Raw genomic sequence first — 110773 nt, 5'->3', positions numbered from 1 at the left:
CCAAGGTCGCCCACTTCTGTTCGATGTGCGGCCCGCACTTCTGCTCGATGAAGATCACCCAGGAAGTGCGCGAGTTCGCGGCGCAGCAAGGGCTGGATGAAGCGGCGGCGCTGGCAAAGGGGATGGAAGTGAAGTCGGTGGAATTCGTCAAGGCCGGGGCCGAGGTCTATCGCAAGGTCTGAGCTTCGCCAAACGGCTGGTAGCAAAGGAAAGGCGGCTGATCCAGTCGCCTTTCTGCTTTTTGGCGAACGCTGCGACGCTGTTACCCGATTTACGTTCATTTACGTTCATTTACCGCGCGCTAACCGCGCGGGACCGCTTATTGGCGGAGTATTTGTCCTGTCGCAGGCCGGCTCTTGCCAGTCTGTCAATTGACCCGAAAGGAAAAGGACATGACCAATATTTCCCCACGCAATATCAAGCGTTTTCTTGCCGCAGCCAGTCTGGTGCTGGCGGTTCCTCTGGCGCTCGCCGCCAATCCGGGCGGCCCGCGCGGCGATTGCGGCGCGATGGACGGCCGCGGTCATTTCAGCGGCGAGATGGGGCGCGCCGGCAAGATGGGGCCGCATTATCTGCGCGCGCTGAATCTGACCGAGGCGCAGCGCGACAAGGTGTTCGAGATCATGCATGCCCAGGCGCCGCTGCTGCGCGACATGGCCAAGGCCCATCAAAAGGCCGAGGAGGAGCTGCGCAAGCTGGCGGCCGCGCCGGATTACAGCGAAGCCAAGGCCCGGGCGCTGGGCGATGCGCTGGGCAAGTCGGTGGCCGACATGGCACAGGCCCGCGTCAAGGCGGATCGGCAGATCTTCGAAGTCCTGACACCGGAACAACGCAAGCAACTGGCCGAGATCAAGTCGGGCGCCAACGGTCCGCGCAACCGGGGTGAAGAACCGCGCGGCATGGGCGGCGACGGTCGCACGCCCCCAGCACCGCCGGCCCGGTAAGCGGAACAGCGATGATGCGCGGCGTGACCCATCGCCGGAACAGGGCTGCTGCGGCAGCCCTGATTTTTGCCCTGTTCGCCCGGTCGTCCGCAGTCGTCGCCGATGACGAGCTGCCCGATCTCGGCGATGCCGCCCAGGCTATGGTGACGCCGCAGGACGAGCGGCGCCTCGGCGAGCAGTCGATGGCGCAGATTCGCGCCAGCGGCGGCTATCTCGACGATCCGGAGGTCAATGCCTATCTGGATGCCATCGGTCAGCGGCTGGTGGCCGGGCTGACGGCCAGTCATCCGGACTTCACCTTTTTTGCCGTGCCGTCCTCGGAAATCAACGCTTTCGCCATGCCGGGCGGCTTCGTCGGCGTCAATGCCGGGCTGATTCAGGCGGCGCGCAGCGAAAGCGAGCTGGCTTCGGTGCTGGCTCACGAAATCACCCACGTTACCCAGCATCACATCGCCCGCCAGATGGCGGCCAGCGCCAACACGCAGATGGTCACGATGGCGGCGCTGCTGGCGGCGCTGGTTGCCGCCCACAGCGGCAACGGTCAGGTCGCCTCGGCGGCGATGAGCACGACGATGGCCACCCAGGTGCAGAGCCAGATCAACTACACGCGCGAGCATGAACGCGAGGCCGACCGCATCGGCTTTGCCCTGCTCGAGCGGACCGGCTTCGACAGCCGCGCCATGGCCGGTTTCTTCGAGCGCCTGCAACAGGCGGTGCGCGGCCAGGAAGGTGCGACGCCCTCCTATCTGCGCAGTCACCCGATGACCCACGAGCGCGTGGCCGATGCGCAGGACCGCGAGGCCCGCGTCCCTTACCGGCAGATCGCCGACAGCCCGGATTTCCATTTCGTCCGCGCCCTGCTGCACAGTTACGACGGTCGGCCGGAAGATGCGGTGAACGATTTCACCAGCCGCCTGGCCGAGAAGCGCTTTCAGGATCGGGCGGCGACCCGCTACGGGCTGGCCGCCGCGCTGTTGCGGGCCAAGGATTTGCCGCGCGCCCTGAAGGAAATCGACGGGCTGGAGCGCGACGGCGTGCAGCATCCGATGATCGAGGCCCTGGCCGGCCAGATCCTGCAGCAGGCCGGCCAATATCAGGCGGCGCAGCGGCGTTACGAAAAGGCGCTGGCCCGTTATCCGCAGCACCTGCAACTGGTCCATGACTACCCGCGAATCCTGCTGCACGAACGCCGTTATGGCGAACTGGTCCGTTTTGCCGAACAGGCGCTGGTCAGCCGCGCCGGCGATGCCAGCCTGCATCAGGTCGCCGCCGAGGCCTATGCGGCACTGGGCAACGGCATGCAGTCGCATCGCCATCAAGGCGAATATTACGCCGCGCTGGGTGACAGCGCCGGGGCAGTCGAACAACTTGAACTCGCCTTGCGCGCCGATAGCGGCCAGGGGGCGGATACCCGCGAACTGCTGGTCATCGAAAGCCGCCTGAAAGCCTTGCGCGGCAAACGCGCCCAGAGTGCCGGCCAAGGCGCGCCGGGCGCCGCCGGATTGACCGCCGCGACTTTCCAATAAATGAAAACCAGATAAATGCTCAATACCTCGGCTTTTTCGCCCTTTCTCGCCGGCGCCGACCGCCCGCCGCTGTGGTTCGCCGTCTTCGCCCTGGCGCTGCTGGTCAGCGGCTGCACCAGCCAGCGCCGACCGGCCACGGCGGACGATCCGGAGATGCGCCGCTACGCCGAGCGGGCCTACCAGCCGGAGCGTCGCTACGTCGCCGAAACCTACAGCGAAAGCTGGCTGAGCAGCGACCCAGCAGCGCCCGGCGAAATCCCCGTCACCCTCACCTTGCCGCGCGAAGCCGGCCGTTATCCGCTGATCGTCTATCTGCCCGGTCTTGGCGAATCGGTCGAGGCTGGCCGCAGCTGGCGAACCGCCTGGGTGGCGGCTGGTTACGCCGTGCTCAGCCTGCAGCCGAACCGCTTCGGGGCGGCCGCCCTGCAGGGGCGCTATGCGAAGAACGCCGATTTCACCGCGCTGGCCCGTGAAAACTATGCGACGGCGGCGCTCAACGAACGGCTGCGCGCCGTGGACAGCGTACTGCTTGAACTCGACAAGCGGCTGGCGCGCGGCACGCCGCCCTTTGACCGGATCGACCCAGCGGCCACCGTGCTGGCCGGCTACGACCTGGGCGCGCAGACAGTGCAGGCGCTGGCCGGCGAGTCCAGCAGCGGCGTGAACCTGCCGGTGCTGAAAAATCCGCCGCGTGCCGCCATCCTGCTCAGCCCCTACGCCAACGCGGCCGGTGGCGGCTTCGCCAAGCGCTTTGGCGCGATCCGGATACCGGTCTTCGCGGCGACGGCGACCGAGGACAGCGACAGTTTTGCCGTCGTCACTTCGCTGGCCGCTCGCCTGGCGCCCTTCACCTACATGCCGGAGGGCGACAAGTATTTGCTGTTGCTCTCCGGCGGTTCGCATCGCGTGTTGTCGGGTGGTCCGCCGCAAGTGCAGGAAGCGCCCGAGGCGGGACGCGGCGAATCGGCCGGGCCAGGCGGCGGTGGCCTGGGGAGCGGTGGCGGTCCAGGTGGTGGAGGCGGCGGCATGCCTTCGGGCGGCGGTCGCGGAGGGCCGGGCGGCGGCATACGTGGCGTTGCCGCGCTGGGCGGCATGTCGGCCTTTCCGGTGGCGAACAGCGCACGGCAGGTCATCGCCATCCAGCGCCTGAGCGTGGCCTTTCTCGATGCCCAGGTTAAAAAAGACCCGATTGCCGAGGAGTGGCTGGCTCGTGATGCCGAGCGCTGGCTGGAGCCGGTCGGTGAATTGCGGCGGAAGTGAAATAGCCGCGCTCTTTACCGGAATTAACATCTACCCCCGTTATCATTTGCTGCACTGCGGCGATGACCCATGTCGCCATGCGCCCACGCGAGTTTTCATGACCCCACTTCTTCCCCGCACCTGCCTGTCGGCCGTGTTGCTTGGTGCGCTGCTTTCCGGCTGCACTGCCTGGCCGCTGGCGGTCGGTCCCGACTACCGTCTGCCCGGCCTGTCCTTGCCGGCTAGCTGGTCGGCGCCGCCGGTCGCGCCACTGGTTGCGCCGGCCGAGAGCCTGGCCCGCTGGTGGCAACAACTGAATGATCCGCTGCTCGACCGGCTGGTCGGCGAAGCGCTGGCCGGCAGTCTCGACCTGCGGCTGGCCCAGGCCCGCTTGCGCCAGGCTCGGGCCAGTCGGGCCCAGGCGGTCAGCGGTTTCTTCCCGGCATTGACCGCATCGACCGGGGCCAGCCGCAGCAAGGCCGCACAGGTGATCGGTGCCCAGCCGGAACGGACCATCTACGATGCCGGCTTCGATGCCAGCTGGGAAATCGATGTCTTCGGCGGCACCCGGCGCGCCGTCGAGGCGGCGACGGCCGATCAGGCGGCGAGCGCGGCCAGTCTGGAGAACGCCCGCGTGTCGCTGGTCGCCGAAGTGGCGCAGAACTATGTCGAGCTGCGCAGCTATCAACGCCGGCTGGGCATTGCCCGCGACAACCTGAGCAGCCAGTCGGAAACCTTGCAGATTACCGAGTGGCGCAACCAGGCCGGGCTGGCCAGCAGCAGCGATGTCGAGCAGGCGCGGACCAACCGCGCACAGACGCGAGCTGGCATCCCGGATCTCGAAGTCGGGCTGAGCGCCGCCGAAAACCGGCTGGCCGTGCTGCTCGGTCGCCAGCCGGGCGCCCTGCATGCCGAACTGGCCAATCCCCAGCCCCTGCCGACGGTCAAGCCGAGCATCGGGGCGGGCATCCCGGCCGACGTGCTGCGCCAGCGGCCAGACCTGATCGTCGCCGAGCGCACGCTGGCCGCCGAAACGGCCCGCGTTGGGCAGAAACAGGCGGCGCGTTATCCCAGCCTGGCGCTCGGCGGCTCCTTCGGCTGGCAGGCCTACAGCTTCGCCGCGCTGGGCGGCAGCGACACGCTGCTCCGGGCGGTCAGCGGCACGCTGGCGGCGACCTTGTTCGACGGCGGCAAGTTGCGCAGCGCGGTCGATATCCAGAGCGCGGTGCAGGAACAGGCGCTGATCTCCTACGAAGCCAGCGTGTTGACCGCGCTGGAAGAAGTCGAAAACGCGCTGACCGCCTACGCCGCTTCTCGCGAGCGGGTCGATGCCCGGCGGGCGGCGGCCGAGGCGGCGCGCAATGCGGCGACGCTGACCCGCGATCTCTACCAGTCCGGTCTGGCCGACTTCCAGAAAGTGCTGGAAACCGAACGCACCCGGCTGACCGCCGAAGACAACCTGGCGACGGCCGAAGCGACCGTGCTGACCAGCCTGATCAAGCTCTACAAGGTGCTCGGCGGCGGCTGGGAACAGCCCGCCACCGCGCAGCAATCCCCGGAAGACAAAATCTCATGACGCAGACCACTCCCGACAACTCGACCGAGGCCCTGCTCGGTCTGCTCAATGCCGCGCCGAAAAGCGGATCGGGCGGCCCCCGGCGGCGCTGGTGGCTGCTCGGCGGCGGCGCCGTGCTGGTGCTTGGCGCGCTGCTGCTGTTTGGTCGAGGCGGCAACGGCGTGACCGGGCAGTATGTGACGGAAGAAATCGGCCTCGGCAATCTGCTGGTCACCGCCTCGGCCAGCGGTACGCTGCAGCCGACCAAGTCGGTCGATGTCGGCAGCGAGTTGTCCGGCACGCTGGCCAGCGTGCTGGTACAGGAAAACGCGGTGGTCAAGAAAGGCCAGTTGCTGGCCCAGCTCGATACCGCCAAGCTGACCGACGCGGTGGCCAAGTCGCGGGCCGCAGTGGCGTCGGCCGAAGCCGCCGTGGCGCAGACCCAGGCGACGGTCGCCGAAACCAGGGCAGCGCTGGCCCGCATGCGCCACGTGGCGGAACTCTCCGGCGGCAAGGTGCCGGCCAAGACCGAACTGGAAACGGCCGAGGCGAGCCTGTTGCGGGCCGTTGCCAACGAAGCGAGCGCCCGGGCCGATGTGGTGCAGGCGCGGGCTTCGCTGAAAACCGACGAAACCAATCTGGCCAAGGCGACCATCCGCTCGCCGGTCGATGGCGTCGTCCTGACCCGCAAGGTCGAGCCGGGCCAGACCGTGGCGGCGGCGATGACGACGCCGGTGCTGTTCGTGCTGGCCGAAGATCTGGCGAAGATGGAGTTGCAGGTCAAGGTCGACGAGGCCGATGTCGGCAATGTCAAGAATGGCCAGACCGCTACCTTCACCGTCTCGGCCTGGCCGGGCCGCAAGTTCCCGGCCGTCATCCAGCGCGTCGGTCTCGGCTCGACGACGACCGACAACGTCGTGACCTACAAGACCATCCTCCAGGTGAATAACGACGATCTGGCGCTCCGCCCGGGCATGACGGCGACCGCCAGCATCGTCACGGCCAGCCGCGACAACGCGCTGCTGGTGCCGAACGCGGCGCTGCGCTTCACGCCGCCGACGCTCGGCGCGGCGCCGCCGAGTCGCGGCCTGGTCAGCAAGCTGTTGCCGGGGCCGCCGCCGCAGGCGCCGAAGACCCGGCCGAGCGCCGGCCAGCCGGTGGCGACGCAAGTCTGGGTGCTCGGCGAGAACGGCCCGCAGCCGGTGGCAGTCAAGGCCGGAGTCAGCAATGGCCGCCATACCGAAGTGCTGGGCGGCGAGCTGAAGGCCGGCATGGCGGTGATCACCGATTATCAGGCGGAGAAAAAGTGAGTTCGCCGGAAGCGCCGCTGATCGTGCTGCGCGGCATCACCAAGACCTACGGCCAGGGGCCGGCGGCTTTTCAGGCGCTGCAGGGGGTCGATCTCGAAATCGCCGCCGGCGAATTCGTCGCGGTGATGGGGCCGAGCGGTTCCGGCAAGTCGACGGCGATGAACCTGCTCGGTTGCCTCGATACGCCGAGCGAGGGCGAATACCTGTTTCGCGGCATCCATGTCGAACGCCTCGACCGCAACCAGCGAGCCCTGCTGCGCCGCACCTGCCTCGGTTTCGTCTTTCAGGGCTTCAACCTGCTGGCCCGTACCTCGGCTCAGGAGAACGTCGAGCTGCCGCTGCTCTATCGCGGCGAGCCGGCCGAGCAGCGCCATGCCAGCGCCCGGGCCGCGCTGGCCAAGGTTGGCCTCGATGGCTGGGAAGACCACACGCCGGCCGAGTTGTCGGGCGGCCAGCAGCAACGCGTCGCCATCGCCCGGGCCATCGTCACCAGCCCGCTGGTGCTGCTCGCCGACGAGCCGACCGGCAACCTTGACAGCAAGCGCAGCCACGAAATCATGGAGCTGCTGGCGGCGCTCAACCGCGAGCAGGGCATCACGGTGATCATGGTCACCCACGAGCCGGACATGGCCGCCTACGCCCGGCGCATCGTCCATTTCGTCGATGGCCAGGTGGCGCAGGATAAGCTCAACGGCCACGCCAAGGAGTCCGCGCCATGCTGTTGAACGCCCTGCTGCTGGCGCTGCGCGAGATTCGCCGCAACCTGATGCGCTCTTTCCTGACCGTGCTCGGCATCGTCATCGGCGTCGCCGCGGTGATCACCATGGTGACGCTCGGCAACGGTGCGACCAAGATGGTCGCCGACCAGATTTCCAGCCTCGGCAGCAACCTGCTGATGGTCATGCCCGGCCAGCGCCTCGGGCCGGGCCGCGACAGCGCCGGGGCGCCGAAATTCAAGAGCGGCGACATCGAAGCCATCCAGCAGCAGGTCAACGGCCTGAAGGCCGTGGCGCCGGTGGTCGGCAGCTCGGTGACGCTGGTTGCCGGCACCCAGAACTGGTCGTCGACGGTGAGCGGTACGAGCAACGATTATTTCATCGCCGGCAACTGGAAACTGGCCAACGGTCGTTCGTTCACCGATGACGAGGAGCGGGCCGGCAAGGCGGTGTGCATCGTCGGCAATACCGTCAAGAAGGAACTGTTCGGCGGCCAGAACCCGGTCGGCAACAGTATCCGCGTCAAGAGCTTCGACTGCGAGGTGATCGGCCTGCTCGCCGCCAAGGGGCAGGGCGGCATGGGCCAGGACCAGGACGATACGGTGCTGATGCCGCTGCGCACCGCCCAGCGCCGGCTGACCGGCACGCTCGATATTGGCAACGTGATGGTCTCGCTCAAGGACAGCACCAACTCGACCGTCGCCATCGCCCAGATCCGCAGCCTGCTGCGCGAACGGCGCAAGCTGGCCGACAACGCCGACGACAACTTCAACGTGATGGACACCAAGCAGATCGCCGAAACGCTGTCCGGCACCATCGGCACGATGACCGCGCTGCTCGGTGCGGTGGCGGCGGTCAGCCTGCTGGTCGGCGGCATCGGCATCATGAACATCATGCTCGTCTCGGTCACCGAACGGACGCGCGAGATCGGCATCCGGCTGGCCATCGGCGCACTGGAGCACGAGGTGCTCTGGCAGTTCCTGATCGAAGCCGTCGTGCTCTCGGCCTTCGGCGGCCTGGTTGGCATCGCCCTGGCCTTCGTCGCCTGCCTCGGCCTGGCGAGCCTGATGCACATGCCGTTCCTGTTCAACCCGGTGATCAACCTGACCGCTTTCGGCTTCTCAGCGGCGATCGGCGTGATCTTCGGCTACGTGCCGGCGCGCAATGCGGCGCAGCTCGATCCGATCGAGGCGCTGCGCCATGAGTAGTCGTCGCTCGGGGCGACGCTCAGCGCGTGGCGTCCCGGGCGAACCGCGTCAGGCGGACATCGACGGTCAGCGCAATCGTCGTCAGCGCGGCGGCCTTGGCCCGGCCTTCGGCGCTGGCGCGGTAGAGATGCGGGGTCATCGCCAGCAGATCGGCAATCTGTTCGGCACCGCTGATCGTCAGCGGATAGCGGACGGTTTCCGTGGACAGGCTGCGAAAGCCGGCCGGGGGCGGCACCTCGGCCGTCCGTTCCGGCTTCAGCGTCGGGTAGATGATTTCGCGCAGTTCCCGCAGATGATCCGGCCCGGCATCGACCTGCAGTAGCAGGCCGTCGGCCTTCAACACCCGGGCAAACTCGGCATAGACCGGAAAGCCGAACATGCACAGCAGGCGGTCGACGGTGCCCGGCAGCACCGGCAGGTTGGCGTTGCTGCCGACCACCCAGTTGGCGCGCTGATCCTGCTTGGCGGCTGACAGCACGGCCCATTTCGAGATATCCAGCCCGAGCAGGGCCAAGGTCTGCCCCGGGCTGCCCGCCGCGGCCAGCTGGCGCAGATAGTAGCCCTCGCCGCAACCAGCATCGAGGCAGCTGACCGTGGCCCGGGCGGGCAGATCGGCGAGCGCCGCCCGGCTGACCGCCGCGGCAATCGGCTGGTAGAAGCCGGCATTGAGAAAGCGCCGGCGGGCCGCCACCATCTCCTTGCTGTCGCCGGGGTCGCGCGAGCGTTTTTTCTGGACCGGCAGCAAGTTGGCATAACCCTGGCTGGCAATGTCGAAACTGTGACCGCTCGCGCAAGACCAGGTCGAACCGTTGCGGTGCAGGGGGGCGCCGTCCAGGGGGCAGGCCAGCGCCTGGAATGGGGTGATCTTCATAAATGCTGCGTCCTGACGGCCTGACATCGATATATCGGCAAATTATGCGGCACAACGGCCCGGCCAGTCGCCGTTTACTTCGCGGCAGCCAGGGTTTTGCCCAAAAATGCCGAAGAGGCCGGGCAAAGAGCGGAAAACTGACTGGTCGCCTGAATCGCCGGCGGCGCTTCGCTACGCAAGGCGGGGGCGTAGCCCTTGCCGGCAAAGTAGGCGCCGGCCGTTGTCGTCAGCAGGAACAGCGATGCCACGCCGTGCGCGCCGGCAAACGACTCGGCGAAAGCGAGCAGCCGGGCGGCCAGGCCGCGGCCGCGCCAGGTCGGCGCGACGGCCAGCGAGCGCAGCAGGCCGACCGGCGGATAGCGTTCAAGGCCGACGACGGCGACCACGGCGCCTTCTTCTCGGATGGCGAAGAATTCGGCCGGCGAAGCCGGGCCGATGTCATCGACCGGCAGGCCGCAGGCGACCAGCAGCGCAATCAGCTCGTCGTCCGGCGGCTGTGCGGCGATGTCCGGCGCCGCATTCACGCCGCGGCTTTCAGCCAGGCCAGCAACTCGTCCTTGCCCGGCATCCGGCCCGCCACCTTGACCTCTTCATTGATGACCAGGGCCGGCGTCGTCATGATCGGATAGGCCATGATCTGGTCCATTTCCTTGACGTGCTCGAAGGTCGCCGCCAGCCCCAGTTCGGCCACCGCGTCACGGGTCAGTTGTTCCAGGCGGTTGCACTTGGCGCAGCCACTACCGAGAATCTTGATCAGCATGATGAACTCCTTCGTTTAAGCGTTTTGGCGTCGTTCCGTCAGGTGCAGGGTGCCGACAATCAGCGCTACGAAGCCGACGACGGCGATCCCGAGCAGCACCCATGATGCACCATCAACCCAGGCGCCGTAAGTCAGGCCGGCCAGGGTCGAGAATAGCGCGACCAGCCCGACATAGGTCCAGGCGCGCAGCTTGCCGATGATCGCCGCGGTGATCAGGATGCTCTGCAACGACAGCTCGGGGTCGGCCATCAGGTAGGCGATCAACGGCCCGGGGTGCATGCCGAGCGACAGGAACATCTTGGCGATCGGGACTTCGACCAGGGTCGGGAAATACATGAAGACGCCGAAGACGACGCCTGCCAGATTGGCGAGAACGGTATTGCTTCCGGCCACCGTGCGTATCCACTCCGGCTGGATGAAGACGCGGATGACGCCGACCAGAAAGACGCCGACGATGAGCAGCGGAAATATCTGCTTCACGAAGCGCCAGGTTTCCCACAGCCACTGCTGCACGTCCCAGGCGTCGAAGCGCCGGGCCAGGGGCAGCAGGGCGCAGCACAGCAGCGCCACGGCGAGGCTGCGGCCGGTGACGGTAAGGACCACCCCCTGCTCGCCGGCGCGCATGCCGAGGGCGGCGAAAATCAGGGTCAGGGCGGTCAGCGCCAGGGCGACCGGCGTCAGTCGATTGAAGCCGTTGTCGACGGTGCCGAGGCCCCGCCATGCACAGGCGCCGATGCCGCCGAGCAGCAGAATCAGCATGGCGCCCTGCAGACTCAGCCCCTCGGCGCCGGTCGCCGCGTTGATCGGCACCCATTGGTCGAGCACCCCCTGCACCGCCCGGGCGCCGGACCACGGCAATTCGACAGCGAGCAAACCGGTCGCCAGGAAATCGAGCTTCAAGGTGCCGGCCAGCAGTAGGGCGATCAAGGCGGCGAGAAAGAGCAGCGTCCTGGCCGGAATCGCTTCGCCCCCGGCGAAGGTCCGGGCATCGGCCAGCCGTGCCGTTTCGCCGGCGCGGAACAGGGTGGCCATGATCAGGCCGATGCCGATGCCGAACGATAGCGCCAGCACGATGCGGGCAATGGCAAAGTCGGCGCCGAGCGCGACGCCGGTGTAGGACAGGGCGAGGATGTTGCCGGCCGGCGCGAAGAACAGGAAGGTGACGGCCGGCCCCAGCCCGGCACCTTTCTTGTAGATGCCGGCAAACAGCGGCTGGATGGTGCACGAACAGACCGCCAGCAGGCTGCCGGCGCCGGCAGCGGCCGGGTAGGACACCCATTTCGGGGCGTCCGGTCCGAGAAAGCGGATGATCGACTGCTGCGGCACCAGCGCCGACAGGGCGCCGGCGATGAAAAAGGCGGGCACCAGGCAGAGCAGCACGTGGGCCGCCAGGTAGGAGGCCAGGCTGGCCAGTCCGCCCTGCGTTGCGCCGATCATCCATGCCATGTCCGCTCCCTTTTTGCCTGTCGCCTGATGGATAATGCTAGCGCGTTTCGGCGCCGCCCTGCGCTGCCGCGATGATCTGATCGCCCGCCGCCTGCCCGGCGCCCCAAGCCGGACCCCGCCTTGTTCCGGCGCGGCCTTTTATTTTCGAGCATGGATCGGTCCCTATCGTGCACTGTCGTCCCAACTGCGCCGCCTGTTGCATCGCGCCGTCGATCTCTTCGCTGAACAAGCCGGCCGGCGTGCCGTGCCATCATCTTGACGACGCCTTGCGGTGCACCATCTTTGGCCGGCCGGAGCGCCCGGCCTGCTGCGGCGGCCTGCAGCCGTCGGCGGAAATGTGCGGCGAGTCGCGCGGGCAGGCGCTCAAATGGCTGGCCGATCTCGAAGTCCTGACACATCCGGGATAGTAGAATGCGGCCTCCCAACCCAGGCTGCATCTCATGGACCCAATTCTTCTCCTCAAGGCCCTGATCCTCGGCATCGTCGAAGGGCTGACCGAATTCCTGCCGATTTCCTCGACCGGGCATCTGATCCTGGCCGGCGATCTGCTCGATTTCAACGACGAACGCGGCAAGTTGTTCGAAATTGTCATCCAGTCCGGCGCCATCCTGGCCGTTGTCTGGGAATACCGCCAACGGCTCCTCGTCGTGGCGCGCGGCGCCTTCAGCGACAAGGCGGCGCAGAAGTTCATCCTCAACCTGTTCGTCGCCTTCCTGCCGCTCGCCGTGCTCGGCCTGGCTTTCGGCAAGGCGATCAAGGCGCATCTGTTCAACCCGTACGCGGTGGCGACGACTTTCATCCTCGGGGCCTTTGTCATCCTCTGGGCGGAAAAACGCGAGCATCAGATCCGGGTCCAGACGGTCGAGGAAATGAGCCTCGTCGACTCGCTGAAGATGGGTCTGGCCCAGGCTTTTGCGCTGATTCCGGGGACTTCCCGCTCGGGGGCGACGATCATCGGCGGCCTGCTGTTCGGTCTGTCGCGCCAGGCGGCCACCGAGTTTTCCTTCTTTTTGGCCATCCCGACGCTGAGCGTGGCCACCGTTTATCAGTTGTACAAGGAGCGCGCCCTGCTCAATGCCGACGACCTCGGCATGTGGGCGGTCGGTTTCATTTCCGCCTTCGTTTCTGCCTTCCTGTGCGTGCGCTGGCTGCTGCGCTTCATCTCGAGCCACGATTTCACGCCTTTTGCCTGGTATCGCATCATTTTCGGCATCGTCGTCTTGCTGACCGCCCAGTTTGGCTGGGTGCAATGGGCCGCGACTTGATCCTCTACCTGCACGGCTTCTGCTCCTCGCCGGCGTCGTGGAAGGCGCGCCGGCTCGGCGAATTCATGGCCGAGCGTGGGCTGGCCGCGCATTTCGTCTGTCCGCAGCTATCGCCGGTGCCGGATGAGGCGATGGCCGCCGTCTCGGCGCTGATCGAAGCCGCCAGCGGGCCGGTGACGCTGGTCGGTTCGTCGCTCGGCGGCCATTACGCCAATCATCTGGCCGAGAAATACGACCTGAAAGCGGTGTTGATCAATCCGGCAGTGGTCGACGTGCTGGATCTGGGCAGCTTCATCGGCGAGCAGCACAACTTCCATAGCGGCGAACGCTTCATTTTCAGCGAGCAGCACGCGGCGCAACTGCGGGCGCAGGTTAGCCGGCCCCGTCCGGAGCGCTACTGGCTGCTGCTCGAAGAAGGCGACGAAGTGCTGGATTACCGTCAGGCGCAGGCTTTCTACGCCGGCTGCCGGCAAACGGTGCTGGCCGGCGGCGATCACAGCTTCACGAAGTTTCCGGACTTCATGCCGCAAATCCTTGAATTCGCTGGGTTATAATCCGTCGATGAATGTATTGTTTGAAGAAGATGGCGGCTTCAAGGCCGGCAGCATAATGGCCGACAACGACAGCTCGTTGCAGGTCGAAATGCCGACCGGCAAGCGCAGCAAGATCAAGTCCGCAACGGTATTGTTGCGTTTTGAGAAGCCCTCGGCGGCTGCCTTGCTCGAACAGGCCGCGCCGCTGGCCGAAGAGATCGAACCCGATTTCCTGTGGGAGTGCGTCACCGATGGCGAATTTTCGTTTCTTGATTTTGCCCGTGATTACTACGGACACGAACCCGCCCCGGTCGAAGCGACGGCGGTGCTGCTTGCCGTGCACGCCGCGCCCGTCTATTTCCACCGCAAAGGCAAGGGCCGCTTCCGCAAGGCGCCTCCCGACATTCTCGCAGCTGCTCTGGCCAGTCTTGAAAAAAAGCGTCAGCAAGCGCTCACGATGGAAGGCTGGATTGGCGAGCTGAAGGAATTCCGCCTGCCGCCGGAGATCGGCGCGCTGAGCGATGCCCTGCTTTACGCGCCGGACCGCAACAAGCCGGAAACCAAGGCCTTCGAGACGGCCTGCAGCGACGCCGGTCTTTCGGCGGCGCAGATGTTGTTCAAATGCGGCGCCATCAAGTCGGCCTATTTTCTCCACTATCGCCGCTTCCTGCATGAGCAGTTCCCCAAGGGCACCGGTTTTCCGGCGCTCGAGGCGCCGAAGTTGCCGACCGACCTGCCACGCGCCGACGTGCGTGCCTTCTCGATCGACGATGCGCAGACCACCGAGATCGACGACGCGCTGTCGGTCGTCAAGCTGCCCGGCATCGGCTCGCGCATCGGCATCCACATCGCGGCGCCCGGCCTGGCCATCGAACACGGTTCGCCGCTCGACGGCGTCGCCCGTGCCCGGTTGTCAACGGTGTACATGCCCGGCAACAAGATCACCATGCTGCCCGACGCCGTGGTCCAGAACTACACGCTGGCCGGCGGCGTCGATTGCCCAGCGGTGTCGCTCTATCTGACCGTCAACGAGTCGCTGGAAGTGCTCAGCCACGAGTCGCGGCTGGAAATGGTGCATATCGCCGCCAACCTGCGTCATCACGAAATCGAACCGTGGTTCAACGCCGAAAGCATCGGCGGCCCGTTGCCCGACCAGCCGTTCAAGGACGAGCTGGTGCACCTGTGGCACTTCGCCAATGCCTGCGAAGGCCGGCGTGGCAAGCCGTCGGCGATGCAGGGCAACAACGATTACAACTTCGCCATCGAGGGCGATCTGGCCGATCCGGATGCCTGCGTCGTGGAAATTTCCGAACGCAAGCGCGGCAGTCCGCTCGACAAACTGGTCGCCGAACTGATGATCGTCGCCAACTCGACCTGGGGCGGCCTGCTCGCCGAGAAGAACGTCGCCTGCCTGTACCGCGCCCAGACCCAGGGCAAGGTGCGGATGACCACCTCGCCGCTGCCGCACGAAGGCCTCGGCGTGCCGCAATACGCCTGGATGACCTCGCCGCTGCGCCGTTACTGCGACATGGTCAATCAATGGCAACTGATCGCCTGCCTGAAGGGCGAAACCCCGGCCTTCGCCCAGAAATCGGCCGAACTGTTCGGGGCCATGCGCGATTTCGAAATTACCTACGCCGCCTACGCCGATTTTCAGCGCCAGATGGAGCGCTACTGGTGCCTGCGCTGGCTGCAACAGCATGGCATCACGGAGGTCGACGCGACGGTGCGCCGCGAGCAGCTGGTCAAGATCGACCATTTGCCGCTGCTGCTGCGTGTGCCCTCCTTGCCCGGCGAATTGCCGCCCGGCCAGCGGGTGCATCTGGCGGTGGAAAGCCTCGATCTGCTTGCCCCGGAGATCAGCTGTCGTTTCCTCAGCCTGCTGGGTGAAAATACTCCGGCGGAGGTCGTTGAGGAGGACGAGCAGTGAGTGCGGCGGCCTTGCCCTGGCAACCGGCGTTGCCGAATGGCCGGCGCTTGTGGATCGCCGTCGGCTTGTCGCTGGTGGTCCACGCGCTGCTGATGCTGCTGAATTTTCAGTTTCCCGACGCGGCCAACGCCATGCGGGAGAAGGCGCTCGACATCATCCTGGTCAATGCCAAGTCGGCGCGCAAGCCGACCGATGCCCAGGCGCTGGCCCAGGCCAATCTCGACGGCGGTGGCAATACCGACGAAAACCGCCGGGCCAAGACGCCCTTGCCATCGACTGCGCAGCAGACCAGCGGCAACGATATCCACCAGATGCAGCGCCGGGTGCAGGAACTGGAAGCGGCACAACAGAAAATGCTGACCCAGGCGAAGAGCCTGCACAGCGTCGCCGCCAGCCGGCCGGCCAGCGAGCAGCCGTCGCCTGCGCCGACCGCTTCCGGTCTCGACCTGCTCGAATCGGCGCGGGCCATGGCGCGCCTCGAAGGCGAAATCAGCAAATCGACCGACGAGTACAGCAAGCGGCCGCGCAAACGCTTCATCGGGGCGCGCACCGAAGAGTATCGCTTTGCCCAGTACATCGAAGACTGGCGGCAGAAGATCGAGCGCATCGGCACGCTGAATTATCCGGAAGCGGCGCGCGGCAAGCTTTACGGCTCGCTGGTCCTGACGGTTTCGATCAGTGCCGACGGCAGCATCTCGCGGATCGACATCAACCGTTCCTCCGGCTACAAGGTGCTCGATGATTCGGCCCGTCGCATCGTCCAGATGGCTTCACCCTACTCGCCTTTCCCGCCGGAGATCCGGCGCGATACCGATGTTCTCGAAATAACGCGCACCTGGAATTTCACCCAGGGCGACCAGTTGTCCGCCCGATGACCGACCGCTATTGCGTGTTCGGCAACCCGATTGCCCACTCCCGATCGCCGGCGATTCACGCGGCGTTTGCTGCGGCCAGCGGGCAGGATATTGCCTACGCGGCGTGCCTGGCGGCGATCGATGGTTTTTCGCAAGCCGTTGCCGACTTTCGCGCGGCCGGCGGCAAAGGCGCCAATGTCACCGTGCCGTTCAAGGAAGAGGCCTTTCGCCTGAGCACCCGGTTGAGCGAGCGGGCGGCCCGGGCCGGGGCGGTCAATACGCTGGCCTTCAATGGCGCCGAGATTTTTGGTGACAACACCGATGGCGCCGGCCTGGTCCGCGACATCGCCGCTAACCTGAACTGTGCGCTGGCCGGCCAACGCATCCTGCTGCTCGGCGCCGGGGGCGCGGCGCGCGGCGCGCTGGCGCCGCTGCTCGCCGGCCAGCCGGCCGAGCTGTTCATCGCCAATCGCAGTGCCGACAAGGCCGTGGCGCTGGCGGCGGCATTTGCCGACATTGCGCTGCCGCAAGGCGGCCTTAGCGCGCAGGTGATCGGCGGCGGCAGTTTTGCGCAATTGGCCGGCAAAAGCTTCGACCTGGTGATCAACGCCACTTCGGCAAGCCTGTCCGGTCAGGTTCTGCCCCTGCCGCCGGGGCTTTTTGCGGCCGGTTCGCTGGCTTACGACATGATGTACGGCAAGAGCGAAACGCCATTCATGGCCCAGGCCCGCGCACAGGGGGCGGCGCGCTGTGCGGATGGTCTGGGCATGCTGGTCGAACAGGCGGCCGAGGCATTTTTCGTCTGGCGCGGCGTCTTGCCGAAAACCACTGCCGTTCTCGCCGACTTGCGCCGCCAACTCGCCGCATGAAGGCGCTGGGGCGCGGCATCAAATGGATCCTGCTCGGCCTGATCGGGCTGTTTCTGGTCTGGCAGCTCTGGCTGCTCGGCTGGGTCTTGCTGTGGGGTTGGGTCAATCCCGGCACGACGCGCTTCATGGAAATCCGCCTTGGCGAATTGCGCGAAAAGAAACCGGATGCCGAGCTGAAAAAAATCTGGGTGCCCTATGAGCGGATTTCGATTCATCTGAAACGCGCCGTCATCGCGTCGGAAGACGCCAAGTTCGTCGATCACGAAGGCTTCGACTGGGAAGGCATCCAGAAGGCGATGGAGAAAAACCAGAAAAGGAAACGCTTTGCCGCCGGCGGCTCGACGATCAGCCAGCAACTGGCAAAAAACCTCTTCCTGACGCCGACCAAATCCTACTTGCGCAAGGCGGAGGAGGCGATCATCACGGTGATGCTGGAAAACCTGTGGAGCAAGCAGCGAATTCTCGAGGTTTACCTGAATGTGATCGAGTGGGGTAATGGCGTTTTCGGCGCCGAGGCGGCGGCCCGTCATTACTACAATATCAGCGCCGCCCAGGTGGGGCCGGAGCAGGCGGCGCGCTTGGCCGGCATGGTGCCGAATCCGCGCTATTACGACCGCAATCGCAGCGCTCCCGGCCTGGGCCGCAAGACGGCGATCATTCTCGGCCGCATGCCGAGTGCCGAAGTACCCTGATATTGTCAAAACCCTGAGATTCGCCCGGTGCTAAAATGCCCCACCTTTTGCGGCACCGCACCATGAGCGAAGAAGCCCAGCTGACCGATACCGAAGACTTGCAGGAGCGCCTCGCCGAGGTGCAAACCCTGCTCGCCCGGCACAAGCTGGTCGAGGAGTTGGTGCACCGGCAGGAAGGGCCGCGCCACGATCTGGTTGAGGACATCGTTCACAAGCAGCATCTGCATGAACTGCAGCACAAGCTGGAGCCGATGCACCCGGCCGACATTGCCTTCATCCTCGAAGCGTTGCCGCTCGACGAGCGGCTGATCGCCTGGGATCTGGTCAAGGCCGGCCGCGAAGGCGAAATCCTGCTGGAAGTCTCGGATGCCGTCCGGGAAACCCTGATCGACTCGATGGAGCGCACCGAGCTGGTCGCCGCCGCCGAGTCGCTCGATGCCGACGAACTGGCCGACCTGGCGCCCGACCTGCCGCAGGGCGTGATCGACGACGTTTTCCGCGGCATGTCGGTCGAAGAGCGCGAACAGCTGCGCGCCGCGATGTCCTATCCGGAAGACTCGGTCGGTTCGATCATGGATTTCGACATGGTTACCGTGCGCGAAGATGTCTCGCTCGAAGCTGTGCTGCGTTATCTGCGCCGGTTCGACGAACTTCCCGACCATACCGACCAGCTTTTCGTCGTGGACCGCGACGAGCGCCTGAAGGGCGTGCTGCCGCTGAACATCCTGCTGGTCAATGAAGTGAATGTCGAAGTCGGGACGCTGATGCAGACCGATTTCGTCGAGCTGGAACCCGAGGATTTCGCCGAAGAAGCGGCCAAGGCGTTCGAACGCTACGACCTCGTGTCGGCCCCGGTCGTCGACCCGGAAGGCCGGCTGGTCGGCCGCGTCACGGTCAATGCCGTGGTGGACGTGATCCGTGAAGAAGCCGAGAGCGAGCAGCTGGCGCATGCCGGTCTGCGTGAGGAAGAAGATATTTTCGCTTCGGTCTGGGACTCAGTGAAAAACCGCTGGGCTTGGCTGGCGATCAACCTCGTCACCGCCTTCGTCGCTTCCCGGGTGATCGGCGCCTTCGAGGATTCGATCGAAAAGCTGGTCGCCCTCGCCGCCTTGATGCCCATCGTCGCCGGCATCGGTGGCAATTCCGGCAATCAGACGATCATGATGATCGTCCGTGCCATCGCCATGGGCCAGGTTCAGCCCGATGCCATGCGCCGGTTGTTGCGCAAGGAACTCGGCGTCGCCACGATCAATGGCCTGATCTGGGGCGGCCTGCTGGGGATTGCTGCCTGGTGGCTGTACGGCAGCTATCAGCTCGGCATCGTGATGACGGCGGCGATGACGCTGAACCTGCTGCTCGCCGCCTCGGCCGGCGTCGGCATTCCACTGCTCCGCCAGAAGTTCGGGGCCGATCCGGCGATCGGCGGTTCGGTGATGATCACCGCCCTGACCGACTCCGGCGGTTTCTTCATCTTTCTCGGTCTGGCGACGCTGTTCCTAATGTGAGTCGGGCGTCAGCAGCTTGAGGCCGACGATGCCGGCGACGATCAGCGCAATGCTGGCCAGTCGCGCCGCTTCCCGCGATTCGCCGAACAGCATGATGCCGAGAATGGCCGTGCCGACCGCGCCGATCCCCGTCCACACCGCATAGGCGGTACCCAGCGGCAGGACCTTCAGCGACCAGCCGAGCAGCAGCACACTGGCGACCATGGCCGCCAGTGTCCCGACCGATGGCCACAACCGGCTGAAACCTTCGGTGTATTTCAGTCCGACCGCCCAGCCGATCTCGCACAGACCGGCCACCAACAGGATCAGCCAGGCGCTGCCGCTGGTCATTGCGCGCCGGCGAAGAATGCGTCGGCGGCCGCGATGGTCGCGGCGATATCGGCCTCGCTGTGGGCGGCCGAAACGAAACCGGCTTCGAAGGCCGACGGGGCGAAGTAGTGGCCGGCGTCGAGCATGGCGTGGAAGAAGCGGTTGAAGGCTTCCTTGTCGCAGGCCAGGACGGCATCGTAGGTGGCCGGGCAGCGTTCGGCGAAATACAGGCCGAACATGCCGCCGACGTTCTGCGCGGCAAAGGCGATGCCGTGTTTGTGGGCGGCGCCGACCAGGCCGTCGCACAGCGCCTTGGTCTTGGCGGTCAACGCTTCGTAAAAACCGGGCGCTTGGATCAGCTTCAGGGTGGCCAGTCCGGCCGCTGTGGCAATCGGATTGCCGGACAGGGTGCCGGCCTGATAGACCGGGCCGAGCGGGGCGATTTTTTCCATGATCTCGCGCTTGCCGCCGAAGGCGCCGAGCGGCATGCCGCCACCGACGATCTTGCCGAAGGTGGACAGGTCGGGGGTGATGCCATACAAGCCTTGCGCGCTCTTCAGGCCGACCCGGAAGCCGGTCATCACTTCGTCGAAAATCAGTACGGCGCCGTGTTTGGCGGTCAGCTCGCGCATGGCGTCGAGAAATTCCCGGGTCGGCGCGATCAGGTTCATGTTGCCGACGACCGGCTCGACGATCACTGCGGCGATCTTGTCGCCATGCTCGGCGAAAGCGTCGGCCAGTTGCTGCGGATCGTTGTAGGCCAGCACCATGGTGTGCTGCGCCAGATCGGCCGGGACACCGCCCGAGGACGGGTTGCCGAAGGTCAGGGCGCCCGAGCCGGCCTTTACCAGCAGGCTGTCGGAATGACCGTGATAGCAGCCTTCGAACTTGATCAGCACGTCGCGCCCGGTATAGCCGCGGGCTAGCCGGATGGCGCTCATCGTCGCCTCGGTACCGGAGGACACCAGGCGGACCATGTCCATCGACGGCACCAGTTCGCAGAGCAGGTCGGCGATATCGACTTCCCGTTCGGTCGGGGCACCGAAGGACAGGCCGTCGACCACCGCGCCCTGGACGGCGGCGATGATTTGCGGATGGGCGTGGCCGAGAATCATCGGCCCCCAGGAGCCGACGTAATCGGTGTACCACTTGCCGTCCGCATCCTGCACCCTGGCGCCGGCCGCCTTCTGCAGGAAGCAGGGCGTGCCGCCGACCGAGCGGAAGGCGCGGACCGGCGAATTGACGCCGCCCGGAATGTGGCGCTGGGCGCGTTCGAACAGTTGCTGGTTGCGTGAAGTCATGACGGAGCTTTCTCGAAAAGACGTTGGTAGGCGGCAGCGCGGCCGGCGATGTCGGGGGCGCTGAACAGATCGGTAATCACCGCGAGCAGGTCGGCGCCGGCGGCAATCAGGGCCGGCGCGGTGGCCAGCGTGATGCCGCCGATGGCACAACTGGCGGCAGTCAGGGTGTTTTTGGTCTGGGCGAACAGGTCGAGCGGCGCCGCGGCGGCGTGTGGCTTGGTCGATGACGGGTAGACGGCACCAAAGGCGACGTAGTCGGCGCCGGCCAGGCTGGCCGCGCGGGCGGCCGAAAAGTCGGCATAGCAGGAAGCGCCGAGTATTCGCTTCGGACCGAGAATGGCCCGGCTGGCCGCCAGATTGCCATCGTCCCGCCCGAGGTGCACGCCGTCGGCATCAACCAGGCAGGCCAAGGCCAGGTCGTCGTTGATCAGCAGGCGCGCCGCGTGGCGGCGGGTCAGTTGGCGCAGGGCGCGGGCGCGGTCGACGCGTTCCGGCATTGGACTCAGCTTGTCGCGGAACTGCACGATGCGGCAGCCACCGCTCAGCGCCGCTTCGATATCGGCGAGCAGGCGCGCCCCGTCCGCTTGTTCCGGTGTGATGGCGTAGAGGCCGCGCAACTCAGGGGGCATCGGTCTTCGCTGTTTCGGCTGGTGCGGTGTCGTCGTCCTCGCCGCGCGCCCAGAAGAAGCGATCCGGTATCAACTGGCCCATGCCGCCGCGAAAGGCGTTGGCCAGCGTCTGCCAGGTATAGTCCTGGGCATCCCGGACGGCATCCTCGACGCTGGCGCCGCCGGCGATGCAGCCGGCAATGGCCGAAGCCAGCGTGCAGCCCGAGCCATGGTAACTGCCGGGCAGGCGCTCCCAGCGGTCGCGCCGAATCACGCCGGCCGAGCCGTAGAGCGTGTTGACGACCTCCGGCGTGCTCTCGTGCGTGCCGGTGATCAGCACGTACTGGGCACCCATCGCGATCAGCCGCTGGGCGCACACGTCAATCGACGGTTCGCCTTCGTCGTCGGCGCTTTCGGCCAGGCGCCGGGCTTCCGGCGCGTTCGGGGTGAGCAGCGTGGTTTGCGGCAGGAGCATTTCACGGATCGCCGAAATGATTTCCTCGCCGGACAACTCGTCGCCCCGCCCGGAAGCCAGCACCGGATCGAAAATCAACGGTGTCTCCGGATAGTCCGAGACGATTTCCGCTACGGCCAGCACATTTTCGACGCTGCCCAGCACGCCGATCTTGAAGGCCGCCACCGGCATATCTTCGAGGACGGTGCGGGCCTGCTGTTCGAGCAATTCGGCGCTGACCGGGTGGACGCTCTGGACGCCGACGGTGTCCTGCACGGTCAGTGCGGTCAGTGCGGTCAGCGGGTGGCAGCCGAGACTGGCCAGGGTCAGGATGTCGGCCTGGATACCGGCCCCGGCCGACGGGTCGCTGGCGGCAAAGACCAGTACCTGCGGCAGGCTGGGTGAAGTGGTGATGCTCGAGTTCATCGATGTTCGCGCCCTTGGCGGACGCGAAGGGGATTGGGTAAGATGCAGGCGATTTTATCCGAATCTCGCTACGGCCGACTCCGCGACAGACAATTCATAATACGGTTTTCGGGCTTGCGCTGGATTTATACTTCCGTAGTATGATGCAGCGCTATCTAAAGTGCCTTTCAAGGGCCAGGGGACAGGGAAATTGGCTGATTTATCCAGACTGCGTGGCGTCAGGGTTATGGTCATTGACGACAGCAACACGATACGGCGAAGCGCCGAGATATTTCTCGTGCAGGCCGGCTGCCAGGTTGTGCTGGCCGAAGACGGTTTCGATGCCCTGGCCAAGATCGCCGATCACCAGCCGAGCGTGATCTTCTGCGACATCATGATGCCGCGCCTCGACGGCTACCAAACCTGTTCGTTGATCAAGAAAAACCCCCGTTTCAAAGCCACACCGGTGATCATGCTGTCCTCCAAGGATGGCCTGTTTGACCGGGCGCGCGGGCGGATGGTCGGGTCGGACCAGTATCTGACCAAGCCTTTTACCAAAGACAGCCTGCTGCAAACGGTCGCGACCTTTGCCTTGCCGTCAGAACCAGAAACCAACCAGTAGTCCAGGGAGAACAAATTGCCCGTCAAGAACATCCTTGTTGTCGACGATTCCCCAACCGAACGCTTCTTTACGGTCGATATCCTGACCAAGGCGGGTTACCAGGTAATCACCGCCGAAAATGGCGAAGAGGGGATCGCCAAGGCCAAGGCCAACAAACCAGACCTGATCCTGATGGACGTCGTGATGCCTGGCCTGAATGGCTATCAGGCGACACGGACGCTGACGCGCGATGAGGACACCAAGCATATTCCGGTTATCGTCTGTACCTCCAAGGGCCAGGAAACCGACAAGATATGGGGCTTGCGGCAGGGCGCCGTTGATTATCTGGTCAAGCCGCTCAATCCTGAAGAGTTGCTGCAGCGGATTGCTGCGCTGCCCTGAGCCAGATGGCACGAAAAACCAGTCTTCGCGATTTTCAGGAATACCTCGCTGCCCGCCTGACCACGGCGGCGCAAGGCCGTGGCGCATCGTCCTGGCTCGGTATCGAGGTTGGCAACGAGCCATGGCTCGTTGATCTTTCCGATAGCGGCGAAATCGTTCAGGCGCCGCGACTCGCCCCGGTGCCGCTGACCCGGCCGTGGTTTGCCGGAATTGCCAATATTCGCGGCAATCTGCATGCCGTGACCGATTTTTCAGTGTTTCGCGGCGGGGTGGCGACGCCGCAAAATGCCAACGCCCGCCTGCTGCTGGTCGGCGCCAAGTACGGCGCCAACGCGGCATTGCTGGTGTCGCGCATGTTGGGCTTGAAGAATCCGGAAGATTTTTCGCCGGAAGTGCCGGATGGTTCGGTGCCTGTGTGGGGGGCGCAGCGTTTCGCAGATACGCAAGGCAAAATCTGGCGAAAACTTTCGGTACGCGAACTGCTTGCCGATCACGATTTCATGAATATCGGGGTTTGATCGAGGGCGTGAAGCCCCAGGCCCCAAGCGGAGGATCTCCATGGCTTTCAGTTTCAAACTCCCGAAACTCGGCGCGCTTGCCAAAAGCGGCACATCTGCGCAGTTGACGGTTTCAGCCGATCTTCCTGGCGAGCCAGGCGTCTCAGGAAAAACGCCGTTGCCCGGCTTCCTGGCCAAGCAACCGGTCATTCAGCAGATGAAAACCCTCGGGGCAATTTTCGTCGTGCTGTTGCTGCTGATCGCCAGTCTTGTCTATCACGACAATCGCGAGTCGACGCACGGTACGGCATACATCGCCGCCTCGGGTGAAATGCGGATGCTTTCGCAGCGCCTGGCCAAGGCCTCCTTGCTCGCCTTGCAGGGCAACACGGTGGCCTTTGCCCAGTTGAAGGAGTCGCGCGACACTTTTGCCCAACTGCTCGACCGACTGACGTCCGGTGGTGAAATCAGCGGCGTCAGCGTCCCGGCCTCGCCCGAAGCGGTCCGGCCGCAACTCGACGCGTTGAGCCAGCGCTGGGCAGGGGCCGACAAGGATGCAATGACCGTGATCGGTCAGGAAAAGAACCTTGTCGCACTGGGCAACAGCGTGGCGATCATCGACAACAAGAATGCCGAGATGCTCGAATTGACCGAACAGGTTGCAGCGCTCAAGTTGCAGGCCGGGGGCTCGTCGCGTGAAATTGCCGCGGCCAACCAGTTGGTGATGCTGACCCAGCGGATTGCGAAGAATGCATCGGCCCTGCGCGTCGGCGACGAAATCAGTCCGGAAGTCGCCTTCCTGCTTGGCAAGGACACCAACGCCTTCCGTGACATCCTGCATGGCCTGGCCAAAGGGAGCGAGTCGCTGCGTCTTTCCGGCAACAACGACGCCGAGAGCCGCGAGAAGCTGAACACTCTCGATGGTGCCTTCAATCAGTATCAGGAAGCCATTGCCAGCATTCTCGGCAACATGCAGCCGCTGGTCCTTTCCAAACAGGCCGGCTCACGGATTTTCCGTGAGAGCGAGGACATGCTCAAGGCGACGGATGACCTGGTGCTGGCTTATCAGGGCACCTTGTCCGAGCGCGGCCTGTACATCGTGCTGTTGATCGTGATGACCGTTGTCGCGCTGGGCACGCTCGCCTTGCTGGCCAAGATCTATCTTGAGGATACCAAGCGTCGGGGTCTGGAAGCCGAGTTGCAGCGCCATGCTTCGGAGCAGGTCAACCGCGAGAATCAGGATGCCATTTTGCGTCTGATGAACGAGTTGGGCGACCTTGCCGACGGCGACCTGACGGTGACGGCAACGGTCAGTGAAAACATTACCGGGGCGATCGCTGACTCGATCAACTACACGATTGAAGAACTTCGCGTGCTGGTCGGCCGGATCAATGACGCGGCGAATCGCGTCACGGCGGCGACCGAAATCGCCCGGCAGACTTCGGCCGAGCTGCTCGATGCGGCCGAGCGTCAGTCCAGCGAAATTCAGGAAGCCGGTCAGTCGGCTCTCGACATGGCGCGCTCGATGAGCGAAGTGTCGGGCAACGCGATGCAGTCAGCCCAGGTTGCCCGGCAATCGCTGACCGCCGCCGAAAAAGGTACGCTGGCGGTGCAGGATTCGATCAAGGGTATGAACGAAATTCGCAACCAGATTCAGGAAACCTCGAAGCGAATCAAGCGTCTCGGCGAAAGCTCGCAGGAAATCGGCGAAATCGTCGAACTGATTTCCGACATTACCGAGCAGACCAACGTGCTGGCCTTGAACGCCGCCATCCAGGCCGCGTCGGCCGGCGATGCCGGGCGCGGTTTTACCGTGGTTGCCGAAGAAGTGCAGCGCCTGGCTGAACGTTCGGCCGAGGCGACCAAGCAGATTGCGGCCATTGTGAAAACGATTCAGACCGATACCCAGGATGCGGTTTCCGCCATGGAGCAATCGACTCAGGGCGTGGTCGAAGGCGCCAAGCTTTCCGATGCCGCCGGGCAGGCGCTGTCCGAGATCGGCGATGTGTCGCGCAATCTGGCCGACCTGATTCAGGATATTTCCACCTCGACCCAAAGTCAGGCGGATTCGGCGACCAGTGTGGCGCGCCTGATGCAGGACATTCTGCACGTAACCGAACAGGCTACGGCGGGTACCCAGCGCACGGCCCAGGCGGTCGACGAACTGACCGCTCTGGCTTCCGAACTGAAGGGTTCGGTTGCCGGCTTCAAGGTGGATTGATAGGCATAGCGAGAGACCATGAACGCGGCAACGGAATTTGATTTGGGCCCGCTCACCTGGGTCAAGGGTGAAATCGATCTGGCGCTCCAGCGGGCCGAGGAGGTGCTTGGCCAGTTTGAAGCGAGCGGTGACGTCACCCAGCTCAAGTTTTGCCGCACCCATGTGCACCAGGTTTATGGCGCGCTCTCGATTGTCGGGCTGGATGGCGTCACCCAGGTCGCCGAGTCGCTTGAAGCACTTCTGGCGATGTTCGAGGAGGGGCGTCTGGTCCCCGATGCCTCGGGAATTGCTGCCCTGCGTCAGGCATTGGCGGCGATGCGCCAGTATCTCGACGACCTGATGGTCGGTGAGCCAAATCAGCCTTTGCGCTTGCTGCCGGTCTATCAGGCGCTGGCTGCGGCGCGCGGCATGCCGCTCAGCCATGCGGCCGATCTGTTTTATCCCGACCTGTCACTGCGTCCGCCCCGCCGGGCAGCGCCACCGCTACTGACGCCCGAGCAGATGAAGCAGACGCTCAAGACGGCACGCATGGACTACCAGAAGGGTTTGCTCCGCTTGCTGACAAATCCGGCGGAAAGCGAGCATGGCCGGCAGATGATGCGCGATGCCCTGGCTGGGATCGAGTCGCTCCAGGATACGCAGGGGGCGCGCGCCTTCTGGTGGGTCGCGCTGGCCTTTCTCGACGCCCTGGCTGATCCGGTTCTGGGCAAGGATAGCGCTGTCCGCTATCTGTGTTCGCGGATCGATGCCCAGATTCGCCGCTTGCTCAATGGTTCGAGCAATGTCGCCGAACGGGTGATGCGCGAGGCGCTTTACTATATTGCGCAAGCGCCCGCCGATCTGGCGCCGTTGATCGCCGAGGTCCAGTCTACTTTTGCCTTGCCGGCGCTGATGCCGGAAGCCGTGGCGCACGCGCCGCAACCGCAGGAGACGGCCTTGCGCAAGTTGCGCGAGGTGCTGGTCGCCACCGAAGAGTTGTGGAACAAGTTCTGTACCGGTAACGCCGGCAGCCTGAATGGTTTTGCCGATAATGCCCGCAACTGCGCCCAGGTCACCGAGGAAATCGGCCAGACCGATCTCAAGCGGCTCGGTCAGGGTCTGGGTGCCGTCGCCAGCTGGCTGGCTGAAGACACTACGCGCTATAACGACATGGTGGCGATGGAAGTCGCCACGACGATCCTGCTGTTGCAGAACGCTCAGGAAGGGTTCAAGCGCCTCGGTACCGACTTTGCCCAGCAGGTCGACCTGATGATTGCCCGCCTGTACGCCTGCATTGCCGGGAAACCGGCGGCGGCTGACGAGGCCATTCCGTTGCTCGATGAAATGACCCGGCGGGCTCAGGAAAAGCTGTTGATCGGTCAGGTCGGACGCGAAATCCAGAACAATCTGGCGCAGATCGAGCAGGCGCTCGATGCCTTCTTCCGCGATCCGGCCAAAGGCCATGATCTCGCGCTGCTCGACGGCCCGCTCAAGCAAATCGGCGGGGCGCTGGCCATGCTTGGCCACTTTGGTGCGGTCAACAGCCTCAATGAATGCAGTGCCCGCGTCCGGCAATTTGCTCAGCCGGAATACCAGCCGGACGGTAGCGATTTCGAAACGGTGGCCAACCAGCTGTCGATGCTTGGCTTCTTCGTTGACGCGCTGCAGCATGGCGAGACCGATTTCGAGGCTTTTGTCCGGCGGATGAAGGGCGAAAAGACAGCCAGCGAAGAGAACGAAACGGAAGCGCCGCCCGCGCCGACGGTCGAGGCTCAGCTCGCCCAGCAGGCGCGCGATACCCACGCCCTGGTCGAAGCGCTCAAGGAAACGCCGCAAGACAGCCGCCTGCAGGATGAACTCAAGCACAACCTGCAATCGATCCAGCAGGATGCCGATCTGGTGGCCAACCACGAACTCGGCGAAACGGCCAAGGCGGCGCTCGAAGCGCTGGCTTCCGGCGGGGTTGCCGATGCTGCGGTTGATGCCGCACTGTCCGGACTTAAGCCGCAAATCTCCGCAGCGCCGCAGCCATCCGTGCAAACGCTGCAACTGGCCGAGTCCAGCCACGAGGAAATCGATGCCGAACTGCTCGCCATCTTCCTTGAAGAGGCTGGTGAGGTGCTGGCCAGCATGGCCGAGATGGGGGCGCTGCTCGCCGACGATCCGCACAATGTCGATGCGCTGACCAATATCCGGCGCTCTGCCCATACGCTGAAAGGCAGCGGCCGCATGGTCGGCCTGAACGATCTGGGCGAGACGGCCTGGGAGCTGGAACAAACCCTGAATCTCTGGCTGCGCCAGGATCAATCGGTGACGCCCGAGCTGATGCGCATGATCGATGATGCGCACACGCTGTTCTCGGTCTGGGTCGAGCATCTTGAATCCGGTGACGGGCTGGCGCCTGATACCCACGCACTGGTTGCCCTGGCCGCCCGCTTGCGGGGTGTTGAAGCGCCGCCTGATGTGCCGGCTGCGCTGCCCGTCGTCGCGCCGGTACTCGAAGCACCACCAGAAGAAACCTCGCCGGTCGGCGAGATGATCGAGTTGCCGGTTCCCGAGTCGGCCGACGAGGCGCCGTCCATCGTGCTCGACCTGCCGATGCTCGAGGACGTCTTGCCGGAGTATCCGGAAGGCATTGCGGTGACCCCGCTCGCCGACAAGACGCACTTGCGGGCGACCAGCGAAGCGCTGGAAGATCTGCTGGTGCCGGACGAACCAGAGCAATTGCCGGAGCCGACGCCGGAGGTTGAACAACTGCCGCCGACGGTGACCGCCTCGCCAACGCTTTACGATATTTTTTGCGAAGAAGCGCGCGGCCATTTGCAGACCTTGGTCGATAGCTACGCCATGCTCGACGCCAACCCGGGCGGCCCGACGACTTTCGAGATGACCCGCGCGGCCCACACGCTGGGTGGCATCGCCGCGACGGTCGGCTTGATGCCGCTCAATCATCTGGCGATCGCCCTGGAACATGCGCTGCTCCGCCGTGATGGTTCGGCGCACCCGGATAGTATCGAAGGCCTGGAGACCGTCCGCCAGGCGATTATCACGCTGGAAAGCATGTTTGCCGGGCTGGCCAGTCAGCAGGAGCCGACCGAGCAGCCGCAGTTGATCGTCGCTCTTGAAGACGTATTTCATGCGCCGCTCGTCGCCGAGCCGGTGGTCGAATCGCTCGGCGATGAAATTGTCGAGCAGCCAGAGCAGCCCGAGCCCGCCGCTGCCCCTGCCGAGCCGCTGCCCACAGTATCACCGCCGCCCTTGCCGCAACTCACCGATGAGCTCGACGAGCAATTGCTGCCGATCTTCCTCGAAGAGGCTGCCGATCAGCTCCGTGACCTGACGGCCCAGTCCCGCGCCTGGCGCGCCGAACCGGCCGGGGACGCGGCACCTCATGCGATTGCCCGGCTGTTGCATACCTTCAAGGGAAATGCCCGGATGGCCGGGGCGATGAACCTCGGCGAAGTGACTCACCTGCTCGAATCGCGGGTTGACCAGGCGATGCGGGCCGGACCGGCAACCGATGCCTTTATCGACGAGCTTGAGAGCGGTTGCGATACGCTGGCCCAGGCGGTCGAGCGACTGCGCGCCGGACCGCAGGCCGAGGAGGTTGCCGAAGAGATTGCCACGGCGGTCGATACGGATGGCGTAACGGCGGTAACCGTGCCGGTGGCCGTGCCTGTCGTGGCGGAGAGCGAACCGGAAGGCGAAGCGGGTGGTCAGCGGGCAACGCTGCGCGTTCGTGCCGACCTGATCGACCGGCTGGTCAACGAAGCCGGCGAGCTGTCGATTGCGCGCACCCGGATCGAGGGCGAAATGCGCAGCCTGAAGACTTCGCTGCTCGATTTGACGGAAAACGTCATTCGGCTGCGTCGCCAGTTGCGCGAAATCGAAATCCAGGCCGAAGGCCAGATTCAGGCGCGCGTTGCCCAGTCGCCCGATGGCGAGGCCGAATTCGATCCGCTCGAACTCGACCGCTTTACCCGGTTCCAGGAACTCACCCGCTTCATGGCCGAGTCGGTCAACGACGTGGCGACAGTCCAGCAAAACCTGTTGAAGAATCTCGATGATGCCAATGCGGCGATTCTCGCCCAGTCGCGCCTGAACCGTGGCTTGCAGCAGGAACTGATGGGCGTGCGGATGATTCCGTTTGCCAGCCAGGCCGAGCGTCTTTACCGCATCGTCCGGCAGACCGCCAAGGATGTCGGCAAACGGGCCAATCTCGACGTCCTCGGCGGGCAGGTCGAAGTCGACCGTTCGGTTCTCGACAAGATGCTGGCGCCGATCGAACACATGCTGCGCAATGCTGTCACCCACGGCATCGAAACCCGTGAGGAGCGCCTTGCGGCCGGCAAGGGGGAAGTCGGCGAAATAACCCTGGCCCTGACCCAGGAAGGCAATGAAATCATCCTGAGCATGACGGATGACGGCAAGGGCCTCAATCTCGAGCGCATCCGTTCGCGGGCCGAAGCGATGGGCCTGCTCCAGCCGGGGCAGAGCGTCGATGAAGCGACGCTGTACGATTTCATTTTCCAGCCCGGCTTCTCGACGGCCTCCGAGCTGACCCAGGTATCCGGGCGTGGCGTCGGCATGGATGTCGTGAAAACCGAAGTCGCGGCCGTTGGCGGCCGTATCGAAATTGTTTCGCAGCCGGGCAAGGGCACGACCTTCCGCCTCTATCTGCCGCTCACGCTGGCGGTGACGCAGACCTTGCTGGTCCGCGTCGGCACGCAGCTTTATGCCGTGCCGTCGACGATGATCGAGCAGGTAATGGAGATGAAGGAAAAGCCGCTCCTCGCCTTGCGCGAAAAGGGCGAAGCGGAATGGCTGGGCAACCACTATCCCTTCCATTTTCTGCCCAATTTGCTTGGCGATGCCAGCGCCGTGCCGGAAGCCCGTCGCCGCTACTGGGTGCTGCTGCTGCGTTCGGGAAGCCAGCGCGTCGCGGTGCAGGTCGATGAACTGAAGGGCAACCAGGAAGTCGTCGTCAAGAACATTGGCGCCCAACTCGCCCGGGTGGTCGGCATTGCCGGGGCAACGGTACTGGGCGATGGCCAGGTCGTGCTGATCCTCAATCCGGTTGCTCTGGCCAGCCGCCTGCCGGCTGTCGCGGGGGCGAGTCCGATTCCGGCGCCGCTGGCGCCAGTCGCGCCGCGCGGTGCCAAGCTGCCGACGGTAATGGTGGTCGATGACTCATTGACCGTGCGCAAGATCACCAGCCGCCTGCTTGCCCGCGAAGGTTATCAGGTGGTGTTGGCCAAGGATGGCGTCGATGCGCTGGAACAATTGCTCGACGTGATGCCCGACGTGATTCTGTCCGACATCGAAATGCCGCGCATGGACGGTTTCGACTTCGTCCGCAACCTCCGCGCCGACGAGCGCCTGAAGTCGCTGCCGGTGATCATGATCACCTCGCGGACCGCCGACAAGCATCGCAACTATGCCTTCGAAATCGGCGCCAACCATTACCTCGGCAAGCCTTACGACGAGGACGCGTTGCTCGCCCTAGTCGCCAGCTTCGTCAAGGTCAAGCCCGGCGTTTAGACAGCCTTTTTGACCACGGCGTAACGGGCCAGGGTTTTTTCCCTGGCCCGGCCATGGTCGACGAGCGGTGCCGGGTAGTCCCGGCCGATCACCACACCCAGTGCTTCCTGTTCGCCGCGTTCCATTTGCCAGGGCGCGTGGATATATTTGTTGGCAAGCTTGGCCAGTTCCGGCACGTAGCGCCGGATAAAGCTGCCTTCCGGGTCGAATTTCTCCGATTGGGTTACCGGGTTGAAGATACGGAAATACGGCTGGGCGTCACAGCCACTCGACGATGCCCACTGCCAGCCGCCATTGTTGGCCGACAGGTCGAAGTCGTTGAGCTGCTCGGCAAAGTATTTCTCGCCGAGCCGCCAGTCGAGGCCGAGATCCTTGGTCAGGAACGAGGCGACGACCATGCGTAGCCGGTTGTGCATCCAGCCGCAGTGGTTCAGTTGGCGCATCGCGGCGTCGACCAGCGGGTAGCCGGTGCGTCCCTGACACCAGGCGGCGTAGCCGGCCGGCCAGCTTTCCCATTGAATGGCATCGTAGTCCGGCTTGAAGGCGTGGCCGACCACGTGCGGAAAGTGGTCGAGGATCATGAAATAGAAGTCGCGCCAGATCAGTTCGCTGAGCCAGGTATCGGCGCCGCTCGCCAGGGCGGTGCGGACCAGTTCGCGGATCGAGAGGGTGCCGAAGCGGAGATGTACCGAGAGGTAGGAGACGCCCTTGATGGCCGGGAAATCGCGCAGCGCGCCGTAGCGCTGGATGCGGCCGGCAGCGAACTCTTCCCACAATGCTCGGGCGCCGGACATGCCGGGACGGATGCCCAGTTCGGGGAGGTCGGTCGCCTCGAAACCGATCTCGTCAAGACGGGGGACGCCTGCCAGTTCCCTGCCGGCGTAGCGTCCTTGATCGGGCCAGCTGGCGCAGTCGGCGGCGGTCAGGCGTTTCAGCCAGGCATTTTTGTAAGGCGTGAATACCGAGAACGGCTTGCCGGCCTGGGTCAGTACTTCGTGACCATCGAAGATGGCCTGGTCTTTCATGTGCACAAATGCGATGCCGGATGCCGCGAGCCTGGTTGCGACCTCGGCATCGCGTCGTTTGGCGGCCGGCTCGTAATCGCGGTTGGCGAACACGGTTGTCACGCCGAGCTGGCGGGCGAGCCCGGGAATTTCCTCGGTGGCCCGGCCATGGCGAACGATCAGTCCGCCCCCCTTGGCACGCAGTGCGGCGTCGAGCTCAAGCAGTGATTCGCGGATGAAATGGACGCGGCGATCGTGTTTTGAAGGCAGTGCATCGAGAATTTCGCTGTCGAACACAAAGGCGCAATACACCTCCTGCCCATCGGCAAGTGCCGCACTCAGGGCGGCATGGTCGTTGTCGCGCAGGTCGCGGCGGAACCAGACGAGGGCTTTTTCGTTATTCATGGTTGGTTTGTACCGCGCCGGCGATTAAAATTCCAGCATGGATAGCGTCAACCTCACCGATAACTTCCTGATCGCCATGCCGACTCTGGAAGACCCGTATTTTTCCAACGCCCTCGTTTATATCTGCGAACACAACGAGAACGGCGCGCTGGGGATTATCGTCAACCGGCCGCTCGACATGAATCTGGCCGGTTTGCTGGAAAAAATCGAGATCAAGCTTGATGCCGAAGGACTGGCCAAATTGCCGGTCTATTTTGGTGGCCCGGTGCAACTCGACCGCGGCTTCGTGCTGCATCGCCCGATCGGGCAATGGCAATCGACGCTGGCGGTGAATAGCGAGGTCGGCCTGACCAGTTCGCGTGACGTGCTGACCTCGGTCGGCAGCGCCGGTCTGCCGTCCGAGATCATCGTCACGCTCGGCTACGCGGGCTGGGAGGCCGGTCAGCTCGAGGATGAGCTGGCCCAAAATTCCTGGCTGACCGTGCCGGCCAAGTCCGAAATCCTGTTCGACATGCCGCCGGAAGAGCGCCTGCCGGCCGCAATGCAAAAACTCGGCATCAGCTTTTCGCAGCTTTCCGATACTGCCGGACATGCCTGAGGGCACAGTCCTCGCCTTTGACTTCGGTGAAAAGCGCATCGGCGTTGCCACCGGCGAAACCCTGCTGCGCAACGCCCATCCGCTGACGGTGATCCATGCCGAGTCGAACGATGACCGCTTTGCCGCCATCGGCAAGCTGGTTGCCGAATGGCAGCCGGTGCAATTGGTGGTGGGTTTGCCTTCGCACACCGACGGGACTCCGCACGAGATGACCCGCCGGGCACAAAAATTCGCCGAACGTCTCGAACGCCGCTTCAAACTGCCGATCGGTTTTGCCGACGAGCGGCTGACCTCGGTCGATGCCGAATCCCGATTGCGCGAAACCGGCCGCAACAGCCGATCGGCCAAGCCGCTGCTCGATGCCGTCGCCGCCCAACTCATTCTTCAAACCTGGTTCGAAAGCCCGCACCATGTCACCCCTGCCTAACCCCCTGCCTGATGCCGAGGCCCAGTGTCGCCAACTGGCCGACCTGATTCGTCCGCATCTCCATCGCCAGCCGGCGCTGATCGGTATTTACAGCGGCGGCGCCTGGATCGCCGAACGCTTGAAGGAACTCCTCGGCCTGCCGGAAGAAATCGGCTTGATCGACGTCTCCTTCTATCGCGACGACTTTGCCGAAAAAGGCCTGCATCCCCAGGTCAAGCCGACAGTCATTCCCTTCGATGTCGAAGGGCGCCACCTGATCCTGGTCGATGACGTGCTCTATACCGGTCGGACGACCCGTGCCGCGCTCAACGAACTGTTTGACTACGGCCGTCCGGCCTCGGTGGCGATGGCCGTGCTGGCTGATCGCGGCGAGCGCGAGCTGCCGATTGGCGCGACCTACTGCGTCTGGGATGTCGAGTTGCAGGATGGTCAGAACCTGGTGCTGGGCAAACAGGACAACGGTCAACTCGCCTGGAGGCTGGAACATGCATAACCCGCAGTTGAACAAGGACGGCGAGCTGTCCCACCTGCTCTCGATCGAGGGCTTGCCGACCCGGATACTGATGCAGATACTCGACACCGCCGCCTCCTTCATGGAAGTCTCGGCGCGCGAGGTCAAGAAGGTGCCTCTGCTGCGCGGCAAGAGCATCTTCAACCTGTTCTTCGAAAATTCGACGCGCACCCGCACGACGTTTGAGATCGCCGCCAAGCGCCTGTCGGCCGACGTGATCAATCTCGACATCAACAAGTCGTCGGCCAGCAAGGGCGAGACACTGCTCGATACCATCGACAACCTGTGCGCCATGCACGCCAACCTGTTCGTCGTGCGCCACGCTTCGAGCGGCGCGCCTTACCTGATTGCCGAGCATCTGCAGCGCATCGGCCGGGACGACGTGCATGTCGTCAATGCCGGCGACGGACGCCACGCCCATCCGACGCAGGGCCTGCTCGACATGTACACGATCCGCCACTACAAGAAGGATTTCACGCAACTGCGTGTGGCCATCGTTGGCGATATCCTGCATTCGCGCGTCGCTCGCTCCGATATTCACGCCCTGACCTCGCTGGGCGTCCCCGAGGTCCGTGCCATCGGGCCGGAAACGCTGCTGCCCAAGCATCTCGACAAACTGGGCGTGCATGTTTTCCACGACATGAACGAAGGGCTCAAGGATTGCGACGTGATCATCATGCTGCGCCTGCAAAACGAGCGGATGACCGGGGCCCTGTTGCCCTCGGCCAGCGAATACTTCCGCCATTACGGCCTGACCCCGCAGAAGCTGGCGCTGGCCAAGCCGGATGCCATCGTGATGCACCCCGGGCCGATGAATCGCGGTGTCGAAATCCACTCGGCGGTGGCCGACGGAGCGCAGGCCGTGATCCTGCCCCAGGTCACCTTCGGCATTGCCGTCCGGATGGCGGTGATGAGCATCGTTGCGGGGAACTGAAATGCAGATCGAAATCAAGAATGGCCGTCTAATTGACCCGAAAAACGGCGTCGACCGCAGCGCTTCGTTGTTCATTGCCGATGGCAAGGTCGTCGGGCTGGGTGGCACGCCGGCCGGCTTCGCCGCCGACCAAACCATCGACGCCGCCGGCTGTGTCGTCTGTCCCGGGCTGATCGACCTTGGCGCCCGGCTGAACAGCATCGAAGCCGAACTGGCCGCAGCCGTCGCCGGCGGGGTGACCACCGTCGTCGTGCCGCCCGACGCCGACCCGCCGCTCGACGAACCGGAACTGGCCGACCGCCTGGTGCACCGCGGTACCGAAATCGGCAAGGCGCGCGTCCTGCCGCTCGGCGCGCTGACGCTCGGCCTCAAGGGCGAGCGCCTGGCCGAGCTGGCCGGCCTGAAGAAAGCCGGCTGTGTCGCCTTCTCGCAAGCCAATGCGCCGGTGATCGATACCGAGGCCCTGCTTCGGGCCATGGAATACGCCGCCACCTTCGATTTCGCGGTGTGGCTGCAGCCGCAGGACTACTGGCTGGCGCGCAATGGCATCGCGCACGAAGGCGAAGTCGCCAGCCGCCTCGGGCTGGCCGGCATTCCAGTCGCGGCGGAAACCATTGCCATCGCCACCATCGTCCAGCTGGTGCGCGATACCGGCTGCCGGGTTCACCTGACCCGGCTTTCGTCGGCGGCCGGCGTGGCGCTTGTCGCCCAAGCCAAGGCCGAGGGCTTGCCGGTGAGCTTTGATATTGGCGTGCACCACCTGCTGCTGACCGAAAACGATATCGGCTTCTTCAATCCGCATGCCCGCTTCAGCCCGCCGCTGCGTGCCCAGAATGACCGTCAGGCGCTGTCGGCGGCCGCCGCCTCAGGGCTGGCCGCCATCTGCTCCGACCATACTCCGGTAGGTGCCGACGACAAGCTGTTGCCCTTCGGCGAAGCTAAACCGGGGGCCACCGGACTCGAAGTCCTGCTGCCGCTGACCCTGAAATGGGCCGAAGCGGCGGGCGTCGATCTGGCCCAGGCCTTGGCCCGGATCACCGCCGCCCCGGCCCAGGTGCTTGGCCTGGCCACCGGCCAGCTGGCAGTTGGCGCGCCGGCCGATGTCTGCATCTTCGACCCCGAGGCCACCTGGCAACTGACGCCCGAGGCCCTGAAGAGCCGCGGCAAGAATTCGCCGTGGCTTGGCTACCCGATGACCGGCAAGGTCAAGGCGACGCTGGTCGGCGGGCGGGTCGTATTCGGAGCCTGATTGCCGGAAACTCCACGTTGAATTTATTTGTCATATTCAATTAGAATAATTCGGCCCTGCCAGGAAACTGGCGGGGCCGAATTTTTTGAATGTGGCAAAACCGTAATCAACCTGGAGGAAGATCCGATGCAACGTATCCTGTCTGTGATCCTGATGTTTTTTGCCGGTATTGGCTTTGCCCTGGCCGCCGTCAATATCAATACCGCCACCGTCGATGAGCTGGATTCGGTGAAAGGCATCGGCCCTGGCAAGGCCAAGGCGATTGTCGACTACCGCAGCAAGAACGGACCGTTCAAGTCGGTCGATGACTTGAAGGAGGTCAAGGGCTTTGGTGAGAAGAGTGTTGCCAAGCTGCGCAGCGAACTGACCGCATCGGAATCGTCGGCCCCTGCCGCCAAACCAGCGGCCAAGAAATAACGCCGATTTCCAGATGGCGCCCTAGGCGCCGATCAGACGGGCAACGGCCTCGGTCGTTGCCCCGCCAACCTCGACCACCTTGCGTCGGGAAGTCTGGCCGCTTTTCAGGTTGACTGCCGACTTGGCCAAGCCCAATGTTTCGGCAATGAACTTGAGCAGCGCTTCGTTGGCCTTGCCATCGACCGGTGGGGCGGCGAGGCGGATTTTCAGCGCATCGCCATGCCGCCCGGCGAACTCGGTCTTTTTCGCACCGGGCTGGATGTGCAGCGTGAGCGTGATCCGGCCGTCACCGGCGACGCGAAACCAGTCGTTCACAGGAACATCAAGACCACTTGCAGCAGCAGGATGGCGACCAGCGGCGACAGGTCGATGCCGGAAATCAGCGGCACAACGCGGCGGATCGGATCGAGCAGCGGCCGGGTCAGTTGGTGGGCTGGCGCCGAGAGCGGCGAGTAGGGATTGATCCACGACAGGACGGCTTGCAGGATCAGCGCGCCAATCAGGATATAGACGGCCATCCGGAGCAGGCCGCGCAGCGAGAACCAGCCGATCATCATGGCCAGCGTCGCCCCGTCGGTTTCGATCAGCTGGCCGGACAATCCGATCAGCACCCCGGCCAATAGCAGTTGCAGAACAAAGGCGGCAAACAGGCTCGACCAGTCGAGTCCGCCAAGCCCGGGGATGATCCGGCGCAGCGGCTTGACCGCCCAGTTGGTCAGGGCCACGACGAAATTGCCGAGCTGGCCGGCAAACGACACCCGCATCGCCTGCATCATGAAGCGCAACAGGAACAGCGCGCAGAAGAAACTGACTACCGCATCGAGCAGGAAAGTGACCGCTTGCATCAGGCGGCCCCGAGCAGTTTGCCGAGTTCCCGGCCGCGCGCCTCGGCGGCTTTCACCCCGGCGATGATGCCTTCCTTGACGCCGCTATCGGCCATCGTGCGCAGCGCTGCTTCCGTCGTGCCGCCTTTCGAAGTGACACGCTCCCGCAGTACCGCGGCCGGATCGCTCGATTGGGCGGCCAGTGCGGCAGCTCCCTGGACGGTTTCGATGGCCAGCTGGCGTCCTTGCTCCGGCGTGAAGCCGAGGTCGGCAGCCGCCTGCTGCAGGGCTTCGATGAACAGAAAAACGTAAGCCGGGCCACTGCCGGACAACGCGGTCACGCCATCCATCTTGGTCTCGTCGTCGATCCAGACGGTACTGCCGACGGCGCTCAGCAGCCGGTTGGCGGCCTCGCGTTCGACGGTGCTGACTTCCGGCAGCGGGCATAGGCCGGTAATGCCGGCGCCAATCAGGGCCGGGGTGTTGGGCATGCAGCGAACGATCTTGCGGTGGCCGCCCAGGAAGCGCGCCAGCGTGGTCAGGTCGAGGCCAGCCGCAATGCTGACGACGACGGCCTGGCCGAGCTTGCCGACGAGCGGCACGACGGCTTCCTTCATCTGCTGTGGCTTGACCGCCAGGACCAGCAGATCGCCGGCGCCAGGCAGCTTGTCCGCCGCGTCGACACAGTTCACCGCATAGGTCTCGGCCAGCTTGCGCCGTGCTTCGCTGCCCGGGTCGATAACCGTGATGTCGCTGGCGCTGTAGCCCTGTTTCAACATGCCGCCAATCAGCGCGTTGGCCATGTTGCCACCGCCGAGAAAGGTAATTTTCATGCGTAATTTCTCTCACCAAAAATGGCCGTGCCGATGCGGACGATCGTCGCCCCTTCGGCCACGGCAGCTTCAAGATCGTGGGACATGCCCATGGAAAGGGTATCGAGCGGCAATCCTGCCGCCCGAATCTGTTCGTAAATTTCCCGCAACTGCCGGAAGGGCAGGCGCTGCGCCGAAAAGTCGTCGCTCGCTTCGGGGATGGCCATCAGGCCGCGCACCCGGAGGCCGGGCAGCGTGCTGATCTCCTGGCACAGCCGCAGGGCTTCGTCCGGCGCGCAGCCGCTCTTGCTGGCTTCGCCGGATACATTGACCTGAACGCAGACCTGCAGCGGCGGCAGGTAGGTCGGGCGCTGGGCGGAGAGGCGCTCGGCGATTTTCAGTCGCTCAATCGAATGCACCCAGTCGAAGCGTTCGGCAACCGGCCGCGTCTTGTTGCTTTGCAGCGGTCCGATGAAATGCCACTCGAGGTTTTGACCCTGCGCGGCGAGCACCTTGTCGACGCCCTCCTGGACATAGTTCTCGCCGAAAGCGCGTTGTCCGGCACCGGCCGCTTCCAGCACGCAGGGCAGCGGCCAGGTTTTGCTCACTGCCAATAGTCGAACGCTGTCAGGCGACCGACCGGCGGCTATTGCGGCGGCTGCGATCTGAGCCTGGACGGCTTGCAGGTTGCTGGCGATTGCGCTCATAATCCCTTTGGAATTCCCAATAATTTCAGTATACACGCGCTCCAAGGACGATCCGAATGGACATCACCGAACTGCTGGCCTTCAGCGTCAAGAACAAGGCCTCCGACCTCCATCTTTCGAGCGGATTGCCGCCGATGATCCGCGTGCATGGCGACGTGCGCCGCATCAATCTGCCGGCGATGGAGCACAAGGATGTGCACGGCATGGTCTATGACATCATGAACGACGGCCAGCGCAAGGTGTACGAAGAAACGCTGGAGTGCGACTTTTCCTTCGAAATCCCCAATCTGGCGCGTTTTCGGGTCAATGCCTTCAATCAGCAACGGGGCGCCGGCGCGGTCTTCCGGACCATTCCATCCAAGGTGCTGACCCTGGAAGAGCTCAACTGCCCGAAGATTTTCAAGGATATTTCCGAGTACCCGCGCGGTATCGTGCTGGTCACCGGGCCGACCGGTTCCGGCAAATCGACGACGCTGGCCGCCATGGTCAATCATGTCAATGAAAACGAATACGGTCATATCCTGACCGTCGAAGATCCGATTGAATTCGTCCATGAAGCCAAGAAGTGCCTGATCAACCAGCGCGAAGTCGGACCGCACACGCTGTCCTTCTCGAACGCCTTGCGCTCGGCGCTGCGCGAGGATCCGGACGTCATCCTGGTCGGCGAAATGCGCGACCTGGAAACCATCCGCCTGGCGCTGACCGCCGCTGAAACCGGCCACCTGGTGTTCGGCACGCTGCATACCTCGTCGGCGGCCAAGACCGTCGACCGTATCGTCGACGTCTTCCCGGCGGCGGAAAAGGAAATGGTCCGTTCGATGTTGTCCGAGTCGCTGCGTGCCGTCATCTCGCAAACGCTGTTGAAGACCAAGGATGGGCAGGGCCGGGTTGCGGCGCACGAGATCATGATCGGCACGCCGGCCATCCGCAACCTGATCCGCGAAAACAAGGTGGCGCAGATGTATTCGGCGATCCAGACCGGCCAGAACGTCGGCATGCAGACGCTCGATCAGAATCTGCTGGACATGGTTCGCCGCAATGTCGTATCGAGTGCCGAAGCGCGTAACAAGGCAGCCAACAAGGATGCTTTCCCGGGCTGAGTTGCTGTCAAATAGAACATTCAAGGGGTAGGTATGGAACGCGATCAGGCAATGAAATTCATGCACGATCTTTTGCGCCTGATGTCGCAAAAAAAAGGATCGGACCTTTTCATCACTGCCGGCTTCCCGCCGGCGATCAAGATAGACGGCAAGATCACGCCGGTATCGAATCAGGTGCTGACTTCCTCGCACACCGCCGAACTCGCCCGTTCGATCATGAACGACCGGCAGGCCGCCGAGTTCGAGGCGACCAAGGAATGCAACTTCGCCATCTCGCCGGCCGGCATCGGCCGTTTCCGGGTCAATGCGCTGGTTCAGCAGGGCCGCGTCGGCGTCGTCTGCCGAACCATCAACATGACCATCCCGACGCTCGACGAACTGCAATTGCCACCGGTCCTCAAGGACCTGGCGATGACCAAGCGCGGCCTGATCATCTTCGTCGGCGGTACCGGTACCGGCAAGACGACCTCGCTGGCGGCACTGGTCGATTACCGCAATGAAAATACCTACGGCCACATCATCACGATCGAGGATCCGATCGAGTATGTGCACGAACACAAGAACTGCATCGTCACGCAGCGCGAAGTCGGTGTCGATACCGACGACTGGGGACCGGCGCTGAAGAACACGCTGCGTCAGGCGCCGGACGTCATCCTGATGGGCGAAATCCGCGACCGCGATACGATGGACTACGCCATCGCCTTCGCCGAAACCGGCCACCTGGCGCTGGCTACGCTGCACGCCAACAGTGCCAACCAGGCGATCGACCGGATCATCAACTTCTTCCCGGAAGAGCGCCGTCAGCAACTGCTGATGGACCTTTCGCTGAACCTGCGTGCCCTGGTGTCGCAGCGCCTGATCCCGAAAAAGGACGGCAAGGGCCGGATGGCGGCCATTGAAGTGATGCTCAACTCGCCGCTGATTTCCGACCTGATCTTCAAGGGCGAAGTCCATGAGATCAAGGAAATCATGAAGAAGTCCCGCGAACTCGGCATGCAGACTTTCGACCAGGCGCTGTTCGACCTCTACGAGGCGGGCAAGATCACCTATGAAGATGCGCTGCGCAATGCCGATTCGCTGAACGACCTGCGCCTGCAGATCAAGCTGCACGGCAAGGAATCCAAGGACCGTGACCTGAGCACCGGGATCGGTCACCTCGATATTGTTTGAGAGAGGTTCGTCATGAAAAACCTGCGCAGCCCGATCTTTGCCCTTTTCCTGATGCTCACCGCCGGGTTTGTCCAAGCCGGCGCGCTCGATGCCATTTCGACCGGCGATGCCAGCGCCGGCGTCAAGGAAGCGCTGGCCAAGGGCGCCGATTACGCGGTGGCGTCGCTCGGCAAGGACAACGGTTTTCTCGGCAACAGCAAGGTCAAGATTCCGTTACCCGGTTATCTGCAAAAAGCCGAGAAGGGCTTGCGCATGTTCGGCATGGGCAAGCAGGCCGACGAACTGGTCAATACCATGAACCACGCGGCGGAAAATGCCGTGGCCGAGGCCAAACCGATTCTCAGCGACTCGATCAAGAAGATGAGTGTGCAGGACGCTAAGGGCATCCTGACCGGCGGCGAGGACAGCGTGACGCAGTATTTCAAGCGGACCTCGAGCGAGCAACTGACTCGGAAATTCATGCCCATCGTCAAGACGGAGACCAAGAAGCTGCAACTGGCCGAGCAATACAACAGTTTTGCCGGCAAGGCGGCGAGCGCCGGCCTGATCGATCAGAAAGACGCCGATGTCGACAGCTATGTCACGCAGAAGGCGATGGATGGCCTCTTCCTGATCATTGCCGAAGAAGAGAAGAAGCTGCGGGCTAACCCGGTTGGGGCTGGCAGCGATCTGCTGAAAAAGGTGTTCGGCGCGCTCTGAGCTAAAGCCGCTGGCCGGGTTGGCCGTTGACAGGTACAGGAGCCCCGCCAATGACCCTGAACCGCCTCACCTCGACCACCCAGAGCCTTCAGCACGATGCGGTCGAGCGGCCGCGTCAGGCGTCGACCGACAGCCTGCGTCGGGTCGAAGCCGCCGAGGGTCTGGCCGGCGACCGTCAGCGCAGCCTGCAGCAGGAGATCGCCGAAGTCGCCCCGAATGCCGTCGGGCCCTTCAAGGGCAGCGAACGGATATTGCAGGACGCCCGGCAACTGGCTTCGCAGCTCACTTTGTTGAGCACCAATGCCAGCGGGTTGCTCAAGTTGCGGGCGCTCAGCCTGCCCCGCCGGCGGATTGACGATAAGGTCTGAGCCGGTCGGCTATCGGGTTAAAATTCACCCCCTTGCCCCCACGCCCCGTTCTGCGGGGTGTCGTTATTTATGTCCGGCCTCAATCCCCAGCAACGCGAAGCAATCCATTACCTCGACGGTCCACTATTGGTGTTGGCGGGGGCCGGCTCGGGCAAAACGCGGGTAATCACGCAGAAAATCGCCTATCTGGTGCAGGATTGTGGCTTTCAGCCGCGCAACGTGGCGGCCATTACCTTCACCAACAAGGCGGCGAAGGAAATGCAGGAGCGGATCGGCAAGATTCTCTCGAAACAGCAGGCCGACCAGTTGCAGATTTCGACCTTCCATTCGCTCGGCGTTCGCATCCTGCGCGAAGAAGCCAAGGCGCTCGGTTACAAGCCGCGTTTCTCGATTTTCGATTCGGCCGATTGCGCCGGCATCATCAGCGAGGTGGCCAAGACCGTCGACAAGGCAACCCTGCGTAATCTGCAGTCGATCATTTCCAACTGGAAGAATGCGCTGGTCAGCCCGGAAGCGGCGCGCCACCTGACCAGCAACGACCATGAAGTTCTGGCGGCCGAAGCCTACCTGTCCTACGAGGCGACGCTGAAGGCCTACCAGGCGGTGGACTTCGACGACCTGATCGGTTTGCCGGTCAAGCTGTTCAACGAACATCCGGAGATCGCCGAGAAGTGGCAGAACCGCCTGCGCTACCTGCTGGTCGACGAGTACCAGGACACCAATGCCTGCCAGTACCAGGTGCTCAAGCTGCTGACCGGCGTCCGCCAGCAATTCACCGCCGTCGGCGACGACGATCAGGCGATCTACGGCTGGCGCGGCGCCGATATCGAGAACCTGAAGAAGCTGCCGAACGAGTTTCCGGCCCTCAAGGTGATCAAGCTTGAGCAGAATTACCGGTCGACCGTGCGCATCCTGAAGGCCGCCAACAACGTCATCTCGCACAACGAGAAACTGTTCGACAAGAAACTCTGGTCCGAACTCGGCCACGGCGAGCAGATCACCGTCACCGCCTGTCGTGACAACGATGCCGAAGCCGAAGGCGTGGTCATGAAGTTGCAGGCCCACCGCTTCGAGAATCGTACCAAGTTCAAGGACTACGCCATCCTCTACCGCTCGAATCATCAGGCGCGCGGTTTCGAGGAATATCTGCGCGACCACCGCATTCCCTACCTGTTGTCCGGCGGCAAGTCCTTTTTCGACAAGGCGGAAATCAAGGACATCACCGCCTACCTGCGCCTGCTGACCAACGAGGACGACGATCCCGCTTTCATCCGCGCCGCCACGACGCCGAAGCGCGGCATCGGCGCGGCCACCCTGCAGGTGCTCGGAACCTATGCCGGCGAGCGACATATTTCGCTGTTCCATGCCGCTTTCGAAGAGGGCTTCGCGCAGCGCGTCCAGGCCCGGCAGATCGAGCCGCTGCTTGAATTCTGCCACTTCATCAACCGTATCCAGGAGCGCGCCGTTCGCGAACCGGCGCATCAGGTGCTGCCCGATCTGCTCAAGGCCATCGACTACGAGACCTATCTTTTCGATCTGGAAGAGGAGCGCACGGCACAAACGCGCTGGGGCAATGTCTGCGAATTTTCCAGCTGGCTGAACAAGAAGGGCGAACTGGATGGCAAGACGCTGATCGACCTGACGCAAAGCATTGCGTTGATCAACCTGCTCGACAAACAGAACGACGACGAGGTCGACGCCGTGCAGCTATCGACGCTGCATGCCGCCAAAGGGCTGGAGTACAAGCACGTTTTCCTGGTCGGTATCGAAGAAGGCATCCTGCCGCACCGCGAGTCGGTCGATCCGGCCAAGATCGAGGAAGAGCGCCGCCTCATGTACGTCGGCATCACCCGCGCCCAGCAATCGCTGTACATCAGCTATTGCGAACGGCGCAAGCAGGCCCGCGAGTTCGTGCCCTGCGAGCCGTCGCGCTTTATCGATGAAATGGGCAAGGAAGACATCCGGTTTGCCGGCGGCAAGCAGGATCTTCCGCCCGACAAGGCGACCGGCAACGCGCGGCTGGATGCGATGAAGGCGATGCTGGCCGGCAACAAGAGCTAACAACTCGGTCACCTGTCGTTACAAGTGGTCACTCTCCTGATGACATCGCGGCGCCCACGGCCCGCGTTATTCGGCACAAGGCAGCGCAATTTTGCGAAGCCGGACGAAAAACCGAATAAACCAATCAAGGAGCTTCAAAATGACCAAGCAACTTCTCGCTCTCGTTATCGCCGCCACCTTTGGCATCGCTCACGCTGCTGACGTCAAGCCGGCCGAGCCGGTTGCTGCCGAAAGTGCTGTCAAGGCAGAAGTGAATACCCCGGCCGCCAAGCTGGTCGCCAAGAAGGTCAAGAAAGCGAAGAAGGCCGTACCTGCAGCCGCACCGGAAGCCGCCAAGGCTGATAGCGCGCCAGTCGTCGAACCGGCCAAGAAGTAAGCTCGTCGAGCAAAATCGGTTCGGGTCTTCAACAAGCAGATCCAACCGGGGCGCCCATGAGGCGCCTTTTCTTCGTCCACGAAAAAGGGAGGCCGCAGCCTCCCTTTGTTTTGGGCCGTTCAAGCCGGCTTACTTGACCTTGCTCAGCACGTAATCGACGGCGCCCTTGACTTCGTCGTCGGACAGCGAGGGGGCACCGCCCTTGGCCGGCATGGCGTTCTTGCCGCCGAGCGCGCTCTTGTACAGCGCTTCCTTGCCTTGCGCGACGCGCGGCGCCCAGGCGGCCTTGTCGTCAATCTTCGGGGCACCGGCTGCGCCGGTATTGTGGCAGGCGCCACAGACGCTGTTGAAGACGGTCGGGCCATCTTTCGGTGCGCTGCCGGTGGCAGGCGCTTCGGCCTTGGCCAGTTCGAACTTGGCGACCGGCTGGATACGGACTTCCGCTGCGTCATTGCCGCCGGCTGCGTCGGCAGCGGACGTGGAGTGTTTGACGGTGAGCGGGTAAATGATGGCGATCAGGACGATGGCAACGATGATCGTTGCCCACATGATGCCAGTCGAGGAGTGCTTGTCGGCCATGCTGAATACCCTTGTGCGCAAAAATAAAAGTGCGCAATTATAACGGCTTGAGCTGGCGCTACGGGCAAAAAAAACCCCGCCAGCGGCGGGGTTGAAATTCTCGAAAGGGGGGATTTCGAGAGGAGGGGTTCAATTCACAATTGCAGTCTAGGCCTCCTCGGACAATGCGTCTGTCGTTCTTTCGTAGCCTTCTGTAACAGATTGTTGCGTTGCGGCATGAGGTCTGGCGCGCTGTTCCGGCCAGCCGCGTGGCCAGCAGCATCGACCGTCGCGACTTGACAGGCGGCCGGCGCAGCAGGCTGCTTCATTTCACACCGCTGGGTGAAATGTTTCGGTGGATTGTTGCGCGGCAGCAAACGGCGCTGCGTATGGACAGCAGCGGCGGCCGGCGGGCTACCGGCGCGGCTCGCCCGGGCGAGCCGCTACGTTACAGATCAGTGCTCGATGTTGCAGATCACGACGGCGCTGGTCGGGATCTGGTAATCGGCTGCCAGCTGGGTTTTGGCCATGTCTTCAACGGCCTGGCCGGCCATCGTGACGAAGCGGCGTGCCCCGGTGAAATCCTGCGGAATGCCGGCGCGATCCTGGGTGATGCGGTAGTGAACTTTGACGTTCATTGCTGTTAACCTTTTATGTCTGTTTTTTGATCCTGCCCGGGCAGTTTAGGCAGGATTTTGTGCAGCGCAATAAGTGGTTTCCACAGGTTGGGCATTGAGAAACCGGCCGCGCAACCCCGGACGACAGCCACGTTCAGTCAGCCGTGCCGGGCCTTTCGAAGCGCCCGAGTTCGGCGCGGGTGTTGATGTTTTCGAAAGCTGCGGCTTCGTCGTCGAAGGCGACTTCGACGACTTTCAGCGGGGCATACCAGTCGGCCATCTTGCGTTGGCCGCTGGCCAGGTAGTCGGTCAAATTCGGCAACAGGCTGCGCCGGCACAGGCAGAACACCGGATGCGGCTGGTCGAAGGTGCGGGCGACGGCGAGGTCGGCCCCGGCGGCGGTGAATGCGGCCCAAAGGCGGGAAATCAGGTCGGCTGGCAGGAAGGGCGAATCGCAGGGGGCGGTGGCGATCAGCGGATGGGTCGCCGCAGTCAGTGCGGCATGCAGGCCGGCCAGCGGGCCGGCGAAATCGGGAATGGCATCGGCTATGACGCGGTGGCCGAATTCGGCGTAGCGCCCGGCATTCTGATTGGCATTGATCAGCAGTTCATCGACCTGCGGCGCCAGACGTTCGACGACGTGCGCGACCAGCGGCCGGCCGTTGAGCAATTGCAGGCCCTTGTCGACGCCACCCATGCGCCGGCCGAGGCCGCCGGCCAGGATGACGCCGGTGATCGGCGGGCGCCGCATCAGAAGACCAGCGTCCGCCACGCCGGATCGAGCGCGCGGCCGACAAAGGCGGTGGCACCGGCGGCACCGGCCGGCGGAATCAGGGTTTCGCCGGCGCCGACCCAGGCGGCGCGGGCCATGCCGCAGGCGAGCAGGCGGACGTCTTCGGAGACCACTTCGCGGAGAAAGTCGCCGATGGCTTTTTCCCGGCTCGGCGTGGCATACGCGGCGTCGGCGACACCTTCGACCAGCCAGCGCACGGCCGGGCCGGCGAAGTGGATTTCGACTTCGGCGTCGAGCGCTCGCGCCGCCAGCGCGTGAATCAGCGGCGTCACCAGCAGTTCCGGGTGCTCAGGTGTGGCGGCCCAGATCAGCAAGGCCAGCTTGTCAGTCAAAAGTGGCCTCCGGTTCGATCTTCAAAATGTGCTGACGGTAGGCTGCGGCATCGACCAGCGTCGGTTTTTCCGCGACCCAGCGGGTCGGCCGGGTACGGGCCAGCCAGCCGGCGCCGTAAGGTTCGGCGTTGACCAGTTTCGGCCGTTCCTCGGCGGCCTCGTTGCCTTCGAGCAGGACGAAGGAAATCGGGGCGTGGAGCGCCTGTACCGTCTTGCGGGATTCAACCGTGCCCATGCCGCGTCCGCAATCGACCTCGGCGCCTTGCGGCTTGCTGGTGAAGGCGATGATTTCGCCGGCCAGGAAGAGGCCGAAAGCGGTGGCGCCGATCAGCACTGCGCCGTCCGCCGTTTCCTGCACCCACATGTCGTAGCGGGGGCAGTACAGGCGGTCGTCGGGAATGGAGCCGGAGAAGGGTTGATGGGCCATTTAGGGCAAGAAAGGTGGCGGAAGAGAGCAGGAGTCGAACCTACCAAGGCTTGTCTGACAAGCCCTACCGGTTTTGAAGACCGGTCGCCCCACCGGGGAACGATCTCTTCCGTTGTTCATGAACCGAATTGCTCCGGCGAGCCGCGCAGAACGTGGGTGTCGCGCGCGCGGCGAGTGTAGCCGATGCGATCGAAGAATTCGAGGATATGGATGGCGACCTTGCGCCCGCCGCCGATCTGGTCGCGCAAGCTTGCCGCCCGGGCGCAGCCGTCGCTGGCGTTGAGTGCGGCCACCCGATGCGCCAGGTCGGCGACCGCTTCGGCCGTGAAGTAATGATCGTGCGCGACCGGCCATGCCGCGCCGTAGCGGGCGATGCGCTTGAACAGCGCACGCACGGTGTCTTCGGCGATGCCGGTGGCCCGGGCCACATCGCGGACGCGCGGCGGGTTGTACGGTTCGGCATCGAGCAGCGGCTTCAGGGTCAGCCACAGATCGCGGTCGCTACTGGCCAACTGGACGCGGTGTTCCGGCAGGTGCAGCCAGGCGTTGCTCTGGGCGATGCGGCCGTCGGCCAGCGGGGCGGCGAGCAGTGCGTCGAAGGCGGGGCGGGGCAGCGTCGGCAGGGTCAGGCGGCGCAGGCGGTCGCGCTCGACGCCGGGCAGATCGGGGGCGCGTTCGTGCTCGGCGGCCAGCGCGGCGAGCAGACGGGCTTGCAGTTCCTGCCAGCGGCTGGTGGCAAAGGCGGTGGTGCCGACCAGTTTGAGCTTCTGGCGGGTGCAAAGTCCGGCCAGCGTCGCGGCATCGAGATTGCGGTTCAGCGCATGGGCGGTCAGGTCGACGCCGGCCGGCTGCTGTTCGGCCGCCTCGCGCAGCGCCGTCGCCGGGTCGTCGGCGGCCAGCGCAGCAAGCATGGCCAGGCGTTCCGGGCTGCGCTTCTTGCGGTTGGGCGGGAAAATGTCGAGCACGCGGCCACCGCCGATGGTGTGGCGGGCCGAGGCATCGCGCAGGATGAAGCGGTCGCCGGCCAGCGTGCCGATTTCGCGGTCGACGGTGATTTGCGCCCAGTTTTCCGTGCCGGGCGGAATTTCGTCGGCGCCGAGCAGCGCGACGCGGGCCGGCACGTCTTCGGCGCCGAGGTGCAGATGCACCGGCGTCCAGTGCTTGAGCGGCGGCTGGCCGGCGAGCACCCGGAGCCTGGCATCGAAGCGCTTGATCGGGGCGTGCAGCGCCGGGGCGACGACCCACATGCCGCGCTCAACGTCGGCCTTGTCGACACCGGCCAGCGCCAGGGCGATCCGTTGTCCGGCGTGGCCGGACTCGGCGGGGCTGTCCTGAACGCGCAGGCTGCGCACGCGGACCGGGATTTGGGGCGGCGAGAGCAGCAACTGGTCGCCGACCTTGACGGCGCCGGCGAAGGCCGTGCCGGTGACGACGGTACCGGCACCGGAGAGCGTGAAGCAGCGGTCGATGGCCAGCCGGAAGCCGCCAGCCAGTTGGCGTTCGCCCTGGTCGGCGGTGGCCGCTTCGAGATAGGCGCGCAGTTCGGCGATGCCGGTGCCTTGCGCGGCGGCGACCGGAAAGATCGGCGCGTCGGCTAGTACCGTGCCGGCCAGCAAGGCGGCGATTTCGCCTTGCGCGGCGTTCTGCCGGTCGACGCTGACCCGGTCGATCTTGGTCAGCGCCACTGCGCCGCGCTTGATGCCGAGCAGTTCGATGATTTCCAGATGCTCGCGGGTCTGCGGCATCGGGCCGTCGTCGGCGGCAATCACCAGCAGCGCGAAATCGATGCCGGTGGCGCCGGCCAGCATGTTGTGGATCAGTTTTTCGTGGCCGGGTACATCGATGAAGCCGAGCGTCGGCGTGTAGGCATAACCGAGATCAACGGTGATGCCGCGCGCCTTCTCTTCCTTCAGGCGGTCGCAGTCGACGCCGGTGAGTGCCTTCACCAGCGTCGTCTTGCCGTGGTCGATATGTCCGGCCGTGCCGATGATCATCCAAACATGTCCTCATACATGCGCCCGGCCCAGGCGAAGTCCTCGGTCACCAGGTCGTCGCGGCGCAGATTGTCGTCATCCTGATCCTGGATGATGATGCCCTTGTCGTTCACATGGTACTGGAAGCGCACCGCGACATCCTCGCGCGGCTTGGTGTTGACCATCATGAAGCAGAGGTTGTCGGGCAGCGCGTATTTCGGTTCGCGGCCCTTGACCCGCTCGGCGATGTACTTGGCGACGATCCTGCCTTGGTAGTTGGCGACGTGGCCGGCCTTCGGATAGAACAGGAACTGCGGCGAGACCATGCCGACTGAGTCGCCGATCACGTACACGTCCGGATCGTCCTTCATGTTCAGGAAGAAGGGATCGACGCCGGCCCAGCCGGTCGGCTTGCCTTCGGCGTTCTTGCCGATGACGCCAGCCTTCCAGGCCATGTCGCCGGCCTGGTGCGGGGCCATCAGGATGCTATGGTCGAAGTTGAAATCGCCGACCGCCGTCTTGATCTTCTTGTTGAACGGATCGACCTCCTTGATTACCGCCTTCGGCACGTAGGTGATCTGGTCCTTGTAGAGGTTCTCGAAGGCTTCGGTGAAGCCGCCGGTGATCGGCCGCGGGCTGTCCTTCGGATCGAGGATGGTGATGTGGCCCTTGATCTTGCGTTCCTTGAACAGGCCGGCGATCAGACAGGCGCGCTCGTAAGGCGACGGCGGACAGCGGTGCGGCGGGGGCGGCAGGGTCATCACCAGTTCGCCGCCGGTGAAGTTCTGGATGCTCTGCTTCAACTGGAAATGCTCGGCACTCGGGATGTAGGCGGCCGGGAAATGGGCGCGGGTGTATTCGGCCGCCTTGCGGTCGTTGCCGAACCAGGTCTCGTAGTTGTAGCGGATGCCGGCGCCGACGATCAGGTAGTCGTAGTCGATCCAGCCCTGGGCGGTGATGACGCGCTTTTTGTCGCGCTCGAAGGCGGTGACTTCGGTCTGGATGAACTTGTAGTCGTATTTCTGGGCGACTTTCAGGTAGCTGAAAGTCAGGAACTGGGCGTCGACGACATCGACCAGCCACTTGTTGCTCATCGGGCAGGAGAAGAACACCGGGTTGCGTTCGAGAACGACGACGTCGAGCGTCGGGTCGAGCTTCTTCAGGTGCTTGGCGGCGCTGATGCCGCCCCAGCCGCCGCCGCAGACGACGACGCGCTTGCCGCTGGCTTTCGGCAGCAAGGGGTCGGACTGCATGGTGATCAGGAAGGGCAGCGGGCTGGTCGGTTGGGCGAGGGCGGCGGTGGCCCCAAGGGCCGTACCGGCGGCCAGGAATTGTCGGCGGTTGAAAGTCATCGGTTCTTCTCCATTCGATAAACCACCCGGACACGGAGATGCCCGGATTTACAGGTGCACCCTGGCGGGCGCCGAAGAAAACAGCAGGCGGTACGCAGACCGCCCGGCGAGGCTGTTTTCAAAACTTCAATTCTGGCAGTTGAGCGACGAAGCGCGCTTCGTCCCCGGCTTCCAGGCAGCGCAGGTCGAGGTGGTAGGCATCGTCGCGGATGTAGCCGATGACCGGCACCGGCAGGCCGCGGAAGGCGGCTTCGATGCCCAACAGTGCTTTTCCCGGCTTTTTCGCCGTGGGCCGGCAGACCAGCGCGACCGACGGCAGGCGCTCGACCGGCAAGGCGCCGCTGCCGATCTGGCTGCTGCACGGCGCCACCGCAACGCTGGCGAGGGGGCCGAGCGCGGCTTGCACGGCTGGCTGCAGACGTTCGCCGAGGGCGGCGATCTCGGCCAGCGGCCGGGTCAGCAGGCGCAGCGTCGGCAGGCGCTCGGCCAGGCGGTCCGGGTCGCGGTACAGGCGCAGCGTCGCCTCGAGGGCGGCCAGCGTCGTCTTGCCGACGCGCAGGGCGCGCTTCAGCGGGTTCTTCTTGATCCTGGCGATCAGCTCCTTGCGGCCGACGATCAGCCCGGCCTGCGGGCCGCCGAGCAGCTTGTCGCCGGAGAAGGTGACGAGGTCGGCGCCGGCGGCCAGCGCCTGTTGCGGCGTCGGTTCGGCCGGCAGGCCGTGGGCGGCGAAATCGCACAGCGTGCCGCTGCCCAGGTCGATGATGAAGGGCAGGCCGGCGGCGTGGGCGATGGCGGCGATTTCCCTCTCGTCGACCGCGGCGGTGAAGCCGGTGACGGCGTAATTGCTGGTATGCACCTTCATCAGCAGCGCTGTCTTCGGGCCGATCGCTTCCTGGAAGTCTTTGGCGTGGGTGCGGTTGGTGGTGCCGATCTCGTGCAGCTTGACCTGGGCCCGGCGCATCACGTCGGGAATGCGGAAGGCGCCGCCGATTTCGACCAGTTCGCCGCGCGAGACGACGGCCTCCTTGCCCTGGGCCAGCGCATTGAGCGTCAGCAGCACGGCGGCGGCGTTGTTGTTGACGATGGTCGCGGCGATGTCCGGCGAACCGCCGGCGATTAGTTCGGCGAGCAGGCCGGAAACCAAGTCGTCGCGGTCGCCGCGGCCGCCGGAGGCGAGGTCGTATTCCAGCGCGCAGGGCGAACGGGCCGCTGCGACCATCGCGGCGATGGCTTCCTCGGCCAGCTGGGCGCGGCCGAGATTGGTGTGCAAGACCGTGCCGGTCAGATTGAACACCGGACGCAGCCTGGCCCGCCCGGCCTCGTCGGCGCGGCGGCCGATGGCGGCGAGCAGCGCGGCCTCGCCGGGCAGCGCCAGGCCGTGTTTCAGGCCCTCGCGGGCGGCCGCCAGCTCTGCCCGGACACAGCCGGTGACCAGCTGGCGGCCGTGCCTATCGATCAGTTCGGGGAGCTGTTGCAGAACGCGGTCGACCGCGGGAAGACGTTTGTTTTCGTTCATGGCTTTCACCCGCACCGGGCAGAAAGGTTAATCAAATGATCTAGCTGCCATACGCGCCGACCAGCAACAGATTGGGGCCGCTGCGGCCATAGCCGGCCTCGTCAACCAGCATGTCGAGAGCCAGCGTGGCGAGGTCGTCGGCGACCGGATCGACCTGCGGGTCTTTTTCCTGATAGACGATCTTCAGGTAGCTCTTGCAGGCATCGCAGGTTTCGGCGCGGACGGCGCCCTTGCTGCCTTCGAGCTCAAGCAGGGCGACGCCCTGGTCGGTCGCGCAGGTCGTGCAGGTGGCGCGGGCGACGTTCCATTCGGTGTTGCACAGCGAACAGTGCAGGTAGCGCAGATTGTTGATCGTGGCGCCCAGGCGGACGACGCTGGCGACCGGCAGGCTGCCGCAGCACGGGCAGACGCCATGGGCGTCGAGCGGCTGCAGCTGGTGGGCGTCGAGCTGGCTGGCCAGCCCGGTGAAGACGATTTGCAGCGCGGCGCCGATGAAAGGCAACAGGGCCGCCTGCTCGGCATCGGGTTCGCCGCCCAGCACGATGTCGGCCAGCCGCTCGAGCTCGCCATCGGAGATGGTGAACAGCACCTTCAACGCGCCTTTGGCGGCTTCCGGCGCATCGCTATCGAGGCGCAGGATCAGTTGCTGCAGCGCGAAGCGCCAAGCTACCGGGCGGCTCAGCGAGGACGCATTGAGCGGCGGCATGCGATGGGTGCGCGCTTGTTCGAGGCTGGCGGCGTCGGGTAACGGCAAGGCCGGCAGGCCCTTGAGGATTTCATGCTGGGCGCGGCTCAGCCGGCCGAGGAAGGCCAGCCATTCGCCCAGGCTGTGTCCGGCGGCCAGCGCCGCAAAACGCTCGGCGCGCTCGGCGAAGAGCGTCGCGGGAACCGGCAGCAGATAGGGGGCAGCCTCGTCGACTGGCGGATGGAAATCGATTGCTTGGGTCGGCATTTTTGGTCGCTGGTCGTTAGTTGCTGGTTATTGGTATTGCGGTCCACACTGCATTGCGGCAAAAAAATGGGGGATGCGGCAGATTAACCGCAGAGCCCCCGAACGCAAGGTACAACTGAAACCTACTTGCCGGTCACCTGACGGTACCAGCCACGATGATGCTGCTTGGCCCAGCCGCGGGTCACCGTGCCGTACCACATGGCGCGGATGGTGCCCTTGACCCAGATGGCGGCATAGACGTGCACCATGATCAGGCCGATCATCACCGCCGCCGAGGCGGCATGGACCACGGCGCCGATCCGGACGAGCGTGATGTCGAAGCCGAACCAGGCGCGCCAGATGAAAATGCCCGATACCGTCATCAGCAGCATGCACACGGCGAGGGCCCAGAACATCACCTTCTGGCCGCCGTTGTACTTGCCCTGTTCCGGCATGTTGTGGTCGTCGCCGTCCACCATCTGCTTCGCCTTCGCCAACCATTCCTTGTCCGCCGGCGTCATCTTGTTCAGATGCTTGAAGCGGAAAAAGATGATCAGGAAGGCGATCGCCATCAACGCCCCGATGTAGGGGTGGATGATGCGGGCCCAGACCGGGCCGCCGAACAGTTGGGTGAGCGGGAAGAAGGCCGGATGGAAGAAGGCCAGACCGGAGAGCGCGAGCAGGATGAAGCTGATGCCGACGATCCAGTGATTGGCCCGTTCCGAGGCCTCGTAACGTTTCAGGTCTTTCGGATCGCGGATCATTGGGCATCCTCCTTTTCGATCTCGTCCTCGATCTCTTTCGAGACCTCGTTCGGACCCTTGGTCACGTAATGGAACAGGCTGCCCAGCGCGACACCGGCCAGGGCCAGCGTCGCCAGCGGCTTGGCAAAGCCCTTCCACAGGCCGACCAGCGGGCTGATCGACGGGTTGGTTGGCAGGCCGGCGTACAGCCCCGGCTGGTCGGCATGGTGCAGCACGTACATGACGTGCGTGCCGCCGACGCCTTCCGGATCGTACAGGCCGGCCTTGTCGAAACCGCGTTCCTTGAGGTCGGCGATCCGCGTCTCGGCGAAGTCCTTCATATCCTCCTTGGTGCCGAACTGGATCGCTCCGGTCGGGCAGGCCTTGGCGCAGGCCGGGGCCTGGTTCACCGCAATCCGGTCGGAACACAGCGAGCACTTGTAGGCCTTGCTGTCCTTCTCGGAAATCCGGGGGACGTTGAACGGACAACCGGTCACGCAGTAGCCGCAGCCGATGCAGTTTTCCTGATGGAAATCGACAATGCCGTTGCTGTACTGAATGATCGCGCCGGGTGACGGGCAGGCCTTCAGGCAACCCGGGTCGGAACAGTGCATGCAGCCATCCTTGCGGATCAGCCATTCCAGCGTGTTGTTCTGTTCCACTTCCGAGAAGCGCATGACGGTCCACGATTCCGCCCCAAGATCGGTCGGATTGTCGTGTACGCCGACGTTGTGGCCGATTTCCGGCCGCAGGTCGTTCCATTCCATGCACGCCGACTGGCAGGCCTTGCAGCCGATGCAGGTCGATACGTCGATCAACTTGGCGATCTCGACCGTCTGCCGGGCCTGGGTGGACGGCGTGGTGGTCGCGGAGCGCTGTTTGATGTCTAGCGATTGCAGTGCCATAACAGTTCTCCCTTAGATCTTCTCGATGTTGACGAGAAAGGACTTGAACTCCGGCGTCTGCGAGTTCGCATCACCGACGAACGGCGTCAGCGTGTTGGACAGGAAGCCCATCCGCGCCACGCCCTTGAAGCCCCAGTGAATGGGAATGCCGACGTGATGCACGCGCTGACCGTTCACATCCAGCCCCTTGATCCGCTTGGTGACCACCGCCACGGCTTTGATGAAGCCCCGGTTGGAGCGCACCTTGACCTTGTCGCCACTGGCGATGCCCTTTTCCTTGGCCAGTTCCTCGCCGATTTCGACGAACTGTTCCGGCTGCAGGACCGCATTGATCTTGCAGTGCTTGGTCCAGTAGTGGAAATGCTCGGTCAGGCGGTAGGTCGTCGCGGCATACGGGAAGTCCTTGGCATTGCCGAACACTTCCATATCACCCTTGAACACCCGGGCGGCCGGATTGCTGATGGCCTTGGGGTTGCTGTTCATCGGGTTGGTGCCGATCGGCGTTTCAAACGGCTCGTAATGCTCGGGGAACGGCCCTTCGGCCATCTTGTCGACGGCGAAGAAGCGGGCGATGCCCTCCGGGTTCATGATGAACGGTCCCATACCATCGGCCGGATTGGAGTCCCCTTTGAAGTCGGGAATGTCCGAACCGGTCCACGCCGTACCGTTCCACCAGATCTGCTTTTTCTTCGGATTGAACGGCTTGCCGCTCGGATCAGCCGAGGCCCGGTTGTAGAGGATGCGGCGATTGACCGGCCAGGCCCAGGCCCAGTTCAGGGTCTGACCATTGCCCCACGGATCGCTGTTGTCACGGCGCGCCATGTTGTTGCCGGCCTGCGTCCACGCCCCGCTGAAAATCCAGCAGCCGCTGGTCGTCGTGCCGTCGTCGCGCAACTGGGCAAAACTGTCCAGTTGTTCGCCGGCCTTGCGCAGCAGCTTGCTCGGGTCTTTCGGATCGTAGAGGTCGACCAGCGCCTTGCCGTTGTACTCCTTGGCGACTTCTTCCGCTGAAGGCTCGTGCGGATCCTTGTAGCCCCAGGTCAGGTTGAGGATGGCATCCGGATAGGCGCCGCCCTTTTCCTTGTACATGGCCTTGAGCTTCATGAAGATGCCGGCCATGATCGCCGGGTCGGTCTTGGCTTCGCCGGGTGGCTCGGCACCCTTCCAGTGCCATTGCAGCAGGCGACTGGAGCTGACCAATGAACCATCTTCTTCGGCAAAGCACGACGACGGCAGACGGAACACCGTGGTCTGGATCTGGCTCGGATCGACGTCGTTGTACTCGCCGTAATTCTTCCAGAACTCGGAAGTCTCGGTGGCCAGCGGATCGATGATGACCATGTACTTGAGCTTGGCCATCGCCACACCCAGCTTGGCCTTGTTCGGGAACGAGGCGAGCGGATTGAAGCCCTGGCAGAAGTAGCCGGTCATCTTGCCCTGGTACATGTCGTCCATCACCATCAGCACGTCATGTATCTTGTCCAGCTTGGGCAGCATGTCGAAGCCCCAGTTGTTTTCCTTGGTCGCGGCGTCGCCGAACCAGGCTTTCATCAGGCTGACGTGGAACTTCTCGTAGTTCTGCAAGTACGACATCTGGTTCGGACGCAGCGGCTTGGGTGCCCGCTTGGCGATGTACTCGGCATAGTCCGTTTCCTTCTCGCCGGGCAGGGTCATGTAACCCGGCAGCAAGTTGGACATCAGGCCAAGATCGGTCAGGCCCTGGATGTTCGAGTGACCGCGTAGCGCGTTCATGCCGCCGCCGGCCATGCCGATATTGCCGAGCAGCAACTGCACCATGGCCCCGGTGCGGATCATCTGCGAACCCTGCGAGTGCTGGGTCCAGCCCAGCGCGTACAGGATGGTCATGGTCCGCTCGCCACCGGCGGTCGAGGCCATTATTTCGGCCACCTTGAGGAAGGCGTCCTTTGGCGTGCCGCAGATCTTTTCCACCATCTCCGGCGTATAGCGGCTGTAGTGCTGCTTCATCAGCTGAAAGACGCAACGCGGATCCTGCAGCGTCGGATCGGTCTTGACGTAGCCGTCCTCGCCCTTCTGGTAGGACCAGCTGGCTTTGTCGTAATTGCGCTTTTCGGCGTTGTAGCCGGAGAATAGGCCGTTATCGAAGGCGTAGTCGCCATTCACCAGGAAGGTGAAGTCGGTGTAGGCCTTGACGTATTCGTGATGAATCTTGTCGTTGGTCAACAGGTAATTGATGACGCCGCCGAGGAAGGCGATGTCGGTGCCGGTACGGATGGGCGCGTAGAAATCGGCGACCGAGGCCGAGCGCGTGAAACGCGGGTCGACGACGAGGAGTTTCGCCTTGTTCTGCTTCTTCGCTTCAATAACCCACTTGAATCCTACCGGGTGTGCTTCTGCGGCGTTACCACCCATCACCAGCACGACATCGGCGTTCTTGATGTCGACCCAGTGGTTGGTCATTGCGCCACGGCCAAATGTCGGAGCCAGACTGGCTACCGTCGGACCGTGTCAAACACGCGCCTGGTTGTCGAAGGCGATCATCCCGGTCGATCGAACGACCTTGTGGGTGATGTATCCGGATTCGTTGCTGGAGGCCGAGGCGGCGAGAAAACCGGTGCTCAGCCAGCGATTGACGGTGACGCCGTCGGCATTCTTGGCGATGAAGTTGGCGTCGCGGTCTTCCTTCATCAGGGTCGCGATGCGGGTAAAGGCTTCATCCCAGGAGATGCGCTTCCATTCATTGCTGCCGGCTTCGCGCACTTCCGGGTGCTTGAGGCGGTTCGGGCTATGGACGAAATCGAGCAGGCCGGCGCCCTTCGGGCAGAGCGAGCCGCGATTGACCGGATTGTCCGGGTCGCCTTCGATATGGATGATTTCCTGATGGACGTTTTTCGACTTGTCGCCAATCGAATACATCAGGACGCCGCAGGCCACCGAGCAATACGGGCAGGTATTGCGCGTTTCGATGGCGCGGGCGAGCTTGAAGGTGCGTACTTCCGCGAGGGCTGCGGTCGGTGAGAATCCCATCAGTGCGATGGACGACCCCCCTAGCCCGGCGGAGCAGACCCTGAAGAACTGCCGCCTATTCATGTTCATTGTGTTTTCCTCCTGATTGCGACGCCATGTCGCAAGGGAAGAATACCGCAACGACCATGCCACAGAGCGTAAGTCATTGAGCAATTGGCAATCGCCCTCTGGTGCAGGGCAATTGCCATGGGACATTTTGTCTCGCTCCGGGTTTTGCCGGACAAAATGTCCCGCTTGGTGGCCTAGAAAGTAATCACCTTGTCGGCCGCCAGCGTCGCATCGGCCAGCTCGACCAGCGTGCCGATGGCGGTGCCGGCAATCAGCGGCAGCTCGCCGAGGCCGCGGGCCAGGGCGCAGGTCCGGCAGAGGCGGATCTCGACGCCCTGGGCGACCAGCTGCTCGACCATGCCTTGCAGGCCGTTGCCGGCGCCGTCGATCTGATTGGGTAGGCCGAGCACCGTGGCGTCGGACATCAGGAAAATACGGACGGCCGGCTTCGCGTCGTTGCCGGCCAGCGCGGTAGCCAGGCGCAGGGCGGACAGGCAGCGCTCGCTGCCATACGGGGCGGCGTGGATGATGATCAGGATGTTCTGCATGGGAAGGTCTCCGGGTTAATGCATGCGTTGGCGCAGCCAGGCGCTGGCCTGGTCGACGGCGATCGACAATGCCAGCATGGCGATGATCACGGTCGACGCCTGGGCATGGTGAAAAAGCGACAGCTCGAAATATAGCAGTTGGCCGAGGCCGCCGGCTCCGACAAAACCGAGGATGGCCGCCATGCGGATGTTCATCTCCCAGCGGTACAGCGTATAGGCGATCAATTGCGGCGCGGCGCCGGGCAGCGTGCCGTAGAGGAAAGCCAGGCCGCCCGGCGCGCCGGCCAGCCGGAGCGCGTTGCCGGGGGTGGCGGGGGCGTTGGCGAGGGCTTCGGCATAGAGCCGGCCGAGCACCCCGGTGGTGTGCAGGGCCAGCGCCAGGGCGCCGGCGAACGGGCCGAGGCCGACAGCCAGCGCGGTGATCGTCGCCCAGACCAGTTCCGGCACCGAGCGCAGCGTATTGAGCAGGAAACTGAACGGCGCCCGCCATTTCGGCAGGGCCAGCAACAGGCCGGCCAGTGCCGCGAGCAGTGTGCCGACCACCGAGATGGCCAAGGTTTCCCAGATGCCGCGCCCGACCTTGGTCAGCCACCCGGCGGACAGGTCGGGCGGGAAGAATTCGCCGACGAAGGCGCCGATGCTGTCGGCCGCTTCCCCGGTGAACAACGCGGCGAAGCCGATATCGAGCAGGCCGAAGCTGGCGATGATCGCCGCCATCAGCCCGAGCAGCAGGCCGCTGCTGCGCCAGCCGAAGGGCGACGGCCGGGCGGCCGGCGAGGTGTCGAGGGCCCGGCGCAGCCAGCCGGACATGCCGTCGGCGGCGAACACCAGGAGCATGAAAGTGAGCAGGATGGAGGCCGCTTCGCCGCCGTTCAGCATCTTCATCGCCTGGTCCATCAACTGGCCGAGACCGCCGGCGCCGACGAAGCCCATCACCACCGAGGCCCGGATGGCGCATTCCCAGCGGTACACGGTGTATGAGGCGAGTTCCTTTGAGGCCTGCGGAAGCAGGCCGTAGAGGATGGCCAGCGGCCGGCTCGCGCCGTTGTGGCGGAGGGCCAGGGCCGGTGCGGCATCAGCCGATTCGAGAATTTCGGCATAGACCTTGGCCAGCATGCCGCCGTAGGTCAGGCCGAGGGCCAGTACGCCGGCCGCCGGGCCGAGGCCGAAGACGCGGACGAAAAGCAGCGCCCAGACCAGTTCCGGGATGCCGCGCAAGATGGTCAGCAGACCGCGGGTCAGCGGGTTCAGGGTCGGCCGCTCGCGGCCGGCGGCGCTCGCCAGATAGGCCAGCGGGACCGCGATGGCCCAGGCCAACGCCATGCCGGCCGTGGCGATGGCCAGCGTTTCCAGCGTCGCCCGGCCGAGATGGCCGAGGAACTCGGCGCCGGTCTCCGGCGGCAGGAAGCCGGCCAGGAAGTGGCCGATGACTTTCAGGTTGGCGGGGTCGAACAGCGCGCCGGGTTTGACTTCGGCGCTGTGGAACAGCGGCCAGAGAACGAGCAGCGCGACGATGGCGCCGGTCAGGCGACTACCGACGGCCGGGTCGCGGTCAGCGCGATTCAGCAGCATGCCGCCCGGTTCGCCGCGTCGCTGGCGGTCGTTTGCAAAAGGAAATGCGGTTCGTGCGCCTGGACCGGCAGTTCTTCGCCCTCGCTGGCGTACAGCTCGTGCAGCAAGGGCACCGTCACTTCGCCGGCCGGCAGGTCGAAGGCGATTCCCCCGGTCTTGATACCGACGATGCGCGAAAAGTTGCCGACGGCCAGGTCGACCGCATGCAGGCTGGCCACCAGCGTCGCGCCGCGCGCCGTGGCTTCTGCTATCAGCAGGCGGATGGTGGCCAGGGCGAGGGCCGGATCGAGCGCCGAAACCGGCTCGTCGGCCAGGATCAGATCGGCTTGCTGGTAGAGCACGCGGGCGATGCCGACGCGCTGCAACTGGCCGCCGGACAGCTGGTCGCAGCGGGCGAACAGCTTGTCGGCCAGATCGACGCGACCGAGCGCGGCCCGGGCACCGGCCACATCGAGCGGGTAAAGCAGCGATGCCAGCGCTTTCCAGGCTGGCCATTGGCCGAGCTTGCCGGCCAGCACGGCGGTGACGACGCGTTGCCGGGCCGGGATCGGCGGTGCCTGATGGACGGTGCCGATGCGCCGGCGCAGTGCCTTGCCCGGCGTGGTCGCCCCGGCCTCGAGCCGCGTACCGAGCACCCGCGCCTGGCCCGTGGTCGGCGCCAGCGCCGTGCCGAGTACGGAAATCAGCGAAGTCTTGCCGGCGCCGGACGGGCCGATCAGGGCGATATGTTCGCCCTGATCGGCCTTGAGCGTAATTCCGGCCAGCGCCGTGAAGCCGTTGGCGTGGGTCAGCCCGACGCCGTCGAGCGCCAGGCTCACTTCAGCAGGCCGGCCGCCTGGGCTGCCTTTTCGATGCCGTCGTAGTTTTCCTTGCGGGTCGGGATGAACTTCGCGGCGCGTTGCAGGCCGAGGATTTCCTTGTGTTCCGGATTGGCCGGGTCGAGCTTGAGGAAGGCGTCGGTCAGCTTCTTGATCAGTGCCGGGTCGAGATCGCCGCGCACCGTCCAGTTGTAGTCGAAATAGGGCGGCGTGGTGGCGAAGACGCGGACCTTGTCGGTATCGACTTTCTTCTGTTCGACCAGCTTGTCCCAGACCGAGGCGTTCAACACACCGGCTTCGGCCTTGCCGGCCGCGACGAAGGCGACGGTGGCGTCATGGGCGCCGGAGAAGGCGACGTTCTTGAAGTCCTTTTCCGGATTCAGGCCGGCCTGCAGCAGGAAGAAGCGCGGCATCAGGCTGCCCGAGGTCGAGGACGGGGCGCCGAAGGCGAAGGTCTTGCCTTTCAGGTCGGCGAGTGTCTTGATCGCCGGATCGGCGGTGATGAACTTGGAAGTGAATTTTGCATCTTCCTCGCGCTGGACGATAGGGATGGCCGTGCCGTTGGTGCGGATCCTGGCCTGCACGAAGGTGAAGCCGCCGAGCCAGGCGAGATCGATCTTCTTGGTGGCCAGCGATTCGACGACGGCGGCGTAGTCGGAAACCGGGGTGAACACGACTTTCATGCCGGTCTGCGCTTCGAGATATTTGCCGAGCGGCGCGAACTTGCGTTGCAGTTCGGTCGGCGCCTCATCGGGGATGGCCGAAACGCGCAGGACGGCGTCGGCCGCGCCGGCCGAGGTTGCGGCAAAGGCGCAGGCCAGCGCCCCCTTGAGCGCCAGGCGGCGCACGGTGGACAGGGTCATATAAAGCTCCGATTTCTACAGCAACCGCCACCGTGCGGATGTCACGGCAGCTTACCAAGCGCCGAAGCGCCACCTTTTCGCTGCGGTACACAGACCGCGTGCGGCATTATAGCCACCCGCCCGGCCAGTGTTATCCTGCCCGAGCCATGCGTGGTGCGCGCTCCGGCCCATGCCGGCCAGCCCTTGCGTATTGCCTTCAAACCTTGATTCCCCCGGAAATTTGCCCGTCATGACCGCTCAAGACCATCGTTCCCTGTCCGCTGCCGAAGCCCGGGCGCGCCTGCTGGCCGAAGTCGTGCCGATCGCCGGGCACGAATTCGTGGCGCTGCGCAGCGCCCTCGGCCGCATCCTGGCCGCCGACATCATTGCGCCGCATGACGTGCCGCCCCACGACAACTCGGCGATGGACGGCTACGCGGTCAGCTGCGCCAGCCTGGCCGGCGCCGGTGATAGCAAGCTGACGGTGGTCGGCTCCTCCTTTGCCGGCCATGCCTTTGCCGGTTCAGTCGGGCCGGGGCAGGCGGTGCGCATCATGACCGGCGGCGTGCTGCCGGCTGGTGCCGATGCCGTGGTCGTCCAGGAAGTGACACGCGTCGAGGCCAATGGGGTGGTCGTTCCGGCCGGTCAGCGCAGCGGCCAGAACATCCGCCGGGCCGGCGAGGATCTGGCGCGGGGCGCGGTCGCCCTGGCCGCCGGCCGGCGCATCGGTCCGGCCGAACTCGGGTTGCTCGCCTCGCTCGGCCTGGTCGATGTCGCCGTCAAGCGGCGGCTGCGCGTCGCCTTCTTCTCGACCGGCGACGAACTGACGGCGCTCGGCACGGCGCTGGCCCCGGGGCAAATCTACGACAGCAACCGCTACACCCTGCACGGCCTGCTCGCCCGCCTCGGTGCCGAGATCATCGACCTGGGCGTCGTGGCGGACCGGCCGGAAGCCCTTGAGGCGACGCTGCGCGAAGCGGCCCGGATGGCCGACGCGATCATCACCACCGGTGGCGTCTCGGTCGGCGAAGCCGATTTCGTCCGGGAAATTCTCGCCAGGGTCGGCGAGGTCAAGTTCTGGAAGCTGGATGTCAAGCCCGGCCGGCCGATGGCCTTCGGCAAGGTCGGCGAGGCCTGGCTGTTCGGCCTGCCCGGCAACCCGGTGGCGACGCTGGTCAGCTATACCCAGTTCGCGCTCGATGCGCTGCTCCGCCTGGCAGGCTGCGACCCGCTCCCCGAGCGGCCGCTGCTCACCGTGCCGGCGGCCAATGCGATCAAGAAGCAGCCCGGCCGGCGCGAATACCTGCGCGGCGCAGTGGCCGCGGTGGACGGCCGCTGGCAGGTCAGAACCACCGCCAGCCAGGGCTCGGGCATGTTGCGGTCGATGGCCGAAGCCAACTGTTTCGTCGTGTTGCCGGAAGACTGTGCCGGCGTGCAGGCCGGCGACAGCGTCGAGGTCCAGCTCTTCGAGGGCCTGTTTTGAGCGCCGCCGAATCGCCGGAGATCACCTGCGCCACCTGCCGGGCCTGCTGCTGCCGGCTGGAAGTCATGCTGATCGGCGACGCCGACGTGCCGGACGAACTGACCGCCCAGAACGAATGGGGCGGCTGGGTCATGAAGCTCCTCGACGATGGCTGGTGCGCGGCGCTCGATCGGCAGACCATGTTGTGCACCATCTACGAATACCGGCCCGACATCTGCCGCGATTACCAGGCCGGCGATTACGACTGCCTGGAGCAGCGCGTCCGGCTGCTCCCCCCTAAAGAGGCCATCCGATGACCACGGCACAACCGAAGAACCCGCTGCACGGCGTCACGCTGGAAGCCATCCTTAACGAACTGGTCGCCCATTACGGCTGGGAGGCGCTCGGCCGGGAGATCGAGATCCGCTGCTTCACCCACGATCCGAGCATTTCCTCCAGCCTGAAGTTTCTCCGCCGCACGCCGTGGGCGCGCGAGCGCGTCGAGTCGCTCTACCTCTACGTCCTGCGGCGCAAACCGGCCGCGGAATGATGCCGTGCAGCATTGATCCGCCAGCGGAAAAGGTTCATGGTGACAGCGGGGATCAGCGGTTCGCCCGAGGGGGATTTTTTCAACCCGTCAAGGAAGGAGTCTGGCCATGACTGAGACACAGATACAGAACGCGATCACCTCCGGCTGGCCGTTTTTCGGCGTCACGCCGCAAGGTGACGTATTGGCGCGCTACGTCGCCTTCGGCCCGGTATTTCGCTGGCAATGGAACCAGATGATCCCGACCCCGGTGCAGGGCGGCGATCTCTGCTGGTGGCTGCGCGCGGCGGCCGAGGAAGGGCATTCGATAGCCGATACCGAGACGCCGAGAACGAAAAAAACGGAATGACGGTCCGCGCCGCCCGGCGATAAACCGCCGGGCGGCCTGTTTTGCGGTTTTGATTGGTGCGCCGCACAACAGAACATCCGTGGCGCTTCGCCGATCGGCAAATAGTAATAGGAGCAGCACGCCGGGGTGGCTATCATGCTCGACCTCCCCGAAAGTTTTGCTCATGATTATCCTGAAGAATGTCACGCTGCGCCGCGGTAACAAGGTGCTGCTGGACAAGACCTCCGTCACCATCAACCCCGGTGAAAAAGTCGGCCTGGTCGGCCGCAATGGCGCCGGCAAATCGACCCTGTTCGGCCTGCTCAACGGCACGCTGCATGAAGACGGCGGCGACTACTCGATCCCCAGCCAGTGGCGGATGGGGCAGGTGGCGCAGGACATGCCGGAAACCGAGCAGAGCGCGACCGACTTCGTGATCGACGGCGACACCACGCTGCTCGCCGCCCGCAACGAGGTGCACGACGCCGAAGCCAGCGACGACGGCATGCGCATGGCCGAAGCCTACATGGCGCTGCACGATGCCGGCGAACACGACGCCGAAGCGCGCGCCCAGGCGCTGATTCTCGGCCTCGGCTTCAAGGTCTCGGAACTGGCCAACCCGGTCAACAGCTTCTCCGGCGGCTGGCGGATGCGCCTGCAACTGGCCCGCGCCCTGATGTGCCCGTCCGACATCCTGCTGCTCGACGAACCGACCAACCACTTGGACCTCGACGCGCTGGTCTGGCTCGAAGCCTGGCTCAAGCGTTATCCCGGCACGCTGGTGATGATCAGCCACGACCGCGAATTCCTCGACGCCATTACCCAGGTGACGCTGCATATCGACCACGCCAAGCTGGTCCGCTACGGCGGCAACTACAGCAAGTTCGAAGACATGCGCGCCGAACAGATGCTGCTGCAGCAGGCGACGATGGCCAAGCAGGCCGACAAGATCGCCCACCTGCAGTCCTTCATCACCCGCTTCAAGGCCAAGGCCAGCAAGGCCAAGCAGGCGCAGAGCCGGGTCAAGGCGCTGGAGCGGATGGAAAAGATCGCCCCGGTGCTGGCCGATGCCGAATTCACTTTCGAATTCCAGGAACCGGCCAACCTGCCCAACCCGATGTTGTCGATGGTCGATACCGTCATCGGCTATCCGCCGGCCGAAGATGCGCCGGCCGGCACGCCGCCGACCGTCATCGTGCGCAATATCAACCGCTCGGTGCATGCCGGCCAGCGTATCGGCATCCTCGGCGCCAACGGCCAGGGCAAGTCCACGCTGGTCAAGACCATTGCCCGTGACCTACAGCCGATCAGCGGCGAAGTGACCGAAGGCAAGGGGCTGAGCATCGGCTACTTCGCCCAGCAGGAACTCGACGTGCTGCGCCCGCAGGACACGCCGCTCGAACACATGGTCCGCCTGGCCAAGGAAGCCATCGCTTCCGGCAAGGGCAACGTGCCCGGTCGCGAGCAGGAGTTGCGCAACTTCCTCGGCACCTTCAATTTCAGCGGCGAGATGGTCAAGCAGGCGGTCGGCACCATGAGCGGTGGCGAAAAGGCCCGGCTGGTGCTGTGCATGCTGGTCTGGCAACGGCCGAACCTGCTGCTCATGGACGAGCCGACCAACCACCTCGATCTGTCCACCCGCGAAGCGCTCAGCGTCGCCCTCAACGAGTTCGAAGGCACCGTCATGCTGGTCAGCCACGACCGCTCGCTGCTGCGCGCCGTGTGCGACGAATTCTGGCTGGTTTCGCGCGGCGGCATCGAACCGTTCGACGGCGATCTCGACGACTATCAACGCTATCTGCTCGACGAAGCCAAGCGCTCGCGCGAAGCGGCGGCGGCCGAACAGAAGCGGGCAGCCTAGCGTTCAGCCGATTCCGGATTATTATTCCAGCGTCAACGCATCGGTCCATCGAACGTTGAGTGCTTAAGGCGGCATGCCTGATACCAAAGGAGATACCTGCGATGAACAAATTTTTTGCCTCAGCCCTGGTTGCACTGTTTGCGGTAAACATGGCCTACGCCCAGGCCCCGGCAACGCCGGCCAGCCCGGCCGCTCCGGCGGCTGCTGCGGCGCCTGCCGCCGGTAACTGCGAAGCGAAGGCCGTCAGCAAGAGCGGCAAGCCGCTGGCTGGCGCCGCCAAGACCGCTTACATCAAGAAGTGCGAAGGCGGTGCCGCTGCTGCGCCGTCCGACTGTGCCGGCAAGGCCGTCAGCAAGAGCGGTAAGCCGCTGGCCGGCGCAGCCAAGACGGCTTTCATCAAGAAATGCGAAGCTGACGCGGCCAAATAAACGGTCGTTACCGAGAAGAGCCGGCCGCGTGCCGGCTTTTTTTGCGCCTGCTGTTTTGCGCCTTGCGCCATAATGCTTGTCTTCCCCACGTTGAACGACCGGCACCGATGTTTGCCTGCCCCCCTTTTTCATCCCTGGCGCTGCGCATGTCCTGCCTGGCCATCGCCGGCCTGGCTTGTGCCGGGCCAGCGACGGCCCAGGCCCAGGCCGAACAGAGTCTGTGCCGGGCCGACGAGAAGGTGCTGTTCGCGTGTACGACCAAGGCGCGTCTGGTATCGATCTGCGCCGCCCGCGATCTCGCTCCGAAGGCCGGTTACGTGCAGTTTCGTTATGGTTCCCCGGGCAGCAATGAAATGATCGCCTGGCCGGAAGCTCGTTACCCGCGCCAGGATGTGACCAGGGGAAATGTTTACCTGGCCGGTACGCTCGGCCGCTACCTGCGCTTCACGATGGACCAGACCAGTTTCGTCGTCTTCAGCGTGGGCGGCAAAAGCAGCGGTCTGGTCATCGAACACAACAAGGTGATTCAGAAGAAGATCATCTGCCAGCAGACAACGGTTTCCGAGCTCAAGGATGTTCCAGTGCCGCTTTCTTATGTCATTGCCGTCAGCGGCCAGGCGCCCGATTAGCGTTCCTTGATCAATGTTGTGCACCGCTGCCGGCCGTTTGCCTTACCCTCACCCCACTTTTCGCTATCGAGTCCCCATGCCCCGTCACCACATCCAAGTCCATCGTCACCCGGCCACCGCCCACGCCGGTCGGGGCGCCCTGCTGTTCGTGCACGGCGCCTACACCCACTCTTCCTACTGGGAATTCAATTTCATTCCCTACTTCCAGCGCCACGGCTACGACTGCTTCGCAGTCGATTTGTCGGGCCACGGGGGCAGTGCCGGCCAGGAGCGTCTCGATGAGTTCGGCATCGACGATTACGCCGAGGATATTGCCTGCGCGGTGCGCCTGATCGGCGAGCCGGTCACCATCATCGGCCACTCGATGGGCTCTCTGGCGACCCAGCGTTATCTCGAAAAAGGGACCGCCCGGGCGGCGATTTTTCTCTCGCCGGTCCCGTCCACCGGCACCGGGAGTAGCGCGACGCAACTGGCAATGCGTTTCCCGACCTATTTCGATGCGCTCGAAGAGGTCATCAGCGGCGTCATCTCCGAGGAAAACAACGATCTGATGGCGAAGATCTACTTTTCGTCGGAGGCGACCGGCGACGAGGTGCTGCGCTTCCTGCCGACGGTCGGCCCCGAGTCGCAGCGGGCGGTGATGGAAATGGCCATGCTGCTCGCCCGGCCGCCGGTCCGGCGCCGCAAGTTGCCGGCACTGGTGATCGGTGGCGAGGCCGACGCGATCTTTCCCTCCTCCCAGCTGTTCTTCACCGCGCTGCCCTGGCAGGCCGAGGTCATTCGCATTCCGGGGGCCGGCCATATGCTGCCGATCGACAGCAATTGGCAGGCCGTCGCCGAGCACATTCATCAATGGGTGGCGGCGCTCGACAGCAATCAGGCTGTCGAAATGCTGGCGGTGAGCTGATCGTGACGCTGCCTGCCGCACTTGACACCTTGATCCGCGACGACTTCGCCCAGGTCGACGAGGTCATCCGGAAATACATGAACCAGGACGTCGTGCTGATTCGCCACGCCGTCGAATTGATCATCGATTCCGGCGAATTCCGCATCCGCCCGGCCCTCACCCTGCTGACGGCTGGCGCCCTCGGCTACGCCGGGCCGCATCGTCATGCACTGGCGGCGGCCATCGAGCTGATTCATGGCTCGCTGGTCCTGCATCACGCGGTCGATGAACTCGCCGGCGGGGCCGCTGCGGCAAGCGAGAACGCCAGCCTGCTCGGCAACGCCGGCAACATTCTGCTCGGCGATCTGCTGTACACCGGGGCTTTCCGGATCATCGTCGATATCGGCGACATGCGCCTGATGCAGGTCTTGTCGGACGCGACGACGATGATTGCCGAAGGCGAGGTCATGCACCTGACCGAGCCGGCCAGTCCGGAACAGGATCTGGCGCGCCATATCGCGATACTGCGCGCCCGCTCGGCCAAGCTTTTCGAGGCGGCCAGCCAGTGCGCGGCGATCATCGCCGCCGCGTCGCTGGCTGTCGAGCAGATGCTGGCGGCTTACGGCCTGCATCTGGGCTCCGCCTATCAGGTCTGGCGCGAACCGGCCGGCCCAGTGAGCGGGGCGGCCGAAAAATTGGCCGGCGAGGAAAGCGCACTGGCCAGCGCAGCCATCGCGCCGCTCGCCGAGTCGCCGTACAAGAGCGCGTTGCTCCAGTGTGCCGCGTGGGCCGGGCAGCATGCGCCGGCCGCCGCTCCAGTAACAACCCGAGCCTCGTCTACACTCGCCCTTCACTGAATTCCGACTTGCCCGCATGCGTCCCGTCATCGCCATCCCGCCCGAAGAGATTGAAATCACCGCGATCCGCGCCCAGGGGGCGGGTGGGCAGAACGTCAACAAGGTGTCGAATGCCGTGCACCTGCGTTTCGCCATCGCCACTTCGTCGCTGCCGGAGGAGATTCGCCAGCGTCTGCTGCAGCTTGGTGACCAGCGGATCACCAAGGACGGCGTGGTGGTGATCAAGGCGCAGGAGTTCCGCAGTCTCGAGAAGAACCGCGCCGAGGCGCTGCGTCGCCTCGAACTGCTGGTCGCCAGCGTCGCCGTGCTGCCACGGACGCGCCGGCCGACTAAGCCGACCCGTGGCTCGGTCAAGCGGCGTCTGGAGAGCAAGGGCAGGCGCGCCGCGATCAAGGCCGGGCGACGCGGCGGCGACGAGTAGGCGGCGGGCATGCAGCCGAAAGCTCCCGCGAACTATCTGGCCGGTTATCCGCCGACGCTGGTCGAGCCGGTACACCGCCTGATCGCCGAGGACCGTCTGGCCGAGGTGCTGTTGCAGCGCTACCCGGTGGCCCACACGGTGCGCACCGACAAGGCGCTCTACGACTATGTCCAGCAGATCAAGGGCGAGTATCTGCGCAATGTCGGGCTGGTCAGCAAGGTGGCTTTCGACAGCAAGCTGCAGGTGCTCCGCAACGCGCTGGGCACGCATACCAATATTGCCCGGGTGCAGGGCGGCAAGCTCAAGGCCAAGCGCGAGATCCGCGTCGCCACGGTATTCCGGGAGATGCCGCCGGAGTTCCTGCGGATGATCGTGGTCCATGAAATCGCCCATCTCAAGGAAGGCGACCACGACAAGGCCTTCTACCAGCTGTGCCGCTACATGGAACCCGACTACCACCAGCTGGAGTTCGATCTGCGCGCCTATCTCTGCCATCTCGGGGCGACCGGCCGGGTGCTCTGGGCGAGCGCGCCGGCAGCGAATGCCTGAGCCGGCTGCCGGCCCCCGTTTTGGCGGCCGGCCGGGCCGGAAGTTTTCGAGCGGGTAGAATAGTCGGCTTGCCGCCGTCGTGGTGCCGTTGCCACCGGGGTTTCCGGATCTGTTCGCATGTTGAGACTGAATGAAGTAAAGCTCCCGCTCGATCACGCCCCTGGCGAGATCCTTGCCGCCATCTGCCAGCGCTTGGGCGTCGCGGCGGGCGACGTGGTCAACTATTCGATCTACCGCCGCAGTTGCGATGCGCGGAAAAAAACGGCGATCGCGCTGATCTACGCGCTCGACGTCGAAGTGCGTGACGAGGCGGCGCTGCTCGCCCGCCTGGCGGACCTGCGCAACGTCATGCCGAGGCCGGACACCACCTACCGTTTCGTCGCCCACGCGCCGGCCGACCTGGCGGCGCGTCCGGTGGTCATCGGCACCGGCCCGTGCGGCCTGTTCGCCGGGCTGCTGCTCGCCCAGATGGGCTTTCGCCCGATCATTCTCGAACGCGGCAAGGCGGTGCGCGAGCGGACCAAGGACACCTGGGGCCTGTGGCGCCAGGGCAAGCTGAATCCCGATTCCAACGTGCAGTTCGGCGAGGGCGGCGCCGGCACTTTTTCCGACGGCAAGCTGTACAGCCAGATCAAGGACCCGCTGCACCACGGTCGCAAGGTGCTGGAGGAATTCGTCAAGGCCGGGGCGCCGGAGGAAATCCTCTATGTGAACAAGCCGCATATCGGCACCTTCCGGCTGGTCAGCATGGTCGAGAAGATGCGCGCCAATATTTTCGAACTGGGCGGCGAAGTGCGTTTCGGCAGCAAGGTCGAGGAAATCGACATTGACCGCGATGCCGACGGCAACGGTCAGGTGCGTGGCGTCGTGCTGGCCGGCGGCGAGCGCATCGCCACTGACCATGTCGTGCTGGCCGTCGGGCACAGTGCTCGCGACACCTTCCAGATGCTGTTCGACCATGGTGTCTATATCGAGGCCAAGCCGTTCTCGATCGGCGTCCGCATCGAACACCCACAGTCGCTGATCGACCGCGCCCGCTTCGGCCCGGCGGCCGGCCACCCGCTGCTCGGCGCCGCCGACTACAAGCTGGTTCATCACTGCGCCAACGGCCGCACCGCCTACAGCTTCTGCATGTGCCCGGGCGGCACGGTGGTCGCCGCCACCTCGGAACCCGGCCGCGTCGTGACCAACGGCATGAGCCAGTATTCGCGCGCCGAACGCAACGCCAACAGCGGCATCGTCGTCGACATCTCGCCGGAGGTCGATTACCCCGGTCATCCGCTGGCCGGCATCGAATTCCAGCGGCGCTGGGAATCGGCCGCCTTCGTCGCCGGCGGCGGCAGCTACGCGGCGCCAGCCCAGCGCGTCGGCGATTTCCTCGCCGGCCGGCCGTCGGTCGCGCCGGGTGGCGTCGAGCCGTCCTACACGCCGGGCGTCCATTGGACCGACCTGTCGCTCTGCCTGCCGGACTTCGTCGTCACTGCGCTGCGCGAAGCGCTGCCCGCCTTCGACAAGCAGATCCGCGGTTTTGCGATGGACGACGCGGTGATGACCGGCGTCGAAACCCGCACCTCGTCGCCGATCCGCATCAAGCGCGGCGACGACTTCCAGAGCCTGAACACGCGCGGCCTCTATCCGGCCGGCGAAGGTGCCGGCTACGCCGGCGGCATCCTGTCGGCCGGGGTCGATGGCATCAAGGTGGCGGAAGCGGTGGCCACGAGCATGCTGAAGAGCGTTTAAAGGTAAGCAACGGCGCTCTTCCGCCAGATGGTTCTGGCCGACGGAGCAGGCCGTCAATGAGCTTTTGGATTATTCAGCGAGCGGCTGTCGCTCCGCATGACGGCGCCGAACAGCCGCTCGCCAGCCTGGTCTACAGGGCGGCCTTGGTCGCCGCGGCTTCGTTCTTCATCTGCTGCACCCGCAGCTGGATGTAGCGGGCCCGGGCGACGCCTTCGTCGCCATGCGCGATACGCATGGCGGTGTCCCAGACGGCATGGTCGATGCGCAGCAGGTGCAGTTCCCGGTTGGCCACCATGTAGCGCTGCAGATCTCCTTCATCCGTCGCTTCGGCGGCCGCGGTCGAGCGGCTATAGATGAAGTAACAGGCGCCGACCAGCAGGGCCAGGGCGAGGCCGGCAAGGAGATTCTCCATGGATGCTTCTCGTTGAATTGGGTGGCCGCCAGCATACCACCGGGCCGGCCGCCGCCACTGCCGGCAACGACGGATCATGTCCGAAAACTGGTCAACAGCCGGCATCCATACTAGGATGAGCGAGCGTATTACGTGGTTCAAACACGATCTAACTAGGAGAGCATCATGGGAAGCAAGGACAAGAAGAAGGAATCGAAGGGCAAGAAACCGCAACCGAAGCCGGTTGCCGGCTAGTTTGCCAGGGCCGGCTGTGCCGATGCCTGGCACAGCCGGCGGCTGATTGATGCGCGCCGCGCCCATGAAAGTGACGCCAGAACGGCGATAAGCAAGGACAATCGGCCCCATGAAAAATCCGCAGGATGTGAAGTTGTCCATGCTCGACCTCGTCGCCGTGCGCGAGGGCGGGACCGTTGCCGAGGCTTTGGCGATTTCGCTGCGCACGGCGCAGCATGTCGAGGCGCTCGGCTTCACCCGCTACTGGCTGGCCGAGCATCACAACATGCCGGGGATCGCCAGTTCCGCCACGGCGGTTCTGGTCGGCTATATCGCCGGTGGCACAAAGCACATGCGGGTCGGTTCGGGCGGCGTCATGCTGCCCAACCACGCGCCGCTCGTCGTCGCCGAGGCCTTCGGCACGCTGGCCGAGCTCTACCCGAACCGTATCGATCTCGGCCTCGGCCGCGCCCCGGGCACCGATCAGCTGACCATGCGGGCGCTGCGCCGCGACCGGGTCGAGACGGAAGCGGATTTTCCGCGCGATGTCGCCGAGTTGCAGCAATTGCTCGGCACGCCGCAAGCCGGTCAGCGGGTCGTCGCGATGCCGGGCGCCGGCACCGGGGTGCCGATCTGGTTGCTCGGCTCCAGCCTGTTCTCGGCCCGCCTGGCGGCCGAGCGCGGCTTGCCCTATGCCTTCGCTTCGCATTTCGCGCCGGCCCAGCTGCTCCAGGCCATAGCCCTGTACCGCAGCCAATTCCGGCCGTCGCCGAGTCTGGCCGAACCTTACGTCATCATCGGCGTGCCGCTGATTGCCGCGCCGACCGACGAGGAGGCCGAGTTCCTGGCGAGCAGCACCTATCAGCGCGTCCTGGGCATCCTGCGCGGCGACCGCCGTTGCCTGCCGCCACCGGTCGCAGATTTCCTGGCCCAGTTGGCGCCGCAGGAGCGCCGCGCGATTGACGACTTTCTCGGGGCGGCGGTGATCGGCGGGCCGGAAGCGGTGCGCGCCGGTCTGACCGGCTTGCTCCAGGCGACGCAGGCGGACGAGCTGATGCTGGTTTGCGACATCTTCGATGCCGATCTCCGGCTGCGTTCGCTGGATATTGCCGCGGCAGTGTGCGCCGGGTGATTTGAGCGGATTGGCCGCTGACGATTCGCGAAGGCCGGGCCCGGTTTCGATGAAACGCCGGGCACTGCTTGGCTGGCTGGCCGTTTCGGTCGTCCTCGGCGGCTGCGGCAAAGCCCCGCGCTTGCCCACCATCCCGCCGGGCAAAACGGTCCTCGCTTTCGGTGACAGCGTCACCTTCGGGACCGGCGCCGCGGCTGGCGAGGACTGGCCGACATTGCTAGCCGGGCTGACCGGCTGGCAAGTCGAGAATGCCGGCATCCCGGGCGATACCGCCGAAGCGTCCCGGGCGCGCATGCCGGCCTTGCTCGATGCGCACCGGCCAGCCGTGGTGATCATCGAAATCGGCGGCAATGACTTCCTGCGCCGCCGTTCGGTCAAGGTGGTCAAGGAGGATGTGCGCCATCTCGTTCAGGCCGCCAGGGCCTCCGGGGCGCAAGTTGTGCTGGTCGCCGTGCCGGAACTATCCCTGCTCGGCGTAGTGGCCGGCAAGCCGTCCGACGCGCCGATCTATCAGGAGCTGGCGGAAGAGGAGCGGGTGGTCATCGTCAGCGACGTGTTTTCCGGCATCCTGAGCCGGCCCGAGCTCTGCGCCGACCAGATCCATCCCAACGCCGAGGGCTATCGGCAGATGGCGGCAGGCATCCACCGAGAGTTGCAGAAGGTCGGACTGGCGTCGCCCGGTGGTCGTTAAGCCGGCCGGTCGCCCGGTTCATCGCGCCGCGATTTTGTGACGGGGATCAAACCCTTGATCAATTGCTTGAGTAAACTGCTCAACTAATCGGCGAGGCAAGCCAAGCGGCAATGCACGGCGCCGAACCACTCTCCGAGACAAGGCCGATCATGTCCTATCCTGCATTCTTTGCTGAAATTCCCGTTATCCGGCTGCGCGATCCGCTGGCCGTCTTCCTCGGTGCCAGTGACGACGGCATTTTCGAATATCGCTATCTCGATGCCATCCGGCTGGCCGGGCACTCCTGTCCGACGGTGGCCGCCGCCTGGAACATGACCCGTCTGGCGCTGCAGGTGCTCTATCCGGATGAGCTGCCATGCCGCGGCAACATCCGCGTCAATTTGCGCGGCGGCGTCGAGGCCGGCGTCACCGGCGTGATCGGCAGTGTGGTTTCGCTGCTTACCGGCGCTGCGGCGCAGGGCGGGTTCAAAGGGCTGGCCGGACAGTTCGGGCGGCAGAACCTGATGCATTTCGCTGCCGAAATTCCGCTCGAGCTGCGCTTCTCGCGTCTCGACAGCGTCTTGGCGGTCGATGTCGCCTGCGACGCCGGCTCCATCCCGGTCGCCCCGGAAATGCCGCTGCTGATGCGCCAGTGCCTCGAAGGGCGCGGCGACGCGGCCGCATTGCAACGATTCGGCAGCCTGTGGCAGGCGCGGGTGCGTTGCCTGTTGCTGGAGCACGGCGACGACCCGCAGGTATTTACGGTCCGACCGGCCACTACAGCTCGGCAAGACCTAGCCTGAGTGCCGCCGGCGGAGAGGGCGCCGCCCTCTCCCGGTTTACAGCGACCTGACCTTGACCGACTTGCCCTTGATCTTGCCGGCGCCCAGTTTGCGCACGGTGTCGCGGGCGACGTTACGGGCCACGGCGACGTAGCTGGTTTGATCGGTGACGGTGATCTTGCCGACCTGCTCGCGGGTCAGGCCGGCTTCACCGGCCAGGGCGCCCATGATGTCGCCGGGACGGATCTTGTCCTTGCGGCCGCCGAGGATCAGCAGCGTCACCATCGGCGGGATCAGCGGCGTTTCGTCGGCCGCCGGCAGGTCGCCGAGCTGATGCGTTTCCAGCTTGCAGCCGGTCACCTCGGCAATCGCCGCGACGCGCCGGCGGTCGTTCGGGCTGAACAGGCTGAGTGCCCAACCGTCCTGATCGGCGCGGCCGGTGCGGCCGATGCGGTGGATGTGGATTTCCGGATCGGGCGTCACGTCGACGTTGATCACCGCTTCGAGTTGCGCGATGTCGAGGCCGCGCGCCGCGACATCGGTCGCGACGAGCACCGAAACGCTGTTGTTGACGAACTGGATCAGCACCTGGTCGCGCTCGCGCTGTTCCAGGTCGCCGTTCAGGGTCAGGGCGTGGATGCCGTTCTCGCGCAGCACGTTGAGCAGGTCGCGGCACTGCTGCTTGGTGTTGCAGAAGGCCAGCGTGCTGACCGGGCGGTAATGCTTGAGCAGCGTGGCGACGGCGGCCAGCCGCTCCTCGTTCTTGACCTCGTAGAAGCGCTGGCGGATCTTGCTTTCGGCGTGCTGTTCGAGCAGCTTCACTTCCTGCGGCTGCTTGAGGAACTGCTTGGCCAGCTGGGCGATGCCTTCCGGATAGGTGGCCGAGAACAGCAGGGTCTGGCGCTTGGCCGGGCAACGCTTGGCGATGTAGGCGATGTCGTCGTGAAAGCCCATGTCGAGCATGCGGTCGGCTTCATCGAGGACCAGCGTGGTCAGTTCGTCGAGCTTCAGGTAGCCGCGTTCCATGTGATCCATGATCCGGCCGGGCGTGCCGACCACGATATGGACGCCGTTTTCCAGGCTGTTCGCCTGGTTGCGCAGGGTCGAGCCGCCGACCAGTGAGAGCACCTTGATGTTCTCTTCGAAGCGCGCCAGCCGGCGGATTTCCTGCGTCACCTGGTCGGCCAGTTCGCGGGTCGGGCAGAGCACCATCGCCTGCACGGCGAAGCGCGCGGTGTTCAGCTTGGTCAGCAGGGGCAGCGCGAAGGCGGCGGTCTTGCCGCTGCCGGTCTTGGCCTGGGCGATCAGGTCGTGCCCGGCCAGGGCCAGCGGCAGGCTGGCCGCCTGGATCGGCGTCATCGTCAGGTAATTGAGCTGGCTCAGGTTGGCCAGCATGGCCGGCGTCAGGGGCAGTTCGCTGAAGGCTTGCCCGGCGGCGGGTTGTTGGTTCTCGGTATCGCTCACGGTGCGGCTCAGGGCTTGCGTTTGCGGGCAGCCGGCGAGAGCGGCTTGCGGCCGGTCGGCATCGGTTTGCGCTGGCGTTGGCCGGGCCGCTGCAGCGATTTGTCTTCCGGCTTCGGCTTCGGCACCAGCAGGTTCTTGGCGGTGCTGGCGGCGGCTGCGCGGTGGGCCAGCATGGCGGCGCGCAGTTCGTCGGTCGTCAGGACAACCGGGGCGCACAGGGCCGCCGGGGTATAGATCGACAACTGGTCCTTGATGCTGAACAGGCGTTCGTCGTTCGGCGCCTTGCGCGGCAGGTTCTCGATGATCTGCTGGGCGGCCGGACTCAGTGCCAGGCGGCCGTCGACGCTGCAGATCAGGCCGTGCACGGCGAGTCGGGAGATGGCTTCGGCCAGTTTGGCCTCGGCCGGAATGTTGTCGTTGATCAGGTCGATCGCCGCCATGATTTCGACCAGCTCGGCCGGGCGCCGCTTGGAAGAAAGAGCCGTGGCCAGCAATAGGAGGGCGTCAACATCATGGATTGGGTGCATGGAATAAGCTTTGTCGTTCGGAGTCTGGGGGGCGGGCGGCGGAAAAACGGCCCGGCGGGCGCTTGCTGCTGCGTGAGGAGTGCAGTGTACGCTGTTAACCGGCAAAAGCGCGCTAAGGCACTGAAAATATTGGTGCTGTTGGCTCAGTCGGCGCGTTCGATGGCGGCCCGGAGACGCTGGATGGTGGCTTCGAGCGGGGCGTTTTTCGCCACCTCGAGGCCGAGGTCGCGGGCGATGGCATTGACCCTGGCCGGGTTGAGCGGAATGCCGCCGCGGTCGATGGCGGCAATTAGCCGGCGCGCCTGCTCGATCTCGGAAGGGGGCGGCGGCGCTGCCGGGAGCAGGCTTTTCAGCCAGTCGATAAAGCCTTTCGGGCGGCGCGGTCGCATAAACTTGCTCATCGTCAAAAGGCCAAGGATACTTCGGCCAGCCCGCCTGGAGAACGCCAGGCGTTCTGCCGCAATGCAATCGAATGTTCCGGATCGGGACAGAGGAGAATTCAGTGGAAGACTTGTTGCCCGCCATCGAAATGGAGTCCGCGCCCAATCCGCAGTTTTCGGTGATCTGGCTGCATGGCCTCGGCGCCGACGGCTCCGATTTCGTGCCGGTGGTGCCCGAGCTGGGCCTCGCGCCGACGCCCGGTGTGCGCTTCATCTTTCCCGATGCGCCGGCCATTCCGGTGACCTGCAACGGCGGCTACGTGATGCCGGCCTGGTACGACATCATTTCGCTGGACAGCACCAGCCGGCGGATCGACGAGGCCGGCATTGTCAATTCGCGGACGGCGATCCGCCGCTTGATCGCCCGCGAGAACGCGCGCGGCATTCCCTGCGAACGGATCTTTCTCGCCGGCTTTTCGCAGGGCGGCGCGGTCGCCTACACGACGGCGCTGACCCATCCCGCGCCGCTGGCCGGCCTGATCGCGCTGTCCACCTACCTGCCGACAAGCGACTTGGTCGAACGCGAGGCGACCGCCGCCAATCGGGCGATACCGGTATTCGTCGCGCACGGCAGTCAGGACGACGTGGTGGCCCCGGTGCTCGGCCGGGCGGCGCGCGATTTCCTGGTTGAACGCGGCTACGCCGTGGCCTGGCAGGAATACCCGATGCCGCACTCGATCTGTCTGGAAGAGATCGCGGCCATCGGCCAATGGCTGAACGGACGGCTCGGGTGAGCGATGTCGTGATGAGCCGGGCGGCGCTGGCCGAGGCGGAATTGCCCCTCTACGCCGGCCTGCCGCTCGAGCGGGTGCGCCTGATCGTCTCGGCAGAATTGGCGGCGGAAGCACAGGCGGCATTGCTGGCCGCCGACGCCATCGGCTTCGATACCGAGTCGAAACCGACTTTCCTGAAAGGCGAAGTGTCGACCGGCCCGCATCTCGTTCAGCTCGCCACCGACACGCATGCCTACCTCTTCCCGATTGCCCGGGCCGGCGACCACACCGTGCTGCGGGCGATTCTCGAGTCGGCCACGGTATTGAAAGTCGGCTTCGGCCTCGGCAACGATCGCAGCGCGCTGAAATCGCGCCTCGGCATCACCCTCGGCAAGGTCCTCGACCTCGGCGAAACGCTGCGCGGGCCGGGCCACAAGGGCACGGTCGGGGCAAAGGTGGCGGTGGCGCATTTTTTCGGCCAGAAACTGCAAAAATCGAAGAAGACCGGCACCAGCAACTGGGCCAACCGCAACCTCACCGAACGCCAGCTGCTCTACGCCGCCAACGACGCCCACGTCGCGCTCCAGCTCTACCGCGCCTGGTTGAGCAGCGAGGGCCTGACCGGCTGAGCAGCCGTTTCCGTTCGATCATTTCCTGTTCAGAAAGACCGCCGCATGGCTGATTCCCTTCCCCTCCTTTCGCTGCTCGAAACCCGCGTGCTCGGCACCCTGGTCGAAAAACAGCGCACCGTACCCGATACCTACCCGCTGTCGCTCAATGCGCTGGCTGCCGGCTGCAACCAGAAAACCAGCCGCCACCCGGTGCTCGAAGCGACCGAGCCGGAACTGCTGGCCGCCATCGAAACGCTGAAAGAGGCGGGTCTGGTCGGCGAAGTCACCGGCGGCCGGGTGGTCCGCTTTGCCCATCACATGGAGCGGACGCTGCGCCTGCCGACCCAGTCCTCCGCCTTGCTGGCGGTCCTGATGCTGCGCGGTCCGCAGACGGCCGGCGAGCTGCGCCTGAACTGCGACCGGCTGCACAAGTTTGTCGACATTTCGTCGGTCGAGTCCTTTCTCGAGGAACTCGCCAATCGGGCCGCTGGCGGCCTGGTGGTCGAACTGCCGCGCTTGCCCGGCTCACGGGAAAACCGCTGGGCGCATCTGCTGAGCGGCGAGCCGAGCAGCGAGGCGCCGGCCGCCGGAGCACGGGCCGGCACGGCCAGTCAGGAGATCGATGAACTGAAGGCGCGGGTCGACACGCTGGAAACCGAGCTCGCCGAGTTGCGCGCCATGCTGCTCGGCCTGAAGGCCGAGCTCGGCGGCTAACCCAGGCTAGTCGGCCAGTTCGATCTGGCCGTTGATCGTCGTCGTGACCAGGCTTTCGCCGGCTTCGATCGGCAGCGGTTCGGCCTCTGCCTTCATCATCGCCCGGCTGGCGCGGAACATCGGCATCGGCGGGTTGGCGCCACTCTGCTGGATGTTGAGCTGCTTGACCTTGTAGGCTTTGCCGAACACCTCGGCGACCAGCTTGGCGCGACTCTGGAAGGCACGAATCGCCGCCCGCGTCGTCTCGTCCTCGGTCGCCAGCCGGGTCGCCGGTGAAGGTTGCTGGACCAGGTTGCCGACCGCCAGGCGCATCTGCTGCAATTTGCCAAGCAGATCCGAGACGCTGGCCTGGTCTTTCGATTCGAGCACGATTTCCGAGCGCATCCGCCAGTTTTCGATTTTCTGGTTCTGGCCATAGACCGGGTAGGTGTGCTGCTGGCCGCTCTTGGCCGCGACGCCCGGCTTGCTCTTGATCAGCTTGAGCGCCTCGGCAATATCCTGATTGACCCGGCGTGCCAGTTCGGCCGGGTTGCTGCCGCTGGCTTCGGCGTAGACCGTCGCGCTGATCATGTCGTTGGCGGCCGGCAGGCTGGCGCCGGCGGCGAGTTCGATGGTCGTCCCGGCCTGGGCGGCACAGGCGAGCAGGGCGGAGGTCAGCAGGGCAAGGGTGGTTTTCATCAGGCAGTTCTCCGGTTGTTCAGTTCGATAACGAAACGATATGGCGTAGTGCCACGGATTTGCGTTGCTTCCCCCCGCTGCCCCGTTTCAGCGAGGGCGCGGCTTGCCCGCCGCTTTGGCAACTGGCTTGGCGGTGCGCCGCGCCGGCCCGGCGGCCGGGGCATCGAAGCCGACCCAGTTGCCGGGCCGATTCTTCGGCTTGCGCCCGCCGGCGACCTTCGGCTTTTTCGGTTTCTTGACTAGTTGACCGGCGCCATTGGTCATCGGCACGCGATGATCCGGCTCGAAACCGGGCTCTTCCTCGCGCTCCAGCGTCTTCTTGGTCAGCGTTTCGATGGCGGCGAGCAGCGGCGCTTCGTCGGCGCAGACCAGCGAGATCGCCTCGCCGGTGGCGCCGGCCCGGCCGGTGCGGCCGATCCGGTGAATGTAGTCTTCGGCGACGATCGGCAGGTCGAAATTGACCACCTGCGGCAGATCATTGATGTCCAGCCCGCGGGCGGCGACGTCGGTGGCGACGAGAATCTGCACTTCGCCGGCCTTGAACGCTTCGAGCGCCCGCAGCCGGGCCGGTTGCGGCTTGTCGCCGTGGATCGCGTCGGCCGGGATTTTCTTCGCCTGCAGCGTGCTGACCAGCAACTCGGCACCTTTGCGCGTCTTGACGAAGACCAGCACCTGGCCCCAGCGGCGATCTTTCAGCAGATGCAGGAAGAGTTCCGGCTTGAGCTTCTTGTCGACCGGGATGACCCATTGCTTGACGCTGCTCGCCGCCGTGTTGCGCGGGCTGACCTCGATGCTCAGCGGATCGCGCAGCCGGGCCTTGGCCATGCTGCGGATTTCGTCGGAGAAGGTAGCGGAGAAGAGCAGGGTCTGCCGCTGTTTGGGCAGCGCCGCGAACACCGCGTCGAGTTCGCGCGAAAAGCCGAGGTCGAGCATACGGTCGGCTTCGTCGAGGATCAACGTCTGCAGTTCGCCGAACTTGACGGCGTTCTGCCGGTACAGGTCGAGCAGCCGGCCGGGCGTCGCGACCAGCACGTCGATGCCCTTGCGCAGCTTCATCATCTGCGGGTTGATGCTGACCCCGCCGTAGGCCGCGTAGGTGCGCAGCGGCAGATGCTGGCCGTACTGCTGAAAACTGGCATGGACTTGTTCGGCCAGCTCGCGCGTCGGCGTCAGGACCAGGGCCCGGACGGCATTGCTGCCGACCGGCGTGGCCGCGCCAGCCAGCCGTTGCAGCACCGGCAACGCGAAACCCGCGGTCTTGCCGGTACCGGTCTGGGCGGCGGCCATCAGGTCGCGACCGGCCAGCACGGCCGGGATCGCCTGTTTCTGGATGGGCGTCGGCGTCTGGTAACCGAGGGTTTCGAGGGCCTGAAGCAGGGGGGCGGCGAGGCCGAGCGAAGCGAAAGTCATGGCGGTTTTGGCGGAGCGGAAAGTCCAGAGTTTAACCGGTTCGGCAGTGGCGCCGGCGCCGGTGCCGGCGTGCGTGGTCAGTTGCGTGTGCAACTTGTTTTTGGCAAGGCAGCAGTTATGCCCTTCGGAATATTTACTTGTCGTTAGGCCTTTGCCACCATCCGCGCTCCATAAATGGTCGAAAATAGCGATATGTCAGCACCTGGGGGGCGATTCAATCCGAGGCCACGCTGTGGCTGCTCGGCAGCCTGTGCAGTCTCTATCGCATTCCCTTCGACTCCAAGCTGATCGAGCAGGACTTCCCGCCACCACATAGTCTCGCTACCTTCCACGAAGCCGCCCGCGCCTTGCAAAGGCAGCGGCCCAAAGGGGGCAGAGACATTTCGCTTTCTGAACTGACCCTCGAACCATTCCGGAGACCTCAAAATAAATATCGATACCTCGATTGTTACCGCGAGGCAAACAATGACAGAGCAGCAGGATTTTGGATTTTGAGGAGGACAGAAATGGGAAATGCGATTGAGCGAAAATGGGAAATCCTTTGACTGTTGTGCTTTATTCAAGCAAGGAGTGCTACATGAAATATAAATATTGGTTGTGGAATGCCATTGGTGCCATCGGCTTGATATTGACCTTGGGGATAAGCATGAACGTACAGGCAGGTCTATTCGGTTTCGGTGGCGATAGTTGGAAAGAAGAAGTCCTGCTCCACGATGGGAAAAAAATCATCGTCAAACGCTCACAGACCTACGGCGGACGGGTCGAACCTGGACAGGGAGGAACGGTAAAGGAGCACACGATCAGTTTCGACATGCCGCAATCCGGACGGTCGCTGAGTTGGAAAAGCGAATACGGAGACGATCTCGGTCGCACCAATTTCAATGCACTAGCGCTGCACATACTGGGCGACACCCCCTATCTTGTTGTCGAACCGAACCTGTGTCTCTCGTACAACAAATGGGGGAGACCGAACCCTCCATACGTGATATTCAAACACGAAGGGCGTTCCTGGCAGCGAATTGGCATAGCGGAATTGCCGAGCGAATTCCGGAGTGTCAACTTAATCGTCAACGATAGCCGTCAACGAGAGATTGATGAGCTATCCAAACAATTCGGCTACGTCACGGTTGAGGGGATAAATAAAATCAACAGTAGCCTTACTCAAAGCGAATACAAGACCATTATGAGGGAGCCGATGAGTTTTGATCCTGGGTGGTGTGCGGAAATGGTTCGTACAGGTGATGGGTGGTCTGGCCTGGGGTTATTCAAGATGCAGGGCTCGTTGGAAGCCTGTCTTCTGTACTGCAACCGGGAAAAGGTTACCGAGCAAAATTGTCCGTGCAACAAACTTTTGAAGGGAAATGAGGGTGGCATCTCAGCAGGAAGTAATTGATTACGCACTGATGGCCGGGGCTTCGTATATCCTGACACGTACGCCGCTAAACCGATTTCCTGTTCCTATTTCGAGCGGTTGAAACGAGGCAATCGACAAAAGGACCGGGAGTAGAATTGGCTTTGAAGCCACGTGTTTCACCAGAGGCACTGAACTCGTTATCTCCTACGCCGGCACCTACGACAAGGACATTGCAGGAGACATAGCGGCGGACTCGGTCTGGCTACCGGCTTCGGCTCGGTACAGCTCTTGCAGGCTGCTGACCAAGCAAAGCGGCCAAAAGGGGTCAGAGGCATTTCGTTTTCTGAACTAAGCCACTAACCATGCCGCGCCGCCCCCGCGTTCTTCTCGCCGATTACCCGCTACATATCGTCCAGCGCGGCATCAACCGCGAGCCGTGCTTTTTCACTGATGAAGATTACTACTGTTATCTCCATTGGCTGGAAGAGTCGGCTCGCGCTTGTGGCTGTGCCATTCACGCCTATGCGCTGATGACCAATCACGTTCATCTGCTGCTCACGCCAGCAGAAAGCGGTGCGCCATCACGGCTGATGCAGTCGCTCGGGCGACGCTACGTGCAGTACGCCAACCGGTTCTACCGGCGCACGGGCAGTTTGTGGGAAGGGCGTTACAAATCCAGCGTGGTGCAAGCTGAAAGCTATCTGCTGGCTTGCCAGCGTTACATCGAACTCAATCCGGTACGGGCTGGAATGGTGTTTGATCCCGGCCAATATCCTTGGTCAAGCTATCGAGCCAACGGCCTGGGGCAGCCTGATGTCCGGCTTACACAGCATGAACTTTACCGCTCGCTCGGCAAGAATGGCGGAGAACGGGAAGCGGCCTATCGGGCACTCTTTCGCCCGGAACTCGATGCCGAAGCGCTCGACGATATTCGCCAAGCCTTGCAACTTGGCATGCCAGTAGGCAGCGAACGTTTTGCTGAAACGATCTGTAGCCGCCTGGGTATCCGGCACAACAACGGCAAGCGCGGTCGGCCGAATGGGGTGGTGGACGAAAAGAGTGCGCTGCCGATATCAGCGCAACAGGATTTTGGGTTTTGAGGAGGACTGAAATGGAAAAATACGAGTGGGAGAGAAAGGGAAATGTCTCTGACTCCTTTGGTTGGCATGAGGCGGGGCGGGAGCGGTAAATACGATAGCCGCTCCCGGTTTGTCTCGATATGGCGCTTTCCAAGCCGGCCGGGGGTAATATTTGCCGCATGAACGAACTCGACAATCTGGCCCGTGACCTGGGCGCCGCGCTGTTGGCCCGCGGCGAATGGTTGTCCGCTGCCGAATCCTGTACCGGCGGCTGGCTGGCCCAGTCGGTGACGGCCATCGCCGGCAGCTCGGGCTGGTTCGAGCGCGGCTTCGTGACCTACTCGAATGCTGCCAAGGTTGAGATGCTCGGCGTTCCGGAAACGACGCTGGAACGCCACGGTGCCGTCTCCGAAGCGACGGCCCGGGCGATGGCGCAGGGGGCGCTGGCCCACAGCCGGGCCGACTGGGCGGTGGCGATCACCGGCATCGCCGGGCCAAGCGGCGGCTCGCCGGAAAAACCGGTCGGCACGGTGTGCTTTGCCTGGGCGGCAAAAGAAGGCGCCTGCGAGGCGCATACCCGGCATTTCGCCGGCGATCGCGCGGCCGTCCGTGAGCAGTCGGTGCGCCACGCGCTGAATGGCCTGTTGCAACGCCTGGAGGCGTCACCGCTGATTGCCTGAGCACGCCCTGGGTAATGGATTTGCGCGCGTTGTGCACTATGATGATTCAAGCAGCTAGGGAGGTGATAACGATGTCCAAAAGACTACTGACTACATCCATTTGTCTGGGACTGGCTGTGTTCTCATGCTCCGTTGCCCATGCGCAGGTAGACAAAATCCTTTGGAATGCCGCGAGCTGGATTTTGCAGAAACAGATCGAGGAACTGGACAAGGCGAACGATCCGAACCGGGGCTTGAGTCAGTACGATGGCCGCGACAAGTACGCCCCGCGCGATGCCTACGCGCCCCGTGAGGCGTCGCCATATCAGGGCACGGTCGATTACGGCAGCTATGGCAAACGGGGCGATGCGGTCCGCCCGGAGGGTGACCAGGCCGCTGTCCCGGCTGCGCAGTAGCGCGACTTGACCGACCGTCTAGCGCGCCGCCTCGGCGGCGATTTCGTTGAGCAGCGGTTCGACCAGTTTGGCGGCGGCGCCCAGCGGCTTGCGGTAGGCCACCCAGGTCGTGTTTTTCTCGCCGGGCAGCGTGTAGATCGAGATGGCGAAGGGGCAGAGCACGATGTTGTGCGGGTCGGCTTCCATCATTTTTCGCGACAGGCTGGCCGAGCAGAATTCGATGATTTCGGCATTGTCGTAGATCTGGCGGCTGGCCCCGATGTCGGCCCCGGTGCGCTGCAGCATCTCGCCGATGTGCGCGGTGTAATTGATCACCAGGCCACGGTTTTCGATGGCCATGACGACCGCGTCGCGGGTATCGGCGAAGCTGCCGGCGACTTTCTGCCGGACCATCCACGCTTCGGCGAGGGCCGCGCCGGTGCTCAGGACCAGCGCGAACAGCACGATCAGGCGGCGCATTTTCACTCCCGTATCAGGTTTGTCGAATGCCGCGATTGGTCGTCGTCCGGCTAGCCGGGGAGCGGCTCGAACAGCGCGGCCAGATCGTCGGTGCCGAACTTGACGTCGACGCGGTGATCTTCGGAGAGAATGCCGGCCGCCAGTTCGGCCTTGCGTTCCTGCAGCGCGAGAATCTTTTCCTCGATGCTGCCGCCGACGATCAGCTTGTACACGAACACCGGCTTGTCCTGGCCGAGGCGGTGGGCGCGGTCGGTCGCCTGATTCTCGACGGCCGGATTCCACCACGGGTCGTAATGAATCACGGTATCGGCGGCGGTCAGGTTGAGGCCGACGCCGCCGGCTTTCAGGCTGATCAGGAAGATCGGTACGTCCTCTTCCTGGAAGCGGCGGATCGGCGTTTCGCGGTGCACGGTGTCGCCGGTTAGCGTCACATAACCGAGGTTGAGCTTATCCAGTTCGTGCTCGATCAGCGCCAGCATGCTGGTGAATTGCGAGAAGACCAGGATGCGCCGGCCTTCTTCGACCAGTTCCGGCAGCATGCCCATCAGCAGGTCGAGCTTGGCCCGTTCCTTGACCTTCTTGGCGGCGTTGGCCTTGACCAGGCGCGGGTCGCAGCAGACCTGGCGGAGCTTGAGCAGGGCGTCGAGAATGACGATCTGGCTGCGCGCGAAGCCCTTGCTGGCGATTTCATCGCGGACCTTGGCGTCCATCGCGGCGCGCACGGTTTCGTACAGATCGCGTTGCGAGCCTTCGAGTTCGACACTGCGGATGATGATGGTCTTCGGCGGCAGTTCCTGCGCCACGTCTTCCTTTTTGCGGCGCAGGATGAAGGGGCGGATGCGGCGGGCCAGCAAATCGCGGCGGCGGGTGTCGCCCTGCTTCTCGATCGGCGTCCGCCAATGCTTGGTGAACTGCTTGCTGGCGCCGAGAAAGCCGGGGAGCAGGAAGTCGAACTGGCTCCACAATTCCCCGAGGTGGTTTTCCAGCGGCGTGCCGGTCAGGCACAGGCGGTGCCGGGTGTCGATCTTGCGCACCGCTTCGGCGCTCCGGCTCTGGGCGTTCTTGACCGTCTGCGCCTCGTCGAGGATGAGCAGGTGGTAGCTGTGCTGCATCAGTTCTTCGGCATCGCGCCAGAGCAGCGGGTAGGTCGTCAGCACGACGTCGTGCTGGTCGATCTCGCCAAAGCGGTTCTTGCGTTCCGGGCCGTGCAGCGAGAGGACGCGCAGCGAGGGCGCGAAGCGCGCCGCCTCGCTTTTCCAGTTGAAGATCAGCGAGGTCGGCAGCACGATCAGCGCCGGCTTGTCGAGGCGGCCGCCTTCTTTTTCCAGCAGCAGGTGGGCCAGCGTCTGGGCCGTCTTGCCGAGGCCCATGTCGTCGGCCAGGATGCCGGACAGTTTCTGTTCGCGCAAAAACTGCAACCAGGCCAGGCCTTCTTTCTGATACGGCCGCAGTTCCAGGCAAAGACCGGCCGGCGGCGCGATGTCGCCGATCGCCTGCGCCGCTTTCAGGCGCTCGGCCATGGCAAAGACGTCGCTCTGGCCGCGGAACTCCCAGCGGCTGACGTCGGTCAGTTCGGCTAGGCGGGGCGCGTCGAAACGCGACAGGCGCAGCGTTTCGCCGCCGGTGAAGCCGTCGAACAGATCGATCAGCGTTGCCGCCAGCGGCTTGACGCGGCCGGCCGGGACGCGCAGGCGCTTGCCCTGGGCGGTATGCAGTTCGATGCCTTCATCGTCCGGGATGCGTTCCAGTTCGGCCGCTTCCAGCCAGCGCGGGTCGCGGCGGAACAGGCCGGCGAGCAACGGGGCGAGCGGCATCCGTTCGCCCTCGACGATGATCCCCATGTCGAGGTTGAACCAGCCGTTTTCCGCTTCGTACAGCTCGGCTTCCCAGCCATCGACCTCGATGACGTGGTGGCGGAAATCGTCGGGAAACTCGACCTGCCAGCCGGCTTCCTTCAACTGCCCGATGCCTTCCTGCATGAAGGGCGGCCAGCGCCCCTCGTCGGCCAGGCCGTAAATGCCTTCCGGCGGGCTGCCGAAAGTATGCAGCGTGTGGCTCGGGATCTTCTGCATGCCGCTCGCGACGAGCGCAGCCAGGGCCTTGCTCTCGGCTTCCGGGCGGCGCTTCAGGCGAATGGTCTCGCCTTCCGGCAGGGTGATGAACTCGCTTTTTTCTTCCGGCCGGATGTCGGCATCGGCGTAGCGGAAAATCACCCGGGCGACGTCGAACAGGCCGCCGCTGAAGTTCTGCGGATAACCGCGCCAGGTGCGCTGGCCGTGGGTATGCAGGGTTTCGATCTGGAGGATGCTTTGCAGCGGGGCATCGACCAGCCGCAGGCGGGCCTTGACGTCCTCGGCCGGGAGCAGCAGCTCGGGCGCCTGCTCGCTCAGGGCGTCGGCGACCAGCGCCGCCTCGCTGGCCGAGAGCGGCGGCAGCGAGAACAGGCGCGAGATGACGGCCGGATTGCCGGCGACGTCGAGGGGCCCGGTTTCGCCGTCGTTCAGGTCGAGATACCAGGGGGGATCGACAGCGATGATCATGCCGGCCGTCGGCTCGGGAATCAGGTAGGGCCGCTGGAAGCCCATGCCGTCGACCTGCCAGCCGATGCTCGCCGGGCGGGTGGCGCCGGCATTGAGCGGCAGGCCGAGATCGTCCTCGGGATAGAGGCGATGGCTGGCCACCATCCGTTGCAGGATTTCGGCGCCGTGTTTCGGACCCAGGCCAAAAGCGCGCAGCCCGGTTTCATGGCCGCGTTCGGCCCAAATCAGGCGGAGGATGCCGAGATCTTCTTCGGTGACGAACTGCGGCGGAGTGATCAGCGCGCGATCGACTTTCCACCATTCCTCGGCGCTTTCCGGGTATTTGCCCTTGCGGATCTCGACGCCGAAACGGAGGTGGTCGGCGGTCCATTTGAGAATGTAGAACAACTGCTGCCGGGCGCCGACCGGCCGGGCTTTTTTCTTGGCGACGGCGATCGAGACGCGGCGCAGATCGTCGGCCCAGGACAGCGCGCTGGTGCTGGCGCTCGGGCTGGCACCTTCCTTCGGCTTGCCTTCGGCGACGGCCTTCAGCAGCATCGCCGCGACGTGCTTGCAGTGGCGGCCCTGGGTGCAGGAGCAACGGCTGATCACCGCCATTTCGCCGCTCTGCGTCTGGCTCAGGTAGGCCTGGGCGACGTACGGGGTGCGGGCGGTGCCGGGAATGACCGCACTGATCTGGCTGTCCTTGATTTCAAGGTCGGTGACCTGATCGACGTACGGCCGGGCTTTGGTGAGTTCCCGGGTGGCGAACCATTCGGCGACGTTTTCTTCGGTGAGGCTGGTAAAAGTGACGGTGGCCATCGGCGATCAGGCAAAAAGCGCGCTGACGAGCAGCGCGAGCAGTACGGCAATGATCGCCAGCCAGCGGTTTTGTTGCTGCTGGGCAGCGATCAGGCGGTCGATCTGCGGTTGTAAATCGGCCTTCGGGCCTTGGGCCAGCGACTGGTGTACCAGGCGCGGCAGTTGCGGCAGGGTGCGCGCCAGGTAGGGGGCTTCCTGCTTGAAGGTACGGAGCAGGCCGCGCCAGCCGACCTGTTCGCTCATCCAGCGTTCGAGGAAGGGCTTGGCGGTTTTCCACAGGTCGAGTTCGGGGTCGAGCTGGCGGCCGAGGCCTTCGATATTGAGCAGGGTTTTTTGCAGCATGACCAGTTGTGGCTGGATCTCGACGTTGAAGCGGCGCGAGGTCTGGAACAGCCGAAGCAGGATTTTGCCGAAGGAAATGTCCTTCAGCGGGCGGTCGAAGATCGGCTCGCAGACGGCGCGGATGGCGGCTTCGAATTCATCGACGCGGGTCTCCTTCGGCGCCCAGCCGGATTCGATGTGGGCTTCGGCGACGCGCTTGTAATCGCGGCGGAAGAAGGCGAGGAAGTTCTGCGCCAGGTAGTTCTTGTCGCTGTCGGTCAGCGTGCCGACGATGCCGAAATCGAGGGCGATGTAGCGGCCGTCGGCGTGTACGAAAATGTTGCCGGGATGCATGTCGGCATGGAAAAAGCCGTCGCGGAAAACCTGGGTGAAGAAGATTTCGACCCCGGCGGCGGATAGCTTCGACAGATCGATGCCGTCGGCCCGCAACTTGTCGATCTGCGAGATCGGCGTGCCGACCATGCGTTCCATCACCATGACGGTGGAAGTGCACCAGTCCCAATGGACTTCCGGCACGACCAGCAGCGTCGAATCGCTGAAGTTGCGGCGCAGTTGCGAGGCATTGGCCGCTTCGCGCATCAGGTCCAGCTCGTCGCGCAGATACTTGGCGAATTCGGCGACCACCTCGCGCGGCTTCAGGCGCTTGCCATCCGCCCAGATTTTCTCGAGCAACATCGCGAAGTTGTCCATCAGCGCGAGATCGTGCTCGATCACCGACAGCATGTTCGGGCGGAGGATCTTGACCGCCACTTCGTGGCCGCCGTCTTCCGTCTTCAGGCGGGCGAAGTGCACCTGGGCGATGGAGGCCGAGGCGACCGGCACCGGGTCGAATTCGGCAAAGACTTCGCTGGCCGGGCGGCCGTAGGCTTTCTCGATTTCGGCCAGGGCGAGCGCCGAATCGAAAGGCGGCACGCGATCCTGCAGGCGGGCCAGTTCGTCGGCGATGTCGGTCGGCATCAGGTCGCGCCGGGTCGACAGGACCTGGCCGAACTTGACGAAAATCGGCCCCAGCGCTTCCAGGGCCAGGCGCAGGCGCTCGGCGCGCGGCGTCGACAGGTCGCGCCAGAACTGCAGGGCATTGGCCAGGCGAACCAGGCGACCCGATGGCTCATGTTCGAGCACCATTTCGTCGAGGCCGAAGCGGCTGGCGACGGAGGCGATCTTGAGCAGACGGAAAATACGCATGTAGGCAGGGCATGCCGGACGGGCCGGCTGATACGTTAAACGAGCATGTTAACACGCTGACGCCGGTCGCGGCCCCGTGTTTTGCGCCTGCCAGGACTCGCCGTCGGGCAGGCGGACGGATCGGGCGACCGGCTGCCATATTGTTTTTCCACGCGGTGCGAAACAGTCCGGGCATTAGGATAAACTTTCAGCAGAGGTCCTCGGGCCTGTCCCTGTTTTTGCTGAAGCCGGCGAGTTCAGGTGTTGCTGCTTACTCCTACGATTTTTTTGATGAATCAACCCAAAAACCCATCGGTAATCGCGCGGGAAGCCCTGAAACGCTTGGCGGCCAGCCATCTGCCGCCAACACCGGCCAACTACCAGGCGTCCTACAACCAGATCGCCGATCTGCCCAATGTCGCACCCTTTCCGGATGTGCCGCTGCGCCAGATCGCCGGGCTGCTGGCGGCCCGGAACGATACCCAGGTCCAGCAGTTGATCCGCCTCGATGAAGCGATCGGGCGGCGCAGTTGGCTGGGGGTGCAGGAAGCCGTGCTTGCTTTCGTCGGGGCCGGCAATGCCGGGGGGGGCAAAGACGATGCCGAACCGGTGGCGCTGCAGGTGTTGCCGCTGGAGTTGTTGGCCAAGCTGGCGAGCTTCGTCGAAAATGTTCTGCCCGCGCTGGGCGCCGACAATGACCGGGTTGGCGAGCTGGCCGCCGCTTTACTGCAGGCGCTGCGCCAGGCGCCGGTCGATCTTGTCGAGATTCAGAGCCGGCTGGCCAGCCTCGGTCAGCAGGCGCTGTTTGCCGCCGAAGAGCAGGTCGAGATCAAGGACTCCCTGCTCAACCTGCTGCGCCTGATCATCGAAAATGTCGGCGAGCTCAGCCTCGACGACAGCTGGCTCAAGGGACAGGTCGATGGCTTGCTGGCCGTCGTCCAGCCGCCGCTGACCTTGCGCCATCTCGACGATATGGGGCGGCGTCTGCGCGATGTGATGGTCAAGCAGAGCGAGGCCAAGCACCGCTCGCTCGAGGCACAGGAGGAAATGCGCCAGATGCTGGCCGCCTTCATCGAGCGGCTGGCCGCGATCAACGAGTCGAGCACGGTTTTCCAGGGCAAGATCGAAGCAAGTGCCAGGGCCATCGAGAACGTCAAGCGGATCGAGGATCTGGCGCCCTTGCTCAACGATGTCATTACGGCGACCCGGTCAATGGCCGAGGGGACGTCGGACTCCCGGCTGCAGTTGCAGAGCCTGCAGGAGCGGGTGCTGGCGACCGAAGCCGAACTGGTCCAGCTGCACCTCGAACTGGACAACGCCAGCGCGCTGGCTCGTCACGACCCGCTGACCGATGCGCTCAACCGCAAGGGGCTGGATGAGGCGCTGGCGCGTGAAATTGCCGGGATGTGGCGCAAGGGAACGGCGCTATCGATCTGCCTGCTCGACATCGACAACTTCAAGCGGCTGAACGACCGCCTCGGGCATGACGTGGGCGACCATGCGCTGGTGCACCTGACCAGAGTCGCCCGTCAATGCATGCGCCCGAGCGATACGCTGGCCCGCTATGGCGGCGAAGAGTTCGTCATCCTGATGCCGGACACCGTGCTCGAACAGGGTATCGAGGCGATGACCCGCTTGCAGCGTGAGCTGACCAAGGCCTTCTTCCTGTCCGGCAAGGAAAAGGTCCTGATCACCTTCAGCGCCGGCGTCGCCCAACTGAGTCCGGACGAAACCGGCAGCGACGCCATCCGGCGGGCCGACCAGGCGATGTATGCGGCCAAGCGGGCCGGCAAGAACCGCGTTGTCGGCGGCTGAGCCCGTTCCCGGCCGATGGCGCTGATCCGGTGTTTTGCGCCGGTGGCGGGGGGCGACGCCCGCCTGCTGATTCTCGGCAGCATGCCCGGCAAGGCATCGCTGCAGGCTGACCAGTATTACGCCCATCAACGCAATGCCTTCTGGCGGATCATGGGCGACCTGCTCGGTGCCGGGCCGGAGCTGCCTTACCCGGCCCGCCTGGAAAAATTGACGGCGGCCGGCGTCGCGCTATGGGACGTGATTGCCGCCTGCGAGCGGGAAAGCAGTCTGGATGCCGATATTGTCGGCGCGACGGTGCGCCCGAATGATTTCCCGGCATTTTTCGCGGCGCACCCCGGCATCGACCGTGTCTTCTTCAATGGCGGAGCCGCCGAAGCGAGCTTTCGCCGTCTCGTGCTGCCTGGCCTAAAGGCTCCGCCACGCCGGCTGTTGCGCCTGCCGTCGACCAGCCCGGCGCACGCCGCGCTGAGTTATGCCGACAAGCTGGCAGCCTGGTCGGCAATTCTCGCCCCGCCAATTATGTAAGCTTCGGCAGCGTATAATCGCGCTCTTCGAATTTTTCGCCTCAAATCAATGGCCCACGACGTTAAATCCCAGCTGACCACCCTTTTGCAACAGGCGCTGGCCAGTGTTGCACCCACGGCAACCGATACCCCGATTCAACTCGAACGCCCGCGCGATCCGACGCACGGTGATTTCGCCACCAACCTGGCAATGCAACTGGCCAAGGCGCTGAAGAAGAATCCGCGCGACATCGCCAAGCAGCTGGTCGCCGAGTTGCCGCCATCCATTCTGGTCAGCAAGGCCGAAGTCGCTGGGGCCGGCTTCATCAACTTCACGCTCGATGCGCGGGCCAAGATCAATGTCGTGCGTGCCGTGCTGGCCGAAGGCGAGAGCTATGGCCGGTCCACGCAGGGCGGCTGGCAGAAGGTCCAGGTCGAATTCGTTTCGGCCAACCCGACCGGGCCGTTGCACGTCGGCCACGGCCGCGGTGCCGCCTACGGTGCCTCGCTGTCGAACCTACTGACCTTTGCCGGCTGGGATGTGACGCGCGAGTATTACGTCAATGACGCCGGCCGCCAGATGGATATTCTCGGCCTGTCGACCTGGCTGCGTTATCTCGAGCAGCATGCTGTTGCCGTGCCCTTCCTGCCCAATGCCTATCAGGGTGACTATGTACGCGAGATGGCCAAGCAGATGACGGCGGCGCATGGCGCCAAATTCGTCCGCCAAGCCGCCGAGGTGCTCGCCGGGACGCCCGGCCTGCCCGAGGCCGAGCGGGCCGACGACGAAGCCAAGCGCCAGCGCGACCAGCATCTCGATGCGCTGATCGCCAATGCCAAGACCCTGCTCGGCGCCGATTGGACCTATGTTCACCAGCACGCGCTGTCCGAACAACTGGCCGACTGCCGCGATGATCTGGAAGAATTCGGCGTGCATTTCGACGTCTGGTTCTCCGAACAGGCGCTGTTCGACACCGGCCTGGTCGCCCGCTGCGTCGATCTGCTCGAAAAGAACGGCCATCTGTACGTGCAGAACGGCGCCCGCTGGTTCAAGTCGACGGCTTTCGGCGACGAAAAGGACCGCGTCGTGCAGCGCGAAAACGGCCTGTATACCTATTTCGCCTCCGACATCGCCTATCACCTGAACAAGTTCGAGCGCGGTTTCGACAAGGTCATCAATATCTGGGGCGCCGACCATCATGGCTACATTGCCCGGGTCAACGGCGCGATCAAGGCGCTCGACCTGAATCCGGCCAAGCTGCAGGTCGCGCTGGTCCAGTTTGCCGTGCTCTACCGCAACGGCCAGAAGGCTTCGATGTCCACCCGTTCTGGCGACTTCGTCACGCTGCGCGAACTGCGCGGCGAAGTCGGCAACGACGCCTGCCGTTTCTTCTACGCCTTGCGCAAGTCGGACCAGCACCTCGATTTCGACCTCGATCTGGCGAAGAGCCAGACCAACGAAAACCCGGTCTATTACATCCAGTACGCGCATGCCCGGATCTGCTCGGTGATCAATCAGTGGAGCGGCGATTTCGCGACGCTGGCCGAAAGCGATCTGACCCGTCTCGACAATCCGCGCGAACTGGCTCTCGCCAACAAGCTGGCCGAGTTCCGTGAAGTCATCGACAACGCCGCCCGCGAACTGGCGCCGCACCTGATCGCCTTCTACCTGAAGGATCTGGCCGGCGACTTCCATGGCTGGTACAACGCCGAGCGCATGCTGGTCGATGATGCGGCCTTGCGTGACGCCCGTGTCGCCCTGGCCGCCTCGGTCCGTCAGGTAATTCGTAACGGCCTGGCCATTCTGGGCGTCAGCTGCCCGGAATCGATGTAAGGAAAGAATGACGATGAGTCGTGACATGAAACCCCGCAAGAGCCAGCCAGCCAAGAAAAAATCCGGCGGCGGCACGCTGATCGGGATGTTCATCGGCCTGGTTCTCGGGGTCGGTATTGCAGCCGGCGTGGTCTGGTACCTGAACAATTCGCCGTTGCCCTTCAACAAGCAGGTGCAACTGCCGGCCAACGGCCGGGCGCCGCAGGCGGGCACCGCCCAGCCGGCGCAGCCGATGGCGCTGCCCGGCAAGCCGGGCGACCCGATTCCGGAAAAACGCTTCCAGTTCTACGACATTCTCCCCGGCAAGACCGATGGCGTACCGGAGAAGGCCGGCAAGGCGGAGGTCAAGCCGGACGCTAAGCCGGAGGCCAAGCAGGAAGCGCCGAAGAAGGAAGAAAAGAAGGAAGAAAAGAAAGAGGAGAGCAAGGAAAGCAAGACGCCGCTCTTCCTCCAGGCCGGTTCTTTCAGTACGGCGCAGGACGCTGACAACCAAAAGGCCAAGCTTGCGTTTATGGGAGTGGAGGCGGTTGTCCAGCAGGTGATGATTCAGGACAAGACGCTCTACCGGGTTCGGGTTGGTCCTTACATGAAGATCGATGAATTGAACAAAGTGCGTGCCGAGCTTGCCAAATCCGGCATCGATGCCCAGCTATCAAAATAGGAGTAACGCATGAAGTTTCCCCGCCGCAGTTTTATCTCCGCCATTCTTGCCCTTGGCGCCTCATTGACCGTCGCCATGCCGGCTGTAGCCCAGAGCGTCGGCAAGGATTACACGCTGATTTCGCCGGTCCAGCCGACCGACGATGCGGCCAAGATCGAAGTCCTCGAATTCTTCAGCTACGGCTGCCCGCATTGCAGCGACTTCAACCCGCTGGTCACGGCCTGGGCGGCCAAGCTGCCGGGCGACGTGGTGTTCAAGAAAGTGCCGGTGACCTTTGGTCGCGGCGCCTGGGCCAATATCGCCAAGCTCTATTTCACGCTGGAAATCACCGGTGATCTGGCCCGCCTCGAAGCCGATGTTTTCAAGGCGATCCATCAGGACCGGGTCAATCTGTTCGAAGAGCGCACGCTGGTCGAGTGGGTGAGCAAGCGCGGCGTCGATGCCAAGAAGTTTACCGAGACATTCAGCTCCTTCGGCGTGATGAGCAAGGTCAAGCGCGCCGATCAGCAGGCCCAGGCCTTCAAGATCCAGGGCGTCCCGGCCCTGGCCATCGACGGCAAGTTCATGGTCGGCGGCAAGGATTTCGCCGACCAGCTGGCCATTGCCGACAAGCTGGTTGCCAAGGCGCGCAGCGAGAAGTCCGGCAAGAAGTAATTGGCTCTGAAGGTTTTCATCACAGGCGCCTCGTCGGGTATCGGCGAGGCGCTTGCCGTTTACTACGCGGCACAGGGCGCGACGCTCGGTCTGGCAGCGCGCCGGGGCGACCGGCTCGACCAGTTGAATCAACGGCTCGGCGGGCAACACGCCTGCTACGCGCTGGATGTCAGCGATGCGCCGGCCGTGCACGCGGCGGCGACCGACTTTGTCGGGCGGTTCGGCGCGCCGGACATCATCATTGCCAGCGCCGGGGTGTCGGCCGGGACGCTGACCGAGTACGAGGCCGATCTGGAAGTCTTCCGGCGCGTGATGGACATCAATGTGTTCGGCCTGGCGGCGACCTTTGCCCCGTTCATCCCGGCCCTCAAAGCGGCGGGCGGTGCACCGCGCCTGGTGGGCATCGCGTCGGTCGCCGGCATCCGCGGCCTGCCGGGGGCGGAGGCCTATTCGGCCTCGAAAGCGGCGGCCATCGCCTACCTGGAAAGCCTGCGTCTGGAAATGCGGCCCTACGGCATCCAGGTCGTGACCATCGCGCCCGGCTACATCGAAACGCCGATGACCGCGCTCAATCCCTACAAAATGCCGTTCTTAATGCCGCCGCAACAGGCGGCCGAGCGCTTTGCCGCAGCCATCGCGCGCGGCACGAGCTATACGGTGATTCCGTGGCAGATGGGTATCGTCGCCAAAGTGCTGCGCGCCCTGCCCAACTGGCTTTACGACCGGCTGTTCGTCAAGGCGCCGCGCAAGCCGCGCGGCCTGGATCTCGGCGGCCCGGCCAACTAGGCGCGGCGCAGTGCCCCGGCTTACAGCGGACCAAACACGCCTTCCTCGTTGAGCCCGACGGTGCATGGTCCGTGCTCGTGGGTCGTGCGGTAGTGGTAGCGGCCGAGATGGATGTCGCTGCCCTCGTGCAGCGCCTGTTCGGCGATCACGCGGGCGTGCTGCGACAGTTCGATCTTCTGCTCCATGGCGGTGCACGCTTCGTTCAGTTCGCCGATTTCCAGGGCCAGGGCCATGGCCGTCGCCCGGGCCTTGTTGACCACCTCGGGGGCCAGCTTGCCGGGATTCTTTCCGGCAAAGGTCAGCAGTTTGCCGAGTTCGCCGAGTTGGGTGTTGCGCTCGTCGCGTTTATGCAGCAGGGCCTGTTGCTGGGCGCGCATCTGCGGATTGGCGCCGATTTCGAGGCGGGTGTGGCCCTGGTTCGGCGAGCCGATGACCTTGGCGGTGATCGACAGCATCGCCTTGGCCGAACCGCCGATGATGTGGCCGCGCTGCTTGTGGCCGACGGTGATGTGGTTGAGCGCCGACAGTTCGCACTGCAAGGCCATGTCGTCGATGAAAATGCTGTCGCCGGCTTCAATCACCGCCTGTTGGGCATAGGTGGCATTGAAGCTGCCGCCGCAGCGGACGTGGTGGGTGCCGCTGCCGGCATGGACCAGCGAGCCGATGACGCCACCCTTGACGACGATGTTGCCGCCGGCTTCCAGCGTGGCCAGGTCGACGACACCGCCGATTTCGATGTCGCCGCTGGCGCAGACCGTCATCCCGGCATCGACGTCGCCACTGATCACCACATTGCCGTCGAAATTGATGTTGCCGCTGGCCGAGCCGACCTGCTTGATCTTGTAGATCGGCTCGACGGCCATGCCGTTCTTGACGACGACCGGCTGACCGGTAATCGCGGCGAGCAGCAGGTCGTCGTCGCCGACGGCGAAATCGGTGCCCGGCAACTTGCTGGCGAACTTGACGACCTTGCCCGGCTTGGCCGGGATCGTCTGGCCGAGCAAGGTCCGGCCGTCGACGCCGGGCGTCGGCGGGTGGCGGCGCATCAGCGCGTCGCCGGGATGGACCACCTGAATGTCGCCGAGATCGTGATAGTCAATATGGCCGTTCAGGTCTTCATGCGGCTGCCGGTCGCGGGCTTGCGGAATCAGTGCTTCCAGTCGGCCATGGGCGCCATCTTCGGCCGGCGTGCCACGTGCGACGACCTCGCCACTGGCGCTGCCGGCGGCGACCACGGCAGCGATGGCGGTGTCGAGCAGGCCCGAGGTCACGCCTTCGGCGGCCAGTGCGGCAACGACGGCGGCGCGCGTCACGGCGTTGCCGCCTTGCGCTGCGCCGATGTCGACGCGGGCTTCGAGGCCGTTGGCCGTGATGGCGACCCGCAGCGTGGCATCGAGCGCTTCGGCCAGCTTCAGTTCGGCTGTTTCGCCGGAATTGTATTTGCCGAGCAAGGCGGTGGCGGCCTCCGGCAGGTAGTGCAGGGCGCCATACCCCTGTTCGGCCAGTTGCTCGCGGAGCCAGGGTTCGTCGATCGGTTCCGCATCGGCTTCAGGGGCGATGCTGGCGATCAGCGTCCGGCTTGCCGGGTCGAAGCGTAAAGCGAGACCTTGGCCACGGGTTTTCTGGCTATCCAATGCGTGCCTCGCTGGTTGTACGGTATCAGGCATCTTAGCTTTCGCCCGGTCCCCGGGCAATACCGGAGATCCGCTCGTAGTCAGGTTGGCCAGCGACCCGGCGCGGAATCGGCGAGCGGCGATATTTCCCTGGTTCGGCAGATGGTCGCGCTTGGTAGAATAAGCGGATGCTCGAACTCAAGATCAATGGCGAAGTCCGCCAGTTCCCAGAAGCCCTTACCGTTGCCGGCCTGATCGGTCAGCTCGGTTACGCCGGCCAGCGGATTGCCGTCGAACGTAACGGCGAAATCGTCCCGAAGAGCCAGCACGGCTCGACCGCCCTGGTCACCGGCGACCAACTCGAAATCGTCGTCGCCGTGGGGGGCGGCTAGGATCGAGGATTCAGGATCGAGGATCGCGTGGTCCTCCTTCGCTTCTCCCTCCTGCGCTCTTACTAACCGCTAACTCCTAACCACTGGATCCTAACGAATGCATCAACTGACCATCGCCGGCAAGGCGTACCGTTCCCGTTTGCTGGTTGGTACCGGCAAGTACAAGGATTTCACCGAAACGCGGGCGGCGCTCGATGCTTCCGGTGCCGAGATCGTCACCGTCGCCGTCCGCCGCGTCAATATCGGCCAGGAGGCCGGGCAGCCCAACCTGCTCGACGCCGTGCCGCCGGCGCAGTTCACCATCCTGCCGAATACCGCCGGCTGCTATACGGCCGACGACGCGGTACGCACGCTGCGCCTGGCGCGCGAACTGCTCGACGGGCATCCGCTGTGCAAGCTCGAGGTTCTCGGCGACCCGACCAACCTCTTCCCGAACATGCCGGAAACCCTGAAAGCCGCGGCAACGCTGGTCAAGGACGGTTTCCAGGTGATGGTTTACTGCGCCGACGATCCGATCCAGGCCAAGATGCTCGAGGAAATCGGCTGCGTCGCGGTGATGCCGCTCGCTTCGCTGATCGGCTCCGGCATGGGCATCGTCAATCCGTGGAACCTGCGCCTGATCATCGACAACGCCAAGGTGCCGATCATCGTCGATGCCGGCGTCGGCACCGCCTCCGATGCGGCGATCGCGATGGAACTCGGCTGCGACGGCGTGTTGATGAATACCGCCATCGCCCACGCCAAGAACCCGGTACTCATGGCCAGCGCCATGAAAAAAGGCGTCGAAGCAGGCCGCGAGGCTTTCCTGGCGGGCCGTATGGCGCGCAAATACTACTCGGCCGACCCTTCGTCGCCGACTTCCGGACTGATCGGCTCATGAGCGATACCCCCCTGATTCAACCGAGCGTCGCCGAAGGCGACGGGACCTATACCGAAGGCCGCGAAGGCTACGGCCACATCAAGAGTTTCGTCCGGCGGGCCGGCCGGATGTCGGCGGCGCAGGAAAATTACTACGCCGAGATGATGCCGAAAATCGGCCTGGTCTATGCGCCGCAGCCGATCGACCTGGCCGTGGTTTACGGCCGGAACAACCCGAAAATCCTCGAAATCGGCACCGGCATGGGCGAAACCACGGCCAAGATCGCCGATGCCAATCGCGACAACGACTATCTCGGCGTCGAAGTGCACGTGCCGGGCGTCGGCGCGCTGTGCAAGCAGATTGCCGAGCGCCAGCTGAGCAACCTGCGCATCTGCCAGCATGACGCGGTCGAAGTGGTCCGCGACATGCTGCCGGAAGGCTCGCTCGACGGCGTCCATGTCTTTTTTCCGGACCCCTGGCACAAGGCCCGCCACAACAAGCGCCGGCTGATCCAGCCGCCCTTCGTCGCGCTGCTCGCCTCGCGCCTCAAGCCGGGTGGCTATTTCCACTGCGCCACCGACTGGGAAGAGTACGCCCACCAGATGCTGGAAGTGCTCGCGGCCGAACCGACGCTGGCCAATTCGGCCGACGGCTTTGCGCCGCGCCCCGAGTATCGACCGCTGACCAAGTTCGAGAATCGCGGCCTGCGTCTCGGACATGGGGTCTGGGACGTGATTTTCCGCAAAAAGTAAGCAAGCGGCCGAGGCGGTTTGCGTAAAATGCCGCTTGATATCGATCAATAAAACAGGGGTAATCATGAAGTTCAAACAAATGTTTTTTGTGCCGTTCGCCACGCTGCTGCTCGCCTCGACCGTGGCGCAAGCCGCTGAACGGAGCGGCAAGGAAGTGGTCGATTCGGTCTGCGTGGCCTGTCACGCGACCGGCAAGGACGGCGCGCCGAAGATCGGCGATCAGGCCGCCTGGGCGCAGCGCGCCGCCAAGGGTCTGGACAAGCTGACGAGCAACGCCATTGCCGGTGTCCGCAACATGCCGGCGCACGGCGGCCAGGCCGCGCTGACCGATATCGAAATGAGCCGTGCCGTCGGCTACATGGTGAGCGGCGGCCAGGCGGCCGATACGAACAAGGCCTACAGTTCGCCGAAAACCCGTTCCGGCCAGCTGGTGGTCGAGGAGCGCTGCCAGGACTGCCACGCCAGCGGCAAGAACGGCGCCCCGAAACTGGGTGATATGGCGGCCTGGAAACCGCGTCTGGCCAACGGCGTCGCGCCGCTCGTCAAGTCGGCGATCGGCGGCCACAAGGGCATGCCGGCGCGCGGTGGCTTGGACAATCTGAGCGACGCCGAAGTGCGTGCGGCGGTCGAATTCATGGTTGGCCAGACCGGCGGAGCCGGCACCAAGAAATAAATTTTTCCGCGCTCCTTTTCGGGGCCGGTAGCGAACCTCTGCCAGCGACTGTTTGCCGATGGTGGAGGTTTCTGTTTTTCACTGCCGTATTTTGCGGCGCATTCCCATTCAGAGTATTTCGCCATGTGGTTCAAAAATCTTCAGCTTTACCGTCTGCCGACGCCGTGGAACATCGATCTTGCCAAGTTCGAGGAACAACTGGCGCGCGCCCCGTTCGTCAAATGCCCGAGCAATCAACCGATGAGTCGCGGCTGGGTTTCGCCGCGCCAGGATGGCGCGCTGGTCTACTCGTCAAACCAGCAGTGGCTGGTGGCGTTGGCCGTCGAGCAGCGCCTGCTGCCGTCGTCGGTGGTCAATGAGGAAGTCAAGGAGCGGGCCGAGGCGATCGAAGCCCAGCAGGGCTACGCGCCCGGCCGCAAGCAGTTGAAGGAACTGCGCGAGCGGGTCACCGAAGAACTGATGCCGCGCGCCTTTACCCGCCGGCGCAAGACCTTCGTCTGGATCGATCCGCAAAACGGCTGGTTCTGCGTCGATGCCGGCAGCCCGGGCAAGGCCGAGGAAGTCATCGAGCACCTGCGGCACTGCCTCGACGAATTCCCGCTGACCATGTTGCATACCCAGATTTCGCCGCAGACGGCGATGGCCGACTGGCTGGCCGGCGGCGATGCACCGGCCGGCTTTACCATCGACCGCGATTGCGAACTGAAGGCGGCCGGCGAGGAAAAGGCGGCGGTCCGCTATGTTCGCCACGCGCTCGACGGCGACGAGATCAGCGGCGAGATCAAGGCCCACCTGGCCAGCGGCAAATTGCCGACGCGCCTGGCGCTGACCTGGGATAACCGGATTTCCTTCGTCCTGTCGGAAAAGCTGGAAGTCAAACGCCTGGCCTTCCTCGACCTGCTCAAGGAAGAGGCGGAAAAGAGCGCCGAACGGGCCGACGAGCAATTCGATGCCGATTTCGCGCTGATGACCGGCGAATTCGTCCGCTTCCTGCCGCAATTGGTCGAGGCGCTCGGCGGCGAAGTCGTCGAAACGCCGTGAGCGCCTGTCCCTGCGGCAGCGGCAAGCCCTACGCCGGCTGCTGCGGTGGACTGCACGCCGGAACCATCGATGCGCCGAGCGCCGAGGCGCTGATGCGCTCGCGCTACAGTGCCTACGTGCTCGGCCTGGAGCCTTATCTGCTGGCCACCTGGCATGCCTCGACCCGGCCCGCCGCGCTGGGCCTGGCCGAGGAAAGCGCTACCAAGTGGCTGGGCCTGGAGATCAAAGGGCGGCAGATGCTGGACGCCAGCCACGCCACCGTCGAGTTCGTTGCCCGCTACCGGGTCGCCGGGCGCGGCCACCGGCTGCACGAAATCAGCAATTTCATCCGTGAGGCCGGGCGTTGGTTCTACGTCGACGGCGACGTGCGCAGCCAATAGGCTGGCTCGGCCCGCCGCCCCGCTTCAAACCGGCGGCGGGTTTTGCGCCGGCCGGTGGCGCTGCAGCACTTGGCGCAGCTCCTGTTGATCGATCGGTTTGGCGATATGGCCGACCATGCCGGCCGCCCGGCATTTTTCCCGCTCTTCCGCGAAGGCATGCGCCGTCTGGGCAATGATCGGCAAACCGGGGGCGAGCGCGAGGATCTGGCGCGCCGCTTCATAGCCATCGATGCCCGGCATCTGGATGTCCATCAGGACGATATCGTAGGCCGCAGGTCCATCCTGGCGGACCCGTTCAACCGCCGCCAGGCCATCGCCGGCCAGCGTTACCCGGGCGCCATCCAGCGTCAGGTTTTCTTCGAGTATCGCCTGGTTGGCACTGTCGTCGTCGACGACCAGAATCGAAAGGCCGGCCAGTGAGCCGGGTGCAGCATCCGGCTGGTCGGCCGGGGGCACGGCGAGCCGCCCGGAGGGGATGTAGGGCAGGCGAAATTCTACCGTGGTGCCGATGCCGGGCTCGCTGATCACCTGAATGTCGCCACCCATCAAATCGAGTATCTGTTTGCTGATCGCCAGGCCGAGACCGGTACCGCCATAACGGCGGGTCGATGACGCATCGGCCTGTTGAAAAGGATTGAACAGCATGGCCAGCTGTTCCCCGCTCATGCCGATGCCGGTGTCGGTGACCCGGAACACCAGTTGTTCGTCCTGGCGGGAGAGCGATAGCGTGACACTTCCGGCGGGGGTGAACTTGACCGCGTTGGAGAGCACGTTGAGTAGGACCTGGCCGATGCGCAACGGATCGCCGATGCACAGTCCGGGAAGGTCGGCGGCCAGCCGGACCCGCAGCTCGAGCTGTTTGGCCTGGGCCTGGTCGCGCACCAGGTCGAGCGCATGGCTGACGATCTCGGCCGGTACCAGGTCGATTTGTTCGATGTTCAGCTTGCCCGCATCGAGCTTCGAGAAGTCGAGGATGTCGTTGATCACGCCGAGCAGGCGCTTGCCGGAGGTGCGGATCTTGGCAAAGGCATCGCGTGCCTTGTCGCTGTTGTCGTAGTGGCGATAGCCGATATCGGCGAAGCCGAGCACGCCATTGAGCGGGGTACGGATCTCGTGACTCATGTTGGCCAGGAACTCGCGCCTTATCCTGGCCAGGCTCTCGGCGGCAAGCAACGCCCGTTCGCGGGCCTGGGCCGCCGCCCGCTGCTCGCTGACATCGACGAAACTGGTTACCGCGCCGATGATTTCACCGTTGCGCAGCATCGGGTGGGTAGCGTACATCACCGGTACGGCGTGGCCATCGGCATGCCAGTACACCTCGTTGTCGACGCGCACCTGCTGACCCAGTTTGAGCGCCCGCAGGCCGGGGCATTCCGCTGCCGGATAGGGCGAGCCATCGGCCCGGCTGTGGTGGAACAGCGGATGGACCGGCCGGCCGATGACCTGCTCGGCCCGGTAGCCGAGCATGGCGCAAGCTGCCGGGTTGATGAAGGTGATGATGCCGTTGCGGTCGCTGCCGTACAGCCCGTCGGCGCTGGAGTCGAGAATGTGGCTGGCCCGCGCCTCGGTTTCCATCAGCGCGCTGGTCCGTTGCTGGACCAGTTCCTCGAGATGGCGGCGGTGCTGTTGTAGTTCGGCTTCGCTGCGCTTGCGCTCGCTGATGTCGCGGAACACATTGACGGCACCGCTGACCCGGCCGTCGAGTTCGACGGCGGCGACCGTGAATTCGACGGGGAAGCAACTGCCATCCTTGCGCCAGTACAGGTCGTCGTTGACTTGCCGGCGGGCTCCGTCGAGCAGGGTTCTGGAAACGTCACAATCGGCATGTGCGTAGGGGCTGCCGTCGGCCCTGTGATGGTGGGTTGCGGCGTGCAGATCCAGCCCGACACCTTCGTCGGCAGCCCAGCCCAGCATCTTGCGAGCCGCCGGGTTCACGAAGACGACCTTGCCCGCCAGATCGACGCCGCAGATGCCTTCGCCGGCCGAGGCGAGAATCAACTCGCTCTGCCGCTGGGCCTCCTCTGCGAGCCGCTTGGTCTGTTCGAGTTGGGCGGAATATTCGGCTTCCTGGCTGAGCAGGGCGGCATGATCCGCCTCGCGCCGTTGCCAGCCGCGGTAGAGCAAGAGCGCCGCGAACAACGAGGTAACGAAGAAGATGGCGGCCAGCGCGATAATGTTCCGCGCGTCCTTGCGCGATTCGGCGAGGTAATCCTCGTCGGCCAGGCCGACCACCAGGTAAAGCGGATAGGAATTTATCCGGCGGAAATGGTAGGCGCGGGAAATGCCGTCGACGCCCGAGCGGGTGTGATAAGTGGCCGTTTGCGGCGGCGACTCGAGCAGGGCATGCAACTCGGCGGAGGGCGTCGTCGCTCCTGCCGAAGCACCGCGGGCATCGTCCCTGGCGTAGCGGGCGATCAGATTGGTGTGGTCCCACAGGCCGATATTTCCCTTGGGCCCCAGGTCGATCTTGGCGAACAAGTTGATGAACTGATCGATCGTCACGGCGACGTGGACATCGCCGGCGAAAGAGCCGTCCGGGTTGTCGATGCGCCGCCCCAGGGTGATCAGCTGCTGCTGGGCGGCTCGCCCCATCAGCGGTTGGGAGAAGACCAGGCCGGCTGCCGGATCGTCGCGCAGACGGATGAATTGGGGGCGGTCGGCGATGCTCGCATTGGCCACCCGGATGCCTTTCGCGCCGTGCCGGATGATCCCGTCGGCGTCCACCACGCGCAGGCCGAGCGCCTCGGGAATATGGGCATCCTGCTGGGCGAGGAAGGCGGCCAGCGCATTGTCGTCGATCCCGCCGTTGGCCATCTGACGGGTCACCTCATCTCTGACCGAGAGCAGGGTGATGTCGATCTTGCCGATGAAGCCGACCAGCGCTTCATCGAGAACCTTGGCGTAGTTTTCGGTCAGGGTTATCGCCTGGATCTCTTCGCGTTCGCGCCGTTGCTCGATGACCAGCGCAACCATGACGACCACGAACAGATTGATCAGCAGGGTGCCGATCGCTAGCGATCGAACGAAGCGACGACGGCTAAGGATCGATCGGTCCAGGCTTGCAACGGCGTTCATGCTTCCCCCCAATCAGAATGTCACCATCATTCTTGTTTTCGATATTGCCGTAGACCTTCACTATGACAGGGATTGCAGCCCGGCGCCACGGCTGCGCCGGCATTTTGCGGGGGAGCGGATCGGCCTCTCATTTGTTTGCGGTTGGCGGTTGCTTCGCTGGCTGCGCTTTGCGATGATCCGGGGAATATCTTGGAGGAACGATGGATACGAAGCTCGCGCCGGTGATTGAAGTGCCATGGAAGCAATACTCGCTGCTGGTGGTCGATGACGAACCGGGCATGCGCAGTTTTCTGCAGCGCGCCTTGACGCCGCGCTGTGGCGTGGTCGATGCCGCCGACAGCATCGAGCAGGCCGAGCCGATGCTGCGCCGGCGTCTCTACGATCTGATCGTGCTCGATATTGCGCTGCCCGGGCGCTCCGGTATCGACTGGCTGCACCAGTTGCGCGACGAGGGTTATGCCGGCGAGGTGGTGATGATGACCGCCTATGCCGACCTCGACACGGCGATCGATGCGATGCGCGCCGGAGCGGCCGATTTCCTGCTCAAGCCGTTCTCGCTGGCCCAGGTGCTGAATGCCATCCAGCGCTGCTTCGAGCGTTCGACGCTGGTCCGCGAGAACTTCGTGCTGCGCCGCGAAGTCAGCGAACGCTCGGCCGATATCGAAGGCATGATCGGCTCCTCGGACGCCATGACGGAAGTCTGCGAGCGGCTGAAACGCATCGCACCGACCCCGGCCACCGTGCTGCTCACCGGCGAATCCGGCACCGGCAAGGAAGTCGCGGCGCGCGCCCTGCACCGGATGAGCAATCGGGCGAATGGCCCGTTCGTGCCGGTCAACTGCGCGGCGATTGCCGCCGAGTTGATCGAATCGGAGCTGTTCGGCCACGTCAAGGGCGCCTACACCGGCGCCCAGCACAGCCGCGAGGGCCTGTTCTACTACGCCCGGGGCGGCACGCTGTTCCTCGACGAGATCGCCGAAATGCCGCCGGCCGCCCAGGCCAAGCTGCTGCGCGTGCTGGAAGAGCGGCGCATCCGGCCGGTCGGTTCGGAGCAGGAAATCCCGGTCGACGTGCGGGTCATCGCGGCGACCAATCGCGACCTGAAAGTCGAGGTCGCCGCCCAGCGTTTCCGCCAGGATCTCTATTACCGCCTGCAGGTGGTCGAAGTCACGCTGCCGCCGCTGCGCGAGCGGCCGGAAGATCTGCCGTTGCTGGTCGAGCATTTCATCAGCCAGCTGGCGCCTTATCTCGACGTGCCGCGGCTGGCGCTCGACGGCCGGACGCTGGCCCGGATGGCGGCCTATGACTGGCCGGGCAATGTGCGCGAACTGAAGAATTTCGTCGAGCGCTCGCTGATTCTCGGCTGGTTCGATCTCGGCCCGGAACCGAAGGCGAGCAGCGCGCCGGCCGGGGCCATCAACGAAACGCTGGAGGCGGTCGAAAAACGCCACATTCTCGCCGTGCTCGCCGCCTGCGAAGGCAACAAGTCGGAAGCCGGCCGCCGCCTCGGGGTGTCGCGCAAGACGCTGGACCGCAAATGCCAGGCCTGGGGCCTGGCCGAAATGCATTGAGCGCGCCGTCCAATCGCCGCTCCGGCCGATGCCCGGCAGCCTGATGACGCCGCCGAGCCGGCGGTCGATTCGCGTTCGCCTGCTGCTCCTCGCCCTGCTGCCGCTCGGCATCGTGCTGCCCTTGCTGGTTGCCGTGCTGGCCATCTGGGGCGGCGATTACCTCGACCGGCTGCTGATCACCAAGGTGCAGGCCGATCTGGCCGTCGCCCATGGCTATTACGAGCGGGTCGCCGCCGGCGTCGGTCGCTCGGTCGAAGGGCTGGCCGGCTCGGCGCGCCTGGCCGGCGCCTTGCAGCGCCCGGGCGGCCAGCGCGAAGCGGCGGTCGGCGGCGTGCTGGACGATGTGCGGCGCGGCCAGAAGCTCGATTTCCTGCATTTTTTCGACATCGAACGCAGCGCCGCCGAAGCGCCGACCTGGCCGGTGATCAAGGCGGCCCTGGCCGGTACGGCGGGCACCGATACCGAGCTCTTTTCCGCCGCCCAGCTGGCGGCGATCGACCCGGAACTGCCGGCCAGGGCCTTGACCCCGCTGCTGGCGACGGTCAATGCCAAAGCCGACAGCCGGCAGGTCGAAGATCGCGGCCTGGTCATTCACAGCGCCGCACCGGTACACGCCGTCGACGGCCGGCTGCTCGGCGTGCTGGCCGGCGGGGTGCTGCTCAACAAGAATCTGGCGTTCATCGACCGTCTGAACGAGATCGTCTATCCCGAAGGCGCCTTGCCCTTCGGCAGCGCCGGCACGGCGACGTTGTTTCTCGGTGACGTCCGGGTGGCGACCAATGTCCGTCTGTTCGAAGGCGGCCGGGCGATCGGCACGCGCGTCTCGGCCGCCGTGCATCAGGCGGTGCTCAACGAGGGGCGTACCTGGCTGGACCGCGCCTTCGTCGTCCGGGATTGGTACGTCTCGGCCTACGAGCCGCTGAGCAATGAGCGGGGCGAGCGCATCGGCATGCTCTATGTCGGCTTTCTCGATGGCCCCTTCGCGCAGGCACGGCACCAGGCCTTTGCCGTCGTCGTCGGGCTGTTCGCGCTGGCCATGGGCGTGGCCGGCGTCTTCGCGGTGCTCTGGGCGCGGCGCGTCTTCAAGCCGATCGAGCGGATGCATGCGACCATGCACGCCATCGAGCAGGGCGATGCCGATGCCCGGGTCGGCGCGGTGGCCAGCCAGGACGAGCTGGCCGTCGTCGCCGAGCATTTCGACCGGCTGCTTGACCGTCTGCAGGCGCAGACCCGGTCGCTGAAGCGTTGGGGCCAGTCGCTCGATGCCAAGGTGGCCGAGCGGACGGCCGAGCTGGTGCAGGCGGTGGCCGATCTGAAGGCGGCCCAGTCGCAACTGGTGATGAACGAAAAACTGGCGGCGATCGGCCAGCTGACCGCCGGCGTCGCCCATGAAATCAACAATCCGGTAGCTGTCATTCTCGGCAATCTCGACGTCCTGCGCGATATTCTCGGCCCGGCGGCCGAGCCGGTGGCGCCGGAGATCCGGCTGATCCACGAGCAGGTGCACCGGATCCGGCTGATCGTCGCCAAGCTGCTGCAATTCGCCCGGCCGCAGGACTACGTCGGCTATCTCGAACCGGTCGCCCTGACGCCGCTGGTCCAGGATAGCCTGGTGCTGGTCGGCCACCTGCTGAAGAAGGGCAATATCGCGATCAAGCAGCATTTCGAATCGACCCGGCACGTGCTGTGCAATCGCAACGAACTGCAGCAGGTGCTGATCAACCTGCTGGTCAATGCCATCCAGGCCATGCCGGACGGCGGTGTACTGACGCTGGCGGCCGAGGACTGGGACGAGGCCGACATGCCGGTCGGCCTCAAGCTGGTCGTCGCCGATACCGGACCCGGCCTGACCCCGCCCGAGCGCGAGCGCCTGTTCCAGCCGTTCTACACCGCCAAGAAGCCGGATGGCACCGGGCTCGGCCTGTGGGTCAGCCTCTCGCTGATCGAGCGTTACGGCGGCCGGATCAGCGTGGACAGCGAGCCTGGCCACGGTTCGCGGTTCACCGTCTGGCTACGCTTCGAGCCGTTGGCGTTGGAGCGTATCGGCTAGCAAAATTTCACATCCGCTTTCACATTGGTGGACTAGGGTGAAGGAATCTCAATTCCTTGCGGAGAACATCATGGGACTTCTCGATTCGGTAGTTGGTGCGCTGGCCGGTGGCCCGTCGGGTGGCAACAATGCGCTGCTCGAAACGGTGATGAAGCTGATCAACAACCCGCAAACCGGCGGCCTGGCCGGCTTGATCCAGTCCTTTCAGCAGGGCGGCTTGGGGGATGTCGTCAATTCCTGGGTGTCGACCGGCGCCAATCAGCCGGTTTCGCCCGAGCAGATCCAGAATGTACTCGGCAACTCACAGCTGCAAGGCCTGGCTGCCCAACTCGGCGTCAGTCCGGAGCAGGCTTCGGGCAATCTGGCCGAGTTGTTGCCGCAACTGGTCGACAAGCTGACGCCAAATGGCCAGGTGCCACAGGGCGACGATCTGATGGCGCAAGGCCTCGATCTGCTGAAGGGCAAGCTGTTCGGCTGATGGCCTTTGGTCATGCGGCACTATGCCGCATTCGCCGATCCGAATTATGCGTTTAGCATTGATTCCGGTCCTGCTTCAACGCGGGATCGCCCTGAAGCCTGTTGTTTTCGGCCCCGCACTTACCAGTCGGGGCCGTTTTTTATGTCGGTTGCCACCTGATGGTCGACCGCTGAACTCAGCTTTCCAGGAAGCGTTCGAGCAGCACGTTGAGGAAGCGCCGGCCCTTCAGCGTCGGCGCGATTTTCTCCGGGCTGACCTCGAGCAGGCCTGCCGCTTCGGCGGCGCGCAGTTGCGGCAGGATGCGTTGTAGCGGCTGCGCCGTGCGTGCTTCGAACAGCGCCGGGTGAAAGCCATCGGCCAGGCGCAGCGCGTTCATCATGAATTCGAAGGGCAGGCTGGCCGCCTCGACTTGGCTTTCTTCCTGCACCGGTTGGCCGCGGCCGATGTTCTCGAGGTAGGCCTTCGGGTGTTTCCAGCGCATCTGGCGCAGGACGCGGTCGTGCAGCGTCAGCTTGGAATGCGCCCCGGCGCCGATCCCCAGGTAATCGCCGAAATACCAGTAATTCAGGTTGTGCCGGCACTGCTTGTCGGGTCGGGCGAACGCCGAGGTTTCGTAATTGCTGAAGCCGGCCGCGGCCAGTCGCGCCTCGATGGCTTCCTGCATGTCGGCACACAGGTCGTTTTCCGGCAGTTCCGGCGGGAAGGCGGCGAAGCGGGTGTTCGGCTCGAGGGTCAGCTGGTAGCAGGAGAGGTGCGCCGGGGCAAACTCCAATGCGCTGTCGACGTCGCTGAGCGCCTGTTCCAGCGTCTGGCCGGGCAGGCCGTACATCAGGTCGAGATTGAACGAAGGAAAATGTTCGCCGGCCAGCTGCGCGGCGCGCTTTGCCTCGGCGGCGCCATGGATGCGGCCGAGGGCTTGCAGGTGCGCGTCGTTGAAACTCTGGATGCCGAGTGACAGCCGGTTGACGCCGGCCGCCCGGAAGCCGGCGAACTTCGCCGCTTCGACCGTGCCGGGGTTGGCTTCGAGCGTGATTTCGGCCTCCGGTGCCAGCATGGCCAGCGCCCGGAAGGCGCCGATCAGCTCGTCGATGGCCGCCGGCGACAGCAGGCTGGGCGTCCCGCCGCCGAAGAAGACGCTGACCACCGGCCGGCCCCAGATCAGCG

At 64.5% G+C, this 110773-nt stretch carries 112 protein-coding genes and 1 tRNA gene (2 of these 113 cut by a window edge); 70 read left to right on the top strand and 43 right to left on the bottom strand.

The features are described 5' to 3' along the window. The 8 genes from thiC to KI611_RS20800 form a co-directional block, all read left to right on the top strand. Nucleotides 1–182: the end of a phosphomethylpyrimidine synthase ThiC gene (gene thiC, locus KI611_RS20835; protein ID WP_226417562.1), read on the top strand. 1735 nt of this gene lie to the left of the window's left edge; the window shows 182 of its 1917 coding nt (coding positions 1736–1917); its start codon lies off the left edge, out of view; it ends in the stop codon at nt 180–182. 210 nt (nt 183–392) lie between these two features. Next, nucleotides 393–944 (top strand): Spy/CpxP family protein refolding chaperone, encoded by a 552-nt coding sequence (locus KI611_RS20830; RefSeq protein WP_226417561.1) that lies wholly within the window; start codon nt 393–395, stop codon nt 942–944. 11 nt (nt 945–955) lie between these two features. Continuing rightward, entirely contained in the window at nt 956–2470 is a 1515-nt protein-coding gene (locus KI611_RS20825; protein WP_226417560.1) for a M48 family metalloprotease, read from the top strand. A gap of 15 nt (nt 2471–2485) precedes the next feature. Continuing rightward, a complete protein-coding gene (locus tag KI611_RS20820) occupies nt 2486–3730 on the top strand; it encodes an alpha/beta hydrolase family protein (RefSeq protein WP_226417559.1) in 1245 nt (414 codons plus the stop codon). A 97-nt stretch (nt 3731–3827) separates the two neighbouring features. Next, nucleotides 3828–5285 carry an efflux transporter outer membrane subunit gene (locus KI611_RS20815; RefSeq protein WP_226417558.1) on the top strand — a complete coding sequence of 486 codons (1458 nt, stop codon included), beginning with the start codon at nt 3828–3830 and terminating at the stop codon, nt 5283–5285. Next, nucleotides 5282–6574, top strand: coding sequence for an efflux RND transporter periplasmic adaptor subunit (locus KI611_RS20810; RefSeq protein ID WP_226417557.1), 1293 nt, complete (start codon nt 5282–5284; stop codon nt 6572–6574). The genes KI611_RS20815 and KI611_RS20810 overlap by 4 nt, the downstream gene beginning before the upstream one ends. Then, a complete protein-coding gene (locus KI611_RS20805; protein WP_226417556.1) occupies nt 6571–7299 on the top strand; it encodes an ABC transporter ATP-binding protein in 729 nt (242 codons plus the stop codon). The genes KI611_RS20810 and KI611_RS20805 overlap by 4 nt, the downstream gene beginning before the upstream one ends. Then, complete coding sequence (locus tag KI611_RS20800; protein ID WP_226417555.1) at nt 7290–8498, top strand: ABC transporter permease; 1209 nt, start codon at nt 7290–7292, stop codon at nt 8496–8498. The genes KI611_RS20805 and KI611_RS20800 overlap by 10 nt, the downstream gene beginning before the upstream one ends. Nucleotides 8499–8517: 19 nt before the next feature. On the opposite strand, the gene KI611_RS20795 is transcribed toward KI611_RS20800, so the two are convergent. The 4 genes from KI611_RS20795 to KI611_RS20780 all read right to left on the bottom strand — a co-directional run bounded on the left by KI611_RS20795 (nt 8518) and on the right by KI611_RS20780 (nt 11575). Further along, the gene (locus KI611_RS20795) at nt 8518–9369 is read right to left on the bottom strand and encodes a putative RNA methyltransferase (RefSeq protein WP_226417554.1); all 852 of its coding nucleotides are present in this window, start codon (nt 9367–9369) and stop codon (nt 8518–8520) included. 74 nt (nt 9370–9443) lie between these two features. Next, a complete protein-coding gene (gene arsN2, locus KI611_RS20790; RefSeq protein WP_226417553.1) occupies nt 9444–9893 on the bottom strand; it encodes an arsenic resistance N-acetyltransferase ArsN2 in 450 nt (149 codons plus the stop codon). Next, entirely contained in the window at nt 9890–10129 is a 240-nt protein-coding gene (locus tag KI611_RS20785; protein WP_226417552.1) for a thioredoxin family protein, read from the bottom strand. Before KI611_RS20785 ends, arsN2 begins: the two co-directional genes overlap by 4 nt. 15 nt (nt 10130–10144) lie before the next feature. Continuing rightward, on the bottom strand, nt 10145–11575 hold the full coding sequence (locus tag KI611_RS20780; RefSeq protein WP_226417551.1) for a permease: 1431 nt from the start codon (nt 11573–11575) through the stop codon (nt 10145–10147). 167 nt (nt 11576–11742) lie between these two features. On the opposite strand from KI611_RS20780, the gene KI611_RS20775 reads away from it, so the two are divergent. The 8 genes from KI611_RS20775 (at nt 11743) to mgtE (ending at nt 19223) form a co-directional block, all read left to right on the top strand. Further along, nucleotides 11743–11982 (top strand): YkgJ family cysteine cluster protein, encoded by a 240-nt coding sequence (locus KI611_RS20775; protein ID WP_226417550.1) that lies wholly within the window; start codon nt 11743–11745, stop codon nt 11980–11982. Between the two features lie 33 nt (nt 11983–12015). Next, complete coding sequence (locus KI611_RS20770; RefSeq protein WP_226417549.1) at nt 12016–12840, top strand: undecaprenyl-diphosphate phosphatase; 825 nt, start codon at nt 12016–12018, stop codon at nt 12838–12840. After that, nucleotides 12825–13394 carry a YqiA/YcfP family alpha/beta fold hydrolase gene (locus tag KI611_RS20765; RefSeq protein WP_226417548.1) on the top strand — a complete coding sequence of 190 codons (570 nt, stop codon included), beginning with the start codon at nt 12825–12827 and terminating at the stop codon, nt 13392–13394. The genes KI611_RS20770 and KI611_RS20765 overlap by 16 nt, the downstream gene beginning before the upstream one ends. Before the next feature lie 7 nt (nt 13395–13401). Continuing rightward, nucleotides 13402–15303 (top strand): ribonuclease catalytic domain-containing protein, encoded by a 1902-nt coding sequence (locus tag KI611_RS20760; protein WP_226417547.1) that lies wholly within the window; start codon nt 13402–13404, stop codon nt 15301–15303. Further along, complete coding sequence (locus tag KI611_RS20755; protein WP_226417546.1) at nt 15300–16178, top strand: energy transducer TonB; 879 nt, start codon at nt 15300–15302, stop codon at nt 16176–16178. Before KI611_RS20760 ends, KI611_RS20755 begins: the two co-directional genes overlap by 4 nt. Then, nucleotides 16175–17026: a shikimate dehydrogenase gene (gene aroE, locus KI611_RS20750; protein ID WP_226417545.1), complete on the top strand. Its 852-nt coding sequence runs from the start codon at nt 16175–16177 to the stop codon at nt 17024–17026. Before KI611_RS20755 ends, aroE begins: the two co-directional genes overlap by 4 nt. Continuing rightward, nucleotides 17023–17718 carry a monofunctional biosynthetic peptidoglycan transglycosylase gene (gene mtgA / locus KI611_RS20745; protein ID WP_226417544.1) on the top strand — a complete coding sequence of 232 codons (696 nt, stop codon included), beginning with the start codon at nt 17023–17025 and terminating at the stop codon, nt 17716–17718. The genes aroE and mtgA overlap by 4 nt, the downstream gene beginning before the upstream one ends. A gap of 62 nt (nt 17719–17780) precedes the next feature. Next, nucleotides 17781–19223 carry a magnesium transporter gene (mgtE, locus tag KI611_RS20740; RefSeq protein ID WP_226417543.1) on the top strand — a complete coding sequence of 481 codons (1443 nt, stop codon included), beginning with the start codon at nt 17781–17783 and terminating at the stop codon, nt 19221–19223. On the opposite strand, the gene sugE is transcribed toward mgtE, so the two are convergent. Genes sugE through thiD form a run of 4 tightly spaced genes read right to left on the bottom strand, consistent with a single transcriptional unit; the run spans nt 19215 to nt 22321 of the window. Then, nucleotides 19215–19553, bottom strand: a complete 339-nt coding sequence (sugE, locus tag KI611_RS20735; protein WP_226417542.1) for a quaternary ammonium compound efflux SMR transporter SugE — start codon at nt 19551–19553, stop codon at nt 19215–19217. The genes mgtE and sugE overlap by 9 nt on opposite strands. Next, nucleotides 19550–20833 (bottom strand): glutamate-1-semialdehyde 2,1-aminomutase, encoded by a 1284-nt coding sequence (gene hemL, locus KI611_RS20730; RefSeq protein WP_226417541.1) that lies wholly within the window; start codon nt 20831–20833, stop codon nt 19550–19552. The genes sugE and hemL overlap by 4 nt, the downstream gene beginning before the upstream one ends. Next, nucleotides 20830–21462 (bottom strand): thiamine phosphate synthase, encoded by a 633-nt coding sequence (thiE, locus tag KI611_RS20725; protein WP_226417540.1) that lies wholly within the window; start codon nt 21460–21462, stop codon nt 20830–20832. The genes hemL and thiE overlap by 4 nt, the downstream gene beginning before the upstream one ends. After that, the gene (gene thiD / locus KI611_RS20720; protein WP_226417539.1) at nt 21452–22321 is read right to left on the bottom strand and encodes a bifunctional hydroxymethylpyrimidine kinase/phosphomethylpyrimidine kinase; all 870 of its coding nucleotides are present in this window, start codon (nt 22319–22321) and stop codon (nt 21452–21454) included. The genes thiE and thiD overlap by 11 nt, the downstream gene beginning before the upstream one ends. A gap of 226 nt (nt 22322–22547) precedes the next feature. Here thiD and KI611_RS20715 point away from each other — a divergent pair, with 226 nt between their 5' ends. Genes KI611_RS20715 through KI611_RS20695 form a run of 5 tightly spaced genes read left to right on the top strand, consistent with a single transcriptional unit; the run spans nt 22548 to nt 31541 of the window. After that, nucleotides 22548–22922 carry a response regulator gene (locus tag KI611_RS20715; protein ID WP_226417538.1) on the top strand — a complete coding sequence of 125 codons (375 nt, stop codon included), beginning with the start codon at nt 22548–22550 and terminating at the stop codon, nt 22920–22922. A 15-nt stretch (nt 22923–22937) separates the two neighbouring features. Beyond that, nucleotides 22938–23303, top strand: coding sequence for a response regulator transcription factor (locus tag KI611_RS20710; RefSeq protein ID WP_226417537.1), 366 nt, complete (start codon nt 22938–22940; stop codon nt 23301–23303). A 5-nt stretch (nt 23304–23308) separates the two neighbouring features. After that, nucleotides 23309–23821, top strand: a complete 513-nt coding sequence (locus tag KI611_RS20705; protein WP_226417536.1) for a chemotaxis protein CheW — start codon at nt 23309–23311, stop codon at nt 23819–23821. 40 nt (nt 23822–23861) lie between these two features. Continuing rightward, a complete protein-coding gene (locus KI611_RS20700) occupies nt 23862–26021 on the top strand; it encodes a methyl-accepting chemotaxis protein (protein WP_226417535.1) in 2160 nt (719 codons plus the stop codon). A 42-nt stretch (nt 26022–26063) separates the two neighbouring features. Further along, nucleotides 26064–31541: an Hpt domain-containing protein gene (locus tag KI611_RS20695; protein WP_226417534.1), complete on the top strand. Its 5478-nt coding sequence runs from the start codon at nt 26064–26066 to the stop codon at nt 31539–31541. Here the strand turns inward: KI611_RS20695 and KI611_RS20690 are convergent. Beyond that, nucleotides 31538–32950 carry a cryptochrome/photolyase family protein gene (locus KI611_RS20690; RefSeq protein WP_226417533.1) on the bottom strand — a complete coding sequence of 471 codons (1413 nt, stop codon included), beginning with the start codon at nt 32948–32950 and terminating at the stop codon, nt 31538–31540. The two genes, KI611_RS20695 and KI611_RS20690, sit on opposite strands and share 4 nt — an antisense overlap. Nucleotides 32951–32987: 37 nt before the next feature. Between KI611_RS20690 and KI611_RS20685 the strand changes: the two genes are divergently transcribed. The 6 genes from KI611_RS20685 (at nt 32988) to KI611_RS20660 (ending at nt 37086) form a co-directional block, all read left to right on the top strand. Continuing rightward, complete coding sequence (locus KI611_RS20685) at nt 32988–33548, top strand: YqgE/AlgH family protein (RefSeq protein WP_226417532.1); 561 nt, start codon at nt 32988–32990, stop codon at nt 33546–33548. Next, nucleotides 33541–33975, top strand: coding sequence for a Holliday junction resolvase RuvX (ruvX, locus tag KI611_RS20680; protein WP_226417531.1), 435 nt, complete (start codon nt 33541–33543; stop codon nt 33973–33975). The genes KI611_RS20685 and ruvX overlap by 8 nt, the downstream gene beginning before the upstream one ends. After that, nucleotides 33959–34468, top strand: coding sequence for a bifunctional pyr operon transcriptional regulator/uracil phosphoribosyltransferase PyrR (gene pyrR / locus KI611_RS20675; RefSeq protein ID WP_226417530.1), 510 nt, complete (start codon nt 33959–33961; stop codon nt 34466–34468). The genes ruvX and pyrR overlap by 17 nt, the downstream gene beginning before the upstream one ends. Further along, nucleotides 34461–35420: an aspartate carbamoyltransferase catalytic subunit gene (locus tag KI611_RS20670; protein ID WP_226417529.1), complete on the top strand. Its 960-nt coding sequence runs from the start codon at nt 34461–34463 to the stop codon at nt 35418–35420. Before pyrR ends, KI611_RS20670 begins: the two co-directional genes overlap by 8 nt. A gap of 1 nt (nt 35421) precedes the next feature. Next, nucleotides 35422–36669, top strand: a complete 1248-nt coding sequence (locus tag KI611_RS20665; RefSeq protein WP_226417528.1) for a dihydroorotase — start codon at nt 35422–35424, stop codon at nt 36667–36669. Nucleotides 36670–36795: 126 nt separating this feature from the next. Beyond that, nucleotides 36796–37086: a ComEA family DNA-binding protein gene (locus KI611_RS20660; protein WP_226417527.1), complete on the top strand. Its 291-nt coding sequence runs from the start codon at nt 36796–36798 to the stop codon at nt 37084–37086. A gap of 21 nt (nt 37087–37107) precedes the next feature. Here KI611_RS20660 and KI611_RS20655 read toward each other — a convergent pair whose 3' ends face one another. Genes KI611_RS20655 through KI611_RS20640 form a run of 4 tightly spaced genes read right to left on the bottom strand, consistent with a single transcriptional unit; the run spans nt 37108 to nt 39429 of the window. Then, complete coding sequence (locus tag KI611_RS20655) at nt 37108–37401, bottom strand: DUF167 domain-containing protein (RefSeq protein WP_226417526.1); 294 nt, start codon at nt 37399–37401, stop codon at nt 37108–37110. Further along, on the bottom strand, nt 37398–37931 hold the full coding sequence (locus KI611_RS20650; protein ID WP_226417525.1) for a YggT family protein: 534 nt from the start codon (nt 37929–37931) through the stop codon (nt 37398–37400). The genes KI611_RS20655 and KI611_RS20650 overlap by 4 nt, the downstream gene beginning before the upstream one ends. Continuing rightward, on the bottom strand, nt 37931–38743 hold the full coding sequence (gene proC / locus KI611_RS20645; RefSeq protein WP_226417524.1) for a pyrroline-5-carboxylate reductase: 813 nt from the start codon (nt 38741–38743) through the stop codon (nt 37931–37933). The genes KI611_RS20650 and proC overlap by 1 nt, the downstream gene beginning before the upstream one ends. After that, nucleotides 38740–39429, bottom strand: a complete 690-nt coding sequence (locus tag KI611_RS20640) for a YggS family pyridoxal phosphate-dependent enzyme (RefSeq protein WP_226417523.1) — start codon at nt 39427–39429, stop codon at nt 38740–38742. Before KI611_RS20640 ends, proC begins: the two co-directional genes overlap by 4 nt. Before the next feature lie 56 nt (nt 39430–39485). Between KI611_RS20640 and KI611_RS20635 the strand changes: the two genes are divergently transcribed. From KI611_RS20635 to KI611_RS20610, 6 genes are all read left to right on the top strand, one after another. Beyond that, the gene (locus KI611_RS20635) at nt 39486–40529 is read left to right on the top strand and encodes a type IV pilus twitching motility protein PilT (protein WP_226417522.1); all 1044 of its coding nucleotides are present in this window, start codon (nt 39486–39488) and stop codon (nt 40527–40529) included. Nucleotides 40530–40562: 33 nt separating this feature from the next. Beyond that, a complete protein-coding gene (locus tag KI611_RS20630; RefSeq protein ID WP_319002314.1) occupies nt 40563–41699 on the top strand; it encodes a PilT/PilU family type 4a pilus ATPase in 1137 nt (378 codons plus the stop codon). A gap of 12 nt (nt 41700–41711) precedes the next feature. Next, nucleotides 41712–42398 carry a DUF4197 domain-containing protein gene (locus KI611_RS20625; protein ID WP_226417521.1) on the top strand — a complete coding sequence of 229 codons (687 nt, stop codon included), beginning with the start codon at nt 41712–41714 and terminating at the stop codon, nt 42396–42398. 50 nt (nt 42399–42448) lie between these two features. Continuing rightward, nucleotides 42449–42766 carry a hypothetical protein gene (locus KI611_RS20620; protein WP_226417520.1) on the top strand — a complete coding sequence of 106 codons (318 nt, stop codon included), beginning with the start codon at nt 42449–42451 and terminating at the stop codon, nt 42764–42766. A gap of 69 nt (nt 42767–42835) precedes the next feature. Beyond that, on the top strand, nt 42836–44827 hold the full coding sequence (locus KI611_RS20615; protein ID WP_226417519.1) for a UvrD-helicase domain-containing protein: 1992 nt from the start codon (nt 42836–42838) through the stop codon (nt 44825–44827). Nucleotides 44828–44966: 139 nt separating this feature from the next. Beyond that, complete coding sequence (locus KI611_RS20610) at nt 44967–45203, top strand: hypothetical protein (protein ID WP_226417518.1); 237 nt, start codon at nt 44967–44969, stop codon at nt 45201–45203. Between the two features lie 129 nt (nt 45204–45332). Here the strand turns inward: KI611_RS20610 and KI611_RS20605 are convergent, their stop codons facing one another. The 17 genes from KI611_RS20605 to KI611_RS20525 all read right to left on the bottom strand — a co-directional run bounded on the left by KI611_RS20605 (nt 45333) and on the right by KI611_RS20525 (nt 62205). Further along, nucleotides 45333–45782, bottom strand: coding sequence for a c-type cytochrome (locus tag KI611_RS20605; RefSeq protein WP_226417517.1), 450 nt, complete (start codon nt 45780–45782; stop codon nt 45333–45335). 434 nt (nt 45783–46216) lie between these two features. Continuing rightward, a complete protein-coding gene (locus tag KI611_RS20600; protein WP_226417516.1) occupies nt 46217–46399 on the bottom strand; it encodes a hypothetical protein in 183 nt (60 codons plus the stop codon). Between the two features lie 133 nt (nt 46400–46532). Further along, nucleotides 46533–47129: a molybdenum cofactor guanylyltransferase MobA gene (gene mobA / locus KI611_RS20595; RefSeq protein WP_226417515.1), complete on the bottom strand. Its 597-nt coding sequence runs from the start codon at nt 47127–47129 to the stop codon at nt 46533–46535. Beyond that, nucleotides 47129–47503 (bottom strand): DsrE family protein, encoded by a 375-nt coding sequence (locus tag KI611_RS20590; protein WP_226417514.1) that lies wholly within the window; start codon nt 47501–47503, stop codon nt 47129–47131. Before KI611_RS20590 ends, mobA begins: the two co-directional genes overlap by 1 nt. Then, a complete protein-coding gene (locus KI611_RS20585) occupies nt 47496–47930 on the bottom strand; it encodes a glycine cleavage system protein H (RefSeq protein WP_226417513.1) in 435 nt (144 codons plus the stop codon). The genes KI611_RS20590 and KI611_RS20585 overlap by 8 nt, the downstream gene beginning before the upstream one ends. A gap of 15 nt (nt 47931–47945) precedes the next feature. Further along, a tRNA-Sec gene (locus KI611_RS20580) sits at nt 47946–48041 on the bottom strand. 5 nt (nt 48042–48046) lie between these two features. Further along, nucleotides 48047–49924: a selenocysteine-specific translation elongation factor gene (selB, locus tag KI611_RS20575; RefSeq protein WP_226417512.1), complete on the bottom strand. Its 1878-nt coding sequence runs from the start codon at nt 49922–49924 to the stop codon at nt 48047–48049. After that, nucleotides 49921–51255 (bottom strand): FAD-dependent oxidoreductase, encoded by a 1335-nt coding sequence (locus KI611_RS20570; protein ID WP_226417511.1) that lies wholly within the window; start codon nt 51253–51255, stop codon nt 49921–49923. Before KI611_RS20570 ends, selB begins: the two co-directional genes overlap by 4 nt. 118 nt (nt 51256–51373) lie before the next feature. Beyond that, the gene (gene selA / locus KI611_RS20565) at nt 51374–52771 is read right to left on the bottom strand and encodes an L-seryl-tRNA(Sec) selenium transferase (protein WP_226417510.1); all 1398 of its coding nucleotides are present in this window, start codon (nt 52769–52771) and stop codon (nt 51374–51376) included. 40 nt (nt 52772–52811) lie between these two features. Beyond that, a complete protein-coding gene (gene fdhE, locus KI611_RS20560; protein WP_226417509.1) occupies nt 52812–53723 on the bottom strand; it encodes a formate dehydrogenase accessory protein FdhE in 912 nt (303 codons plus the stop codon). A gap of 122 nt (nt 53724–53845) precedes the next feature. Further along, on the bottom strand, nt 53846–54466 hold the full coding sequence (locus KI611_RS20555; protein WP_226417508.1) for a formate dehydrogenase subunit gamma: 621 nt from the start codon (nt 54464–54466) through the stop codon (nt 53846–53848). Continuing rightward, entirely contained in the window at nt 54463–55350 is an 888-nt protein-coding gene (fdxH, locus tag KI611_RS20550; protein WP_226417507.1) for a formate dehydrogenase subunit beta, read from the bottom strand. The genes KI611_RS20555 and fdxH overlap by 4 nt, the downstream gene beginning before the upstream one ends. Nucleotides 55351–55362: 12 nt before the next feature. Further along, entirely contained in the window at nt 55363–58425 is a 3063-nt protein-coding gene (gene fdnG / locus KI611_RS20545) for a formate dehydrogenase-N subunit alpha (RefSeq protein ID WP_226417506.1), read from the bottom strand. Between the two features lie 173 nt (nt 58426–58598). Further along, entirely contained in the window at nt 58599–58952 is a 354-nt protein-coding gene (locus tag KI611_RS20540; RefSeq protein ID WP_226417505.1) for a DsrE/DsrF/TusD sulfur relay family protein, read from the bottom strand. 15 nt (nt 58953–58967) lie between these two features. Then, the gene (gene phnE, locus KI611_RS20535; RefSeq protein ID WP_226417504.1) at nt 58968–60524 is read right to left on the bottom strand and encodes a phosphonate ABC transporter, permease protein PhnE; all 1557 of its coding nucleotides are present in this window, start codon (nt 60522–60524) and stop codon (nt 58968–58970) included. Further along, the gene (locus KI611_RS20530) at nt 60515–61342 is read right to left on the bottom strand and encodes a phosphonate ABC transporter ATP-binding protein (RefSeq protein ID WP_226417503.1); all 828 of its coding nucleotides are present in this window, start codon (nt 61340–61342) and stop codon (nt 60515–60517) included. The genes phnE and KI611_RS20530 overlap by 10 nt, the downstream gene beginning before the upstream one ends. Continuing rightward, nucleotides 61339–62205: a putative selenate ABC transporter substrate-binding protein gene (locus KI611_RS20525; RefSeq protein WP_226417502.1), complete on the bottom strand. Its 867-nt coding sequence runs from the start codon at nt 62203–62205 to the stop codon at nt 61339–61341. The genes KI611_RS20530 and KI611_RS20525 overlap by 4 nt, the downstream gene beginning before the upstream one ends. A 229-nt stretch (nt 62206–62434) precedes the next feature. Here KI611_RS20525 and glp point away from each other — a divergent pair, with 229 nt between their 5' ends. The 12 genes from glp (at nt 62435) to KI611_RS20465 (ending at nt 71892) form a co-directional block, all read left to right on the top strand. After that, the gene (glp, locus tag KI611_RS20520) at nt 62435–63667 is read left to right on the top strand and encodes a gephyrin-like molybdotransferase Glp (RefSeq protein ID WP_226417501.1); all 1233 of its coding nucleotides are present in this window, start codon (nt 62435–62437) and stop codon (nt 63665–63667) included. Then, nucleotides 63664–63963 carry a YkgJ family cysteine cluster protein gene (locus tag KI611_RS20515; protein WP_226417500.1) on the top strand — a complete coding sequence of 100 codons (300 nt, stop codon included), beginning with the start codon at nt 63664–63666 and terminating at the stop codon, nt 63961–63963. Before glp ends, KI611_RS20515 begins: the two co-directional genes overlap by 4 nt. After that, nucleotides 63960–64196 (top strand): VF530 family DNA-binding protein, encoded by a 237-nt coding sequence (locus tag KI611_RS20510; RefSeq protein WP_226417499.1) that lies wholly within the window; start codon nt 63960–63962, stop codon nt 64194–64196. Before KI611_RS20515 ends, KI611_RS20510 begins: the two co-directional genes overlap by 4 nt. A 106-nt stretch (nt 64197–64302) precedes the next feature. Next, nucleotides 64303–64542 carry a hypothetical protein gene (locus KI611_RS20505; RefSeq protein WP_226417498.1) on the top strand — a complete coding sequence of 80 codons (240 nt, stop codon included), beginning with the start codon at nt 64303–64305 and terminating at the stop codon, nt 64540–64542. A gap of 163 nt (nt 64543–64705) precedes the next feature. Further along, nucleotides 64706–66382, top strand: coding sequence for an ABC-F family ATP-binding cassette domain-containing protein (locus tag KI611_RS20500; RefSeq protein ID WP_226417497.1), 1677 nt, complete (start codon nt 64706–64708; stop codon nt 66380–66382). A gap of 101 nt (nt 66383–66483) precedes the next feature. Continuing rightward, on the top strand, nt 66484–66810 hold the full coding sequence (locus tag KI611_RS20495) for a hypothetical protein (protein WP_226417496.1): 327 nt from the start codon (nt 66484–66486) through the stop codon (nt 66808–66810). Between the two features lie 107 nt (nt 66811–66917). Next, nucleotides 66918–67439 carry a hypothetical protein gene (locus tag KI611_RS20490; protein ID WP_226417495.1) on the top strand — a complete coding sequence of 174 codons (522 nt, stop codon included), beginning with the start codon at nt 66918–66920 and terminating at the stop codon, nt 67437–67439. 76 nt (nt 67440–67515) lie between these two features. Continuing rightward, a complete protein-coding gene (locus KI611_RS20485) occupies nt 67516–68346 on the top strand; it encodes an alpha/beta hydrolase (protein ID WP_226417494.1) in 831 nt (276 codons plus the stop codon). Between the two features lie 2 nt (nt 68347–68348). Further along, the gene (locus KI611_RS20480; RefSeq protein WP_226417493.1) at nt 68349–69182 is read left to right on the top strand and encodes a polyprenyl synthetase family protein; all 834 of its coding nucleotides are present in this window, start codon (nt 68349–68351) and stop codon (nt 69180–69182) included. Between the two features lie 16 nt (nt 69183–69198). Further along, on the top strand, nt 69199–69603 hold the full coding sequence (gene arfB / locus KI611_RS20475; RefSeq protein WP_226417492.1) for an alternative ribosome rescue aminoacyl-tRNA hydrolase ArfB: 405 nt from the start codon (nt 69199–69201) through the stop codon (nt 69601–69603). Nucleotides 69604–69612: 9 nt separating this feature from the next. Further along, complete coding sequence (locus tag KI611_RS20470) at nt 69613–70152, top strand: M48 family metallopeptidase (protein WP_226417491.1); 540 nt, start codon at nt 69613–69615, stop codon at nt 70150–70152. Between the two features lie 117 nt (nt 70153–70269). Next, nucleotides 70270–71892 carry an NAD(P)/FAD-dependent oxidoreductase gene (locus tag KI611_RS20465; protein ID WP_226417490.1) on the top strand — a complete coding sequence of 541 codons (1623 nt, stop codon included), beginning with the start codon at nt 70270–70272 and terminating at the stop codon, nt 71890–71892. A gap of 130 nt (nt 71893–72022) precedes the next feature. Here the strand turns inward: KI611_RS20465 and KI611_RS20460 are convergent, their stop codons facing one another. Next, entirely contained in the window at nt 72023–72304 is a 282-nt protein-coding gene (locus KI611_RS20460) for a hypothetical protein (RefSeq protein ID WP_226417489.1), read from the bottom strand. A gap of 343 nt (nt 72305–72647) precedes the next feature. On the opposite strand from KI611_RS20460, the gene KI611_RS20455 reads away from it, so the two are divergent. The 3 genes from KI611_RS20455 to KI611_RS20445 all read left to right on the top strand — a co-directional run bounded on the left by KI611_RS20455 (nt 72648) and on the right by KI611_RS20445 (nt 75122). After that, nucleotides 72648–73649, top strand: coding sequence for an LLM class flavin-dependent oxidoreductase (locus KI611_RS20455; RefSeq protein ID WP_226417488.1), 1002 nt, complete (start codon nt 72648–72650; stop codon nt 73647–73649). Between the two features lie 49 nt (nt 73650–73698). Next, nucleotides 73699–74340, top strand: coding sequence for a GDSL-type esterase/lipase family protein (locus KI611_RS20450; RefSeq protein ID WP_226417487.1), 642 nt, complete (start codon nt 73699–73701; stop codon nt 74338–74340). 149 nt (nt 74341–74489) lie between these two features. After that, nucleotides 74490–75122, top strand: coding sequence for a hypothetical protein (locus KI611_RS20445; protein ID WP_226417486.1), 633 nt, complete (start codon nt 74490–74492; stop codon nt 75120–75122). Between the two features lie 36 nt (nt 75123–75158). Here KI611_RS20445 and dbpA read toward each other — a convergent pair whose 3' ends face one another. From dbpA to KI611_RS20430, 3 genes are all read right to left on the bottom strand, one after another. Continuing rightward, the gene (gene dbpA, locus KI611_RS20440; protein WP_226417485.1) at nt 75159–76565 is read right to left on the bottom strand and encodes an ATP-dependent RNA helicase DbpA; all 1407 of its coding nucleotides are present in this window, start codon (nt 76563–76565) and stop codon (nt 75159–75161) included. Between the two features lie 8 nt (nt 76566–76573). Beyond that, the gene (locus tag KI611_RS20435) at nt 76574–77092 is read right to left on the bottom strand and encodes a hypothetical protein (protein WP_226417484.1); all 519 of its coding nucleotides are present in this window, start codon (nt 77090–77092) and stop codon (nt 76574–76576) included. A 143-nt stretch (nt 77093–77235) separates the two neighbouring features. After that, nucleotides 77236–77481 carry a hypothetical protein gene (locus KI611_RS20430; protein ID WP_226417483.1) on the bottom strand — a complete coding sequence of 82 codons (246 nt, stop codon included), beginning with the start codon at nt 77479–77481 and terminating at the stop codon, nt 77236–77238. Nucleotides 77482–77621: 140 nt separating this feature from the next. On the opposite strand from KI611_RS20430, the gene KI611_RS20425 reads away from it, so the two are divergent. From KI611_RS20425 to KI611_RS20415, 3 genes are read left to right on the top strand one after another with little or no spacing between them, the layout of a single operon-like run. Continuing rightward, nucleotides 77622–78266 carry an alpha/beta hydrolase gene (locus KI611_RS20425; protein ID WP_226419957.1) on the top strand — a complete coding sequence of 215 codons (645 nt, stop codon included), beginning with the start codon at nt 77622–77624 and terminating at the stop codon, nt 78264–78266. Continuing rightward, nucleotides 78242–78874: a 3'-5' exonuclease gene (locus KI611_RS20420; RefSeq protein WP_226417482.1), complete on the top strand. Its 633-nt coding sequence runs from the start codon at nt 78242–78244 to the stop codon at nt 78872–78874. Before KI611_RS20425 ends, KI611_RS20420 begins: the two co-directional genes overlap by 25 nt. A gap of 45 nt (nt 78875–78919) precedes the next feature. Continuing rightward, nucleotides 78920–79570, top strand: a complete 651-nt coding sequence (locus KI611_RS20415) for a YceH family protein (RefSeq protein WP_226417481.1) — start codon at nt 78920–78922, stop codon at nt 79568–79570. Nucleotides 79571–79576: 6 nt separating this feature from the next. On the opposite strand, the gene KI611_RS20410 is transcribed toward KI611_RS20415, so the two are convergent. The 3 genes from KI611_RS20410 to KI611_RS20400 form a co-directional block, all read right to left on the bottom strand. Next, the gene (locus KI611_RS20410) at nt 79577–80248 is read right to left on the bottom strand and encodes an SIMPL domain-containing protein (protein WP_226417480.1); all 672 of its coding nucleotides are present in this window, start codon (nt 80246–80248) and stop codon (nt 79577–79579) included. An 87-nt stretch (nt 80249–80335) separates the two neighbouring features. Beyond that, on the bottom strand, nt 80336–81751 hold the full coding sequence (locus KI611_RS20405; protein ID WP_226417479.1) for a DEAD/DEAH box helicase: 1416 nt from the start codon (nt 81749–81751) through the stop codon (nt 80336–80338). Between the two features lie 50 nt (nt 81752–81801). Beyond that, nucleotides 81802–82221 carry a hypothetical protein gene (locus KI611_RS20400; RefSeq protein WP_226417478.1) on the bottom strand — a complete coding sequence of 140 codons (420 nt, stop codon included), beginning with the start codon at nt 82219–82221 and terminating at the stop codon, nt 81802–81804. A gap of 14 nt (nt 82222–82235) precedes the next feature. Between KI611_RS20400 and KI611_RS20395 the strand changes: the two genes are divergently transcribed. The 4 genes from KI611_RS20395 (at nt 82236) to KI611_RS20380 (ending at nt 85166) form a co-directional block, all read left to right on the top strand. Further along, nucleotides 82236–83051: a hypothetical protein gene (locus KI611_RS20395; RefSeq protein WP_226417477.1), complete on the top strand. Its 816-nt coding sequence runs from the start codon at nt 82236–82238 to the stop codon at nt 83049–83051. A gap of 323 nt (nt 83052–83374) precedes the next feature. Continuing rightward, nucleotides 83375–84112 (top strand): transposase, encoded by a 738-nt coding sequence (locus KI611_RS20390; RefSeq protein ID WP_226417476.1) that lies wholly within the window; start codon nt 83375–83377, stop codon nt 84110–84112. Nucleotides 84113–84270: 158 nt separating this feature from the next. Then, nucleotides 84271–84771: a nicotinamide-nucleotide amidase gene (gene pncC / locus KI611_RS20385; protein ID WP_226417475.1), complete on the top strand. Its 501-nt coding sequence runs from the start codon at nt 84271–84273 to the stop codon at nt 84769–84771. 71 nt (nt 84772–84842) lie between these two features. Beyond that, nucleotides 84843–85166 (top strand): hypothetical protein, encoded by a 324-nt coding sequence (locus KI611_RS20380; protein ID WP_226417474.1) that lies wholly within the window; start codon nt 84843–84845, stop codon nt 85164–85166. 18 nt (nt 85167–85184) lie between these two features. Here the strand turns inward: KI611_RS20380 and KI611_RS20375 are convergent, their stop codons facing one another. Genes KI611_RS20375 through ubiB form a run of 3 tightly spaced genes read right to left on the bottom strand, consistent with a single transcriptional unit; the run spans nt 85185 to nt 90493 of the window. Beyond that, entirely contained in the window at nt 85185–85625 is a 441-nt protein-coding gene (locus tag KI611_RS20375; protein ID WP_226417473.1) for a DUF302 domain-containing protein, read from the bottom strand. Between the two features lie 50 nt (nt 85626–85675). Continuing rightward, complete coding sequence (locus tag KI611_RS20370) at nt 85676–88966, bottom strand: DEAD/DEAH box helicase (protein WP_226417472.1); 3291 nt, start codon at nt 88964–88966, stop codon at nt 85676–85678. Nucleotides 88967–88972: 6 nt separating this feature from the next. Then, nucleotides 88973–90493, bottom strand: coding sequence for a ubiquinone biosynthesis regulatory protein kinase UbiB (gene ubiB / locus KI611_RS20365; protein ID WP_226417471.1), 1521 nt, complete (start codon nt 90491–90493; stop codon nt 88973–88975). 270 nt (nt 90494–90763) lie between these two features. Here ubiB and KI611_RS20360 point away from each other — a divergent pair, with 270 nt between their 5' ends. Genes KI611_RS20360 through KI611_RS20335 form a run of 6 tightly spaced genes read left to right on the top strand, consistent with a single transcriptional unit; the run spans nt 90764 to nt 96725 of the window. Further along, nucleotides 90764–92287: a sensor domain-containing diguanylate cyclase gene (locus KI611_RS20360; protein WP_226417470.1), complete on the top strand. Its 1524-nt coding sequence runs from the start codon at nt 90764–90766 to the stop codon at nt 92285–92287. A 15-nt stretch (nt 92288–92302) separates the two neighbouring features. Further along, nucleotides 92303–92812 carry a DNA-deoxyinosine glycosylase gene (locus tag KI611_RS20355; protein ID WP_226417469.1) on the top strand — a complete coding sequence of 170 codons (510 nt, stop codon included), beginning with the start codon at nt 92303–92305 and terminating at the stop codon, nt 92810–92812. 48 nt (nt 92813–92860) lie between these two features. Continuing rightward, the gene (argS, locus tag KI611_RS20350) at nt 92861–94624 is read left to right on the top strand and encodes an arginine--tRNA ligase (RefSeq protein ID WP_226417468.1); all 1764 of its coding nucleotides are present in this window, start codon (nt 92861–92863) and stop codon (nt 94622–94624) included. Between the two features lie 25 nt (nt 94625–94649). Next, nucleotides 94650–95285: an SPOR domain-containing protein gene (locus tag KI611_RS20345; protein ID WP_226417467.1), complete on the top strand. Its 636-nt coding sequence runs from the start codon at nt 94650–94652 to the stop codon at nt 95283–95285. 9 nt (nt 95286–95294) lie between these two features. After that, the gene (locus KI611_RS20340; protein ID WP_226417466.1) at nt 95295–95939 is read left to right on the top strand and encodes a thiol:disulfide interchange protein DsbA/DsbL; all 645 of its coding nucleotides are present in this window, start codon (nt 95295–95297) and stop codon (nt 95937–95939) included. Further along, complete coding sequence (locus tag KI611_RS20335) at nt 95940–96725, top strand: SDR family oxidoreductase (protein ID WP_226417465.1); 786 nt, start codon at nt 95940–95942, stop codon at nt 96723–96725. A 20-nt stretch (nt 96726–96745) separates the two neighbouring features. Here the strand turns inward: KI611_RS20335 and KI611_RS20330 are convergent, their stop codons facing one another. Further along, the gene (locus tag KI611_RS20330) at nt 96746–98359 is read right to left on the bottom strand and encodes a DUF342 domain-containing protein (protein WP_226417464.1); all 1614 of its coding nucleotides are present in this window, start codon (nt 98357–98359) and stop codon (nt 96746–96748) included. Between the two features lie 167 nt (nt 98360–98526). Here KI611_RS20330 and thiS point away from each other — a divergent pair, with 167 nt between their 5' ends. The 6 genes from thiS to KI611_RS20300 all read left to right on the top strand — a co-directional run bounded on the left by thiS (nt 98527) and on the right by KI611_RS20300 (nt 102435). Continuing rightward, a complete protein-coding gene (gene thiS / locus KI611_RS20325; protein ID WP_226417463.1) occupies nt 98527–98730 on the top strand; it encodes a sulfur carrier protein ThiS in 204 nt (67 codons plus the stop codon). A gap of 97 nt (nt 98731–98827) precedes the next feature. Beyond that, nucleotides 98828–99610, top strand: coding sequence for a thiazole synthase (locus tag KI611_RS20320; RefSeq protein WP_226417462.1), 783 nt, complete (start codon nt 98828–98830; stop codon nt 99608–99610). Next, nucleotides 99607–100341: a tRNA (guanosine(46)-N7)-methyltransferase TrmB gene (gene trmB, locus KI611_RS20315; protein WP_226417461.1), complete on the top strand. Its 735-nt coding sequence runs from the start codon at nt 99607–99609 to the stop codon at nt 100339–100341. The genes KI611_RS20320 and trmB overlap by 4 nt, the downstream gene beginning before the upstream one ends. Nucleotides 100342–100405: 64 nt before the next feature. After that, nucleotides 100406–101014: a c-type cytochrome gene (locus KI611_RS20310; protein ID WP_226417460.1), complete on the top strand. Its 609-nt coding sequence runs from the start codon at nt 100406–100408 to the stop codon at nt 101012–101014. Between the two features lie 123 nt (nt 101015–101137). Beyond that, nucleotides 101138–102055 (top strand): recombination-associated protein RdgC, encoded by a 918-nt coding sequence (locus KI611_RS20305; protein WP_226417459.1) that lies wholly within the window; start codon nt 101138–101140, stop codon nt 102053–102055. Then, the gene (locus KI611_RS20300; protein ID WP_226417458.1) at nt 102052–102435 is read left to right on the top strand and encodes a YchJ family protein; all 384 of its coding nucleotides are present in this window, start codon (nt 102052–102054) and stop codon (nt 102433–102435) included. Before KI611_RS20305 ends, KI611_RS20300 begins: the two co-directional genes overlap by 4 nt. A 24-nt stretch (nt 102436–102459) precedes the next feature. Here the strand turns inward: KI611_RS20300 and KI611_RS20295 are convergent, their stop codons facing one another. Further along, complete coding sequence (locus KI611_RS20295; RefSeq protein WP_226417457.1) at nt 102460–105510, bottom strand: PAS domain S-box protein; 3051 nt, start codon at nt 105508–105510, stop codon at nt 102460–102462. Between the two features lie 200 nt (nt 105511–105710). Between KI611_RS20295 and KI611_RS20290 the strand changes: the two genes are divergently transcribed. From KI611_RS20290 to KI611_RS20280, 3 genes are all read left to right on the top strand, one after another. After that, complete coding sequence (locus KI611_RS20290; RefSeq protein WP_226417456.1) at nt 105711–107081, top strand: sigma-54-dependent transcriptional regulator; 1371 nt, start codon at nt 105711–105713, stop codon at nt 107079–107081. A 43-nt stretch (nt 107082–107124) separates the two neighbouring features. Continuing rightward, complete coding sequence (locus KI611_RS20285) at nt 107125–109131, top strand: cache domain-containing protein (RefSeq protein ID WP_226417455.1); 2007 nt, start codon at nt 107125–107127, stop codon at nt 109129–109131. Between the two features lie 70 nt (nt 109132–109201). Continuing rightward, nucleotides 109202–109609 carry a YidB family protein gene (locus KI611_RS20280; RefSeq protein ID WP_226417454.1) on the top strand — a complete coding sequence of 136 codons (408 nt, stop codon included), beginning with the start codon at nt 109202–109204 and terminating at the stop codon, nt 109607–109609. A gap of 175 nt (nt 109610–109784) precedes the next feature. Here KI611_RS20280 and hemW read toward each other — a convergent pair whose 3' ends face one another. Then, a protein-coding gene (gene hemW, locus KI611_RS20275; protein ID WP_226417453.1) for a radical SAM family heme chaperone HemW crosses the window boundary here: on the bottom strand, nt 109785–110773 show its 3' portion. It continues 226 nt past the right edge of the window; only the last 989 of its 1215 coding nucleotides appear in the window; its start codon lies beyond the right edge, outside the window — the gene reads right to left on this strand; its stop codon occupies nt 109785–109787.

Origin of the sequence: Dechloromonas denitrificans, assembly GCF_020510685.1 — a bacterium.
GTDB lineage: Bacteria > Pseudomonadota > Gammaproteobacteria > Burkholderiales > Rhodocyclaceae > Azonexus > Azonexus denitrificans_A.
This window is presented reverse-complemented; position numbering and strand designations above follow the sequence as displayed.

What these genes read in the sequence shown, in the direction of transcription:
- KI611_RS20830 (WP_226417561.1), top strand. Translation starts at nt 393, where the DNA reads ATGACCAATATTTCCCCACGCAATATCAAGCGTTTTCTTGCCGCAGCC.
- KI611_RS20825 (WP_226417560.1), top strand. Translation starts at nt 956, where the DNA reads ATGATGCGCGGCGTGACCCATCGCCGGAACAGGGCTGCTGCGGCAGCC.
- KI611_RS20820 (WP_226417559.1), top strand. Translation starts at nt 2,486, where the DNA reads ATGCTCAATACCTCGGCTTTTTCGCCCTTTCTCGCCGGCGCCGACCGC.
- KI611_RS20815 (WP_226417558.1), top strand. Translation starts at nt 3,828, where the DNA reads ATGACCCCACTTCTTCCCCGCACCTGCCTGTCGGCCGTGTTGCTTGGT.
- KI611_RS20810 (WP_226417557.1), top strand. Translation starts at nt 5,282, where the DNA reads ATGACGCAGACCACTCCCGACAACTCGACCGAGGCCCTGCTCGGTCTG.
- KI611_RS20800 (WP_226417555.1), top strand. Translation starts at nt 7,290, where the DNA reads ATGCTGTTGAACGCCCTGCTGCTGGCGCTGCGCGAGATTCGCCGCAAC.
- KI611_RS20795 (WP_226417554.1), bottom strand. Translation starts at nt 9,369, where the DNA reads ATGAAGATCACCCCATTCCAGGCGCTGGCCTGCCCCCTGGACGGCGCC.
- KI611_RS20785 (WP_226417552.1), bottom strand. Translation starts at nt 10,129, where the DNA reads ATGCTGATCAAGATTCTCGGTAGTGGCTGCGCCAAGTGCAACCGCCTG.
- KI611_RS20780 (WP_226417551.1), bottom strand. Translation starts at nt 11,575, where the DNA reads ATGGCATGGATGATCGGCGCAACGCAGGGCGGACTGGCCAGCCTGGCC.
- KI611_RS20770 (WP_226417549.1), top strand. Translation starts at nt 12,016, where the DNA reads ATGGACCCAATTCTTCTCCTCAAGGCCCTGATCCTCGGCATCGTCGAA.
- KI611_RS20765 (WP_226417548.1), top strand. Translation starts at nt 12,825, where the DNA reads ATGGGCCGCGACTTGATCCTCTACCTGCACGGCTTCTGCTCCTCGCCG.
- KI611_RS20760 (WP_226417547.1), top strand. Translation starts at nt 13,402, where the DNA reads ATGAATGTATTGTTTGAAGAAGATGGCGGCTTCAAGGCCGGCAGCATA.
- aroE (WP_226417545.1), top strand. Translation starts at nt 16,175, where the DNA reads ATGACCGACCGCTATTGCGTGTTCGGCAACCCGATTGCCCACTCCCGA.
- mtgA (WP_226417544.1), top strand. Translation starts at nt 17,023, where the DNA reads ATGAAGGCGCTGGGGCGCGGCATCAAATGGATCCTGCTCGGCCTGATC.
- mgtE (WP_226417543.1), top strand. Translation starts at nt 17,781, where the DNA reads ATGAGCGAAGAAGCCCAGCTGACCGATACCGAAGACTTGCAGGAGCGC.
- sugE (WP_226417542.1), bottom strand. Translation starts at nt 19,553, where the DNA reads ATGACCAGCGGCAGCGCCTGGCTGATCCTGTTGGTGGCCGGTCTGTGC.
- hemL (WP_226417541.1), bottom strand. Translation starts at nt 20,833, where the DNA reads ATGACTTCACGCAACCAGCAACTGTTCGAACGCGCCCAGCGCCACATT.
- thiE (WP_226417540.1), bottom strand. Translation starts at nt 21,462, where the DNA reads ATGCCCCCTGAGTTGCGCGGCCTCTACGCCATCACACCGGAACAAGCG.
- thiD (WP_226417539.1), bottom strand. Translation starts at nt 22,321, where the DNA reads ATGAACTCGAGCATCACCACTTCACCCAGCCTGCCGCAGGTACTGGTC.
- KI611_RS20715 (WP_226417538.1), top strand. Translation starts at nt 22,548, where the DNA reads ATGGTCATTGACGACAGCAACACGATACGGCGAAGCGCCGAGATATTT.
- KI611_RS20705 (WP_226417536.1), top strand. Translation starts at nt 23,309, where the DNA reads ATGGCACGAAAAACCAGTCTTCGCGATTTTCAGGAATACCTCGCTGCC.
- KI611_RS20700 (WP_226417535.1), top strand. Translation starts at nt 23,862, where the DNA reads ATGGCTTTCAGTTTCAAACTCCCGAAACTCGGCGCGCTTGCCAAAAGC.
- KI611_RS20690 (WP_226417533.1), bottom strand. Translation starts at nt 32,950, where the DNA reads ATGAATAACGAAAAAGCCCTCGTCTGGTTCCGCCGCGACCTGCGCGAC.
- KI611_RS20685 (WP_226417532.1), top strand. Translation starts at nt 32,988, where the DNA reads ATGGATAGCGTCAACCTCACCGATAACTTCCTGATCGCCATGCCGACT.
- ruvX (WP_226417531.1), top strand. Translation starts at nt 33,541, where the DNA reads ATGCCTGAGGGCACAGTCCTCGCCTTTGACTTCGGTGAAAAGCGCATC.
- pyrR (WP_226417530.1), top strand. Translation starts at nt 33,959, where the DNA reads ATGTCACCCCTGCCTAACCCCCTGCCTGATGCCGAGGCCCAGTGTCGC.
- KI611_RS20670 (WP_226417529.1), top strand. Translation starts at nt 34,461, where the DNA reads ATGCATAACCCGCAGTTGAACAAGGACGGCGAGCTGTCCCACCTGCTC.
- KI611_RS20665 (WP_226417528.1), top strand. Translation starts at nt 35,422, where the DNA reads ATGCAGATCGAAATCAAGAATGGCCGTCTAATTGACCCGAAAAACGGC.
- KI611_RS20660 (WP_226417527.1), top strand. Translation starts at nt 36,796, where the DNA reads ATGCAACGTATCCTGTCTGTGATCCTGATGTTTTTTGCCGGTATTGGC.
- KI611_RS20650 (WP_226417525.1), bottom strand. Translation starts at nt 37,931, where the DNA reads ATGCAAGCGGTCACTTTCCTGCTCGATGCGGTAGTCAGTTTCTTCTGC.
- proC (WP_226417524.1), bottom strand. Translation starts at nt 38,743, where the DNA reads ATGAAAATTACCTTTCTCGGCGGTGGCAACATGGCCAACGCGCTGATT.
- KI611_RS20640 (WP_226417523.1), bottom strand. Translation starts at nt 39,429, where the DNA reads ATGAGCGCAATCGCCAGCAACCTGCAAGCCGTCCAGGCTCAGATCGCA.
- KI611_RS20635 (WP_226417522.1), top strand. Translation starts at nt 39,486, where the DNA reads ATGGACATCACCGAACTGCTGGCCTTCAGCGTCAAGAACAAGGCCTCC.
- KI611_RS20630 (WP_319002314.1), top strand. Translation starts at nt 40,563, where the DNA reads ATGGAACGCGATCAGGCAATGAAATTCATGCACGATCTTTTGCGCCTG.
- KI611_RS20625 (WP_226417521.1), top strand. Translation starts at nt 41,712, where the DNA reads ATGAAAAACCTGCGCAGCCCGATCTTTGCCCTTTTCCTGATGCTCACC.
- KI611_RS20620 (WP_226417520.1), top strand. Translation starts at nt 42,449, where the DNA reads ATGACCCTGAACCGCCTCACCTCGACCACCCAGAGCCTTCAGCACGAT.
- KI611_RS20615 (WP_226417519.1), top strand. Translation starts at nt 42,836, where the DNA reads ATGTCCGGCCTCAATCCCCAGCAACGCGAAGCAATCCATTACCTCGAC.
- KI611_RS20610 (WP_226417518.1), top strand. Translation starts at nt 44,967, where the DNA reads ATGACCAAGCAACTTCTCGCTCTCGTTATCGCCGCCACCTTTGGCATC.
- KI611_RS20605 (WP_226417517.1), bottom strand. Translation starts at nt 45,782, where the DNA reads ATGGCCGACAAGCACTCCTCGACTGGCATCATGTGGGCAACGATCATC.
- KI611_RS20600 (WP_226417516.1), bottom strand. Translation starts at nt 46,399, where the DNA reads ATGAACGTCAAAGTTCACTACCGCATCACCCAGGATCGCGCCGGCATT.
- mobA (WP_226417515.1), bottom strand. Translation starts at nt 47,129, where the DNA reads ATGCGGCGCCCGCCGATCACCGGCGTCATCCTGGCCGGCGGCCTCGGC.
- KI611_RS20585 (WP_226417513.1), bottom strand. Translation starts at nt 47,930, where the DNA reads ATGGCCCATCAACCCTTCTCCGGCTCCATTCCCGACGACCGCCTGTAC.
- selB (WP_226417512.1), bottom strand. Translation starts at nt 49,924, where the DNA reads ATGATCATCGGCACGGCCGGACATATCGACCACGGCAAGACGACGCTG.
- KI611_RS20570 (WP_226417511.1), bottom strand. Translation starts at nt 51,255, where the DNA reads ATGACTTTCAACCGCCGACAATTCCTGGCCGCCGGTACGGCCCTTGGG.
- selA (WP_226417510.1), bottom strand. Translation starts at nt 52,771, where the DNA reads ATGAACGAAAACAAACGTCTTCCCGCGGTCGACCGCGTTCTGCAACAG.
- fdhE (WP_226417509.1), bottom strand. Translation starts at nt 53,723, where the DNA reads ATGCCGACCCAAGCAATCGATTTCCATCCGCCAGTCGACGAGGCTGCC.
- KI611_RS20555 (WP_226417508.1), bottom strand. Translation starts at nt 54,466, where the DNA reads ATGATCCGCGATCCGAAAGACCTGAAACGTTACGAGGCCTCGGAACGG.
- fdxH (WP_226417507.1), bottom strand. Translation starts at nt 55,350, where the DNA reads ATGGCACTGCAATCGCTAGACATCAAACAGCGCTCCGCGACCACCACG.
- KI611_RS20540 (WP_226417505.1), bottom strand. Translation starts at nt 58,952, where the DNA reads ATGCAGAACATCCTGATCATCATCCACGCCGCCCCGTATGGCAGCGAG.
- phnE (WP_226417504.1), bottom strand. Translation starts at nt 60,524, where the DNA reads ATGCTGCTGAATCGCGCTGACCGCGACCCGGCCGTCGGTAGTCGCCTG.
- KI611_RS20525 (WP_226417502.1), bottom strand. Translation starts at nt 62,205, where the DNA reads ATGACCCTGTCCACCGTGCGCCGCCTGGCGCTCAAGGGGGCGCTGGCC.
- glp (WP_226417501.1), top strand. Translation starts at nt 62,435, where the DNA reads ATGACCGCTCAAGACCATCGTTCCCTGTCCGCTGCCGAAGCCCGGGCG.
- KI611_RS20510 (WP_226417499.1), top strand. Translation starts at nt 63,960, where the DNA reads ATGACCACGGCACAACCGAAGAACCCGCTGCACGGCGTCACGCTGGAA.
- KI611_RS20505 (WP_226417498.1), top strand. Translation starts at nt 64,303, where the DNA reads ATGACTGAGACACAGATACAGAACGCGATCACCTCCGGCTGGCCGTTT.
- KI611_RS20500 (WP_226417497.1), top strand. Translation starts at nt 64,706, where the DNA reads ATGATTATCCTGAAGAATGTCACGCTGCGCCGCGGTAACAAGGTGCTG.
- KI611_RS20495 (WP_226417496.1), top strand. Translation starts at nt 66,484, where the DNA reads ATGAACAAATTTTTTGCCTCAGCCCTGGTTGCACTGTTTGCGGTAAAC.
- KI611_RS20490 (WP_226417495.1), top strand. Translation starts at nt 66,918, where the DNA reads ATGTTTGCCTGCCCCCCTTTTTCATCCCTGGCGCTGCGCATGTCCTGC.
- KI611_RS20485 (WP_226417494.1), top strand. Translation starts at nt 67,516, where the DNA reads ATGCCCCGTCACCACATCCAAGTCCATCGTCACCCGGCCACCGCCCAC.
- arfB (WP_226417492.1), top strand. Translation starts at nt 69,199, where the DNA reads ATGCGTCCCGTCATCGCCATCCCGCCCGAAGAGATTGAAATCACCGCG.
- KI611_RS20470 (WP_226417491.1), top strand. Translation starts at nt 69,613, where the DNA reads ATGCAGCCGAAAGCTCCCGCGAACTATCTGGCCGGTTATCCGCCGACG.
- KI611_RS20465 (WP_226417490.1), top strand. Translation starts at nt 70,270, where the DNA reads ATGTTGAGACTGAATGAAGTAAAGCTCCCGCTCGATCACGCCCCTGGC.
- KI611_RS20460 (WP_226417489.1), bottom strand. Translation starts at nt 72,304, where the DNA reads ATGGAGAATCTCCTTGCCGGCCTCGCCCTGGCCCTGCTGGTCGGCGCC.
- KI611_RS20455 (WP_226417488.1), top strand. Translation starts at nt 72,648, where the DNA reads ATGAAAAATCCGCAGGATGTGAAGTTGTCCATGCTCGACCTCGTCGCC.
- KI611_RS20450 (WP_226417487.1), top strand. Translation starts at nt 73,699, where the DNA reads ATGAAACGCCGGGCACTGCTTGGCTGGCTGGCCGTTTCGGTCGTCCTC.
- KI611_RS20445 (WP_226417486.1), top strand. Translation starts at nt 74,490, where the DNA reads ATGTCCTATCCTGCATTCTTTGCTGAAATTCCCGTTATCCGGCTGCGC.
- KI611_RS20435 (WP_226417484.1), bottom strand. Translation starts at nt 77,092, where the DNA reads ATGCACCCAATCCATGATGTTGACGCCCTCCTATTGCTGGCCACGGCT.
- KI611_RS20430 (WP_226417483.1), bottom strand. Translation starts at nt 77,481, where the DNA reads ATGCGACCGCGCCGCCCGAAAGGCTTTATCGACTGGCTGAAAAGCCTG.
- KI611_RS20425 (WP_226419957.1), top strand. Translation starts at nt 77,622, where the DNA reads ATGGAGTCCGCGCCCAATCCGCAGTTTTCGGTGATCTGGCTGCATGGC.
- KI611_RS20420 (WP_226417482.1), top strand. Translation starts at nt 78,242, where the DNA reads ATGGCTGAACGGACGGCTCGGGTGAGCGATGTCGTGATGAGCCGGGCG.
- KI611_RS20415 (WP_226417481.1), top strand. Translation starts at nt 78,920, where the DNA reads ATGGCTGATTCCCTTCCCCTCCTTTCGCTGCTCGAAACCCGCGTGCTC.
- KI611_RS20410 (WP_226417480.1), bottom strand. Translation starts at nt 80,248, where the DNA reads ATGAAAACCACCCTTGCCCTGCTGACCTCCGCCCTGCTCGCCTGTGCC.
- KI611_RS20395 (WP_226417477.1), top strand. Translation starts at nt 82,236, where the DNA reads ATGAAATATAAATATTGGTTGTGGAATGCCATTGGTGCCATCGGCTTG.
- KI611_RS20390 (WP_226417476.1), top strand. Translation starts at nt 83,375, where the DNA reads ATGCCGCGCCGCCCCCGCGTTCTTCTCGCCGATTACCCGCTACATATC.
- pncC (WP_226417475.1), top strand. Translation starts at nt 84,271, where the DNA reads ATGAACGAACTCGACAATCTGGCCCGTGACCTGGGCGCCGCGCTGTTG.
- KI611_RS20380 (WP_226417474.1), top strand. Translation starts at nt 84,843, where the DNA reads ATGTCCAAAAGACTACTGACTACATCCATTTGTCTGGGACTGGCTGTG.
- KI611_RS20375 (WP_226417473.1), bottom strand. Translation starts at nt 85,625, where the DNA reads ATGCGCCGCCTGATCGTGCTGTTCGCGCTGGTCCTGAGCACCGGCGCG.
- KI611_RS20370 (WP_226417472.1), bottom strand. Translation starts at nt 88,966, where the DNA reads ATGGCCACCGTCACTTTTACCAGCCTCACCGAAGAAAACGTCGCCGAA.
- ubiB (WP_226417471.1), bottom strand. Translation starts at nt 90,493, where the DNA reads ATGCGTATTTTCCGTCTGCTCAAGATCGCCTCCGTCGCCAGCCGCTTC.
- KI611_RS20360 (WP_226417470.1), top strand. Translation starts at nt 90,764, where the DNA reads ATGAATCAACCCAAAAACCCATCGGTAATCGCGCGGGAAGCCCTGAAA.
- KI611_RS20355 (WP_226417469.1), top strand. Translation starts at nt 92,303, where the DNA reads ATGGCGCTGATCCGGTGTTTTGCGCCGGTGGCGGGGGGCGACGCCCGC.
- argS (WP_226417468.1), top strand. Translation starts at nt 92,861, where the DNA reads ATGGCCCACGACGTTAAATCCCAGCTGACCACCCTTTTGCAACAGGCG.
- KI611_RS20345 (WP_226417467.1), top strand. Translation starts at nt 94,650, where the DNA reads ATGAAACCCCGCAAGAGCCAGCCAGCCAAGAAAAAATCCGGCGGCGGC.
- KI611_RS20340 (WP_226417466.1), top strand. Translation starts at nt 95,295, where the DNA reads ATGAAGTTTCCCCGCCGCAGTTTTATCTCCGCCATTCTTGCCCTTGGC.
- thiS (WP_226417463.1), top strand. Translation starts at nt 98,527, where the DNA reads ATGCTCGAACTCAAGATCAATGGCGAAGTCCGCCAGTTCCCAGAAGCC.
- KI611_RS20320 (WP_226417462.1), top strand. Translation starts at nt 98,828, where the DNA reads ATGCATCAACTGACCATCGCCGGCAAGGCGTACCGTTCCCGTTTGCTG.
- trmB (WP_226417461.1), top strand. Translation starts at nt 99,607, where the DNA reads ATGAGCGATACCCCCCTGATTCAACCGAGCGTCGCCGAAGGCGACGGG.
- KI611_RS20310 (WP_226417460.1), top strand. Translation starts at nt 100,406, where the DNA reads ATGAAGTTCAAACAAATGTTTTTTGTGCCGTTCGCCACGCTGCTGCTC.
- KI611_RS20305 (WP_226417459.1), top strand. Translation starts at nt 101,138, where the DNA reads ATGTGGTTCAAAAATCTTCAGCTTTACCGTCTGCCGACGCCGTGGAAC.
- KI611_RS20295 (WP_226417457.1), bottom strand. Translation starts at nt 105,510, where the DNA reads ATGAACGCCGTTGCAAGCCTGGACCGATCGATCCTTAGCCGTCGTCGC.
- KI611_RS20290 (WP_226417456.1), top strand. Translation starts at nt 105,711, where the DNA reads ATGGATACGAAGCTCGCGCCGGTGATTGAAGTGCCATGGAAGCAATAC.
- KI611_RS20285 (WP_226417455.1), top strand. Translation starts at nt 107,125, where the DNA reads ATGACGCCGCCGAGCCGGCGGTCGATTCGCGTTCGCCTGCTGCTCCTC.
- KI611_RS20280 (WP_226417454.1), top strand. Translation starts at nt 109,202, where the DNA reads ATGGGACTTCTCGATTCGGTAGTTGGTGCGCTGGCCGGTGGCCCGTCG.